This is a genomic window from Myxococcales bacterium, assembly GCA_016717005.1.
Classification (GTDB): Bacteria; Myxococcota_A; Polyangia; order Haliangiales; family Haliangiaceae; genus UBA2376.
The window spans coordinates 115343-230685 of sequence record JADJUF010000016.1 but is presented as its reverse complement, the minus strand read 5'-3'; the positions used below and the strand labels follow the sequence as shown (position 1 = coordinate 230685).

The window sequence follows — 115343 nt, the reverse complement described above, 5'->3', positions numbered from 1 at the left end:
CATGCCCGCCTCGATGCCGACCGAGGCCGCGTCGACCACCGTCGGCACGCCCGCCGCCGGCGAGTCGATCAGCGAGATCGTCCCGCGGCTGAAGTGCGAGACGATCGCGAACTCACCGACCGAGTCGATGAACACGCCGTAGGGCTCGCTCGGCAGCGGCACCGCGGCGTCGTCGCGCACGCGGATCAGCCGGTGCTCGTCGTCGCACAGCGCGAACCCGGCGCCGGCGCTGCAGCCGAGCCGGCGGGTGGTCGGATCCCAGTCCATCCAGGTCACCGACGGATCGCCGCGGACCGGCACCATCAAGCGCAGCTTGCCGCCGCCGAGGTCCTGGGTCGCGACCGACGTCGCGAAGTTGCCGATCCGGACCCCGGCGTCGTCGATCAGGAAGTCCTTCTCGGCGCACGCCAGCGTCTCGGGCTGGTCGACCGACGCCGCGCAGTCGGGCGGCACGGTCCGGTTGGTCTTCCAGGCGGTGACCGCCTGCTCGACCGCGCTCAGGTCGACGACCTGGACCGTGCCCGAGTCGTAGGTCAGGTCCGAGTTGGCGGACACCACGAACGCGACCGAGTCGTCGGGCGCGACCGTGACCGCGGTCGGGAAGAAGATCGTGTCGGGGTCGGGGCGGACCTCCGACTCAGAGGCGGTGCAGGCCGCGGCCGCGGCGACTGCCACCGCCGCCCAGCCGATCCGGAAGCGAGCGAGGTCCATGGCAGCCAGGTTGGACCGGGGCCCGGGGCCTGGGGTTGCCTGCGTGGCGCGAGTCACAGTCATGACGGGTCCTTGGCCCCACGGGGCCCGTGGGCGAGCGCGGCCCGGGCGGCGGCGACCCGGGCGATCGGGACGCGGAAGGGCGAGCACGAGACGTAGTCGAGGCCGAACCGATGGAACGCGTCGACCGACGCGGGATCGCCGCCGTGCTCGCCGCACACGCCGATCTTGAGGCCGGGCTTGGCGCGGCGGCCGCGCTCGACCGCGAGCTGCACCAGCTGGCCGACCCCGCCGACGTCGAGCGACACGAACGGATCGGCCGGCAGGAGGTCGGCGCCGAGGTAGGCCGGCAGGAAGCTGGCGACGTCGTCGCGCGAGATGCCGAGCGTGGTCTGGGTGAGGTCGTTGGTGCCGAACGAGAAGAAGTCCGCGTGGGCGGCGATCTGGTCGGCCACCAGGCACGCGCGCGGCAGCTCGATCATCGTGCCGATCGTGTAGGGGATCGTCGCGCCGGCGGCGGCCAGCTCGCGATCGACCTCGGCCGCGACCTGGGCCCGCAGCGTCGCCAGCTCGGCCGGCACCATCACCAGCGGGATCATGATCTCGGGGTGGACGGCGACGCCCGCGGCCTGGGCGGCGATGGCGGCGCGCGCGATCGCGACGGCCTGGATCTGGTAGATCTCGGGGAAGGTGATCGCCAGGCGGCAGCCGCGGTGGCCGAGCATCGGGTTGGACTCGGTCAGCGCCGAGACCTTGGCGACGATCGCGTCGGGGAGGACGCCGAGGTCGGCGGCGACGGCGGCCACCTCGGCGGCGGCGTGCGGCAAGAACTCGTGCAGCGGCGGGTCGAGCAGCCGGATCGTCACCGGCAGGCCGTCCATGGCCGTGAAGATCTCGGTGAAGTCGGCCTGCTGCATCGGCAGGATCTTGGCGAGCGCGGCCCGGCGCCCGGCCTCGTCCGACGCCAGGATCATCTCGCGCACCGCCAGGATGCGATCGGCGGCGAAGAACATGTGCTCGGTGCGGCACAGGCCGATGCCCTCGGCGCCGAACGCGCGCGCGGTGCGGGCGTCGGCCGCGGTGTCGGCGTTGGTGCGGACCTTGAGCGTGCGGGTCTGATCGACCCAGACCATCAGCTCGGCCAGCTCGTCGGTGACCGCCGCCGGGGCCAGCGGCGCCGGGCCCGCGAACACCTCGCCGGTCGAGCCGTCGAGGGTCAGCACCTCGCCGCGCCGGAACACCCGGTCGGGCGCCCCGCCCTTGCCCAGGAGCGTCACCTGCCCGCGCGCCGCCTCGACCCGCAGGCCGCTGGCGCCGGTGATGCACGGCTTGCCCATGCCGCGCGCGACCACGGCCGCGTGCGAGGTCATGCCGCCGCGGGCGGTCAGGATGCCGACCGCGGCCTGCATCCCGACGATGTCCTCGGGCGAGGTCTCGGTCCGGACCAGCAGCACGCGCTCGCCCTTGGCCGCGGCCACGTCGGCCTCGACCGCGGAGAACACGATCGCGCCGATGGCCGCGCCCGGCGACGCCGGCAGGCCCTTGGTCAGCGCGGTCGGCCGGTTCTTGGGATCGATGGTCGGGTGGAGCAGCTCGTCGAGCTTGCTCGGCTCGATCCGCAGGATCGCGGTGGCCTGATCGATCAGGCCCTCGTGGACCTGGTCGACGGCGATCTTGACCATGGCCTTGCCGGTGCGCTTGCCGGCCCGGCTCTGGAGCATCCACAGCTGGCGATCCTGGACCGTGAACTCCAGGTCCTGCATGTCCTTGTGGTGGGCCTCGAGCCGCGCGCACACGTCGAGCAGGCCGGCGTGGGCCTCGGGGAAGTCCGCGGCCATCTCGTCGATCGGGCGCGGCGTGCGCACGCCGGCGACGACGTCCTCGCCCTGGGCGTTGACCAGGAACTCGCCGTAGAGCGCGCGCCTGCCGGTGGCGGGATCGCGGGTGAACGCGACGCCGGTGGCCGAGGTCTCGCCGAGGTTGCCGAACACCATCGCCTGGACGGTGACGCCGGTGCCCATCGCGGCCGAGATGCCGTGCATCCGGCGGTAGGCGTCGGCGCGCGGGTTGTCCCACGACCGGAACACCGCCGCGATCGCGCCGGTGAGCTGGGCGTCGACGTCGTCCGGGAAGTCGGCGCCGGTCGCGGCGCGGATCGCCGCGTGGTACTGGCCGCACAGGTCCTCGAGGGCCGCCGCGTCGAGGTCGGAGTCCCTGGCGGCGCGGGTCGCGTACTTGCGATCGGTCAGGAGCCGCTCGAACACGCTCTCGACGTGCTCGTCGTCGTGGGCGCCGACCCCCAGCACGACCTCGGCGTACATCGCCAGGAACCGACGGTAGCAGTCCCACGCGAACCGGGCGTCGCCGGTGCGCGCCGCCAGCCCGACCACGGTGGTCGGGTTGAGGCCGAGGTTGAGGATCGTGTCCATCATGCCGGGCATCGACACCGGCGCGCCCGAGCGCACGCTGACCAGGAGCGGCCGCGCGGCGTCGCCGAAGACCGTGCCGGTGGCGGCGCCGATCGCGGCGACCGCGGTCCGGATCTCGTCGGCGAGCCCGTCGGGATCGCCGGCGTGGGCCAGGCGGTGGCGCGCGACCTCGGTGGTGAGCGTGAACCCCGGCGGCACCGGGATGCCGAGCCGGGCCATGTCCACCAGGCCGGCGCCCTTGCCGCCCAGGAGCGCCGCGGCGGCGGCGCGATCGGGCACGCGCTCGGGCGGCACCGCGGTCGAGGGATCACAGCCGAAGGTGTAGAGCCAGCGATTCATGACGCGCTCCCCTGTGAGGCCAACCGGAAGTCGGCGATGGCCGCGAACGGCGCGAGGATCCGCTGCAACAGCGACAGCCGGTTCTCGCGCAGCGCCGGGTCCGGGTCCATCACCATCACGCCGCCCTTGTCGAAGAACGCCGCCACGGTCGGCTGCAGCTCGACCAGGATCGCCACGGTCGTGGCGTAGTCCTGGCCGGCCGCGGCCGCGTCGAGCCGCGCGGTGGCCGCGGCGAACGCGTTCCACAGCCGCCACTCGCTGTTGTCGGGCGCGACGAACAGCCCCTGCTTGACCTCGCCGCTGATCTCGATGCCCTTGCCGTGAGCGTCGTCGAGGATGTTGGCGATCCGCTTGAACACCGCCCGCGCCGTCGCCGGCACCGCCGCCAGGACCCGGGCCCGCAGCCGCGCGTCGCAGACGTCGTCGAAGCCGACCCCGAGCGCGGCGTCGACGTCGAGGGCCGCGAGGCCGCCGTCGAGCAAGAGCGTGCGCAGGCGCCCGCGGAAGAACTCGTGGAGCTCGCCGCAGTCGGTGTCGGTGACCTCGATCTGGCCGTCGAACTGGTGGGCGGCGATCTCGATCAGCGTGTCGAGCTGGAGCGGGAAGCCCCGGCCCTTGCCGACCGCGTCGTGGCGATCGCCGCCGGGGCCGAGGTCGAGGTTGACCGCGAGGATCGCGTTGGCGGCCCGGCGCAGGCCGTAGGGATCGGCCGAGCCGGTGGGCTCGAGGCCGGTGCCGAAGCAGCCGACCAGCGTGTCGATCCGATCGGCGATGCCGACCAGCGCGCCGGCGATCGTCGTCGGCAGCGCCGCGCCGGCGCCGCGCGGCATGTAGTGCTCGGCGATCGCGGTGCCGACCGCGTCGGCGATGCCGGCGGTCGCCGGATCGGCCGCGAGCTGGCGCCGCGCGTAGTGCATGCCCATCACGCCCTGGAGCTCGGGCAGCTCGCCGACCACGCCGGTCAGCAGATCGCTCTTGCACAGCTCGGCGGCGCGGCGCGCGACCGCGGCGCCGTCGGCGTGCTCGAACCCGACCCGCTCGATCAGCGCCTCGACGATGCCGACGATGCGGCGGACCTTGGCGCCGGTCGAGCGGGCCTCGCCGAGCTTGGCCTGGAAGACCACGTCGTCGAGCTTGGCCCGGAGGGCGTCGAGGTCCTTCTTGCAGTCCTCGGCGAAGAAGAACCGGGCGTCGGACAGCCGGGCCGCGAGCACGCGCTCGTTGCCGGCCTGCACCACCGCCGCGTCCTTGGTGACCGTCGCGGCGATCGTCGCGAACCGCGGCGCCAGGCGCCCGTCCTGCTCCATCGCGAAGTAGCGCTGGTGGTTGCGCATGGTCGTGACCAGCGCCTCCTCCGGGATCTCGAGGAACGCCGGATCGAAGGTGCCCGAGATCCCGACCGGGTACTCGCACAGGCCGGTGACCTCGCCGAGCAGCTCGTCGTCGCGGCGCACGGTGCAGCCGGTCTCGACCGCGAGCCGCGCCAGCTCGGCCTCGATCATGCGCTGGCGCGCGGCGGGATCGACGATCACGAACGCTGGGCGCAGCGCCTCGACGTAGTCACCGGCGCGCGCCACCTCGATCGCGCCGGGCGCGAGGAAGCGGTGGCCCCGGGTCGCGCGCCCGGCGACGAGGCCGCCGTAGCGGACCGGCACGACCTCGGCGCCGTAGAGCGCGACGAGCCAGTGCAGCGGCCGCACGAACCCGACCTCGCGCCAGCCCCAGCGCATCGACTTGGGCCACGGGATCGCCGCGATCAGCTCGGTGAGCAGCGCGGGCAGGACCTCGAGGGCGGACCGGCCGGGCACGTGCCGGACCGCGACGACGTACGTGCCCTTCTTGCCCGGCACCTCCGCGCGCTCGAGCGTCGACGGATCGACGCCGTTCTTGGCGGCGAAGCCGAGGCCGGCCTTGGTGACGGTGCCGTCGGCGGCGAACGCCGCGCTGGTGGGCGGACCGACGACGCGCTCGTCGAGATCGGGCTGGCGATCGGCCAGGCCGTGGACCACCAGCGCGAGGCGCCGCGGCGTGCCGAGCGCGCGCACGTCGCCGCAGGTCAGGCGCGCGGCGTCGAGCCGGGCCCGGGCGAGGGCCGGCAGCTCGGCCAGCGCGCGCGCCAGCATCCGCGACGGGATCTCCTCGCAGCCCAGCTCGAACAGCAGATCGTCACTCGCCACGGGCCACCTCCACCGCGAGCGGGGACACCGCGCGCGCCGCCGCCAGCGCGGCCGCGTTGACCCCGGCCTCCTCGGCCGCCGCGAACGCCGCGGTCGCCCTGGCGCGATCGTCGCCGACGAGCAGCGGGAACCCGAGCTTGGCGCGCGACCGCACGTAGGCCTCGGCGCAGGCCCGCGCCATCGCCCGGACCCGGCCGATGAAGCGCGCGCGCTCGGTGACGCTGATGGCGCCGCGGGCGTCGAGCAGGTTGAACGCGTGCGACGACTTCATGCAGTGCTCGTAGGCCGGCAGGGTCAGCCCGCGGCCGAGCAGCCGGTGGCACTCGGCCTCGTAGCGCTCGAACAGGCCGAAGTAGAACGCGGCGTCGGTCTCCTCGAAGTGGAACTGCGAGTACTCGACCTCCCACGGGTGCCGGAGCTGGCCGTAGGTCACGTGCTTGTCCCACTTGATGTCGAAGATGCTGTCGACGTTCTGCAGGTACATCGCGATGCGCTCGACGCCGTAGGTCAGCTCGGCGGTGACCGGCATGAGATCGAGGCCGCCGGCCTGCTGGAAGTACGTGAACTGCGTGACCTCCATGCCGTCGGCCCAGACCTCCCAGCCCAGGCCCCACGCGCCCAGCGTCGGCGACTCCCAGTCGTCCTCGACGAAGCGCAGATCGTGGGCGGCGGGATCGAGGCCGATGCGGCGCAAGGACGCCAGGTACAGATCCTGGACGTCGAGCGGCGACGGCTTGAGGCCGACCTGGAACTGGTAGTACGCGCCGAGGCGGTTGGGGTTCTCGCCGTAGCGACCGTCCTTCGGTCGGCGGCAGAACTGCGCGAACGCAGCGCTCCACGGCTCGGGGCCGAGCACGCGCAGGAACGTGGCCGGGTGGAACGTGCCCGCGCCGACCTCGATGTCGACAGGCTGCTCGATCACGCAGCCGTGATCGGCCCAGAAGCGCTGGAGCTCGAAGATCAGATCTTGTAGGTACATGGGGTCCCGGCTGTGCCAGTCGGGGCGGAACCTACCGCGCGAAAAAGACCCCGGTCAAGCAGCTAACCCCTTGCGATCTCTTGACGATCGGCCGCCGTCTCGGTAGCGTGGATCGATGCAGAGGGGAGCCCTGCCACGCGCCTGGTCGCCGCGGTCTGCGCTGCGCGGCCTGGCGCTCGCGTCGACGCTCGCGGCGTCGGGATGTTCGCTCGTGCTCGACTTCGACAAGCCGGTGGACGCCGCCCCGACCGACGCGCCGGTGACGCCCGCGCAGTGCGCGGCCAACGAGCCGAACGACTCCCCCGCCACCGCCACCGCCTGGGTCGGCGTCGACATCGACGCGGCGATCTGCGGCGACGGCGACGTCGACTACTACGCGATCTCGTTGGTCGACGGCCAGCCGATCCGCGCCAGCATCACGTTCATGAACCGCGGCGGCGCCGGCGACCTCGACCTGCGGCTCCTGACCGTCGACGGCGGCATGGTCCTCGACGAGTCCAAGACCTCGGGCGACACCGAGCTGGTGCTGTGCCCGGGCGGCTCGCCGTGCCCGCCCATCACCGGCGGCACCTACCTGCTCGAGATCAAGGGCTTCACCGCCGCGGTGCAGTCGGCCTACACGCTGCACATCGAGATGACCGCCGACGTCGACGCCGGCGTCGACGCCGACGTCGACGCGATCTAGGCCTGGCCGGCCGGCAGCGTCACCTGACGCTTGGGTCACGGCCGCCGCACGACCTCGATCCGTCCGTCGGGCCCGACCTCGCGGCCGTCCGGGTGACGGGTCCGCCAGCGGTGACGCTCGAGCATCGACCGAGCACGATCGTCGGCGGCGATGGTGGCCAGCCGGTCGAGCGCGGCGTCATCGAGCGCGGTCGCCACCTCCCCGATCGACGCGAACGCCGCGTCGTTGTACCAGGGGCGCGGATCCGGCAGGCCGGCGAGGATCACCTCGACCCCGTCGGGCCGGCGCGCCAGGGCCGCGATCGCCGCGCACACCTCGCCCACGACCGGGCTGCCGAGACGCGCGATGAGGAGCCCGCGGGTCGCGGCGTCGTCCAGCACGCCCAGCGCCACCAGCGCGTAGCACCGGACGTCGCCGTCGGGATCGTCCGTGGCCGCCAGGATCTCGGCGCGGACGTCCGCGACCAGGCCGATGCCGTACGCCACCGCGATCGCCCGCTCGCGCACCCGCGGCTCGGGGTCGCCGATGCCGACCCGCAGGACGTCGGCGCCGTGGGTAGCGCTCAGCCGGCTGCGGTCCAGGCTGCCGGGCGGCACCAGGCGCTGGTGCGTGCCCAGGAGCGCGAAGAAGTGCTCGCGCACCTCCGGGTCAGGGTGCCGAACCACCAGCAGCTCGCACGGATAGCGGTACGGCTCGGGCGTCCGCAACAACGCGTTGACGATGAAGGCCATCGAACGAGGTCGACGATCCATGACGTGCGTCAGAAGTTCCGGCATCCGATCTGGTGATTGCTCGGCGAGCACGAGCGGAACCAGCACCGACAGTGTTCGGTGCCCCTCCATCCAAGCGACCGCCCATTCGACCAACCGCGCGTCATCGAACGCACGCTTCGTCGCCGCCATTGCCAGGATCGCGATTACGGACCAGGCGCCCCGCTCGTCGTTGTCGCTACCGTGCGCGCCGTCGATCGCGCGCGCCAGCACCACGTCCCTGTCAGGCGCAGCAGCTCGAAGGTCGATGTCGGGCAGGTCAAGGCCAGGGATGAGCAACCGATCTCGTTCAAGTACCAGCACGTTCATCACGCACCCACCTTTCGAAGGACGACCCGAGTTACGACGGCCACATGCTCAGGAATCCCGTAGCCTGAGTTTGGAAACGCGGTCCTCGGCACCGACAGCGGACCATCGACGATCTCCAGGCGAAACCGTCGTCCGGTCGCAGGATCAAGGTACAGCCTGCCCGTCAGCGTCTTGAGTTCAGTGGCCACCTCGCGCTCCCAGTACACGACGTCGAGCGTCCCGCCGGGCTCGAGCTTCTCGAGCGCGTGCGGGCCAAAGTTCGTCATGCTCTCAACCTGCCCCTCACCACCCTGACGTTCCAGCGCAGCCAGGGTCGCTTCCGCCCGTGACTGCCGAGGGTTCAGCGCCAGCTCGCGCGCGATCGCTGCGTCCGTCACGGCTATGTTCTCCAAGCCCTTGGAGTGCGGGATCGGGTATCGGACGTAGACGTGGCTGAGGCTGCCCGGCGGCAGCGACTCGGCGAACCGCTCGGCCAGGAATTCGCCACCCTCGGCGCGGAAGCGGGCGATGTCGTCCGCGGCCGGCGGAAACCGGTGCTCGGCCGCGATGATCTGGGCGTCGGGGTGGGCCTTGGCCAGGTCGCGGGCGCTGTCCAGGCTCGGCCCGGTGAACGCGCGCGCCGGGGCGGCCGCGCGCCGACGGTTGCGTGGAATCGCCCGAGGGCGCACAAACGACGACGCCCAGCGGAGGGCTGGGCGTCGGGCAGCGGGCGCGGCGGGCCGAGGCCCGCGGCGGTGCTAGCGGCGGAGCGAGAGGGTCTCGATCAGCTTCTTGTAGCGGAGGCCGTCCTTGCGCTTCAGGTAGTCGAGCAGGCTGCGGCGCTGGCCGACCATCTTCAGGAGGCCACGGCGCGAGTGGTGGTCCTTGTGGTTGACCTTGAGGTGCTCGGTCAGGTGCGAGATGCGCTCGGACAGCAGCGCGACCTGGACCTCGGGCGACCCGGTGTCGCTCTCGTGGGTGCGGTGCTTGGAGATCGTCTCTTGCTTGCGGACAGTCGAAACAGGCATGGGAATCCTTCGTCGCCAGCGAGCCCGCCCGGTCAATCCGGACCCGGCTCGCGGCCTTGGGGGTTGAGCGGCGCAGATTGAGGCACATCGGCCACGGCGTCAAGCCCCAGGGTGGGCTCGTAGACCAGCACCCGGCCGAGGAGGGTCCGGCCGGCCACGCGCTCGCACACCGCCAGGGTCTCGCCCCGGGCCGACACCAGCTGGAAGCGGTCGCCGTTGGCGAAGCCGTCGGCGTAGCGGGCGCAGCGCTGCTCGTGACCGTTGATCACGTCGGCGATCGCGGCGTCGTCGACCACGACCTCGGGCAGCCCCAGCGCGAGCCGGATCGGCACCAGGTGGGCGGCGATCGAGTGGCGGTCGAGCGCCTCCATCGGCACGGCCTGGGCCTCGGTGAACGCGCCGCTGGCGGTGCGGCGCAGCGCGGTCAGGACCGCGCCGGTGCCCAGGCGCTCGCCCAGGTCGCGCACCAGCGCCCGCACGTACGTGCCCTTCGAGCAGGCGATCCGCAGGGTCACGGTCGGCGGGGCGATCTCGACCACGGTCAGCTCGTCGACCCGGACCGACCGCGCTGGCGGCGTCACCTCGACGCCGGCCCGGGCCAGCTCGTGCAGACGGCGACCGTCGATCCAGATCGCCGAGTGCATGGGCGGCACCTGGTCCTGCGCCCCGCGCAGGGTCGCGAGCGCGGCCTCGAGCGCGGCCGGCTCGATGGCGTCGACCACCGCGGTCCGGGTGACCTCGCTCTCGCTGTCGAGCGTCGGCGACGTCAGGCCGAGCTCGCAGGTGGCGACGTAGCGCTTGTCCTCGGCGATCAGCCACTGCGCGATCTTGGTGGCCTGGCCCAGGCAGATCGGCAGGACCCCGGTCGCGAGCGGATCGAGCGTGCCGGTGTGGCCGGCCGAGCGCACGCCCAGGCGCTTGCGCACCCGCGTCACCACGTCCTGCGACGACACGCCGGTGGGCTTGTCGACGATCACGATCCCGTGCAGCCGATCAGGTCGCCGCCGCACCACGGTCACCCACCCGCTAGAGTCCGGCGATCCACGCCCGCACCGCCTCGGCGCCGATCGGATCGATCGTCTCGCGGCCGACCGGCGGCATCACCTGCCCCGGCGGCACGGCGCGCAGCCGGACCAGCACCGCGGAGGTGCCGGGCGCGCCGGGCGTGATCAGCGCCGTCGCGCCGACCGTGTTGAGCTGACCGACGACGTTGACGGTGGTCAGGTACGGCGCGGTGGTCGTCCAGTCGGTCAGGGCGCCGACCGACTGCCGTAGCTGCATCGGCGTGATCTGCGCGACCACGTCGGAGCCGGCGTTGTGGCAGTTGCCGCAGTTGACGTGCAGGTAGCCGAGCGCGGCGCGCTCGGTGTCACCGGCCGGCAACGGGAAGTACGCGCCGGCCGTCGGGTTGGTCGGCGGCGCGGTCAGGCGATCGTCGGCGATGAGGTCGGCGAGCTTGTAGCCGGGCACCGCGGGATCGTCGAGCAAGAGCGCCGAGAACCCGATCGCGACCGACGCGATCCGGGTGTCGACGTGGCACTTGCGGCAGTCCGAGCGGCCGGGGATGTCGTCGTGGCCGACGTCGTCGATCACGCCCGCGGGCACGGCGGCGCCGTCGGTCTCGCCGACGTCCCACTGGAACGACACCGCGTACCAGTCAGCCCAGTCGTCGGTCGGCCCGATCTTCTCGAGCAGGCGGGTCTCGACCCGGCGGCCGCCGCGGACGAACTCCTTCCACAGCTTGGTGCCGACCGGGAAGTGCCAGTAGTCCATGTCGGTCGTGTCGATCTTGGCGCCGGGCGGCAGCCAGATCCACCGGCGCTTGACCGCGTCATCGGACCACAGCTGCCAGCGCGGCATGAACTCGTGGACGTCGGCGGCCACGGTCTTGGTGCCGATGTCGCTGTACAGACCGGTCTCCGACAGCATCGTCGGCGGCACGAACCCGGCGTCGATGGCGGCGTCGATCGGCGGGCCGTCGGGCCCGGCGTCGGCGACCGGCGCGTCGGTGGGCGTGGCCTCGTCGTCACCGCCACAGGCGGCGACGAGGACCAAGGACATCAGGCAGGCGGTGAGGGTACGCACGGTCGGGCATCGTAGCACCGTCGCCGGGCGGCGCCGCGCGATCGCGCTCACGCCTCGGGCGCGGCGTCGGCGTCGGCGTCGGCGTCGGCCACCTCGGCGGCGTCATCGGCGGCGTCGTTGTCGTCGGCGGCGTCGTCGTCTTCCTCAGCGTCGGCGGCGTCGTCAGCCTCAGCGTCGGCGGCGGCCTCAGCGACCTCGTCGGTGTCGGCCTCGTCGGCGGCGACCTCGTCGACGATCGCCGGCTTCGTCAGCGGCGGCGCGCCGGGCACGTCGTCGGTCCGGCCCGCGGCGATGGCCTTGGCGGCGTCCTCGCGCACGACCGCGGTCAGCTGCAGCGCGATCTCGGCCGAGCGATCGTGGATGAACCGCAGCTCCGGCGGCTTGCCGAGGTGGAGGCGCCGCGCCAGCGGTCCGCGCAGGAACCCCGCGGCGGTGGCCAGGCCGGCCATGGCCTTCGCGGCGACCGCGTCGGTGGCGTAGATCGACACGTAGACCCGGGCCACGGAGAAGTCGGCGGTGCACTCGACCCGGGCCACGCCGACCACGCCAGCGGCGGTCACGCGCGGATCCTTGACCTCGCGCGCGATCAGCTGGGCCAGCTCGTCACGCATGGCGTGCTCGACTCGATCTTTTCTGCTCATGGCGTTCCTCCGTCATCGCGCCAGCTCGGCGGCAACCACGTCGCGTCGGCGCCTGCGTCGGCGCTGTCGGCCTCGGGCTTGGCGTAGGGCGTGGCCGCGGCGAACCAGTCGTCCCCGAAAGCCAGCACCTCGTGCCGGACCGCGGCGACCTCGCCCTGCCCGTGCGCGACCACCAGGCCGACCACGCGCCGCACCAGCTGCTCGGCGTCGTCGCGGGCGTGACCGACCACGGCGAACCCGAGGTCGGCGCGCTGCCAGGTGTCGGCCCCGTCGACCTCGCGCAGCGTCACGCCTGCCTCGTTGGCCACGCGATCGCGCAGCCGCCGCACCACCGCCCGCTTGTCCTTGAGCGAGTGGCTGTGCGGCACCCGCAGGGACAGGCGACAGACGCCGACGAACATGACCTGGACCCGACCTGGTGGGCGGCTGCCCGAGGCGGGCGGCGACTACAGCGTCGCCGCCTCCTCGATGACCTCGTAGGTCTCGATCACGTCGCCGACCTTCAGATCGTTGTAGCCGGCGACCATCACGCCGCACTCGAAGCCGTTCTGGACCTCGCTGACGTCGTCCTTGAAGCGGCGCAGCGAGCCGACCCGGCCCTCGTAGATCTGGACCGCGTCGCGGATGACACGCAGGAGCGACTTGCGGGTGATCTTGCCCTCGGACACGCGGCACCCGGCCACCATGCCGACCTTCGGCACCGTGAACGTGTCGCGCACCTCGAGCTTGCCGACCGGCGACTCGCGCTTGATCGGCGCCAGCAGCCCGGCCATCGCCGACTTCACCTCGTCGAGGGCGTCGTAGATGATGTCGTACAGGCGGATCTGCACGCCCTCCTGCTCGGCCAGCTTGCTGCTCTTGCCGGCCGGGCGGACGTGGAAGCCCAGGATGATCGCGCCGCCGGCCTTGGCCAGGTTGACGTCGCTCTCGGTGATGCCGCCGACGCCGGTGGCGATCACGTTGACGCGCACCTTCTCGGTGGTCTGCTTGACCAGGGCGGCCTTGAGCGCCTCGGCCGAGCCCTGCACGTCGGCCTTGAGGACGATCTTCAGCTCCTTCGAGCCGGCCTCGTTCATCCGCTCCATCAGGCTCTCGAGCGAGACCTTGGTGGTGGCGGACAGCTCCTTCTTGCGCCAGTTCTGCCGGCGGTGCTCGACCACCTGCTTGGCGGCCTTGTCGTCCTCGGCCACGTTGACCTGATCGCCGGCCTCGGGCACGCCGTCGAGCCCCAGGATCTCGATCGGCGTCGACGGGCCGGCCTCCTTGAGCTGCTCGCCGCGGGCGTCGAGCATCGCGCGGACCTTGCCGTAGCAGCGGCCGGCCACGAGCGTGTCGCCGACCCGGAGCGTGCCCTCCTGGATCAGGATGGTGCCCATCGGGCCGCGGTTGCGATCGAGGCGCGCCTCGATCACCACGCCGGACGCCGGCTTGTCGGGGTTGGCCTTGAGCTCGGCGACCTCGGCGATGAGCGCGATGACCTCGAGCAGCTTCTCGATGTTCTCGCCCTTGAGGGCCGAGACGTTGACGTACTGGGTGTCGCCGCCCCACTCCTCGGGGATGAGCCCGCGATCGGCGAGCTGCTGGCGGATGCGGTCGGGCTGGGCGTCGGCGAGGTCGATCTTGTTGACCGCCACGATGATCGGCACCTTGGCGTCCTTGGCGTGGGCCAGCGCCTCGAGCGTCTGGGGCATCACGCCGTCGTTGGCCGCCACCACCAGGATGACGATGTCGGTCGCCTGGGCGCCGCGGGCGCGCATCTCGGTGAACGCCTCGTGACCGGGCGTGTCGAGGAACACGATCTCGCCGTGGTTGTCACCGGCCGGGACCTTGTACGCGGCGATGTGCTGGGTGATGCCACCCGACTCGCCGGCCGCGACCTTGGAGTTGCGGATCTTGTCGAGCAGCGAGGTCTTGCCGTGGTCGACGTGGCCCATGACGGTCACGACCGGCGCGCGGTGCACCATCTTGTCGGCGTCGTCGGACGCCTCGGTGAAGATGTCCTCTTCCTTGAACGCGACGTTCTGGACCTCGTAGCCGAACTCGCTGGCGAGGATCTGCGCGGTCTCGAAGTCGATCGAGGCGTTGATGTTCACGCCCGCCATGCCCATCGCCCACAGCTTCTTGAGCACCTCGGTCGCCTTGACGCCCATGCCGCGGGCGAGGTCGGCGATCGCGATCGTCTCCTCCATGCGGATGACGCGCTTGTGGTCGGCCGGCGTGGTCCGCACCGTCGGCAGGCCCTTGCCCTTGGACGGGGAGAACGGCAGCTTCTTCTTGCCGAAGTCCTGGCGCGGCCCCTTGGGACCGCCGCGGGCCTGCTGCTCGGCGAACCGACCACGGATCTGCGTGCCGGGCGGGCCCGACGGCTTGTTCGGGGCCGGACGACCGCCGACGCCGGGGCGCTCGGTGATCTGGATGCGCGGGGCCAGCTTGATGACCGTGCCGACCGCGGGGCGGCCCGGGTCGCGCTCGCGGACCTCGACCACCGGCGGCGCCTCGGGCTCGGGCTTGTCGGGACGCTCGGCGGCCCGCTCGGCCGACCGGGCGCGGGCCCGCTCGAGCTCCATCTCGAACCGGGAGCGCGCGCCCTCGGCGACCTCGGCCACGGTCGAGGGACCGACCGGGGGCGGCGGGACCGACTCGCGCGGACGCACGATCACCGTGGGCCGGGGACCGGTCACCATCGGCGGCGCCTGCGGCGGCGGCGCCTGCGGCGGCGGCGCCTGCGGCGCGACCGCGGGCTGAGAGCCGCCGAGCGACGGACCCGCCACGAACACGCGGGTGCGAGGCTCGGGCCGGGGCGCGGGCGCGGGCGCGGGCGGCGCCGGCGGGGCCGGCTCGTCGCTGCGGTCCTCGACCTCGATGGGCGTCGCGGGCGCGGCCGCGGCCGGCACCTCGACGATCGGCTCGACGTGCGCGGGGCGCTCCGCCGGCGGCTCGTCGACGACGGGCCGCTCGACCGGGGCCGCCTCGGGGGCGCGCTCGACGTGCACGGGCGCCGGGGGCGGCGCCTCGACCCGCGGGGCCTCCTCGACCACGCGCCGCCGGATCACGGGCGGCGCCACGGGGGGCGGCGGGGCCGCGGCCGTGGTGTCCTCGTCCGGCTTGGACGAGCGCCGCCGGATCACCGTGCCGGCGGGGCTGACCTTGTGGGTCTCGGGCGGAGCAGATGCGGAGGTCCGATCCCGCTCGAGCGACTTCTTGATGCGCGCCACATCGTCGGCGTTGAGCGACGACATGTGGTTGTTCACCTCGAGCCCGAGTGATCGGATCTTCGCCAGGAGTTCCTTGTTAGGAATCCCGACCTCTTTCGCAATCTCGTAGACGCGCATCTAGGCTCCGTGGGCTCCGTGACTCGAACGATCCGAAGGATCGGCCTGGCCGGGAGCGGCCAGGGGCAACGACGTGGACGTGAGGTGAGGAGCGCGTTCTACAGCGTCCTCGCCCCCTTGGCTAGCGGCGGCGGTCGCCGAGGCGACCGCGGCGATCGCATCGAGCTCGGCCCGCGACACCCCGCGCTTGAGCGCGCGGGCCAGGCCACCCTTGCCGGCGCCCCGCAGGCAGTCCGGCCGCGCGTGCACGTACACCCCGCGGCCGGGGGTCCGGCGGCGGGGATCGGCGACCACGCGCTCGTCGGTCACCGCCAGCCGCAGGAGCTGATCCTGGGGCACGACCTGTCGGCAGCCGACGCAGGTGCGCATCGGGACCGACGGTGGGGTGGTGGACGAGGTGGCGATCATCAGTTCAGCAGACTCCGTGGAAGACTCAGCCGCGCTCAGCTCTCGCTGCCGGCGGCCAGGTACGTGATCACGCGCTGGCGCAGCTTGGCGAGGTCGCTCATGTCGATGCCGGTGACCGAGGCGATGTGCTCGATCGGGGCCTTGACCAGCTCCTCGGGCGAGCGGACGTTGGCCTGGGCCAGGATCTCGAGGACCTCCTCGTTGACCCCGGGCACCTCGAGCAGCTGCTCGGTGCCCGACAGCTGGGCCCGCCGGTCGGTCTCGCGCTTGAGGTCGTCGGGCCGGCGCCGGGACTGCGCCAGGTACTCGCCCGCGCCGCCGATGATCTTGCGGGCGCCGTCGACGCCGCCGACCCCGGGGACCTGAGCCAGCTCCTCGGCGACCGCGCGCGACAGCTCCGACACCGAGCGCCAGCCGAGCTTGAACAGGGTCTCGGCCAGGTCGTTGGAGACAGTCGAGATCGACGAGATCTGCTCCTTGGCGCGGCGCTCGAGCTCGTAGATCTTCGACTCGGAGTGGATGTCGATGCGCCAGCCGGTCAGCTGGCTGGCCAGGCGGACGTTCTGGCCCTTCTTGCCGATGGCCAGCGACAGCTTCTCGTCGGGCACCACCAGCTCCATGCGGTGGCCCTCGGCGTCGATGATGACGCGCGACACCTCGGCCGGCGCGATCGCGTTGCACACGAACCGGGCGGGGTCGTCGTCGTAGGGGACGATGTCGATCTTCTCGCCGCGCAGCTCCTGGACCACGGCCTGGACGCGCGAGCCCTTCATGCCGACGCAGGCGCCGACCGGGTCGACGTCGCGGTCGCGCGACGACACGGCGATCTTGGCGCGGGCGCCGGGCTCCCGCGCGCTCGACTCGATGCGGACGATCTTCTCGAAGATCTCCGGCACCTCTTGCTCGAACAGCTTCTCGAGGAAGCCCTTGTGCGCGCGCGACAGGATCAGCTGCGGGCCGCGGGCCATGCGATCGATGTCGAGCAGGAGCGCCTTCATCGTGTCGCCGACGCGGAACGACTCGCGCGGGGCCTGCTCGCGCATCGGCAAGAGCGCCTCGGACTTGCCGATCTCGACCACGAGGTTGCCGCGCTCGAACCGCCGCACGATGCCGGTGACGATCTCGCCCTTGCGGTCCTTGTACTCGTTGTAGACGTTGTCGCGCTCGGCCTCGCGCACGCGCTGGCTGATGACCTGCTTGGCGGTCTGCGCGGCGATGCGCCCGAACTTCTTGTGCGCGGCCTTGAGGTCGATGATGTCGCCGAACTTGGCGTCCTGCTCGGACGCGCGCTCGGCCTCCTCGGGCCGGTAGAAGATCTGGAACAAGAGCTCGTCGCCAAGCTCGGCCTCGAGGCCGTACTTGTGCGCGTCCTCGACGGTGATCTCGCGGCCCTCGATCGCGTCGTCCTCGACGACGTTGATGATCAAGAACAGGTCGACCGCGCCGGTCTCGAGGTTGTACTTCGCCTCCATCTCCCGGTTCATCCCGAACGCGCGCTTGGCGGCGGTCAGGATCGCCTGCTCCAGGGCCTGGAGCAGGACGGCCCGATCGATGTTCTTGTCACGACCGACCTGGTCGATGACCATGCTGAGGTTGGCTTCCATGTGGCGAAGGCTCCGTCGGGTCTCTGGCTCGGGGGCTAGCGGCGCGAGGCGCGACCGGCCCCAGGCTTTCCGGGCTTGCCCGGCTTGCCGGACTTGCCGGCGACAGTGGTGGGTGAGGTGGCCGGCGCGGTGGCCGACCCAGCGGGCGCGCGGACCTGGCCGCGATCGCCCTTCATGACCGCGTCCCAGTCGGGGACGATCCGCGCGACGTCGACGTCGTCGATCGGGAACCGCCACAGCTGGCCATCGACCAGGATCCGCGCGTGGGCCCGGGCCGGGTCGTCGGCGTCGTCGACGCCGTCGAGGACGCCGCGGAAGTTCTTGCGCTCGCTGGCGGGGCTGCCGTCGGGGCGCGGCGGCGCGGGCACGCCGCGCTCGAGCGTGACCTTGACCTCGGCGCCGATGAAGCGCTGGAAGTGGGCGACGGTCACCAGCGGCCGGTCGATGCCCGGCGAGCTGACCTCGAGGCTGTAGGCCTGCGGGATCGGGTCCTCGACGTCGAGCACCGCCGACAGCTCCCGCGACATGCGCTCGCAGTCGTTGAGATCGACCAGATCGGGCGCGAAGCCGTCGGGGCCGGGCACGACGTCCGCGGGCTGCTTGAGCACGTCGATGAAGACCCGCAGCACCCAGCCGCCCTGATCGGGCGAGAAGCGCACGTCGACGAGGTCGAACCCGGCGTGACGACACACCGGCTCGGCGAGTTGCCAGACGCGCTGGCGAACGGCGTTGGGGCTCTGCGACGGCGGCATGGGAGCGTGGGTTGGATCAGGGAGGACTCGGACGTGACTGCGAAAAAAAAAGGTGGGCCGCTGCCCACCTCACGGAAACGCGAAGTGGCGGCTGATTACCACTGGCCAGAGAAACCCGCAAGGGGGATGTTGGACCACGGTGGGGCCGGCGACCTCGGGGCGGCCCCGGCCTTGGCCCCGATCGCGACGCCGCGGAGCGCCCCCAGATTCTGCGGTCAGCGGCGGAACTCTGCTAGGAAAGGCCATGGGTTTCGCTCCGGTCTCGATCGCCGCGGTGCAGATGTGCAGCACCGACGATCTCGCACGCAACCTGGCGACCTGCCGCGCCCTCGCCGCCCGCGCGGCCGACGCCGGCGCCCAGATCATCGTCCTGCCCGAGTGCTTCGCGTTCCTGGGCCGGCGCGAGGCCGACAAGATGGCGATCGCCGAGACCATCGACGACGCCCACCCCGGGCCGATCGTCGAGACCCTGCAGGCGATCGCGGCCCAGCACCGGGCCGTGGTCATCGGCGGCGGGATGCCCGAGCGGGTCTCGGGCGACGATCGCCGGGCCTACAACACCGCGCTCGTGGTCGGGCCCGGCGGCGAGCTGGCGGCCCGCTACCGGAAGATCCACCTGTTCGACGTCGACATCCCGGCCCGTGACGACCAGGCGGCCACGACGCTGCGGGAGTCCGACGCGACCGCGCCCGGCGACGCCGGCCTGGTGGTGCGGACGCTCGGCCTCTCGCTCGGGATCACGATCTGCTACGACGTCCGCTTCCCCGAGCTGTACCGCAAGCTCTGGCGCGCCGGCGCCGACGTGATGCTGGTGCCGGCGGCGTTCACCGCGCGCACCGGCGCGGCCCACTGGCACCTGCTGCTGCGGACGCGCGCGATCGAGAACCAGGCGTACGTGGTGGCGGCGGCGCAGGGCGGCCAGCACAACGAGGCCCGCGCGTCCTACGGCCACGCGCTCGTCGCCGATCCGTGGGGCACGATCGTGGCCGAGCAGGCCGACGGCGAGGGCGTCGTCGTCGCGACGATCGATCCCGCGGTGATCGCCCGGACTCGCCAGAACATGCCGTGCGCGCTGCACGCGGTCACGAACGAGCAGCCGCTCGACGTCGCGATCGCCAGCGCCTGACGCGATCGGAGCCGGAGCCGGGCCGAGCCGGAGCCGGAGCCGGCGGGGCCGGTGTCGGTGTCGGTGCCGGTGTCGGTTTCGGGCCGGGCCGGAGCCGGAACCGGAGCCGGAGCCGGAACCGGAACCGGAACCGGAACCGGAACCGAACCGAACCGGAACCGGAACCGGAACCGGAACCGGAACCGGAACCGGAACCGGAACCGGAACCGGAACCGGACCGAAACCGGAACCGGAACCGGAACCGGAACCGAAACCGGAACCGGAACCGGAACCGGAACCGGAGCCGGAACCGGAACCGAAGCCGAAACCGCCGAAAACCGAAACCGAAACCGAAACTCAGCGGGCGTCGGGCGGCGCGAGCTCGGGGGCGACCGCGCCGGCGTCGAGCGCCTCGCCCCGGGCGGCGCGGATCGCCGCCTCGATCTCGGCCGGCGTCATGTCGGTGCGCAAGCGGACCCCGGTCGGGATCGCCGCGGCGCCCGCGTCGGCGGCGCCCGCGCCCGCGTCGACCGGGCTGAAGCTGGTGACGAACTTCGACACCGAGTCGGCGCACGGCTTCTGCAGGATCAGCAGCGCCGCCAGGCCGGTCGCGACCACCAGGATCCGCACCACCTCGCTCATCGAGAACGACAGGCCGCGGCCGCGTGGGAGGCGCGGGACGTCTTCGTCGGGGTGCGGGCGGCGGGCCACGAGGCTTCCTACCGCGAAGCGCGCGACGGTGCCAGGGCCAGCGCGAACAGCGCGGCGGCGGTGATCGTGACCGTCGCGCCGGCCGGCACCGACAGCCACCAGCGCAGCTCGTGCTGCGTGGCCTGAGCCAAGAGCTCGCCCCACGACGGCGTCGGCGGCGGCGGCCCCAGGCCGAGGAACGACAGCGCGGCCTCGGACAGCACCGCCGTCGCGGCGGTGATCGCGGCGGCGGTCGTCACGACCGCGCGCGCCGCGGGCAGCGCGTGGCGGAAGAGGATCGCGCTCGGCGACGCGCCGATCGCGCGGGCGGCCTCGACGTAGGGCGCCGCCAGCTCGGTCTCGAGCTGGGCCGCGACCAGGCGGGCGGTGTCGGCGCCGCGCGGCACCGCGATGAGCAGGCCCAGCGCCCAGGCGCCGTGCGCGCCGACCAGGGCCCCGGCGGCCAGCGCCACGAGCAGGGCTGGCGCGGACGCGACGGCGTCGACGACCGCGATCCCGACGGCGCGCGTCGACGCCCCGGCCCGAGCCAGCGCCAGGCCGAGCACCAGGGCCAGCGCGGTCGCGAGCGCGGTCGCCAGCGCCGCCGCGGTCGCGCTGGTGCGGGCGCCGTGGATCAGCCGCGCGGCCACGTCGCGGCCGCGGTCGTCGGTGCCGAGCCGGTGCCGGGCCGACGGTGGCGCCAGCGGCGCGAGCGCGCCGTCGGTGCGCACCGCCAGCGGATCGGCGGCGATCGGCGGCCACAGCGCCCAGTCGTCGGGCCCCAGCCGCGGCGCCAGCTCGGCCCGCGGCGTCGCCGGCCGCCACCGCCAGGCACCGCCGACCGACGCGACGATCGCGCGGTCGGACGCGATCAGATCGGCGGCCAGCGCGACCAGCGCGATCATCGCCAGCCACGTCAGCGCCAGGCGCCGGGTCACGCGCCGGCCTCGAGCCGCGGGTCGAGCCGACGCGCCAGCGCGTGCCCGAGCCCGCCGACCAGCGCGACCACCGCCGCCGCGCCGGCGGCCAGGGTCAGCAGCACCGGCGCGTCGCCGACCGCGGCCGCGGCCACGAGCGTGCGCCCGGCGCCCGGCAGCGCCAGCGCGCGCTCGACCACCGGGCTGGCCGCGAGCGCGAACGCGATCGTCGACGCGGCCAGCGGCGCCAGCCCGGGCGCGACCAGCGCCAGCGCGTGGACCGCGTGCCAGCGCCGGCGGCTGGCGCCGCGCGCGCGCACCGCGACCGCGAGCGGTCCGTGATCGGCGCGGGCCAGCGCCGCCCCGACGTGCAGCGCGATCACGGCGGCGGGCGCCACCGCGACCAGCACGACCGCCATCGTCGACGACAGCGCCGCGGTCGGCGCCACCGCCAGCGCCAGGTGGCACAGCCACACCAGCGGCACCGACAGGCCGAGCCCGCCGCCGACCGCGACCAGCGCCGCGGCCCGCCGTCGCCGCGCCAGCGCCAGCGGCGCCAGCACCCCGGCCGCGAGCGCGAGCACCGTCGCGGCGCTGGCGCGGGCCAGGGTCGCGCCGGCGTGGGCCCGGGCGATCGCGCCGGCCGGCCGTCGGTCGCGCCACGACGGCCCTGGCGCCAGGATCGCGGCCCGCACCAGCGCGCGCCCGGTGCGCGCGAGCCCCCCGCCGTCGAGGTCGAGCTCGGCCGCGACCCGGGCGACGACCTGATCGCGGCCGGCGCGCCCGCCGTCGGGCGGCAGCGCCGAGCCGGCCCGCGCCGCCACCACCGCCGGCGGATCGGCGGCCAGCTCGAGCAGCGTCCAGCCCAGGAGCCAGGTCGCCAGCCACGCGATCGCGACGCGGGCGGCGACGCGCGCTCCGGTGGCCATCACCGCGCGGCTCGCCACAGGCGCCAGCCCGGCGGCACGCCCTTGCCGTCGCCGATCACGCCGCCGAGATCGGCGCGGGCCAGGCCGGCCCGGGTGTCGACCGCGATGAACGCCATCGGCGCCAGCGCCGCGATCCGGCGGTGGATGGCGCGGCCGGTCGCGGCGCGCTCGGCGTCGGTCGTGGCCGCGCGGCGCGCGGCGAAGAGCGCGTCGAGGTCGGCGTCGGCCAGCCCCGTCCAGTTCTGCTCGGCCGGCGCGCCGCTGGCCAGGCGCGCCGCCGGATCGGCCTCGGGCCCGGCCGACAGCGACGTCAAGGCGACGTCGAAGTCGCCGCCGGCGAGGCGCCCGAGCAGGTCGGCGAACGGCACCGCCGCGACGGTCAGCGCGAACCGGCCGCGGGCGTCGGCGGCCCAGATGTCGGCGATGCGCGCGGTCGTGGTCGAGCCCGCCGGCACCAGCACGGTCAGCGCCGGCGGCGCGGCGATCGGCGCGGCGCCGCGCGCGAACGGCACCGGCGCGACCGCGGGATCGTAGCTGGGGTCGTCGGGCAGCCACGGCCCGGTCAGGGTCGCGGCGCCGCCGAGGATGGTCGCGGCGACGCCGGCGCGGTCGAGCGAGCCGGTCAGGGCCAGGCGCGCGGCCGCGGTCGTCAGCGCGGGTCGGCGGGTGTTGTAGATCGCCGCGAGGTAGGCCGGCTGGGCGTAGCGGAACCGCGTCAGCTCGGGGTGCGCGGCGGTCGCGGCGACGGCCTCGGCGATCGGCACCTGCACCACCAGGTCGAGCTCGCCGGCGGCCAGGCGCCGGATCGCGTCGGCGCGGTCAGCGACGAACACCAGCTCGAGGTTCGCCGCGGCGGCGGCGCGGCGCGCGCCGGCGACCCGACGCAGGCGCACGCGCTCGCCGCGATCCCAGCTGGCCACCGCGAACGGGCCGGTGCCGATCGGCGCGGCCGCGAGGCTGGGCGCGCGGAGCTGGTCGGCGGGTACGATCGGCACCAGCGCCAGATCGCGCGCGCGATCGGGGCGGTCCTCGGCGACCACCAGCTCGACCTGCCCCGCCGCCGGCGCGGTGACCGCGACCGCGTCGTCGAGCACGCCGGCCAGCGGCCCGGCCGGGTGGCCGCGGCCGCGCGCGGCGTCGAGGCTGGCGACCACGTCCGCCGCGGTCACCGGGCGCCCGTCGCTGAAGCGGCGCGCGGGATCGAGCGTGAACCGCCAGCGCCGACGATCGGCCGACACCTCGTGGCGCGCGGCCACGCACGGCTCGAGCGCGCCGGCCGCCGTCGCGCACCACAGGCCCTCGACCACGTTGCCGAGCACGCGCGCCGACGCGGCGTCGAGGGTCGCGAACGGATCGAGCGTGGCGGGCTCGGCCTCGAGCGCGACCCGCACGGTCGCGTCGGGCGCCGGCGGCCGGCGCGGCTCGGCGGTGCGCCACCCGGCGGCGATCGGCGCCGGCGGCGGGGCCGGCGCCGGGGGCACCTCGCGCTTGCCGCCGCCGCGCTCGAAGCACGCCGCGAGCGCCAGCACGACCGCGAAGCCCAGCCGGTCGACCCGCGTCATCGGCGCGAGCTTACCGCGCCGTCACGGGTTCGCGGGCGGCGGCGGGTCCGGCACCAGCGCCAGCGCGCTCACGTCGAACCAGCCGTCCCAGACCACGACGCCGGTGACCCGCTTGTGGACCAGGCCCTGGGGCGCGGCGGCGACGAGGCCGGCGATCGGCAGCTCGTCGGCGAGGATCGCCGCGAGGTCGCCGACCAGCGGCCCGCGCGACTCGGGCTCCCACACCGCCGCGATCGCCGCCAGCGCGGCGTCGATGCGCCTCGACGAGAAGTGGCCGACGTTGTCGGCGCCGTTGGTCCCGACCAGCCGCGTCAGATCGGTGTCGACCGGCCCGGTCCACTCGAGGAACGCGAGGTTGACGGTCGCGTCGCGCACGCGATTGCGCAGCACCGCGTCGGTGCCGAGGCGCACGTCGAGGCCGACGCCGGCGCGGCGCAGGCCGTCGAGGACCTTGTCGACCTCGGGCGTGGCGCGGCCGGCGCCGCCCTCGAGCGCCAGCACCTCGAGCCGCAGCTTCTGCCCGCCGCGCTCGCGGACGCCGTCGCCGTCGCCGTCGATCCAGCCGGCCTCGTCGAGCAGGCGCCCGGCCGCGCCGGGATCGATCCGCGGCGGCGGCGGCGCCGGGCCGTCGCCGGGCCCGCCCGGCCAGATCGGCCCCGCGATCGGGCGGGCCAGCCCGTGGGCCGCGTCGGCGGCGATCGCCTCGCGATCGATCAGCAGCCCGAGCGCACGGCGGACCCGGGCGTCGTCGGTCGGCGGCGTCATCGCGCCGAACACCGCGTAGCGGAAGCGCGGCGGCAGGAGCTCGAGCGACGTGAAGCTGGCGGCCAGGCCCGGCGCCGACGCCTGCCCGGGCCAGTGCTCGGGCACCAGCGTCGGGATGATGTCGAACTCGCCGCGCTTGGCGGCCATCAGCGCCACCGCCGCGTCGGGCTGGTAGACGTACTCGATGTCGGGGATCGCCGGCGCCGGACCGCGGTACGCGTCCCAGCGGCCGAGGTGGACGACGCCGTCGGCGTTGCTGACGACGCGGTACGGGCCCGAGCCGATCAGGCGCCCGCCGCCGCTGAGGTCGCCCTGGTACTGCTGGTACGGCACGATCGGGATCTCGGCCAGCGCGCGCAGGAACCAGCCGTCGGGTTGCCGCAGCCGCACCCGCACCGTGCGCGGGTTGACCAGCTCGACCGACTCGACGTTGGCCAGGCCGCCGCGCAGGTGATCGAGGTGGCGGCCGGGATCGCGCACGGTGTCGAGGGTGAACTGGACGTCGACCGACGACACCGCGCGGCCGTCGTGCCACCGGGCCTCGGGATCGAGCTCGATGATCAGCTGGGTGCCCTGGAGCTCGATCCGCCACGACCGAGCCAGCCCCGGCAGGTAGGCGCCGGGGCCGGTGCCGGTGCCGTCGGCCGGAGGCACGTACCGGACCAGGGGCTGGAACACCGGGCCGACCAGGATCCGGCGGCTCCACACCGACGGCGCCAGCAGCGGGTGCAGGGTCCGGGGCGCGGCGTCGACGTGGATCCGCAGGGTGTGCCCGCGCCGCTTGCGCAAGGTCTCGTCGGTGTCGTCCTTGGCCAGCGCCGCCGACCGGGGCGCGCGCTCGGCCACGGACATCGGGTCGGGGGCGTGCCGCCACGGCTTGACCCGGGGCGCGGCGCCATCGCAGGCCGCCGCCAGGGCGAGCGCCGCGACGCCGACCGCGCGCCAGCTCGCTTGAGAGGGGAAATGGCTCATGTTATGACGCCGGCCATGGCGAACTCGCGCACGCACGCGGCCAGCCCCATCGGGGCCGCCTTGATCGCAACCACCTTGTCCTTCGCGGCCAGTGGTTGCAACAACGACCAGCTCAAAGGCGCCCAGGCCGAGGTGCAGCAGGGGAAGATCAAGGTGACGGTACCGGCGGTGCCCGCGTTCGAGGTGCCCAAGGCCTACCCCGACGGCTCGCACTCGATCAAGGAGCTGCGGGTCCTCGGCAACAAGTACCTGAAGAGCGAGATCAGCGTGAAGGGCTACGTGGTGTGGGCGTACGACTGCGCCACCGCCATCCGCCAGCCCTCCGAGGACGACGCCGCGGTCAAGAAGCGGATCGAGACCGATCCGACGCTGTGCCGCCGCCCGGCGTTCTACCTCGGCGACACCCCCGACACGCCGGTCGAGCGCGCCGCGTGGGTGGTCGAGGTGCCGCGGGCGCCGACCGCGATGGAGATCAAGAACCTCCCCAAGGAGGAGATCAAGGCGTGGCGCCCGGTGCCGCCGTACAAGGTCGGCGACGAGGTGATCACGACCGGCACGTGGCTGAACTCGTCGGCCCACGGCGAGAACAACACCGACGGCCTGCTGGTCTACAAGACCATGCGCAACGTGACCCAGAACTGGGACGCGCCGCCCGAGGATCCGAACGCGCTGCCGCCCGCGACGATCGCCCCGCCGCCGCACTGAGATATTGAGAGGGTTTTTCGAAAAAACCCTCCCCCGGCATGCGCCGGGGCCCCCACCCGAAACGGCCCGGAGCCTTCAGCGCGGGCGCCGGGGCCCTCACCCGAAACGGCCCGGAGCCTTCAGCGCGGGCGCCGGGGCCCTCACCCGAAACGGCCCGGAGCCTTCAGCGCGGGCGCCGGGGCCCTCACCCGAAACGGCCCGGAGCGTTCAGCGCGGATCGGGCGCCGGGGCCCTCACCCGAAACGGCCCGGAGCGTTCAGCGCGGAGCGGGCGCTGGGCCCGGAGCGTTGTGCGCGGGCGCGGGGCTCGGCCCGGAGCGTTGTGCGCGAGCGTCGGGGCCATGCCCGAACTCGGCCCGGAGCGTTGTGCGCAAGTCCGGCGATCAGTTCGGTGAATCGAGCCAGGCCGGTGGTTCGTCGACGAGCGCGGGCGCGAGGAGGTGCTTGGCGCGGGTGGTCGCCGCGAGCACGCGAGCGGAGAGATCCGCGTCGAGCTGGGTCTGGGCGTCGGTCTTCTTGCGATCGTACTCCCAACGCTGCGACGAGGTGGCGTGGACCGGCGCCCAGCACAGCGCCTTGGCGGTGTCGCGATCGAGCAAGACGACGGTGCCCGAGAACAGGCCTGGGTTGAACGTGCCCTCGCGATCCGAGGCGACCATCGTCGCGCGTCGTCGGGTGGCCGCACGCACGACCCACAGCAAGCGGTGGGGTTGGGCGAGGCCAGCCTGGGCCGCGGCGGTGTCTGGCTGGGTCCGGGTCGCGAAGTGCAACCGCAGGGACCCCAGGTACACGTACGGCGCCGACGAGATCCCGAACGACAACCACGCCGACTCTCCGCCGGCCACCTGCCCACCCGCGAGCAGCGTCATCAACGCGTGATCGATCGTGAGCGCGGCGCGGTCATCGGGCAGCGGCGGGCACGGCTGCGACACGCTGTCCGCGGGTGGCATGGCGGCCAGCAGCGCCGTCAGCGTCGCCACCTCGCGGGCCACCGGATCGCCGTCGACCGGCGCGGCGGCGCTCGGCTCGACGGCCACACCTGCGTCGGTCGCCACCGTCGCCGCAGGCGGGTCGGGCTCCTCGAACACGCTGGTGGCCTTGAGGTCGTACGAGGTGTCGCGGACCAGGCCGCCGACGGTGATCGCGAGGGTCACGCGCACGGAGGCGACGCCGGGCGGTCGCTGGCAGTGAGCGTCGATCCACTCGCTGTTGACCTCGCTCTTCTTGTCGAACTGGCCCTCGCCACGACAGATCACGGCGCCGGTCGCCCGGTCGGCGATCGTGCCCTGGAAGGTCCCGGACGCGACCATCGAGACCCGGTGCCGGTCCTCAGGCCGGAGCGAGATCTTCATCCGGCCGCGGCCGTCGACCTGGATGCGCCCGCTGACGTAGGCGACCGGCGCCGGTGGCGACGACGATCCACACCCGAGCAACACCACGACGCACGCTGTGAGACCTCTCATCGCTCGGATGGTAGTGCATCTGGTCGAGGTCGCGCCTCGATCGCCGGCGCGTCGCTCACCGCGCGGTCAGCGGGGCGAGGAGCGCGGCGCAGGTGGCGGCGGGGACGTGGGCGGCGGCGGCGGGATCGAGGGAGATCCAGCAGCCGGTGCGATCGGCGGCGCCGACGGCGACGGTGACGGGCGGCTCGGCGTCGATCGTGACGGTGAGCGTGCGGCGGACCCGGCCGAGCGTGGCGACGGCGGCGTGGCGGTCGACCTGCAGCGCGGCGAGCAGCGCGGGCAGCGCGGCGGCGGCGGCGGTGACCGTGCCGGTCGAGGCGGTCCACTCGCCGAGCACGGCGCCGCGGGTGATCGTGACGCCGTCGGCGCCGATCGCCGCGACCCGGGTCGGATCGAGGCGGAGCGGCTGACGGCTGCGCAGGTCGACGCCGACGGTCGCGAGCGCGGCGGCGGCGGCCGCGTCGAGGACCAGCGCGACCGGCTCGTCGTCGCGGACGATCGTCGTCGCGGCGGCCGTGCGACGCACGCGCCAGCCCTGGGCGTCCCCGGTCGCGTCGACCAGCGTCCAGGCCTCGGCGCCGATGAGATCGAGCGGCGCCCGCGGCCGCACGATCGCGGGCGCGGCCAGCGCGGCCAGCAGCGCGTCGACCCGGTCGCCGTCGGCGTCGCGTTCGTCGACGAGCCAGCCGCCGCCGTCGCGGCGCAGGCGCGGGCCGCCGGCGACCGCGAGCTCGACCAGCGGGCCCGGCGGCGACCAGCGGCGTCGGCGCGATGGCGTCGGCGCTGGCGGCGAACCGCGCGGCGGCGAGCACCGCGTCGAGGGCGGCGGTCGCGACGCACCCGGTGCCGGCGGACGCGACCACGAGCTGCTGGGTCGGATCGGCGCACGGGCCCAGCCACGCCAGCTCGATCGGCGCGGCCGCGCCGAGCACGCGCGCCTCGCCCAGCGCGGGCGGGTGCGGCTGCGGCGCCGGCACGAACCGGACGAACGACAGCGCGGCCAGGTGCGCGAGCAGCGTCGCCCGGGCCGCGACCGCCAGCCGGGTCGACCGCCCGTCGCCGTCGCGGCGCACCAGCGCGGCGCCGGCCAGCACCAGATCGACGCCGGGCCCGTGGACGTCGACGCCGGTCGCGGCCACGCCCGCGGGCACCAGCCGGCGCACCCGCAGATCGTCGGGGTCCCGATCGAGCGCGTGCCCGACCCAGGCCGGCACCAGCGCGCCGCGGCCGTCGACCGTGACCCACGCCTGCCCGGTCGCCGCGACCTCATCGCCCAGCGCCAGCGCGATCGTGCGCGCGCCGACGATCGTGAGCGTGACCCGCGGCGCGGCGATCGCGTGCGCGGCCCAGCGATCGGCCCGCGCCGACGCGACCGCCGACACCAGATCGGCCACCGCGCTCACATCTGCGGCGCCGTCGTCGGGCGCGACCACCCGCGCGCCGCCGGCCGCCACCGCCACGACGACCGCGCGATCGCCGCGGCGCAGCTCGACCCGGGTCACGTCGGCCACGCGCAGCCCCGGCGCCAGCGCCGCGCGCGTCACCGCCGGGCGTTCGTCACCAGTGATCGCGACCAGCGCCGCGAGCACCGCGACCACGGCGGTCGCGACCAGCGTGCGCCACGCGTCCTGGCTCACGGCCGCCGCCGCCGCGCCAGCAGGGCCAGGAGCGCCACCGCGATCAGCGGGATGCCGACGATGACCACGCCCGCCACCGCGCGACGCTCACCGCCGGTCAGCACCAGCCGCACCTGATCGCCGGCCTTGGGCGGCACCGACACCTCGGGCACGCGCCCGACCAGCCACGCCGCCGCCCGCGCCGCCAGCAGATCGGTGCCGTGTCCGCGCACGTCGGGGTCGACGCCGATCGCCTCGGCGCCGGCCAGCACCACGACCCGCCCGCGGGCGCGCTCGGCCGTGGCCGCGAGCGCGAGCGGCGCCGCCAGCGCCACCTCGGCGCCGCGCTCGTCGAGGGCGCGGGCCCCAGCCGAGGTGGTCACCAGCGCCTGGGCCGGCGGCGACAGCACCAGCGCCCGCGCCCGCTGCCAGATCGTGACCCGGCGACCGCGGAAGCCGCGCACGATCGGGTGGTCGGCGTAGCCGTCGATCACCCGCACCGCGCCGGGCAGGTCGATCGCCCCGTCGGGATCGTCGACCCACGCCGGCGCCGCTGCGACGCCCCACCCCGCCAGCACCGCGTCGACGCCGGTGGTCGGCGCGGCCCCGTCGACCGCGCGCCCGGCGACCGCCACCAGCAGGCCGCCGCCGCGCGCGAGGTACGCGTCGAGGCCGCGCTGGTCGTCGGCCGGCAGCGCGGTGGCCGCGCCGATCACCGCGACGGCCGTGCACCGCGCCGGCACCGGCGCGACCCGCTCGATCGGCTCGACGGCGATGCCGTCGTCGGCGAGGCGCGCGGTGACCGCGCCCCACGCGCCCGCGTCGAGCTCGCCGTGGCCGACGGTCGTGCACAGCGTGCGCGGCGCGTCGTCGGCCAGCTCGGCCAGCGCCCGCGCCAGCGCCTGCTCGACCGCCACCGTCGTGAACGTCGGCGCGGCGATCGCGTCGCGCCCGACCTCGACCAGATCGAGCAGCGCGACCGCGCGGGTCCGCGGCCCGCGCGCCAGGATCACGGCGCCGCCGCGGACCAGCTCGCGCTCGTCGAGCACCGCGGCGGCGGCCGCCGCCGGGGCCGCGGTCGGATCGCGCGCGGGATCCCAGCGCACGACCTCGACCTTGCCGCCGCGGTGGGCCATCAGCGCCAGCACCCGCTCGACCTCGTCGTAGAGCGGATCGATCGTCGCGATGCCGGGGCGGATGACCGTCGCGGTCACCGGCGCGTCGAGCGCGTCGAGCGCGCGCTCGGTCGCCGCGGCCAGGTGGTTGCGCCCGGCCCGGCTGACGTCCCAGGGCGCGGCCCGGCGCGCGAGCACGATCGCCACCAGCGCCGCGCCGACGACCACGAGCGCCGCGCGGTACGCCGCGAGCGCCAGCGGCGCCCGGCGCCGCCGCCCGACCCCGACCAGCGCCGCGGCCAGCGCCAGCGCGCCGACCGTCAGCCCGCCCAGCCACGCGACCGTGGCCGGGGCGATCGCGCCGCGGGCCCAGGCGCCGGCGATCGGCCGCGGCGCCGCCCACGCCAGCGCCTCGACCAGCGCCGGGTGGTCGCGCCCGAGCCCGGGCCACAGCGTCGGCACCTCGCCGACGATCAGCCACGCCAGCAGCACCGCGAACCCCGCGACCGTCGCGACCACCGGCTGGCGCACGGTCGCGCCCGCCGCCAGCGCGACCGCCAGCGCGGCCGCGCCGATCACGAGCTGCCCGCCGTAGCCGGCGACGACCGGGCCCCAGTCGATCGCGGCGTCGCCGGGCGACCACGCCGCCAGCACGATCACGTACGCCACCGTCGGCAGCCACAGGATCACGTACAGCGCCAGCGCGCCCAGCCACGTGCCCACCAGCGCCGCGCCCTCCCCGATCGGCGCGGCCACGAGCGCCTCCCACAGCCCGGTGCGGCGATCCTCGGCCGCGCGCGCGGCCACCGCCGCGATCACCGTGAGCTGCACCGCCCACGACAAGAGCGTGCCGCCGAAGTGTCCCTCGAGCACCGCGCCCACCGGCGCCGGCCGGGCCGGGTCGGCCAGCACCGCCACCAGCGCGGCGAACGACACGCCCTCGAGCACGAGGAACCCGGCCGCCACCATCCACGCCACCGGCGAGCGCAGCGCCGCGGCCAGCTGCATGCGCGCGACGATCGCGACCCGCGCCACGGTGGTCACGCCTGCGCTCCCAGCGCGGCGACCACCGCGCGCAAGGACGCGTCGGCCGCGAGCCCGGCCGCGTCCCGCAGCTCGACCATCGTGCCGGCGCCCGCGACCCGTCCGGCCACGAGCACGACCACGCGATCGGCGGCGGCCTCGACGTCGGCCAGCTCGTGGCTGGCCCACACCACCGCCCGGGCCCCGCGGCCGGCGGTCAGCCGCGCCCGGACCGCGGCGCGCTCCTCCTCGTCGAGGCCGGCGGCGGGCTCGTCGAGCAGCAGCACCGGCGGCGCGCCCAGGCACGCCTCGGCCCAGGCCACCCGCTGCCGCTGCCCCTTCGACAACGTCGCGATCGCGTCGCGCGCGCGATCGAGCAGGCCGACCTCGCGCAGGGCCGCGTCGACGTCGACCTCGACCCCGCGCAGGCGCGCGCGCCAGCGCAGGTACTCGCGCGCGCCCAGCTCCGGCGGCAGCGGCGCGCCCTCGACCAGGCAGCCGCGCCGGGCCGCCGCGGCCTGCGGCGCGGTCGCGACGTCGACGCCGGCGATCATCACCCGGCCGGCGTCGGGATCGAGGAACCCGGCCAGGATCCGCGCCAGCGTGGTCTTGCCGGCGCCGTTGCCGCCGACCAGCCCGCACAGCTCGCCGGCGCCGACGGTGAAGCCGACGTCGGCGAGCGCCACCCGCGCCCCGAACCGGCGCGACACGCCGTCCACCGACACCATCGGCGCCGGCCCGGCGACCCGCGTCGTCATCGGATCGGCGCGAACTCGCCGGTGCGCGAGCCGCGGTGCGGCAGCCGGATCGTGAACGTGGTGCCGGCCGCGCTGGTGTCGCAGGTGATCGAGCCGCCGTGGTCGTCGACGATCTTCTTGACGATCGCGAGCCCCAGGCCGGTGCCGCCCTTGCGGCCCGACGCGAACAGCTCGAACAGGCGCCCGCGCAGCGCCGCCGGGATGCCGGGGCCGTCGTCGGCGGTCTCGATCACCAGCTGCTCGCCGTCGAGGCGGGTCCGGACCCAGAAGTGGCCGCCGTCCTCCATCGCGTCGGCGCTGTTGCGGGCCAGGTTGTGCAGCACCCGCAGGATCTTGGTCTCGTCGAAGTGCGACACGCCGTCGTAGCCGAGGTCGACCTCGATCGCGATCGGGCGACCGGCGAACGCCTGGCGCAGCTGCGCCACCGCCTCGGCGATGAACTTGTGCATGTAGACGCGCCGGATCATCAGATCGCGATCGCCGCGCGCGAACGCCAGGACCTCGCGGGTCATGCCGCTCATCGTGTCGAACTGGCGCAGGATGTTCTCGACGTAGCGCTCGCGCTGGGCCGCGTCGTCGCACCCGGCCATCAGCTGCGCGTAGCCCGAGATCACCGTCATCGGGGTCTTGAGATCGTGCAGCACGCCGGCCATCAGCCGCCCGATCGACGCCAGCCGATCCTGATCGCGGGTCTCGTCGCGGCTGCGCGCCAGGCTGATCGCCTGGCCGACCTGCCCCGCCACCAGCACGAGCAGCCGCAGATCGGCCTCGTCGAAGTCGCCGGCGCGCTTGTCGAGGATCTCGATGCCGCCGACGACGCGCTCGCCGTCGAGCACCGGCGCCGCCATCAGCGCGCGCGCCGCGACGCCGTGGGCCTCGGCGAAGTCGCGCGCGAACCGCGCGTCGCCGTCGACCTGGTTGGCGATGACCGGCTCACGCCGCGCCACCGCCCACCCGAGCAGGCCCTGGCCCAGCCCGATCTTGGCGTCGCGCAGCCGCTCGGCGGCCGGCCCCAGCACGGTGCGCAGCTCGAGCGCGTCGCCGGCCGCGGTCAGGAGCGCGATCGAGCCGGCCTCGGCGCCCAGCAGATCGACCGCGCGGCCCAGGATGCGGACCAGCGAGCCGTCGAGGTCGGTCGCCGCCGACAGCTCCTTCTCGACCTCGTACAGCACGTTGAGCTCGTGCGACCGCGCCGCCAGGAGCGCGGTCGTGCGCGCCAGCTCGGCGTTCTTGGCCACGACCGACAGGTACAGCTTGGAGTTGTCGATCACGACCGCGGTCTGGCTGGCCAGCGCCAGCAGCAGCTCCTCGTCGTCGCGCGAGAACGACGAGAACAGCGCCATCGTCGCGCTGACGTCGTCGTCGGTCCGGCGCTCGGCCAGCGCCGGCGCGCGCTTGTTGAGCACCTGGACCACGCCGACGACCGCGCCGGCGCGGTTGCGCATCGGCACGCACAGGATCGACCGCGTGCGGTAGCCCGACCGCAGATCGACCGCGGGCTGGAACCGGGTGTCGCGGTAGGCGTCGGCGATGTTGACGACCTCGCCCGAGGCCGCGACCCAGCCGGCGATGCCCTCGCCGACCTGCAGCCGGATCTCGAGCGTGTCCCGGCCCTGGACCACCTTCGACCACAGCTCGCGGCCGTCCTCGGACAGCAGGTACAAGGTCGAGCGGTCGGCGTCCATCAGCTCGGTGACCTTGTCGATCAGCAGCTGCAGCAGCTGGTCGAGGTCTGGCGTCGCCGACAGCGCCGCCCCGACCTCGGTCACGAGCTCGAGCTTCTTGCGCTCCTGGAGCAGCGCCGCCGCGAGCATGACGCGGTCGTCGCCTGGGGGCGGGGGCGCCGGCGCCGCTCGATCCGACATCGCGCCCCGGATGGTACACGAGGCCGCGGCGGCCCTCACGCGTGATCGCACCTCACTCGAGGTCGCGGCGGCGCAGATCGTCCTCGTCGAGCCCGTCGAGGTGCCCGAGCTCGTGGCGCAGGGTCCGCTCGATCTGCTCGGACAGCTCGGCCCGCGAGCGGACCGCGCGGGCCAGGTTCATCCGGTACAGCAAGATCGCGCGCTCGGGCGGGTGCTCGCCCGGCTCGGGGCTGGCGCCGAGCGGCAGGCCCCGGAACAGCCCGAGGATGGTCGGCGGGAACGGCGGATCGTTCGCGCGCAGATCGGCGGGATCGGGCACGTCGGCGACCGTGATCGGCACCAGCGCCGCCTTGGCGCGGGCCGTCGGCGGCAGCGCCGCCACCGCGCGCGCGATCTCGGCCTCCATCTCGGCGATCGTGATCTCGACCGGGGGCGGGAACTCGTCGGGCGCCAGCGCCCGGGCCCGCGCGAAGTGCGCGGCGGCGTCGGCGGTGCGGCCCAGCTGCTCGAGCGCCAGCGCCAGCATGTGGTGGGCGTAGGGCTCGTCGGGACGATCGCGCAGCACCCGCTCGAGCCGGACGGCGGCGTCGGCGAAGCGGCCCAGGTTGAACAGCGCGACGCCGTGCTCGTGGATCGCGTCGATGAGCTGCGGATCGAGGCTGACCGCGACCGCGGCCCGCTCGAGCGCGAGATCGGCGCGGCCCAGATCGTTCCAGGCCTGGGCCTCGAGCAGCGCCAGCTCGGCCCGCAGGTCGGTCTGGCCCCGTCGACGCGCGGTCGCGCGGGCGCTGCCGCGCCGGGCCAGCTCGAGCCCGAGCGCGGTGGTGTCGTGGGTCTTGTCGGAGATCACGTTGACGTAGAAGTCGGCGCAGGCGCGCAGGGTCTCGGGGTCCTCGGGATCGAGCGCGAGCGCCAGGTCGTAGGCGATCGCGGCCTCGGCGTCGCGCCCGGCCCCGGCCAGCGCCGCGCCGCGCAGGTGGTGGGCCTCGATCGCGCGCGGCGCCCGATCCGCGGCCATGTCGGCGCAGGTGAAGGCGTCGGCCCAGGCGCCCTCGGCGAGGTGGCGACCAGCCTCGTCGAGGAGCGCGTCGACCTGGCGCTCGGGGGCGGTCGTCGGCGTCGCGGCCGCGGCGCAGGCCCCGATCAGCGGCTCGACGGTGGGCCCGGCGTCGGCGCGGACCGGCGGGGTCGCGGCCTGGGGCGCCGGCGGCGGCGCCACGACCGGCGGGGTCGTCACCAGCGGCTGATCGCCACCGCGGTCACCGCCACAGGCGGCGGCGACGAGGACCAGGACGGTCGCGACACGCACGCCCGTCAGCATAGCGCGCCGGCCCGGCCGCGCCCGCCCGGCGTGCGGCGATCACGCGTCGGCCCAGGTCCGGGCCACGCCCAGGTCGACCTCGAGCGGCACCGCCAGCGCGAACGCGCCCTCCATCTCCTCCTTGACCACCGCGCCGATCTCGTCGGCGCGGTCGGGCTCGACCTCGAACACCAGCTCGTCGTGGACGGTCAGGAGCATGGTCGCGGGCAGGTTGGCCGCGGCGATCCGGCGGTGGCACGCGACCATCGCGCGCTTGAGGATGTCGGCGCCCGAGCCCTGCAGCGGCGTGTTCTGGGCCACGCGCTCGGCCGCGCGCCGCGCCACCGGGCTCTTCGACGCCAGCTCGGGGATCGGGCGCCACCGGCCCAGCACGGTCCGGGCCCCGCCGGCCTGCTTGGCGTCGGCGACCAGCTGATCCATGAACCGCCGCACGGTCGGCAACCGCGCGAAGTAGCGATCGATGTACGCGCGCGCGTCCTTCTTGGAGATGTCGAGCGCGCGGGCCAGGCCGAAATCCGACTGGCCGTAGATGAGGCCGTAGTTGACCGCCTTGGCGATCCGGCGCTCCTTGGAGGTGATCGCCGACAGCGGCAGCTCGAGCACCTCCGACGCGGTCTGGGCGTGGACGTCGATGCCCTCGCGGAACGCCTTGCACAGCACCGGGTCGCCCGACAGGTGGGCCATGATCCGCAGCTCGATCTGCGAGTAGTCGGCGGCCAGCAGCACCTTGCCGGGCGCCGCCACGAACCCGCGCCGGATCGCGCGGCCGACCTCGGTGCGGATCGGGATGTTCTGGAGGTTGGGATCCTGCGACGAGATCCGGCCGGTCGCGGCCACGACCTGGTTGAACAGCGTGTGCAGGCGGCCGGTCTTCGGGTTGACCAGCGGCGGCAGCGCGTCGAGGTAGGTGCCGCGCAGCTTGGTCAGCTCGCGGTGATCGAGGATCGGCCGCACGATCGGGTGGGCGTCGATCATGCTCTCGAGCACCTCGTGATCGACCGAGTACCCGGTCTTGGTCTTCTTCATGCGGTCGCTGGTCAGCCCCAGCCGCTCGAACAGCAGCGCCGCGAGCTGCTTGGGCGAGCCGACGTTGATGTCGCCGCCGCCGAGCTCGGCGATCTGGGCCTCGAGCGCGGTGATCTGGGTCGCGACCTCGGCCGAGAGCTGCGCGAAGTGGGCCCGGTCGATGCAGATGCCGGTGCGCTCGAGCTCGCACAGGATGCGGGCGATCGGCAGCTCGAGCTCGTCGTAGAGCGCGGTCAGGCCGCGGGCCTCGAGGTTGGCGCGCAGGCGCGGGGCCGCCGCCGCCGCCGCCGCCGCCGCCGTGCCGAGCCAGGTCGCCGCCTCGATCGGCGCCGCCGCCTCGAACGAGCCGGCCTTGCCGACGGTCTTGGCGTGGCTCGGCAGCGTCACGCCGACGGTGGCGGCGATGGCCTCGATGCCCGAGTCGACGCTGGCGTCGACCAGGAACTGCGCCAGCAGCGGATCGTCGACGATGCCGGCCAGGGGCCAGCCGTGCCCGAGCAGGGCCCGCTCGGCGTGCTTGCTGTCGTGGATGGTCTTGGCGACCGCGGGGTCGGCCAGCACCGCGGCCAGCGGCGCCAGCGCGGCGTCGCTGGGCGGCGGCCCCGCGGCCAGGGACCGGTGCGCGATCGGCACGTAGGCCGGGGCGTGCCCGGCGACGGCCACCGCGACGCCGATGACCGTCGCGCGATCGAACCGACCGGTGGTCTCGATCGCGAGCGTCAGGCGCCCGGCGGCGCGCGCGGCCGCGACCAGCGCGGCGATCGCCGGCGCGGTGTCGGCCACGACCGGGGCCGGCCCCAGCGCCGCCGGGGCCTCGACCACCAGCGCCGGCGGCGGCGCCGCGTCGGGGCTGGCCGCGGTGGTGCGCTCGACCTTCTCGACCAGGTTGGCGAACTCGAGCTCGCTGAACTGCGCGATCAGCGCCGGGCGGTCCCACGGCCGCGCCCGCAGGTCCTCGACCTCACGCGGCAGCGGCACCGCGCGATCGAGCTCGACCAGGCGCCGCGAGATCCGCAGGCGCTCGACCTGCGCGGCGTCGGCCAGCGGGAACTTGCCGCGCACCTTGGGGTTCGCGGCGATCAGCGCCTCGACGTCGGGGAACGTGTTGACCAGCTCGGCCGCGGTCTTGTCGCCGACGCCGGCCACGCCCGGGATGTTGTCGCTCGCGTCGCCGCGCAGCGCCAGGAAGTCGGCGATGCGCTCGGGCGGCACGCCGAACTTCTCGATCACCGCCGCGCGGGTGTAGGTCTGCGCGCGCATCGCGTCGATGACCGCGGTGTGCTCGCCGACCAGCTGCATCAGGTCCTTGTCGGCCGAGTAGATCGTGCACTCCCAGCCCTTGGCCGCCGCGGCCGTGGCCAGGGTCGCGACCACGTCGTCGGCCTCGACCCCGGGGATGGCCAGCACCGGCCAGCCCAGCGCCTCGACCAGCGGCGCGAACCGCGGCATCTGGATCGCGAGGTCCTCGGGCGCCGGCGGCCGGTGGGCCTTGTACTCGGGGTAGATCTCGGTGCGGAAGCTCTTGCGCCCGGCGTCGAAGACCACCGCGATGCGCTCGGGGCCGACGTCCTCGTGCAGGCGCAAGAGCATGCGCGCGAACACGTACAGCGCGCCGGTCGGCATGCCGTCCCGGGTCGACAGCCGGACCTCGCGCCGCTCGCTGCGCGACGACGCGTTCATCAACCCAAAGTGGGCCCGGAAGATGTAGCCGTGACCGTCGACGACGTGGAGGCGCTCCATGCGCCGCCGACCCTACCAGCTCGCGGCGGCGGCGCGCAGGCGCGGCAGCGCCTCGATCGTCCACGCGCCGTACCAGAACAGGTCGCGGCCCGACACGTCGACCTGGCGCGCGCCCGGGAGCAGCGCCGCCAGGGTCGCGCGATCGGCCGCGGTGAACGCGCGCGGCTCGTCGGGCAGGAGCACCAGGTCGGGGGCGCGCGCGACGACCTCGTCGGCGCTGACCCGCGGGTAGCGCTGATCGCGCCCGCCCGGATCGGCGGCGGCGGCCTTGCCCAGATCGGCGGCCAGCGGGTACAGCCGCAGCCGATCGTCGAACGCGTTGCCGATGCCGACCGCCGCCAGCACGTCGCTGCCGAAGGTGTCGGCGTTCATCGTCATCAGCGGATCCATCCAGATCGGCACGAACGCCCGCCCGCGCGCCGGCGGCGGCGGCGCGGCGCAGGCCTCGTAGCCGCGCCGGACCAGCTCGACCGCGGCCGGGGTCCGGGCCACGTCCAGCGCCCGCGCCAGCCGCGCCACGTGGGCCACGCCGTCGGCGGCCCGCCGCGGCATCGACACCAGCACCGGCACCCGCGCGGCCAGGCGCTCGAGCGCCGGTCGGGTGTTCTCCTCCTGGTTGGCGATCACCAGCTCGGGCGCCAGGGCCAGCACGGCGTCGACGTCGACGTCCTTGGTGCCGCCCACCGTCGGGATCCCCGCCGCCGCCGCCGGCTGATCGCAGTACGTGGTGCGGCCGACCACGCGCTCGCCGCAGCCCAGCGCGAACAGCGTGTACGTGTCGCTCGGCACCAGCGACACGATGCGCTGCGGGGGCGGACCAGGCACACGTCCCGGCCGAGGTCGTCGCGGATGCGCTGGGCCATCGCCGCGACCATGCCCGGGCGCCGTGGCCGGCGCAAGCGCGCCGCCTTTCGGGTAGGCTGCCGCGGCATGGCCAAGTCGCGTGCATCCAAGCCGATCACCGAGGGCGGCGACGCGCTCCCGGCGTCGATCAAGCCCGCCGAGCTGGCCGAGCGCCTGCGCGATCCCGAGTTCCGCGAGCGCATCGAGGCCGCGATCACGCAGCTGCCGCCCGACAAGGCCGCCGAGCTGGTGGTGCTGCTCGAGGCCAGCATCCGTCGGCGCAAGGTCGAGCTGCTCGGCTACCTGGGCGCGGCGCTGGTGCTGCTGATCGGCATGGTCATCGCGCTCTACGCGTTCGGCTCCGCCGACCAGGACCAGTTCGTGGGCTGGGTGTTCCTGGCGCCGCTGGCCGCCGCCGGCGTGATCCTGATCGCGGTCGCGCGCTGGTCGGCCAAGCGCGAGGTGCAGGATCGCAAGCGCGGCCGCGCGGCGGCCCCCGCCCCGCCCCCCGACCCGGCCCGCGACGACGGTTGAGCGAGGCGCCCGCGGGCGTATAGTCGCGGCCCATGCGCCGCGCCGTCCTCGCCCTCACCCTCGGATCCGGAGTCATCGCCTGTGGCGGCGGCGGCGGATCGTCCCCGCCGATCGACGCCGCGTCCGACGACGGCACCACCGGCGACGTCGACGCCGGCGGGCTCGACGGCCCCAGCGTCGACGCCGCGACCTTCGGCTGCACCCCGCGCGCCGGCACGACCGTCGCGCTGGCGCCGGTCGCGACCGGCCTCGACCAGCCGGTCGCGCTCACCGGCCCCGTCAACGACGGCCGCGTGTTCGTGGTCGAGCAGCCCGGCGCGATCCGGCTCATCAAGGACGGCGCCCTGGTCACCGCGCCCTACCTCGATCTCTCGGGCACCGCCGGCCCGGTGCGCTTCGGCGGCGAGCAGGGGCTGCTCGGCCTCGCGTTCCACCCGCAGTTCGGCAGCAACGGGAGGTTCTACGTCAACTTCACCCGCAAGCCCGACGGCGCCACGGTGATCGCCGAGTTCACCACGGCCCCGGGCGACGACACCGCGCCGGTCGCGACCCGCCGCGACGTGCTGGTCATCCCCCAGCCCTACGCCAACCACAACGGCGGCTGGCTCGAGTTCGGCAACGACGGCAAGCTCTACATCGGCATGGGTGACGGCGGCTCCGGCGGCGATCCGCAGGATCGCGCCCAGGACGACGCCGCGCTGCTCGGCAAGATCCTGCGCATCGACGTCGACACCCGCACCGGCGCCAAGGCCTACGGCATCCCCACCGACAACCCCCACGCGGGCAGCGTCGACGGCGCGACCGATCCGCGCCCCGAGATCTGGCACAAGGGCGTGCGCAACCCGTTCCGGTGGTCGTTCGATCGCGCCACCGGCGATCTCTACATCGGCGACGTCGGCCAGAACGCGTGGGAGGAGGTCGACTTCACGCCCAACCTGCCCGGCGTCAACTGGGGCTGGGATGATCGCGAGGGCGCGCACTGCTACGAGCCGACGAGCGGCTGCTTGACCGCCGGCCGCACCGATCCGGTGACCGAGCACGCCGCCGCCGCCAACTGGCACTCGGTGATCGGCGGCCAGGTCTACCGGGGCGCGTGCTTCCCCGACCTGGTCGGCACCTACTTCTACGGCGACTACTCCGCGGCCGAGCTGTGGTCGTTCCGCATCATGAACGGCGCCGCCCAGAACGATCAGCGCGTGCTCCAGAGCGTCGGCGCGATCACCCACGTCCACAGCGACGGCGTCGGCGAGCTGTACGTCGTCACGCACGATGGCCGGGTCCGCCGCGTCGTCGTGCCGTGACCGCCGCCGTCACCGGCGACGTGGTCGTGCTCGCTGACGACGGCCCCGTCCACCGGATCATCGCCCAATGACGCCGCCGCCCCCGCGCCGCCGCCGCATCGCGCTGCCCACCGGGCTCACCTACCACCTGCTCGAGTGGGGCGCCGGCGATCACACGCTGGTGCTGGTCCACGGCTTCCTCGACCTGGCCTGGGGCTGGGCCGAGGTCGCGGCGCGCCTGGCCGAGCGCTACCACGTCGTCGCCGTCGATCTGCGCGGGCACGGCGACAGCGACTGGATCGGCGCCGGCGGCTACTACCACTTCTTCGACTACGTGGCCGATCTCGACCAGGTGGTCGAGCGCGTCGGCCGCGACACCGTGTCGATCGCCGGCCACTCGATGGGCGGCACGATCGTGGCGTACTGGGCCGGGACCCGGCCGTCGCGCCCGCACCGGGTCGCGCTGCTCGAGGGGCTGGGCCCGCCCGAGGGCGGCGCCGATCTACCGGCGCGCACCCGCGGCTGGATCGACACCTGGACCACGACCGAGCGCGTGCCCAAGGTGCTGGCGTCGGTCGACGACGCCGCCGCGCGCCTGCGCCGCCACGATCCGCTGCTGACCGCCGCGCGCGCGCTCGAGCTGGCCGGCCACGGCACCCGCGCCGTCGACGGCGGCGTGTCCTGGAAGCACGACCCGCTGCACCTGACCCAGGGCCCCTACCCGTTCCGCGTCGACGCCGCCGCCAGCTACTGGCGCGCGGTGACCGCGCCGGTGCTGTACCTCGACGGCGCCGAGTCGCGGCTGCGCCTGCCCGAACCCGAGCTGGCGCGGCGCCTCGCCTGCTTCGCGGACGCGCGCCGGGTCACCGTGCCCGGCGCCGGCCACATGCTCATGCGCCACGCGCCGACGGCGGTCGCCGACGCGCTCGCGGCCCACGTCGAGCGCTGAGCCCCCGGGCTCAGCCGCCGAGCGCGACCAGCTCGACCGCCAGCCGCTCGAGCAGCACCCGCTCGCCCAGGCCGCGCCCGAGGATCTTCTGGACCGCGCCGGTGCTGGCGGGCTCGGTGATCACGCCGACGACGGTGGGATCGGGGTGGCCCTTCATCGCCCAGTCGGCGGCCGCCACCAGCTCGATCGCGCGCGCCAGCGCGGACGGCCGGTAGCGCCGGGCCTGGGACGTGAGCTTGTCGACGACGAACGGCGGCACGCCCAGCCGGGCCGGCAGCTCGCGCGGCCCCACGCCCTCGGCCCGGGCCACGTGCACCAGCTCGAGCTGGCGCAGGTGCCGCCCCAGCATCGCCAGCACGCCGATCGCGCTCTGCCGCTGCTCGGCCAGGGACGCCACCGCCACCAGCGCCGCCGCGGCGTTGCCGGCGCCGATCGCGTCGGTCAGCTCGAACACCGAGCGCTCGCGGGTGTCGGCCACCAGATCGTCGACGTCGTCGGCGGTGACCGGCTGCGCGCCGGCGTAGAGCGCGAGCTGATCGATCGTCAGCGCCAGCCGCGACAGGTCGTTGCCGATCGCGTCAGCGAGGCGCGCGACCGCGTCGGCGGCCAGGCGCACGCCCCGGCGCTCGGCCTCGGTCCGGATCCAGCCGTCGACGCGCTTGGGCGCGACCAGCTCGTGGACGTAGCCGCGCTTGCTGGCGGCGGCGTAGAACTTGAGCCGCTTGTCGAGCTTGCTCGTGACCGCGAACAGCACCGTCGACGGCGACGGCGCCGCCAGGTACGGGATCAGGCTGGCCAGCTCGTCGGCCGCCATCGGCGCCAGGTCGCGCACGTAGACCATGCGCGTCGCGCCCATCATCGGCAGGGTCTGGCACGCGGTCGCGATCCGGGCGCCGGTGGCCTTGCCCTCGATGACGTCGTAGTTCCAGGCCCGCATCGTCGCCGGCACCGCGGCGTCGCGCACCGCGGCCAGCGCCCGGTCGACCAGGATCGGGTGATCGGACGCGACCACGTAGATCGGCGCGAGCTTGCCCGCGGCTGCGTCAGCGATCAGATCGGCCACGGCGCAGGCTACACCGGCTTGCGCCGGCCCGGGGTTCCGTGGTGGCGTCGCGCCATGGCGACCCTGTACCGAGCCGATCGCGCGGTGGTCGGCGGCGTGGCCCGCGGCGCGACCGCGGTGCTCGAGGACGACGGCGTGATCCTGGCGGTCGGCGACCCCGCCGTGGTCGCGGCCGATCCCCGGGCCGCCGGCGCCCGGGTCGTGACCTGGGCGCGCACCGCGATCTTCCCCGGCACCGTCAACGCCCACAACCACAGCTTCCAGTCGCTGCTGCGCGGCATCGGCGACGACCTGCCGTTCCTGGCCTGGCGCGAGCGGGCGCTGTACCGGTACTCGCCGCGCCTCGACGCCGAGGGCATGGCCACCGCGGCGTTGTTCGCGTTCGGCGAGATGCTGCTCCACGGCGTCACGACCGTGTGCGACTTCTACTACCTCAACGCCGGCGGCAACGACCACGCCAGCGCGACGATCGAGGCCGCGCGCGCGCTCGGCATCCGCGTGGTCCTGGCCCGGTGCTTCTACGACTGGGACGGCGCCCCGGCCAGCTACCGCGAGACCATCCCCCAGGCGGTCGCCAACTTCGAGGCGCTGCACCGCCGCTACCACGATCGCGAGCGCCGCCTGGTCAGCGTCCAGCCCGCGCCCCACAGCCAGCACGGCGCGACCCCGGCGATGATCGAGGCCGGCGCCGGCTGCGCCAAGGACGCCGGCGTGCCGTGGCACATCCACCTGGCCGAGGAGCAGTACCAGGTCGAGCAGTCGCTGACCCGGTTCGGGCAGCGGCCGCTGCACGCCGTGGCCGGGCTCGACGTCGACCTCGCCGCGATGAACGTCGTGCACGCCTGCTGGTTCGACGCCGGCGAGCGCGCGGTCCTGGCGGAGCGCGGCGGCCGCCTGGCCTACTGCCCGGGCTCGAACATGTTCCTGGGCGACGGCATCACCGACGTGGTCGACCTGCACGGCCGGGGCGTCACGATCGGGCTCGGCACCGACGGCGGCTGCTCGAACAACCGGGTCAGCGTGCTCGACGAGATGCGCGCGTGCGCGCTGCTGCAGAAGGTGGCGCGCACCGACGGCCAGGTCATGACCGCCGAGGACGTCTTCGCCATGGGCACCCGCGGCGGCGCCCGCCTGCTCGATCTGCCGGTCGGCGAGCTGGCCCCGGGCTACCGCTGCGACCTGGTCGCGGTCGACCTCGACGACCCGTCGCTGTGGCCCGAGGGGCCGCTGGCCAAGAACCTGGTCTACGCGCTGTCGCCTCGCGCGATCACCCGGGTCGTGGTAGATGGTCGCCTGGTCGTCGACGATCGCCGGCTGACCCAGGTCCACCTCGCCGACATCCGCGCCCGCGTCCATGCCCTCACGTCCGACTGGCAAGCCTGACCCCGCGCGCGACGACGCGCCCGGCGGCGCGTCGACCGACGCCGACGGCCGCCTCGCGGTCGAGCTGTTCCACGCCCGCGGCCAGCACCTGCGCTGGATCGCGATCGGGCTCATCGTCGGCGCGCTGTGCATCAGCGGCCTCGGCACGCTCGGCCAGGGCATCGGCGTGGTGCTGGTGGCGTGGGGCCTGTGGAACGCCTGGCAGGCCCTCCAGACCTTCCGTCACCCCGCCGGCACGGTGGTCGTGGCCGGCGACGACGTCGAGCTGCCGCGCGGCCTGTGCCGCGGCGCGCCCGAGAAGCTGCGCAAGGCCGACGTGACCGCGGTGTACTTCCTGCGGCGGTCGGTGTCGTGGACCCAGGCGGCGCCGGTGCTGGTGGTCGAGGCCCGCGGCCACGCGTTCGTCTACCCGCGCGACTGGTTCGGCAGCGAGTCGGATCAGCGCCGCATCGTCGACGAGCTGGCCCCGACGTGATCGGTCGGGTCGCGGCGCTCGTCGCGCTCGCGGCCACGGCCGCCGCCGCCGAGCCGGTCGACCTGGGCCCGGCCACGCTCACGCTCGACGACGACTGGACCGGCCCGGCCGCGGACGCCGGCGGCGTGGTCCGGACCCGCGGCGCCGCGACGGCGGTGGTCGTCCGCTACGAGGTCCCCAACCTGCCGGCGTGGCGCGACGCGACCCGGACCGCCCACGTCGACGCGATCGTGCGCGGCTTCGCCAGCGCCCCCGGCTACGTCGAGCTGGCGCGCGCGCTCGTCCGGACCGGCCCGGCCCGGGTGCCGACCCTCGAGCTGACGTTCCGGCGGCGCGGCGCCGCCGGGGTCGAGCTGGTCGCGGCGCGCGTGCTGCTGTTCCGCACGCTGACGCTGGTCGCGATCGTGGGCGGCCCCGGCGAGCGCGCCGGCCTCGAGCGCGCCGCCCGCGCGCTCACGCCGGACTGAGCGCGCGCGAACCGTGGGCGGCCCCGGCGCGCGCGCCGGCCTCGACCGCGCCGCCCGCGCTCACGCCGGATCGCGCGCGCGCGAACCGTGGGCGGCCCCGGCGAGCGCGCCGCCCGCGCGCTCACGCCGGATCGCGCGCGCGAACCGTGGGCGGCCCCGGCGAGCGCGCCGCCCGCGCGCTCACGCCGGATCGAGCGCGCGCTCGAACTGCGCGACCAGCTCGACGTGGGCGGTCTGCGGCATCAGGTCGAACGCGGCGATCGTGCGCGCAGCGAAGCCGGCCGCGACCAGGCGCTCGCCGTCGCGCGCGAACGTGGCCGGGTCGCACGACACGTAGACGATCCGGCCGGCGCCGGTCGCGGCCAGGTGACCGATCACGTCCTTGGCGCCGGTGCGCGGCGGATCGAGCAGGACCACGTCGAAGCGCTGGCCCGCCGCCACCAGCGCCGGCACCACCGCCGCCGCCGGCCCGGCCACGAACTGCGCCGCCACCGCCGCGGCGTCCCGGGGCGCGACCGCGTCGGTGGCCGTGACCTCGGCGCCGGCCGCGATCAGATCGCGCGTGAAGTTGCCGTTGCCGGCGTAGAGCTCGAGCACCCGCTCGCCGGGCCGCGCCGCCACCGCGGCCGCCACCGCCGCGCGCAGGGCCTGGTTGCCGGCCGCGCCCGCCTGAGCGAACTCGTCGGCGCGGACCCGCAGCCCTGGCTCGAGCTCGACCGCCGCGAGCCCGGCCTTGCCGCCGGGCCAGACCACGCCGACCAGGCCGCCGTGGCCGATCAGCGCGCGCGCCTGCTCGCCGTGGCAGGGCGCGTCGATGACCGCGTGGGCGCCGCCGGTGCCCGCGACCAGGTGCAGCTCGCCGGCGCCGGCGATCACCGTCGCCGCGGCCGCGCGCACCGCCGCCAGCGCCGCCGCCAGCTCGGGCGCGAGCTGCGGACAGGCGTCGACGTCGGTCACCGTGCGGGCGCGCGGCGCGTGGAACCCGATGGCGCCGCCGGCGATCGCGAACCGGGCCCGCCGCCGCCAGCCCCAGGCGCGCTCGGGCTGCGCCAGCGGCGCCAGGGTCGCGCCGCCGGCGACCAGCCGCCGCACCGCGCCCGCGACGATCGCCTGCTTGGCGGCGGCCTGGGTCGCGGCGTCGACGTGGGCCCAGTCGCAGCCGCCGCAGGTGCGGGCCGCGAACAGCGGGCAGGCCGGCGCGATCCGCCCGACGCCCGCGCGCGTGATCGTCACCAGCTCGGCCCGGGCCCAGCGGGCGTGGCGCTCGACCACCGCCGCGGTCACGTCCTCGCCCGGCGCGGTCGCGGCGACGAACACCGTGCGCCCGTCGGCGTCCTTGCCCACGCCGTCGCCGCCGGCCGCGAGGCCGTGGATGGTCACCGCGATCGTCTGTGCGTTCACCGGCGCACGCTAGCACATGTCGTTTTATGCGACACGAAGCGTTCAAACTTACGACTCGACCGCACGGCCGTGACGCCCCATCCTGGGCGCACACCCTCTGACGTGAAAGCGAGGAACCTCTGATGAAGATCGTCATCCGCACCCGCGACCTCGACCTCACCCCCGAGCTGCTCGACCGGGTCCGCCGCCGCGCTCAGTTCGCGCTCGGCCGCCTCGGCCCGGCCATCCGCGGGCTCGACGTGACCCTGGCCGACGTCAACGGCCCCCGCGGCGGCGTCGACAAGCTGTGCCGGATGCGCGTGCGCGGCGACGACCTGCCGACCGTCGTGGTCGAGGCCACCGACCTCGAGCTGACCGCGGCCATCGACGCCGCCGCCGAGCGGGCCGGGCGCGCGGTCGTGCGGGCCCGCCAGCGCCGCCGCGGGTTCGCGGCGATCCCGCGGCTCGCGCCGCAGCCGTAGCTACTTCGCGGTCAGGTACCCGTCGGCGGTCAAGAGCTCGGCGGTCAGCACCGCGCCGCCGGCGGCGCCGCGCACGGTGTTGTGGGACAGCGCCACGAACCGCCAGTCGAACAGCGCGTCGGGGCGCAGCCGCCCGATCGACACCGCCTGGCCATCGCCGGCGTCGCGATCGAGCCGGGTCTGGGGCCGGGCGTCGTCGTCGAAGTACCGCAGGAACGGGCTGGGCGCGCTCGGCAGGCCCAGGCGCTGCGGCTTGCCCACGAACTCGCGCCAGGCCGCCAGGATCTCGTCGCGCGCGGGCGCGCGCTCGAAGCCGACGAAGACCGCGGCCATGTGGCCGTCGCTGACCGGCACCCGGATGCACTGCGCGCTGATCGTCGGCGAGCTCGCCGGCACGATCCGGCCGTCGACGACCGTGCCCCAGATCTTCAGCGGCTCCTGCTCGCTCTTCTCCTCCTCGCCCTTGATGAACGGGATGACGTTGTCGACCATCTCGGGCCACGACGCGAAGGTCTTGCCGGCGCCGGAGATCGCCTGGTAGGTGCAGACCGCGATCCGGTTGGGGCCGAACGACAGGAGCGGGTGGAGCGCCGGCACGTAGCTCTGGATCGAGCAGTTGGGCTTGACCGCGACGAAGCCGCGCCGCGTGCCGAGGCGCCGGCGCTGGGCCTCGATCACGACCGCGTGGTCGTCGTTGATCTCGGGGATCATCATCGGCACGTCCGGGGTCCACCGGTGCGCCGAGTTGTTCGACACCACCGGGGTCTCGGCCCGGGCGTAGTCGTCCTCGAGCCGGGCGGTCGCGTCCTTGGCCATGTCGACGGCGCAGAACACGAAGTCGACCCCGGCAGAGACGGCGGTCACGTCGCCGGCGTCGGCCACGGTCAGCGCGGCGGCGGCCGCGGGCACCGGCGCGCCCAGGCTCCAGCGCCCGGCCACCGCGTCGGCGTAGGACTTGCCGGCCGAGCTGGGGCTGGCGGCGACCGCGGCCACCTCGAACCACGGGTGGTTGGCGAGCAACGCGACGAAGCGCTGACCGACCATGCCGGTGGCGCCGAGGACTCCGACCTTGAGCTTGGGCTTGGACATCGCGCGCGAAATCTAGCAGAACCGCCCATCGACGCTGGCGTTGATGCACATCAAGGCGCGCGCGCGTCGCCGTCGCCACGCTGCGGGCATGATCGACCCGCGCCATGCCAACCGCCTCGCCGTCGCCCTGGCCGCCACGGCCGCCGCCGTCCTGACCGCGATGGTCGCCATCACCGCCGCGACCGGCGTCGCCCAGGAGCCGTTCGAGGTGGTCCGCGCCGACTACGCGCCGGCGATCGCCGCCGGCGCCGACGCGCTGCGCGCGATCATCGGCCTCGACGCGCTGTTCCTGATCGCCTACACCGGCTTCTTCGTGCTGCTGCCGCGGGCGCTCGGCGTCGCCGACCATCCGCTGGTGCGGCTGGGCGTGCGCGCGATGGTCGCGGTCGCGGTGCTCGACATCGTCGAGGATCACCACCTGCTGGCGCTGGCGCGCATGGCCGGCGCCGGCCTGCCGATCAGCCCGGCCGCGATCGAGCTCCAGCACGTGCTGTCGCAGGCCAAGTTCCACCTGAGCTACCTGGCGCTGGCGATGATCGCCCTCGGCCTGCCGCGCGCCGACGTCCGCGATCGCGTGTTCGCGGTGATGATCGGTCTGCCGCTGCCGCTGATGGGCGCGCTGGCCTGGGCGGCGCCGTCGCTCGAGGCCGCGATCGGCGTCGCCCGCTGGGGTGCGTTCATGACCGGGTTCGGCGCGGCGATCGTGACGCTGCGACGGGGCGCGCGCGCGGCAGCCCCAGCCGCCGACGCAGCCGCGACAGGTGCTCGGGCGTGATGCCCAGGTACGAGGCGACGTGGCGCTGCGGCACCAGCGGCTCGATCGCGGCGAGGCGCGCGCGGAACCGCTGGTAGCGATCGTGGGCGTCGAGCGCGAGCAGCTCGTACTCGCGCTCGGCCTTGAGCAGGTACAGCCGCTCGGTCACCGCCGCCACCAGCCCCCGCCACGCCGGCCGGGCCGCGGCCGCGCGCGCGATCACCGCCCACGGCACGGTCAGCACCCGCGTCGGCGCGCACGCGATCACCTCGCACCGGGCCGCGCCGCCGCGCAGCAGGTCCGACAGCGAGCCGGCGAAGTCGCCGGCGATCCCGAACGCGCGCACGCGCTCGCGGCCGTCGGCCACCAGGAACGTCTCGCGCACCAGGCCGGCGCGGATGAGGCCGACCGCCACCGCCGGCGCGCCGCTGCGCAGGTAGGCCTCGCCGGCCGCCAGGGTCTTGACCCGCAGGTGCGGCGTGACCGCGGCCAGGTCGGCCTCGGCCAGCGGCGCCTGACGCGTCAACGTCGCCCGCCACCAGGCCAGGTCGGCTGTGCGCAGATCACCCACGGCGGCACGATACCCGATCGCTGCGACCATCCCGGGGGCCGCCGCGACAGACGATCATGCGCGCTGTCCTGATCTCTGCCCTGGTCCTCGCCGTCACCGGCGCGTGCGCCGACGACGCCGCGATCGACTCTGATGAGGCCGCGCGCCGCGCGTACCTCGGCCTCGACGGCTCGGTCGCCAAGTCCCTCGGGCTGGGCTTCGACGGCTTCAACGCCGCGTCGTCCGCGAACATCCCGCCGCAGACCGGCGCCGGCGACGTCGCCGGCACGATCACGATCACCGGCCAGGTCGATCAGGGCTCGTCGGCCAACAAGGAGATGCGGCTCCACGTCGGCATGGTTGGCTACGACGACGGCCCGTTCCCGGTCGGCCCCGACGACGAGACCATCTCGATCGCCTACGACACCGACACCGCCGAGGCGACCCAGCCGTACCTGCACCTGGCGCTGCGCAACATCCCGGCCGGCACGTTCACCGGCGAGCTGACCGGCACCTACCACCTGACCGGCGCGATCGCCGGCGACGTCACGCTCGATCTGACGATGCAGGGCCTCCTCCAGGACGGCGGCGGCGGCGTCACCGAGCGCATGCCCGGCAGCACGACGGTCACCGGCACCGCGACCTCGGGCGACGGCATCTACGACGTCACGCTCACGCTGTGATCCGCGACGGCGGGCCCGCCCACGCCCACGAACTCAAGCTGCCGTGAGTTGAGTGACTCGACAAACCCTCTCAAGTCGCGGTTGCGCCTCACCGATCGACTCCTGGTACGCGGCGATCAACTCGAGCAGGATGGCGACGCGCGCCTGCGGCGTGAGCCCAGCGTAGTACGCATCGTCAGCGGCCTCGGCCGCCTCGAAGCCGCGAAAGACCTGCCCGCGGCGCTCCTTGCGGGCACAGGATCGCATCGACGTCACGCGGGCACCGGCTCGGTCGCGGCGCGCCAGGCCGCGGGGATGGCCAGGGCGCCGCCGGGCGCCGCGAGGATCGTGACGCCGCCGACGATGGCCGCGTTGGTGTCCCGATCGCCGAGCGGCGCCGCCGCCTGCCAGACCGCGTCCTCGTAGCTCCGGAGGTGTCGGGCCGCGACCCACGCGCACCACGGCACGGTGTCCTGGGCGCTGACCTGGCGCCCGGTGCCGAGCTCGGCCGCGACCTGGTCGGGATCCGCGGCCAGCCCCAGCGCCCGCGCCCGGACCAAGCCGGCGTGCGTCAGGCCCGGCGGCGTCCGCGCGATCACCCCGGCCAGGAGCGCGTCGCCGTCGAGCGCCGCGCCCTGCCCGATCCGCCACGCCAGCGCCGCGGCGACCGCGACCGCGACCGCGCCGGCGACGCCCTCGGGGTGCGCGTGGGTCGGCGCCGCCGAGCGGGCGGCCTCGACCACCACGCGGTCGAGATCGTCGGCGAAGTACGCGCCCAGCGGCGCAACCCGCATCGCCGCGCCGTTGCCGAACGAGCCCTGGCCACCGAACATCGCGGTCGCCTCGACGCGCCAGTCGGCGCCGTGCGCCGCCCGGGTGAGCAGCGTGTACGCGCCCTGGCCGTAGCCGCGGTCAGGCTCGGCGGCGAACCGGCGGACCAGCGCCGCCATCAGCGCGTCAGGGTCGATCGTCGCGTCGCGCTCGAGCGTCTCGACCACCGCCAGGGCCATCGCGGTGTCGTCGGTCCAGCGCCACGGCCGGCGCGCCACCAGCGCGCGCGCCGCGACGCGCCGGGTCGCCTCCTCCGGCGGCCCGAACAGGGTCTCGCCGAAGGCATCGCCGTGGGCCAGGCCGAGCAGGGACACGCGCATCCGGGTGTGAGGAGTCACAGTGTACATAATACACAATAAGTCGCGTCGCGCAACCCGGTGGTACGATCGGGCCGTGCTCCACCCCGTGGCCGGCCCCACGCTGCTCGCCGCGCTGCTCGCCGCGCTGCTCGCGGGCTGCGCGGGCGAGGCCGCGCCAGCGCAGCCCGACGCGCGGCTCGACCGCGGGCCCGACGCGGCGCCGACCTGGGCGACCTACCAGATCGACGTCGGCCGCCACGACGCCACGATCCTCGGCGGCACGGACGGCAACCCGGTGCGCACCCTGACCCAGGTCGACGGCCGCGACTACCTGTTCGCGTTCGACGCCTCGGCCATGTACGTGCTGACCGATCCGGTCGAGCCCAACGATCAGCTCGACTGGAACAAGCTGCCGGGGCTGTCCGACTGCGACACGATCGATCTCTCGGCCGAGGGCGCGATGTTCGGCTGGCGCTGGCGGCTCGATCTCGATCCGCCGGTGCTCGAGGTCACCGCCTACGCCAACAACGCCGGCGTCCACCTGACCGCGCCCGCGCCGCTGGCGACGCTCACCGCCGCCGACCTCGCCGCCGCCGCGCCGCTGCGCTACCGCCTCTGGTCCGACGGCGCGCGCTACCGCTTCACGGTCGCCGGCGCCCAGGGCGCGCGCACGATCGACGCCGCCGTCACCCTGCCCCGCGCCTGCCCCGCCCAGCCGCCCGCGCAGTTCCGCTGGGCCTCGGGCCTGTACTTCGGCGGCACCTCGACCGCGCCCTCGATCATCACCGGCCAGATCCTCGAGCGCCCGTTCGCCGGCGGCTGAGCACCGGCGCGCGCCGTTCGATCAGTTATCGATCCACGTGGCGCGCGGCGCGGTGAAGTTCAGGTAGAACCACCAGCCGCGGACGGTCCCGTTCATGTCGCGATCGTCGCGGGACGAGCAGTTGCCCATGCCGCCGGGCAGGAGCGACGACAGCGGCTGCCCGCCCACCAGCGGCAGCGTCGACGGCAGGATCGTGGCGTTCGCGTCGGCCTCGCTGATGAAGCCCATGAGCAGCCCGTTGACGGTGGTGGTCGCGGGGTTGCCCGAGTAGGTCGCGGCGATCCGCGAGTCGCGGAGCGTGATCGGGATCCCGGCCAGGGTGATCGTCACAGTGACCGGCCCCGCCGAGTAGCACGGGCCCGTCGGCGTCGTGATCGCCGGCGTGTACGGCGTCCCCTGGGTGCCCGCGAGCGGCGCCAGACAGGTGCCGGTCGCCATGTTGGTCGCGGTCGTCGAGATCGCCATCGCGGTGGCCGGCGTCCGGCTGCACATCGTGGTCCCGATCGGCGCGGTGCAGCTGGGGAAGTGGATCTCGAGCGGCGTCATCGCGCCGGCGGCCTGGTTGAGCGGGCGGAACACGGTCGCGATCGACAGATCGAGGTTGGTGTCGGCGTCGGTGCCGTCGGTCTGGATCGCCGTCTGGATCTGACCGTTGACCGAGAAGCCCGCGAGCGCGGTGTCGGTGACGTCGCGGCACCCGATGAAGCTCACGAACGTGTGCGGGTTGCGCAGGTCGAGGTCGCTCATTCGGAACGCGGTCGGCGTGACGGTCGTGAGCATGCACATGTTGTTGCAGGCGTCGGTGTTGTTCATGTTGCCGTCGTCGCACTGCTCGCCGGTCTCGACGGCGCCGTTGCCGCAGCGGATCGGGCAGTCGGCGTCGGTGTTGTTGTTGCCGCCGGCCAGGCAGCAGCCGTCGCCGCTGGTCATCGTGGTGATCGGCGGGAACGAGCAGGCGGCGGTGCAGGTGCCGGCGTTGGCCAGGACGTCGCGGGTGCAGGCCATGCCGTCGCTGCAGGTCGTCGGGCACGAGCCGGGCCGACCGCGATGGCGGTGTCGCAGGTCTCGCCGGGGTCGACCACACCGTTGCCGCAGCCGGCCACGCAGTCGCTGTCGGTGGCCGAGGTCGCGCCCGGCGGGCAGCAGCCGTCGCCGTTCATCGGCGCGGTGATCGGCGTGTTGGCGCACGCCGCCGTGCAGCTGCCACCGGCGGTCAGCGTGTCGGTCGTGCACGCGACCAGGTCGTTGCAGGCCGCCAGGTTCGGGCACGCGCCGCTGCCGCTGGCGATGCCGGTGTCGCAGGTCTCGGGCGGCTCGACCACGCTGTTGCCGCAGGCGGGCGCGCAGTCGTCGTCGGTGAGCGCGTTGGCCCCGGTCGGGCAGCAGCCGTCGCCGTTCGCCGGCACGGTGATCGGCGCGTTCATGCACTGGGCCTGGCAGCCCGAGCCCGACTGGACGTCGGCGGTGCAGGCCATGCTGTCGTCGCAGGTGGTCGGGCACGCGCCGGCGCCGGCGGCGATGCCGGTGTCGCACAGCTCGCCGAACCCGTCGTCGACCACGCCGTTGCCGCAGGTGAAGTGGCAGGAGTCGGTGCAGACCGCGTCGGCGACCTGATCGCCGTCGTCGCAGTCCTCCCCGACCTCGACCGTACCGTTGCCGCACACCGCCGGCGTGGCGTCGATCGCGACCGCGGCGTCGTCGGCCGGCGGCTTGAGGTTGTCGCCGCAGGCGGAGACTGCGAACACGAAGATGACTGCGGCGAGGCCGCGCGGACGAAGCGAATAGGCCATGGGCGTCTCCCCCGAGACGGATGATTGGCCGTCGAGCCTACGCCCCCGCCCGACCCGCGACAACCGCCTCGCTGGTAGGCTGGCCCGATGGCACCGCGGGATCGCTCACCCCGAAACTGGCCGCTGGTCGCCGCGGCTGTGGTGGCGATCACGCTCGCGGGCCTGGCCCTGGGCCACGGGCGCGCCTACCACCTGCCCGGCCTCGACGGGCTCGAGCAGCGCACGATCGACTGGCGGTTCCGCACCCGCGGGCCGCGCGCGCTGCGCGACGCCCGGATCGTCGTGGTCGGCCTCGACGACGACACCCGGCGCGCCGCCCCCGACGTGTTCCAGACCCGACGCGGCTGGGCCCGGCTGATCCGGGCGCTGGCCGCGACCGAGCCCGACGCGATCGCGCTCGATCTGTTCTTCTCCTCGCGCGAGATCCTCCTGCCCGACGCGCTGACCCGCCAGGTCGAGGACGCCTACGCCACCGCGCGCGCCGACGCCGCGCCGAGCCCGGCGTTGGCCGCCGCCCGCGACGCGCTGGGCGAGGTCGTGACCGCGCTCCACGGCGACGACGCGCTGGTCGCGGCGATCGCCGACGCCAAGGTCGTGGTCCTGGGCGCGCTGTTCCGGCTGATCACCAGCGCCGGCGAGCGCCCGGCCGCGCCCCCGGCCGAGCCGGCCGGCCTGGCCGGCGCCCAGGTCAGCGAGTCGGTCGGCGGCGCCGCGACCGTGCCCAGCGCGTACGCGGTCGCGTTCACGATGCCCGGCATGGCGGCCGGCGCGATCGCCGCCGGCGCCGTCAACCACTACCGCGACGACGACGGCGTCGCCCGCCGGGTGCCGCTGGTGATCGAGTACGGCGGCCGCTACTACCAGGCGCTGGGGCTGACCCTGGCCGCGCTGGCGACGCAGCAGCCGACCCGGTTCTTCGCCGCGCGCCGCACGGTCACGCTCGGCGAGCGCACGCTGCCGGTCACCGCTCGCCTGAACTTCCTGGGCCGGCCGTTCCCGCGGGTATCGGCGGCCGCGGTCCTCGACGGTCGGGTCGGCGCCGCCGAGCTCCACGGCAAGATCGTGATCGTCGGCTTCACCCACGCCGCGTACGACAAGGTGCCGACGCCGTTCGATCCCACCGCCGACGGCGTCGAGCTGCACGCGACGCTCCTGCACAACCTGCTCTACGACGAGCTCCTGCGCGACGCCGGCACCGCGGCCGAGGTCGCCGCGCTGCTGGTGTTCGCGGCCCTGGCGATCGCGCTGCAGCTGCGGCGGGTGCGCCGGCGCCTGTGGCTGCCGCTGATCATCGCGATCGGCGCGCTGGCGGCGTGGAGCGCGATCGGCCAGGCCCTGTTCGCGCGCGGCGTCGTGGTCGAGCTGGTGGCGCCAGCCGCGACCTTCGCGCTGACGATGCTGGCGGCGACCGTCGCGACCCTGGCCACCGAGGGCCGCGAGAAGGCCCACCTGCGCAGCGCGTTCGCGCAGTACGTCTCGAAGTCGCTGGTCGAGCGGATCGTCGCCAACCCGCGCGCGACCCGGCTCGGCGGCGAGCGCCGCGAGATGTCGGTGCTGTTCTCGGACATCCGCGGGTTCTCGCGCATCGCCGAGGCCCTGCCGCCCGAGCAGCTCGCCGACTTCTTGAACGAGTACCTGACGCCGATGACGACGATCGTGCTCGAGCGCGACGGCACGCTCGACAAGTACATCGGCGACGCGGTCATGGCGATGTGGAACGCGCCGCTGCCGGTCGGCGACCACGCCGGGCGCGCGTGCGACGCCGCGCTGGCGATGCAGGCGGCGCTCGGGCCGCTCAACCAGGGCTGGGCCAGCCGCGGCCGCCCGAACGTGCAGATCGGCATCGGCATCAACACCGGCCCGATGTCGGTCGGCAACATGGGCAGCGAGGCCCGCTTCGACTACACGGTGCTCGGGGACGCGGTCAACCTCGCGGCCCGGCTCGAGCCCCTGACCAAGGAGTACGCGGTCGATATCCTCGTCGGCGAGGCCACGGCCACCGCCGCCCGCGACTTCGTGTTCCGCGAGCTCGGGCGCGTGCGCATGAAGGGCAAGGACCAGCCGGCGCGGATCTTCCAGCTGTGCGGCCGGACCGGCGGCCCCGGGGTCCCGACCGCCGCGGCGCTCGCGGCCTGGACCGACGCCATGGCCGCGTTCGGCGCCCGCGACTTCGCCGACGCCGCCGCGCGCTTCGCCGCCCTGGCCGCGGCCGCGCCTGACGACGGCGCCGCCCGGGTGCTCGCGGCCCGCGCGGCCGAGCTGGCGGCGGCGCCGCCGCCCGATGACTGGGACGGCGTCTACGATCAGCGCAGCAAGTAGGCGTTTCTCGCCGCGGCGCGCGTGACGCCGGCCGGCCGTCCGTGGAACCCTACGCGCACATGTCCGCTGCCCGCCCGGTGGTCGTCCTCGACTTCGACGGCACCATGACCGACGCCGAAGCCGAAGGCGCGCCGTTCTTCGACGGCTACGTCGCTGATCTCGCCACGCTGACCGGCGGCGAGCCGGCGGTGGTGCGCGCGCGGGCCGAGGCGATCCGCGCCGAGATGTTCGCCGATCCGACCGCGTACGCCGCCGAGTTCGGCGATCCGCTGCGGGCGGTGGCGCCGGCGGTGGTCGACCCGTACCTGCGCATGACCCCGATCGCGCGCCGGATCTACGACGAGGCTGGCGTGCTGCGGGACCTCGGCGACCGCGATCGCGTCGGCTCGCTGCTCTACAGCCACCACTACCTGCACACCGTCACCCGTCCGGTGTTCCGCCCCGGCGCCGCGGCGCTCCTGCGCGCGCTCGGGCGGCGGCCCGATCTCGACGTCTGGGTCGTCACCAACTCCGGCACCCACCACGTGCGCGGCAAGATCGAGCAGCTCGAGCGCGACGGCGGCGGCGTGGCCTGGCTGGCCGAGCGCGTGCGCGGCAACGCCGGCAAGTTCGTGATCGCCGAGGACTGGACCGCCGGCCCGAGCGATCTGACCGTGGCCGGGCTGGCGCGGCCGATCCTGCGCAAGCGCCGCCGCTACTTCGACATCCTGGCCGGCCTGTGCGGCGGCGACTTCGGTCGGCTCACGGTCGTCGGCGACATCTTCGAGCTCGACCTGAGCCTGCCCGACGCGCTCGGCGCCCGGGTCGCGCTGGTGCGCGGGCCGTACACGCCGGCCTACGAGCTGGCGTACCTCGCGACCCTGGGGCCCCGCGCCGCCGTCGTCGACGATCTGCCCGCGGTGATGGATTTCATCGACTTACCTCCGGGCCCCGCGGCTTGATGCGCCGGGCCGCGGCTGGCACGCTGCGGGCCGATGAGCTCCTCCGCTGACAAGGTGATCCTGTCGTGCGCGCTGACCGGCGCGGTCACGACCAAGAAGCACTGCCCGGCCATCCCGTACACGCCGGTCGAGATCGCCGAGGAGGCCCGCCGCGCGTACGAGGCCGGCGCGACGATCGTCCACATCCACGCCCGCACCGACGCCGGCGCGCCGACGTGGGCGCCCGACACGTTCGCGGCGATCATGGCCGAGACCAAGGCCCGGTGCCCGGTGCTGATCAACTGGTCGACCGGCGGCGCCGGGCCGATGACCGAGCGGGTCGCGCACCTCGCGCAGCGCCCCCAGGTCGCGGCGCTCAACATGGGCTCGATGAACTACGCCAAGTGGAGCGAGGCCAAGCGCGAGTTCGCGTTCAAGTTCGTGTTCGCCAACCCGTTCGAGGACATCATCGCGTTCGCGCGCACGATGAAGGAGCACGGGGTCAAGCCCGAGATGGAGTGCTTCGACACCGGCCACGCCTACTCGCACACGGTGCTGGCGAGCCTCGGGCTGATCGAGCGCCCGTACCACTTCTCGTTCATCATGGGCGTGCTCGGCGGCATCCCGGCCAGCGCCCGCCACCTGGCGTTCCAGGCCCAGAACATCCCGGCCGACGCCCGCTGGAAGGTCATCAGCATCAGCCGCGAGCAGTGGCCGATGGCGATGGCGGCGCTGTCGCTGGGCGGCGACCTCCGGGTCGGCCTCGAGGACAACTTCTATCTACCCGACGGCACGATGGCCTCGTCCAACGGCGACCTGGTCGGCGCCGCGGCCGAGCTGGTCAAGCTCTCGGGCCGGTCGGTGGCCTCGCTCGAGGACACCAAGGCGCTCTTGTGGCCCGACGGCGGCATGAACGCGTGACCTGGTGACCGCGTGACGCGTGACCGGGCGACCGCGTGACCAGGCGACCGCGACGCGCCGCGCCGCGGACGCGGCGCCGGCGCGCCCCGCGCCGCGCCGGGCGCGCGCCCGGCGCGCCCACCCGACGACCGCGCCACACGACCGCGTGACCCGTGACCACGTGACCGCGCGTAACTCGTGACGGGTGCGGTAGGCTGGGGCCGATGATCGCCCCTTCCTACGCCCGCGAGATCGAGGTCGCCAGCCAGCTCGCCCGCGAGGCCGGCGCGCTGGCGGTCGCGATCCGCGATCGCGGCCCGGCCGCGCTCGGGGTCGAGCACAAGGCCGGCGACGAGCCGGTGACCGTGGCCGATCGCGCGGCGTCCGACCTGATCGTCGCCGGGCTGCGGGCCGCGTTCCCCGACGACTGCGTCGTCAGCGAGGAGTCGGCCGACGATCTCGCGCGCCTGACCGCGCCGCGGGTCTGGTACGTCGATCCGATCGACGGCACCAAGGACTTCATCCGCGGCAGCGATGGCTTCGCGGTGATGATCGGCCTGTGCCTCGCCGCCCGGCCGGTGATCGGCGTCGTGTTCCAGCCGACCAGCGCGCGGCTGTTCGCGGCCAGCCCCGAGCGCGGCGCGTGGATGGAGCTGCCCGACGGCGCGGTCCACGCGCTGGCGGTGTCGACGATCGACGAGGTCGGCGCGATCCGCCTGGTCGCGTCGAAGTCCCACCGCAGCGAGGTGATCGACGAGGTCAAGAGCGCGCTCGGGATCGCCAACGAGCTCAACATCGGCTCGGTCGGCCTCAAGCTCGCGCTGATCGCGCTGGGCGAGCGCGACCTGTACGTGAACCCGTTCCCCAAGTGCAAGGCGTGGGACACCTGCGCGCCCGAGGCAATCCTGGTGGCGGCCGGCGGCGTGCTCACCGACACCGCCGGCGATCCGGTCCGCTACGATCAGCTCGATCTGTCGCGCCCGCACGGCCTGGTGGCCTCCAACGGCCACGTCCACGCCGCGTCGCTGGCGCGCCTGGCCCGGCTGTTCCCGCGGACATAGGCTCGAGTCCGGGGCACCGCGGCCGGCGTGCGTGGCCGGCTGCGACCAAGAAATAACTTCGAATCCCGGGAACCTCGCGGCCGGTCGCGGGTGGAACCTCCTGTGATGACCGCCGAGGCCCCGGCCCCGAGTCGCGCCCGCCCCGGCGAGCTCGACGACGTGACCCTACGCCGCGCCCAGGCCGGCGACGAGGCCGGGTTCCGGGCGCTGGTCGATCGCTACCAGCGGCCGATCTGGGAGCTGTGCTGGCGGATGGTCGCGCCGGTCGGGCTCGGCCACCGCGCCGACGACCTGACCCAGGACACCTTCGTGCGGGTGTACCGGGCCCTGCCCGAGTTCGATCCCCGCGGCCCGGCCCGCCTGTCGACGTGGATCTTCACGATCGCCACGCGGGTCGCGCTCAACGAGCTGCGCCGCGTCCGGCCCGAGCCCGCCGGGGCTGACGACCTCGCGGTCCTCGCGACCGGCGCGTCGCCGCGGCTGGCCCACGAGCACAAGCAGGCCGGCGAGCGCATCGCCCACGCGGTCGCCGCGCTGCCCAGCGGCGCCCGGGCCGTGCTGCTGCTGCGCGACGTGTTCGAGCTCGACTACGACGCGATCGCCAGCGCGCTCGCGATCGATCTCGGCACCGTCAAGTCGCGGCTGTCGCGGGCCCGCGCCGCGGTCAAGGCCGTGCTCGCCGCCGAGGGAGTGACGCCATGACCGACGACGACGACCGCCTCGATCTCGACGCGTGGACCGCGCCGCCGCCGCCCGCGGGCCTGACCGACCGCGTGCTCGACGCGGTCCACGGCCGCGGCCGGGCCACCGCCCTCGACGCGCCGGGCCGACCGCGCGCACGCCGCGTCCAGGCGCTGGCGATCGGCGGCGCGCTCGCGGTCGCCGCCAGCGTGGCCCTGGCGCTGTGGGCCCGCGCCCCGCACCGACCGGCCAGCGGGCGCGGCCAGGTCGTCGCGGTCGCGCCGCGGACCGTCGCGCTCGGCGATGGCCTCGAGGCCTGGGTCGAGGCCGGCGCCGAGGTGACCTGGACCACCGCCGACGGCGTCACCCGCGTGAGCCACGCGGCGGGCGTCGTCACCTATCGCCACCGAGGCGCCCTCGGCCTGGCGGTCACGACCCCCATCGGCGTGCTCACCAGCGCGCGCGCCACCTTCCGCGTGGAGGCTCCCATGAAGCGTGAACTGATCGTCGGTGGCGCCGCCGCCGCCATCGCCGTCGTCGTCGTCGTGTCGGTGTACGACGGCAAGGTGTCGGCCCGCCAGGACGCGCAGCCCACGACCGAGATCCCCGCGGGCGCCCAGGTGACGCTGACGGCGCCGAGCCCGACCGCGCCGCCGGTCGTCGCGGTCGCCAAGGCCGAGGTCGACCGCGCCCGCCGCGCCGAGATCGCCCAGGCGATCGCGCGCGTTCGCCAGGGCGCCGCGGCCACCAGCGGCGCGGCTGCGCCAGCGATGACCGGCACGGCTGCCGCCCCCGCGCCGAGCGCCCCGCTGCCGGCCGAGCTGACCAAGGACGAGATCCGCACCGCGGTGCGCGAGGTCGCGCCGATGCTAGCCGAGTGCTTCGACGCCGAGCTCGCGCGCGACCCGGCGCTGGGCGCGCACACGGTCACCGCGCGCTTCACGATCGACAGCGCGGCCGAGGTCGGCACCGTGGTCACGGTCGGCGACCTCGACATCCCGGGGCCGCTCGGGAAGTCCCAGGAGTTCCGCGACTGCATGGGCGCCACGCTGGAGTCGGCGGTGCTGCCGCCGCTGGGCGACGGCGGCCGGATCGAGGTGAACTACCCGTTCGTGTTCACGCCCAGCGACGACGATCCCGCGGCCGCGCCGCCGGCGACGACCGCGCCGGCGAAGCCCGCGCCCGCCACCAAGCCGGGGCCGACCGCGTCGGCGTCGAAGCCCGGGCCGAGCACGCCCGCGCCCGAGCCGACCGATCCGGGCGCGATCGCGGCCGCCGCGATCGAGGCGGCGGTCAACGGTCTGTACGCCCGCGCGCTCTTCCTATCGGAGCGTGGCCTCGCGGCCGGCGCGACCACGGGGACGCGCACCAGGCTGATCAGCGTCGCCGCGCTGTCGGCGTGCAACCTCAAGAACACCGTGAAGGCCCGGCAGTACTACGTGCAGGCGACGCCCAGGGCCCGCGATGGGATCCGCCAGACCTGCCTGCGCGTCGCTCACTTCGACCCGGGCGTGGTCGACTGACCGCGACCACGGCGTCGAGCGCGACGCGGCCTCAGCTCGCCGAGCCGGCGATCGTCATGCTCGAGACCCGCACCGTCGGCGCCACCGTCGAGCTGCGCGTGTCGAGGTCGTCGCCGACGCAGTCGATCCGCTGCAGCAGCTGATCGAAGTTGCACGACACGGTGATCTCCGAGACCGGGAACGTCAGCTCGCCGCCCTCGATCCAGAACCCGGCCGCGCCCGCGCGCTCAGAAGCTCGACACCACGAGCTGGCTGGTGACGCCCCAGCCGGCCAACCGGCCGCGCTCGCCGCCGACCGCGACCTGGCCCGAGGCGAAGGCCGACGCCTCGACGCGCAGCGCGAGATCGATCGACGGCGTGCGCCGCAGCACCAGCGTCGCGCCGGCCAGGGCCCGGGCCTGGCTGGCGGCGGCGGTCATCGCCGGCGCGTCGGCGTCGGGCGTCACGGTGATCGCCCCGCGCGCCGCACCGACCCCGGCGTGGACCGCGAGCCGACGCCGCAGGCCCCAGGCGGCGCGCAGGCTCGGCGCGACGCCGCGGTACGCGACCGTGTCGTCGCCGTAGGGCAGCGTCTGGAACACGTAGCCCAGGCTCGCGGTGAGCGCCCAGCGATCGCTCACCGGGACCCAGCCGACGTCGAGGTGCGGCTCGCCGGCGAGGCCGAGCACCGCGCCCCGGGCGCCGAGGGCGCCGTGGACGACGCCGATCCGCGCGCCGAAGGTGACCTTGAGCCCGGGACCGTCGCGGCGGATCACGCCGTCGCGCAGCGACACGCGGCACCAGCCGACGCAGCCGGGCTCGACGACCGCGCCCGGGCCGCGGACCCGGATGACGCCCGCGCCGCCGGGGCCCGGCGCGCCGATGCCACCGGCGCAGCCCGCGAGCGCGACGACGGCCGCGACGACCGCGCGCCGCATCAGCTCCCCACCAGCACGAGCTCGAGCATGAGCGCGCGGGCCGTCAGCTGCCGCGCGGCCCCGAGCAGCGTGAGCTCGTCGACTCGCGCGCCCTGCAGCTCGGCGGTGACGATCAGATCGTTGCCGTGGACGCGGGTCCAGGCCCAGTCGACGCCCGCGGTCCCGCGCCACCCGCCGGCGGCGGCGCGATCCTCCGCGCCCGCGTCGGTGATCCGGGCCTGGCCGTAGAGGCGGCCGGCGGCCGCGCGCACGGCGAGCGACGGGGTCAGCCCGAGCGCGCCGCTCAGCTCGACGCCGGCCGCGAGGTAGCGGGCCCGCGCCATCGCGGCGTCGTCGCCGCTGCCGTAGCCGACCGCGAAGAGGTTGCCGCCGAGCACGACCCGGTCGTCGAGCACCGCCTGGGTGACGCCGGCGTGCCCCTCGAACGCGTACACCGTCGACGACCACGGGCCGTCGTTGACGCGGGTCTGGCTCGCGCCCTGCTTCACGCCGAGGTAGACGCCGCCGGCGAACGCGTACATCGGCGCGGTCCCGCCGCCCAGCTCGGGCAGCGTGAGGCGCTTGGCCGCCTGGTGGGCGACGCGGCGGTCTTGCTCGTCGAAGCTCAGGTCGGGGCGCGCGCCGCCCGCGGTGGCCCACGCGTCGCGTCGGGGCTGGTACGGCCCGACGCCGGCGCCGCACGCGGTGAGGCCCAGGAGCGCGAGCCCCGCGCGGCTCACCGACACACCGTGGGGTTCGGTGACTTGCCGACCTTGGCCAGGATGCCGGCGCGGCTCGCCAGCTCGAGCTTGACCAGCTGATCGACGTCGGGCGCGACCAGGATCAGCTCGAAGATGCACTGGCCCTGCTCGGCGGCGGTGATCGTGCCGATCGCCGAGCCGTTGCTGGTCTGCTCGCCCAGCGCCGGCAGGTCGAACGACGCGAGCACGCCCTTGAAGTACTCGGGCTTGCGGTGGACGTTGAGGTTGCGCAGCTCCGCGGCGATCAGCGACTTCGCGGTCTCGCCGGGGCGCTTGCGCCGCATCGTCAGCAAGAAGTCGCCGTTGATCGGGTCGACGCCGCCGCCCTTGGTGCTGTCGACGATCAGCTGATCGGCGGTCGCGGACACCGCGACCGTCGCCGGGTCGACCAGGAGCGTCACCTCCCAGGCGTCGTTGACCATGGTGCCGGTGCCGAAGACCTTGCCGTCGACCTCGGCCTTGGCCGGGGCGGACTTCTTGCCCCCGGTGCCAGGTATCGGGAACAGCGAGAAGCACCCGGTCAGCGACAGGGCGGCGGCGAACAGGGCGAGCGAGCGTAGGTTGCGCATGCCTCCACTCACGAGGCGCGCGGGGGAACCGTCAGGCCGAAACTTCGCGCCTGACGTTCGCCCGGGCCGCCCCGTGATGGTCGGAGAGGAGGACCTGCATGGACAAGACGACCCGAATCACTGGTGCCGCGCTCGCCGCGGTGATCCTGGCGCCGGCCACAGCGCGCGCCGGCCAGCCGCTGGTGTGCAAGGAGGCCGCGGTCGCCGCGGCGCCGACCCAGGCCCAGCTCGACGCCTGCGTCGCGCCGGCGCCGGTCAGCATCGAGATCGCCCTCGGCTACGCGCTCGGCGGCAGCGTCAGCGCGTTCGCGCGCGCCGACCGGCAGCTCGGGCCGCTGTGGCTCACCGGGCGCGCGCTACGATCTCGGCGGGGTCGCGCAGCTCGACGCGCTGGGCGGCCTGGTGCTGTGGCACCGCCACGGCGTCGCCTGGGACACCTGGTCGACCGCGCCGTCGGGCGGCACCCGCACCGTCATCTCCAACAAGACCGTGATGCGCAAGGCGCTGATCCTGGCCGGCGGCATGAAGGCCGCGCTGGTGCCGGCGCCGAGCGATCCGATGTCGACAGAGCCGAGCGGCCTGACGCCGGTCGCGGCGGCGGGCCTCGCGTACCACTCGGTCGGTGGCTTCCGCGACCACGCCGTGCGCGAGCTCTACGCGCTCTACAACCTGTCGAGCGGCGATCTCGGCGGAGTGCTGTCGTGGCACGAGGCGATCCCGCCGCTCGGCCCGTTCACGATCGGCATGGAGCTGGGGGTGATCCCGACCGAGGCGTCCAACCCCGACTTCTACCTGGCGCTCGAGGTCGGCTACGCGCTCGACCTGTAGGCTGAGGATCGGCGATGGCGCACCCGACGCTCGACGATCTGCTGGCCGGCGACCCACGCAGCATCGCGCACGTCACGACCTGCCCGACCTGTCGGCGCCTGTCGACGCTGGCCGGGCTCGAGGTGCCGCCGACGGCGGACGCCCCGCCGCTGCCCGACGTCGACCGGACGATCTACGACGAGTGGGCGCCGCTGGCCGACGCCCGCGGCGGCATGGGCAGCATCTTCGCGGCGCGCGACCGCCGGCTCGACCGGGTCGTGGCGATCAAGCAGATCCGCGGCGGCTCCCAGGGCGCGCGCGCGGCGCTGCGGGCGCGCTTCGAGCGCGAGGCCCGCTTGACCGCGCGGCTCCAGCACCCGGCGATCGTCGGCGTCCACGAGGCCGGGCGGTTCGATGACGGCGAGCCGTTCTACGCGATGCCGCTGCTGGCGGGCGCGCCGCTCGGCCGCGAGATCGCGCGCCGCGCCACGCTGGCCGCTCGCCTCGAGCTCGTACCGCACGTGGTGACGGTCGCGGAGGCGGTCGCGTTCGCCCACGCCCGCGGCATCGTCCACCGCGACATCAAGCCCGACAACATCCTGATCGGCGACTTCGGCGAGACGGTGCTGATCGACTGGGGCCTGGCCAAGGAGGTCGGCGGCCCCGACGACGACGCGCCGCCGCTCGACGACGCGCCGGCCGACGACGGCCTGACCCGGCTGGGGGCCGGCACCGCCCAGTACATGCCGCCCGAGCAGGGCCGGGGCGCCACGCCCGACGCCCGCGTCGACGTCTACGCCGTGGGCGCGACCCTGTACCACGTGCTGGCCGGCGCGCCGCCCTACGGCGATCGCACGAGCACCGCCGCGCGGCAGCTGCTCGCCGACGGGCCGCCGCCGCCGCTCGGCGAGCTGGCGCCCGAGGTCCCGGCCGAGCTGTCCGACATCGTGGACCGAGCGATGGCGCGCGATCGCGAGGTGCGCTACGCGACCGCGCAGGAGCTGGCCGACGAGCTGCGGCGGTTCCTCACCGGTCAGCTGTTGCGGTCGCGCCGCTATGGCCCCGGCGAGCTGCTCCGCCACTTCGCGCGCCGCTACCGCACCGCGCTGCAGATCGTGGCGGTCGCGCTGGTGGTGCTGGTGATCGGCGGGGCGCTGTCGCTGGCCCGGATCGCGCGCGAGCGTGACCGCGCCCGCGCGGCGCAGCGGCGCGCCGAGATCGAGCTGCGGCGCGCCCGCGGCGTGCTCGCGCACCAGCTGGCCGCGGCCCCCGCGACCCGGTACGACGCGCTGCTCACCGCGATCGGCGCGCTCGGGCCCGACGTCGCCGCCGGGCGGGCGCCGACCGCCGAGGCGTTCCAGGGGACGCTCGACGTGCTCAGCGCGGGACCGATGCTGCGGCCGTTGCCGCACGTGGGCCTGGTGAAGGGCACCGCGGTGGCCGGCGACGCGCTGCTCGGGCTCGACGAGGCGCGCCAGCTGCTGATCTGGGACGCGCGATCAGGCGAGCTCCGCGCGGCGGTGCCGCTGAGCCTGGCCGAGCCCGAGACGCTGGCGGTGGCGCCCGACGGCCGCACGGTCGCGGTCTACGGCTTCACGCCGGGCGTCGAGGTCGTCGACCTCGCGACCCGGACGGTGCGCACGATCGCGACCCGCGGCAACCCGGTCGCGTGCTGGCTGGTCACCGGTGATCGACTGGTGGTCGTCGCTGAGGACCTGACCGTGCGCGACCTGGCGACGCTCGACGTGCTCGAGCGTCAGCCGCTGCCCGCGCCGGCGGCCGCGGCGGCCCACGATCCGCGCGGTCAGGTCGCGATCGCCACGGTCGACGGCGGGCTGGTCCGCTGGGCGCCCGGCGGGCCGTTGGTCCAGGTCGCGGCCGTCGGCGCGGCCGCCGTGGTGATGGGTTTCGGCGTCGATGGCACGCTCTTCCACAACGGCGCCGATCACGTGGTGCGCGCGTGGGGACCGGACGCGGCCCCCGGGACGCCCGGCCGGGTGGTGCTCCCCGCCCGGCCGATGCTGTTCGGGCTGACGCCGATCGACACCCGCCACGGCCTGCTCGCGATCGGGCTGTTCGATGAAGACCGGCAGCGCGCCACCGTCGTGCTCGACCCGAGCAGCGGCGAGATCCGCTGTGAGCTGCCCAGCCTGGCGGAGGGCTGGCTCGACGACGGCTGGCTGCTGACCGAGCGGTGGGGGCCCCTCGACGTGGTCGACGTCTCGACCTGTCGGCCGGTGCTGACGCTCGAGCTCCACCACGACGAGGTCGGCGCGCGCCCGACCGTCGACCCGGCCAACGCCCGGCTCGTGACCGCGAGTCGCGACGGCAGCGCCTTCGTCGTCGACCTGCGCAGCGGCCGTGCCGCCGGGATGCTGCTCGGCCACTCGGGCGAGCTGGTCGCGCTGGCCCCCTCGCCGACCGGCGCGTACCTGCTGAGCGCCGGCCACGATGGCCACGCGGTGATCTGGCGCGCCGCCGACGGTGTGCGGCTGCGCACCGAGACGTCGGCGCGCGAGCTGCTGGCGGCGACGTGGCTCGACGACGACACCGCGGTGATCGCCGACGCCGGGGGCGAAGTGCGCGCGTTCTCGGCCGCCACCGGCGCGACGCGCGGGGCCTGGGCGATGGGCGGGCCGGTGAGCGCGCTGGCGGTATCGGCGCGTGGGGCCCTGGCGATCGGGACGCTCGACGGCGGGCTGACGATCGTGGCGCCGGGCGGCGGCGCCGCGCGGTCGCTGCCGGCGACCGGGGCCGTCACCGCGCTGGCCTGGACCCACGACGGTCGACGCCTGGCGTCGGGCCACGCCGGCGGGGTGACGGTGCTGTGGGACATCGATCGCGGCGCGGCGACCGCGCGGCGCGAGGCCGAGCCCGGCGACGAGCAGCACGACGGCCACGCGGCGCTCGCGTTCGCCGCAGACGACGCGGCGCTGCTCGCCGGGCGACCCGACGGCACCAGCCTGGTGCTCGACGGCCGCGATCTCGCGTCGCCGGCCGCGCCGCTGCCGGGGCGGGTGTGGCCGCTCGCGGCCGCCGACGGCGCGCTGATCACCACCGCGGTCGACGGCGTCATCGCGGTGCGCGGCGCCGGCGGCGCGCGCGTCGCGCTGGCCGGCCGCCGGGTCGCGGCGCTCGCGGTCGCGCGCTCGCCGTCGGGCGATCGCCTGGCCGTCACCGGCGCCGACGGCGTGGCCGAGGTGTGGACGATCCGCGGCGCCGCGGTGCTGGCGCACGTCGGGGCGAGCGATCTCGGCGCCGCGACGGCGGTGGCGTTCGTCGACGAGGATCGCGTCGTGGTCGGCTACGCCGGCGGCGCGCTGCGGGCGTATCCCGTGACGCCGGCCGCGGCGCTGACGCAGGCGTGCGGGCTGGCGGCGGTGTTCGGTGGCGGCGCGGCCGTGGCCGCTCAGTGCGGCGGCAGCTCGGCGACGGCGATCGCCCCGACGTAGAGCGACGACCGATAACCGCCCGCGCCCTTGAGGCCGACGCCGACCTTGGTCGTCGCGCGGCCGGCGACCAGCGGCTGGCGGAGCACCACGGCGCCGTCGACGAACACCCGGACCTCCTGGAGATCCTGCTCGACGCCGATCGCGTGCTCGGCGTGCGTCGCCAGCGTCGGCACCGCGGTCCACCCGCGCGCGACCAACGCCGCCTCGTCATAGGCGTAGAGCGCGAGCTGGCCTGACTGCACGAGCACGATGCCGCCGGCGATGATCACGTGCAGCGAGCGTCCGCCCTCGGGGCCGATCCGGCGCCAGCGCACGTCGAGCCGGTACGGCAGCCGGACGGCGGTGGTCGACATCACCTCGCCGTTGGTGAACCGCCCGGGCACCGGCTCGGTGGTGACCCAGAAGCTCCCGGGCGTGCGCCCCGGCTCCATCGCGCCGCGGGTGACGACCCAGGTCAGGGCCAGCGCGACGAGGAGCTTCATGTGAACAGCGGCGCGCGGCCGCGGAACCGCTCGCGCAGGCGGGCCTGGCCGGCGCGCACCAGCGCCCGGGCGGCGTCGGCGCTGGCCAGCGTGAGCGCGGTCGCGATCTCCTCGAAGCCGTGGTCGTCGAACCACAGCTCGAGCGCGGCCGGCATCGGGGCCGGGAACGTCGCCATGTGCGCGCGCACCTCCGCCACCAGGCGCCCGACCGTCAGGCGGTCGGTCAGCGGCGGACGCGCGCCGGCGTCGACGACGCCGTCGAGCCGCGCGGCGTCGCTGCCGAGATCGCGCTTGCTCGGGCCGTCGTCGCGCGCCCAGCCGAAGCGCCGCCGCACGTGATCGCGCGCGACGTAGTCGAGCAAGCGAAGGAGCCAGGCCTTGACCGGCGCGGGCTCGTCCGCGGCGGGCTCGTCGGTGAGGTCGTCGTCGAGCCGGCCCAGGCGCGCGAGCTCCGCCATGATCGCGTCGGGGTCGCTGTCGGCCGCGGCCTCGCGGGCGGCGAACGCGCGCAGGTTGGCGTGGTCGTGCGCCACCAGCCGCTCGAACACCGCGACCATCACGGCGCGGGCGTCGTCATCGCCGGCCAGCCGGCACCGCCGCAGCAGCCGGCTCGAGCGGGCCCAGGCCTCGAGGTGCGGCGCCAGCAGCACCATCAGGCCGCGCCACGCCCCGGCGCGGGCGTCACCGCCGGCGACCACGCCGTCGATCAGCGCCGCGGCGCGATCGTCGACCTCCCGGGTCCAGCGGCTCATCGCGCCGAATATATCTCAGCCACCGAGCACGCTGGGACGCGGCCGCCGCGGGCTGGCCGGGCGGGCCGCGCCCCCGGCGACCTCGCCCGGCGGGCGTCAGGTCGCCGAGCCGGCGATCGTCATGCTCGAGACCCGCACCGTCGGCGCCACCGTCGAGCTGCGCGTGTCGAGGTCGTCGCCGACGCAGTCGATCCGCTGCAGCAGCTGATCGAAGTTGCACGACACGGTGATCTCCGAGACCGGGAACGTCAGCTCGCCGCCCTCGATCCAGAACCCGGCCGCGCCGCGCGAGAAGTCGCCGGTCACGGGGTTGAAGCCGAAGCCCATCATCGACGTCACGTACAGGCCGCGCCCGGTCGAGCGGATGAGCTCGGCCCGGGGCGTGGCGCCGCGCTCGAGGATCAGGTTCGACGTGGTCGGCCCGGGGTTGCCGCCGATGCCGCGCCCCGACGAGCCGGTCGACCCGCGCCCCAGCTTGCGCGCGGCGTAGGTGTCGCACAGCACGGTCTCGAGCACGCCCGCGCGCACCAGCGTGTTGTCGCGGGTCGGCAGGCCGTCGCCGTCGAACGGGCGCGAGCCCGGGCCCCGCGGGATGTGCGGGCGGTCGACGATCGTCACCAGCGGCGACGCGATGATCGTGCCCTCGCGGCCGAGCAGGTAGGTCGACTTGCGCCAGAACGACGAGCCGTTGGCCACCGAGAACACCGTGCCCACCAGCGAGCGCGCGACCTCGGGGTCGAACACCACCGGGCACTCCTGGGTCGGGATCTTCTTGGACCCCAGCTGCGCGGCGGTCCGGCGGGCGGCCTCGCGCCCGACCGCCTCGGGGTCGTCGAGCCGCGCCAGGAACCGGTCGGCGGTCCACCAGTAGCCGTTGCGCTTCTTGGGCGTCGCCTCGCTGTCGTCGTCGCAGATCGGCTCGACGTAGAACGACGCGTAGCTGCCGCGGTAGGCCCCGGCGAAGCCGCCCGAGGTCGCGAACGCGGTCGCGCCGATCACCCGCGACCAGGTCGCGCCGTCGGAGTTGGTCACGCGCGCGTCGGCGGCGCGGGCGGCGCGCTCGCCGACGATGCACTGCTGCATGGCCCACGCGGCGTCGACCTCGCCGACCCGCTCGTCGTAGAGATCGAGATCGGGCACGTCGGTGGCGAGGTCGGCCGGATCCGGCGCCAGCGCGAACTCGTCGGGCTCCGACAGCGCGGCCAGGGCCACGCTCTCGGCCACGAACGACTCGAGCGGCCGGTCGCGCAGGTCCGAGGTGTACGTGACCGCGCGGCGGCCGTCCTTGAACACCCGCAGGCCCAGCGCCCGGCTGCCGGCCTCTTGCACCAGCTCGGGCTCGCCGAGGCGGATCTTGACGGTCAGCTCGGAGCCGTCGCGGACCAGCACCTCGGCGGCGTCGGCGCCGGCGCGCCGGCACAGCTCGACGCACTTCTGCGCCTGTTCGCGCAGCTCGCGCACGGTGGCTTCGGAGATGGTGGCGCTCATGGTGCTTTGCTCACGATGCTTGAGTCCCGCCGACGGTGATGCCGCTGATGCGGACCGACGGCGTGCCGACCCCGACCGGCACCGACTGGCCGTCCTTGCCGCAGGTCCAGATGCCGTCGGAGAGCTCGTAGTCCGTGCCGAGCATGTCGACCTTGCGCATGGCCTCGGGGCCGTTGCCGATCAGGTTGACGCCCTTGAGCGGCGCGGTCAGCTTGCCGTCCTCGATGAGGTAGCTCTCGGTCAGGCTGAACACGAAGTCGCCGTTGGAGATGTTGACCTGGCCGCCGCTGAAGCGCTTGGCGTAGATGCCGCGCTTGACCGAGGCGATGATCTCCTCGGGCGCGTGCGGGCCGGGCATCAAGAGCGTGTTGGTCATGCGCGGCAGCGGCATCGACCGGAACGACTCGCGCCGGCCGTTGCCGCCGGGGGCGACGCCGAAGTGGCGCGCGCTCAGGCGGTCGTGCATGTAGCCGACCAGCGTGCCGTTCTCGATCAGCACGTGGCGGCCGCTGGTGAAGCCCTCGTCGTCGACGTTGATCGACCCGCGCGACGAGCCGATCGTGCCGTCGTCGACGACGGTGCACAGCGGCGACGCCACCTGCTTGCCGAGCTGGCCGGTGTAGTTCGAGGTCTCCTTGCGGTTGAAGTCGGCCTCGAGGCCGTGGCCGACCGCCTCGTGCAGGAGGATGCCGGAGTCGCCGGGCGCCAGCACCACCGGCATCTCGCCGGCCGGCGCCTCGCGCGCGTCGAGCATCGCGATCGCGACGCGCGCGGCCTCGCGGCCGTGGCTGACCGCGTCCTTGCCCGGCTGCGCGAAGTAGTCGAGGCCGAACCGGCCGCCGCCGCCGGAGCTGCCGCTCTGGCGCTTGGCGCCGTCCTCGGCGACCGCCGACACGCCGAACCGCATCAGCGGCTGGATGTCCCGGGCCATGCGCCCGTCGGAGCTGACCACCAGCACCTCCTTGATCTGTTCGACCAGGGACGCCTCGACCTTGATGATGCGCGGATCGGCGGCGCGGGCGGCGCGATCGGCCGCGTAGAGCAGCGCCAGCTTGTCGGCCGGCGGCTCGGTCAGCGACAGCCGTCCCACCGGGTAGTAGTCCGGCAGCGTGATCGCGTGGGCCGCCACCGCCTCGACGTGGCCGCCGCCGACGGCGATCTGGCCGGCGATGCGCGCGGCGTGGGCCATGCGCTCCCACTGCAGGTCCTCGGTGTAGGCGTAGCCGGTGGCGTCGCCCTTGGTGACGCGCACCCCGAGGCCGAGCGTGACGCCGCGGCCGACGCTCTTGACCTTCTCTTCCTGCAGCGCGTAGTCCGCGGTGACGCGGTACTCGAAGTACAGATCGGCGGCGTCGCCGCCCGACTCGAGCGCGGTCGCCAGGAGGCGCTGCGCGAGCACGGCGTCGATCGCGGCCTCGCCGCCGGGCGCGAACGGCGCGGTCAGCTCGGGGGGCGCGTGGGTGGGCATGGCCGACACTATAGCGGCGACCGGCGATCGCGCAGGTGGCGGCGCTGGCGCAATCGCCTGCCCGATCAGGCAGCCCGTTGGCCCCAGTGGGGCCCGGGCTACTTGTTGTCGCGGCCGGTGACCCCGGCCAGCGCCCTCGGCGGCGGCGGCGGCGGCGGCGATCTCGGCCTCGCTGCCGCCCAGCCACAGGCGGCCGAACGCGCCGAACGCGATCATCTCGAGCAGGTGGATCGGCGCGGCCTTCTCGGCCTCGTTGGCGGCCAGCGCCGCGTAGGCGGCCGGGTGGACCTCGAGGATGTAGAGGGTCTGGCCGGCCACGATCATGTCGCCGTGGCGCATCCGGTTGATGAGCTGGCTCTGGTGGCCGTCGATGCCGGTGATGATCTGCGACGACACGATCCGCGGCTTGAGCCGGTCCTCGCGCCGGACGCCCATCTGCGAGGTGATCGCGTCGACCGCGGCCTCGACCTGGCCCTTGTCCTCGTCGTGCAGCTCGAGCATGCCGTAGGCGCGCTCGACGATCTGCATGCCGGGGCGGCAGGTCGTGGCCTTGAGCGCGGCGTCGGTGAGCTGGTTGATCGCGATGCCGGGCGCGATCTCGATGAACAGCGCGGCCTCGTACTCCTTGGGCATGAAGCCCGCGCACACCGTCTGCAGGAAGCCCGTGAGCTGGGGCTGGAGAGAGTCGAGGATGGTCAGCGCGCGCAGCTCCATGGAGGAACGCACGCTATCACGGAGTCGCGATCAGCGGCGACTCGGACCCTTGCCACGCGGCCCCGGACGACCACCGCTGGCCGGGCGACCGCCGCTGGCAGGACGACCGCCGCTGGCCGGACGACCGCCGCTGGCGGGACGACCGCCGCTGGCAGGACGACCACCGCTGGCCGGGCGACCGCTGCTGGCCGGGCGACCGCTGCTGGCCGGGCGACCGCCGCTGGCCGGGCGACCGCCGCTGGCCGGGCGACCACCGCTGGCCGGGCGACCGCCGCTCGCAGGACGACCGCCGAAGCCACCACCGCTCGCGGGACGACCGCCGCTGGCGGGACGACCGCCGCTCGCGGGACGACCGCCGCTCGCCGGACGACCGCCGCTGGCCGGACGACCGCCGAAGCCACCACCGCTGGCGCCCGGACGACTGGCGCCGCGCGCGGGACCGGAGCTCGCCCCCGGTCGGCCCCCGCGGGCGGGCCGATCGTCGCTGCTCGGCCGGCCGCCGAAGCTGCCGCGCCGATCGTCAGGCCGCGCCGGACCGCGGCGGGCGTCGGCACGCGGCGGGCCGCGCCGATCGTCGGGCCGCGCCGGACCGCGGCGGGCGTCGGCACGCGCCGGACCGCGCCGCGCGTCATCACGCGCCGGACCGCGCCGCGCGTCATCACGCGCCGGACCGCGCCGCGCGTCATCACGCGGCGGACCGCGCCGCGCGTCATCACGCGCCGGACCGCGCCGCGCGTCATCACGCGCCGGACCGCGCCGCGCGTCATCACGCGCCGGACCGCGCCGCGCGTCATCACGCGCCGGACCGCGCCGCGCGTCGGGCCGCGCCGGACCGCGGCGGGCGTCGGCACGCGGCGGGCCGCGCCGATCGTCAGGCCGCGCCGGACCGCGCGCGTCGCCCCGGCGCGCGTCGAGCTGCTGCTCAAACACGTGCTCGTCGTCGTCGTCACCGACGCCACGCGGGACCACACCGCCGGCGGCCTCGATCTTGGCGGCGAGCAGCTGGGCGCGCTGGTTGCGGGACCGATCGGTCTCTTCGCGGGTCGCGGACCACCGCCCACGCGCGCCGACCTTGCGGTCCATGCCGACCAGCTCACGCAGCTCGTTGAGCTCGCCCTGGGACAGCTCGCGCGCGTCGCCGACCCGCAGGCCGTGGAACGACAGGTTCGCGAACGCGACCCGCTGGAGCTTGGTGACCGTGGCGCCGAGCGCCTCGAGCATGCGGTGGATCTGGCGCGACTTACCCTCGTACAGGGTGAACGCCAGCCAGGAGTGGCGACTGTCGCTCGGCAGCTCCTCGACCTCGGCCGGCGCGGTCACGGTGCCGTCGTCGAGGGTGACCCCGGTGCGCAGGCGCTCGAGCTCGGCCGCGCCGATGTCGCCATTGACCTTGACGTGGTAGGTCTTGGCCACGTGCGACCCCGGCGCCAGCAGCTTGGCCGCCAGCTCGCCGTCGTTGGTCAAGAGCAGCACGCCCTCGCTGTAGAAGTCGAGCCGCCCCACCGGCGCCACCGATACCGGCAGGTTCGGCAGGTAGTCCATCACCGTCTCGCGGCCGCGATCATCGGTCACCGCGGTGATGCAGCCCTTGGGCTTGTTGAAGACGATGTAGAACAGCTCTTGCGGCGCGACCGGCGCGCCGTCGACCTGGACGTTGGCGGTCAGCGGATCGACCTTGGTGCCGAGCTCGGTGACGACCTGGCCGTCGACCGTGACCCGGCCCGCCTTGATCAGCGCTTCGGCCTTGCGACGCGCGGCGATGCCGCCCTGCGCGATGAATCGTTGCAGGCGCACGAGTGTAGGAGCAGACATCAGTAGCCCTCGTCGGTATCGACGATCACATCGTCGGGGTCGGGACTGCCGAGCACACCATCGTGCGTCGCGTCGATCGATGCATCGGCCCGCGGCAACCCCGCTGGCTCTTCGAGCGCGGCCGGCGCGGGCTCCTCGAGAATGTGCCCAACCGGCGCATCCTCGGCCTCGGCCCCCGGCTCGGCGTCTGTGCCGCCGTCGCCGTCGGAGCCGGCGTCGGGCTCGGAGCCGGCGTCGGGCTCGGAGCCGGTGTCGGGCTCGGAGCCGGTGTCGGGCTCGGAACCGGTGTCGGGCTCGGAACCGGTGTCGGTGTCGGGCTCGGAGCCGGTGTCGGGCTCGGAGCCGGTGTCGGGCTCGGAACCGGTGTCGGGCTCGGAGCCGGTGTCGGGCTCGGAGCCGGCGTCGGGCTCGGGGCCGGCGTCGGTGTCGGTGTCGGTGTCGGTGTCGGAGCCGGTGTCGGGCTCGGAGCCGGTGTCGGGCTCGGCGTCGGGCTCGGTCTGGGCGTCGGGCTCGGAGCCGGTGTCGGAGCCGGTGTCGGGCGCGGAACCGGTGTCGGGCTCGGAACCGGCGTCGGGCTCGGAGCCGGCGTCGGTGTCGGGGCCGGTGTCGGTGTCGGGCTCGGAGCCGGCGTCGGTGTCGGAGCCGGTGTCGGGCTCGGAGCCGGTGTCGGGCTCGGTCTCGGAGCCAGCGTCGCGCTCGGCGAAGACCGGCTCGGCGTCCACGACCGGCTCTGCATCGGGCTCGGCGTCCACGCCCGACTCCGCGTCGGCCTCGGGGCCCACGACCGGCTCCGCGTCGGCCTCGGCGTCCGCGACCCCCTCGCCGTCCGCGACCGGCTCGGCGTCGCCCTCGGCGACGACCCCGGCGCCAGCGTCCAGCTCGACGTCCTCATGGGCGCCGGCGTCGCCGTCGGCGACCAGGTCGGCGTCAGCGTCGGGCTCGCCCGCGCCCTCGCCGTCCACGACCGCCGCGTCCTCACCCACGTTCGCCTCGCGGTCCCCGTTCGCCTCGCCCTCGCCCTCGCCCCCCGGCTCCATCGCTGCGACCAGGTCCGCGTCGCTCGCGCCGGCGACCGACGGCGCCGCCGGCACCTCCATCCCCATCCGCGCGACCACGCCGCGGCTCTCCTCGGACAGCTCGCTGTACTCGCGCAGCGTCGGCAGCTCGCGCAGATCGTTGAGGCTGAAGAAGTCCAGGAACTCGGTGGTCGTCCCGTAGAGCAGCGGCCGACCGACCTCCTCCCGCTTGCCCAGGATGCGGATCAGGCTGCGGTCGAGCAGCAGCTTCAAGGTCGCGCCCGAGTCGACGCCGCGGATCTGATCGATCTCGGGACGCGTGATCGGCTGGCGGTACGCGACGATCGCCAGGGTCTCGAGCTGCGCCCGCGACAGCCGCACGGGCCGGCCCGCGATCAGCTGCTGCACCCACGGCGAGTACGACGAGTGCGTGCGCAGCGAGTAGCCGCCAGAGATCGACGACACGACGATGCCGGTGTCGGCGTGGGCGGCGATCAGCGCGTCGAGCGCGGCCTGGATCCGGGCGGTGTCGGACACGCGCGTGAGCTGGCGCAGGCGCGCGAGCGTCAGCGGCTTGTCAGCGGCGAACAGGAGCGCCTCGATCAGCGACCGGAACCGCGCCTCGTCGAGCTGCGCCGCCTGGACCGCGATGGGCGAGACCGCCTCGTCGTCGTCGAGCTCGTCGTCCAGCGGCTCGGCGTCCGGATCGACGTCGCCGGTGGGAGCGAGGTCAGCGGCGGCGTCCAGCAGGTCCGACTCCGACTCCGTGGCCGACTCCGACTCCGTGGCCGACTCCGACTCCGTGGCCGACTCCGACTCCGTGGCCGACTCCGACTCCGACTCCGTGGCCGAGTCCGACTCCGACTCCGACTCTGGATCCGGGACCGATTCCGGATCCGCGACCGACTCCGGATCCGCGACCGACGCGGGCTCAGGCGTGGCGTCGGGCTCCGCGTCCGGCGCTGAGACCGGGTCAGGCGCTTCGGCCTCGGCGGGCGCGGTTGCGCTGACCGCACCGTCGCTGTCCTCGCCCGCGGTGATCTCCACGCCGGCGTCGGCAGCCACCGACTCGAGCGCGTCACGCTCGGCGGTCACTCGGGTCTTGCGCTTCTTGGTCCGGGCCACGTTCGCCGCGCTTTTAGCGCACTTGCGGGCGGGAGCGAAACCCCCTTCGTGCGGTAACGCGGTGCGCCCTGGCCCTAGCGGTACTCGTCGGAGCCGGCCACGGTCCGGGCCACGGCCTCGCGCAGGTCCTCGGCGACCCGGGCGATGTGGATCTCGACGTCGCCCTCGTCCTGGCGGATCGCGATCAGCCGCAGCTTGGCCATCTCGAGCACCGCGAGCAGCGTCACGACGGCCTCGTGCTTGATCTCGGCGTAGGTCATCTCGACGTCGGGCTGCGCGAACCGGAACATCGAGGTGAACGTGAACGTGCCCTCGCGCTCGAGCCGGTCGGTCAGCTCGCTGATGCGCTGGCTGACGCTCAGGCGATCGATCAGGACGTTGTGGCTGACCTTGATCTTGGCCGACCGCATCAGCCGGTCGAGGGCCTCGATCAGCTTGTGGACCGGGAACGGCGCCAGCGGCGCGATGGCCTCGGCGTCGATGCCCTCGGCGATGGCGTCCTCGAGCGCCATGCCCCGGCCCCAGACGTTGCGCCCGACCACGGGCCGGTCGCCGAGGTGGTTGGCCGCGGCCTTGTACTTCTGGTACTCGAGCAGCCGCTTGATCAGCTCGGCCCGGGTGTCGATCTCCTCGAGCGGCGCGTCCTCGTCGAGCTCCTCGACCGGCTCGGGCTCGGGGTTGGGCAAGAGCTCGCGCGACTTGAGGTGGCACAGGGTCGCCGCCATCACCAGGTACTCGCCGGCGACGTCGATGTCGAGCCGCTGCATCGCGTCGAGGTACTCGAGGTACTTCTGGGTGACGAACGCGATCGGGATGTCGAGGATCTCGAGCTCGTGCTTCTTGACCAGGTGCAGGAGCAGGTCGAGCGGGCCCTCGAACACGTCGAGCGCGACCTGGTAGTTGCCGCCGGCGAAGCTCATCCCATCCCCGGCAGCGGCGGCAGGCCGCCGATCTTCAGCAGCACGTCGTAGAGGTGCTCGGTCATGAACAGGGCCGGCGTCCGCACGATCACGCCGATGGCCGGGATCAACATGAACGCCAGCAGCACGAACGGCGCGTAGACCGCGTACTGGTCGTAGGTGCGCAGCCAGCTGTAGGGGATCAGGCCGCGCAGCACGGTGCCGCCGTCGAGCGGCGCCGCCGGGATCAGGTTGAAGAAGAACAGGATGAAGTTCAGGAACACCGCCATGACGAGGCCGCTCGAGATCCGATCGCCGAGCGTGACCACGCCGCCCTTGAGCAGCGCGACGTGGACGGTGCAGATGAACGCGGCCAGGATCACGTTCATCGCCGGCCCGGCGAACGCGACCAGCAGGTTGCCCTTGCGGTCGAACGACCGGTGCTGGACCGGCTTGCCCCAGGCGAAGCCGATGCCGCCGGTCGAGACCAGGAACACCAGCGGCAAGAGCAGCGTGCCGATCGGATCGGCGTGGGCCATCGGGTTGAGCGTCAGGCGCCCCTGCCGGCGCGGCGTGCTGTCGCCGAGCCGGGTGGCCATCCACGCGTGCCCGAACTCGTGCAGCGCGATCGCCGCGATGAACATGATCATGCCCTGCACCACGATCTGGATGCGTTCGGGCGTCATCTCGGTGTTCACCGCGGGACTATGGACGGCCGCGGCGACGGTCGCAAGCTCGCCGGCTACCGAGCCCGCGGGTGCGCGGCGCGGTACTGCTCGACCAGCCGGGCCCGGCTGACGTGGGTGTAGATCTGGGTCGTCGCGATGTCGGCGTGGCCGAGCATGGCCTGGACCGCGCGCAGGTCGGCGCCGCGCTCGAGCAGGTGGGTCGCGAACGAGTGCCGCAGCTTGTGCGGCGAGACGGCGCCGCCGACCGCCCGCACCCCGGCCGCGCGGACGTAGCCGCCCAGGAGCTTCCAGAAGCCCTGCCGGGTCATCGGCCGGCCGCGCTCGGTCAGGAACATCGCCGGCTGGCGGGGGTCGCGCAGCCAGGTCGGCCGCACGGTCGCGACGTAGGCCTCGATCGCGGCCCGGGCCGCGCCGCCCATCGGCACCAGGCGGGTCTTGCCGCCCTTGCCGGTGACGCGCACGAACCCGCTCTTCAGGTTGACGTCGGCCAGCGGCACGCCCACCAGCTCGGACACCCGCAGGCCGGTCGCGTAGATCAGCTCGAGCATCGCCGCGTCGCGCAGCCCGCGCGGGGTCGACCGCGGCGCCGCCGCGATGATCCGCGCCACCGCGTCCTCGCCGATCACCACCGGCGAGCGCGGCGCGGTCCTGGGCGCGTCGATCAGCTCGCTGGGGTCGGCGTCGAGCCACTTCTCGCCGACCAGGTAGCGCCCGAGCCCGCGGATCGCGACCAGCGCCCGGGCCCGGGTCCGGGCCGACTGCCCGGCCGCCGTCAGCGCCGCCAGGTGATCGGCCAGATCGACCGCGGTGATGTCGTCGACGATCGCCCGGCCGCGCGCGCCCAGGAACCCGGCCAGGCGCGCCAGATCGCGGCCGTAGCCGTCGAGCGTGTTGGGCGCGAGCCCGCGCTCGACCTTGCAGTGGTCGAGGAACAGGTCGACCGCGCGGTCGATCGCCAGCGTGCGCGCCATCGCGCCGATCGAACCGCGCCCGCATCCGGCGGGCAAGTTTCGGCCTCGGGCGGCCCGCGCGCGGTACGATGGGTCCGATGAGGATCGCGCTGCTCCTGGGTGTGTCGCTGCTCGCGTGTACGTCCCCCCGGCCGACGGCCCCGACGCCGGCCCCGACCCCGGGCGCGGGCGGCCCGGCCCAGGTGCGGCCGCTGGCGTTCGGCGGCGACGCCAAGCGCGGCGACTCGGCGCTGATCCTCGGCACCGACGAGCGCGGCGGCTCGACCGTCGTGCCGCTGGCCGCCGGCGAGCGCAAGGTCTCGGTCGACTCGCTCTACGTCGACACCGGCGCGACGCCCCCGGTCGGGGGCCTCGGCGCGGTCGAGCTGACCGCCGCCACCTCGACCGCGGGCCAGGTCCGGGTCGGCATCTTCGAGGACGTCTCGGGCGGCCTGGGCCCGAGCTGGCGCGCCGGCGTGTGGACCGCGTCGCTCGTCGCCGCCGACCTGCTCGGCAAGGACCTCACCGACCTCACGTTCACCGCGGCGGCGTCGGGCCGGGTCGACGGCGCCTCGGCCTCGGGCCTGATGACCGCGGGCTACCTGGCCGGGCTGCTCGGGTACGCGGTCTCGCCCGAGGCGACGATGACCGGCATCATCAACCCCGACGGCACGATCGGCCCGGTCGGCGGCATCCCGCAGAAGTTCGAGGCCGCGATCGCCAAGGGCAAGAAGCGCCTCGGCTACCCGATCGGCATGCGCAAGGCGGTCGACCTGGCCACCGGCGAGGAGGTCGATCTGGTCGAGCTGGCCGCCGCGCACGGCGCCGAGGCGGTCGAGATCGCCGACGTCTACGCGGCGCTGACCTTGCTCACCGGCAAGGAGCTGGCGCGGCCGGTGCCGGTCACGGTCGCGCAGATGGCGCCGCCGGAGCCGGTGGTCGCGGCGATGGAGCGCCAGTACCAGTTCTGGAGCGGCATGCTCGCCGATGGCTGGCCCCAGGTGCTCGAGCTGTCGACCTCGCAGGCCGTGCCGACGCTGGTCGCGTCCTTCGCGCAGGGCGCGATCGACGACCTGACGACCGCCGAGCGCCTGCGCGCCGACGGCCGCGGCGCCGCGGCGGTACGGATGATCACGCGCGCGTGGTTCCAGGGCGCGACCGCGGGCTCGACGGCCGACGTGCTGGCGCTCGCGGCCAAGGGCGACCTGGCGGGCGCCACCGCCAAGCTCGACGAGTTCGAGCAGTTCGCGGCGGCGACCGACCAGGCCCTGCTCACGATCGGCACGATCAAGCCCGACACGATGGGCGGCCACCTGCAGCTGATGTCGGCGTTCCGCCTGGCGATCACCGGCTGGGGCTTTCGGTCGATGGCGTCGAGCACGCTCCTGCCCAAGGCCCGGGCGGCGCTGGCGGCGCTGGCCGGCAAGCCGCCCGCCGTGCTGGCGTCGCGCGACACCGCCCGGGAGCTGACCCAGACCGTGTTCCCCGCGATCGGCTCGATCGCGCGGGCGATCGTCGGGCTGGCCCGGGCCGGCACGACGATGGAGGTCGAGGCCGCGATCACGCTCGACTACCGCTGCTCGCTGCCCAACGTGCGGCGCCTGGCCAAGTCGTTCAAGTCCGCGGCCGCGTCGAACCTCGCCTACCTCGACGCGCTGTTCGTCGCCGATCTCGCCGGCGCGCTGAACCTGCCGATGGACCAGGCCCGCGAGGCGTTCGCGCTGCGCGAGCCCGGCTACCTGGTCGCGATGATGGGCGCCAACGTGACCACCATGGACGGCCTGCCCGCGCAGCTCAAGGCCGCCTGGGGCGAGGACTCGATCGCCTGGGGCCTGTTCGCGCTGGCCGCCAGCGAGCTGTCGTTCAGCGACACCTCGACGCTGATCACCGAGTACTACTCGCTCCAGCTCCAGTACGGCCCCGACGGCGAGTTCACCGGCGTCGCGCACCAGCAGGCCTTCGACCACATGCTCGAGTTCGCCGAGCGCCGCACCCGCGAGCAGGCCCGCGCCGCGCTGGTGGCCACCGGCGGCATCCCGGTCCAGACGCAGATCTACTACCAGATCGCCGAGACCCAGCGCGCCGGCGATCCGCGCGAGCGCCTCGACGCCCTCGGCTCGTACTGGACCGCGATGCAGTTCGCCCAGACCGCCGTGATGCTCGCGCGGAATTGACGGCCGCGGCGGCGCGCCCGACGGTCACCGGCCAAGGGTGAGATCGAACGACGCCCGCGCGACGAGATCTGGGCAAGCGCAGGCGCTAGGCTAGCGCCATGGGGGGGCCCGAGGACGGAGCCGTCATGCGGATGCTCACGCGCCACCAGTGGGTGCGCGAGCACGGCACGCCGCGCGTGACGACCTTGGTCGGTGACCCCGCGATCGCGCAGACCTGGTGGCACGACTGGTTGCGAGCGAGCCAAGGCGAGGCGTCGCTCGCGACGACGTTCGCGCCGCCGCGCGATGCGACCGACACCTGGCTCTCGACCGCGGCGATCGACGCGATCAAGATCAGCACGCAGCGGCCACGGCAACCGGTCGCGGTGATCGCCACGGCGCCCATGCTCGCGCGGTGGCTCGCGTCCCGGACGGATCGCGTGGCCGTGATCATCGCGGAGGGCGTGGTCGAACTCCCACTCGACGGCAGGTCCGAGGCGGCGACCACCCACAGCCCGCCTCCGTCGGCCGCGGCCCCCAGAGCGCGCAGCCGACCGGAGGCCAAGCTGTTCACGGCGCTGGAGGCGACGCCCGCGACGACCGGCAGGTTCCAGCTCAACCAGACGCTGTCCTTCCACTTCGGACCGCGCCCGGTCGAGGTCGACCTGCTCGCCCGCGCGGACGACCTCGCGATCGAGGTCGATGGGTACCACCACTTCACCGACGTCGATCACTACCGCCTCGACCGCGAGAAGGACCTCCTCTTGCAAGCGCACGGCTACATCGTCCTGCGGGTCCTCGCCGACGACGTCGACGCCGACGCACGCCAAGCCGTCCAGATGGTGATCCGCCTGCTCGGAATCCGCGACGGGGCGCGCCGGCGCCGGAAGGGCTAACAGATGGCAACCCACGAACCTCCGACGGTCGTCCCCGCGCGGCTCGACGATCTGGTCCTCGGTCGACTCGCGACCGCCCCGCGCCCGATGCCCCACGCCGCGGTCGTCCAGGCGCTGCGCGCGTTCGCCCCGACGGCGATCGACGGTGCCCGCTGGTCGACCGCGATCTTCGAGGCGACCGCACGCCTGACCTCGGCCGGCCTGATCGACGAGCACCGCCGCGCCGTCGCTGGCGCTGAGCCCCTGGCGGCACGGTTCCCGGCCGCCGGCAGCGTGACCTGGCCCCGGCTGCAAGGCCAGCTGGTGCCGGGGCTCGCCCTCGACATCCCCACCGACGACCGCGCCACCCATGCGCGCCTGAAAGGTCGCGACCAGTGGGTCGCCGCGACCATCGGCCGCGCGCTCGGCTTGTGGTCCGATGGTCCGCTGCCGCGCCTGGCCTCCGTGTGCGACGCGCTGGTGTGGCGTGCGCTCGGGCTCCCGCCGCCGGTCCGCCGCACGCCGCCGGCGATCCGTGCGCACTTCCTCAGCCAGCTCCTCGGCGCTGGCACGGGCGCGCCCGAGCGGCGAGCCGCGTTGCTCGCAGCGCGCGAGACCGGCGCCGTCCGGTCAGACATCCGCGCGTTGCGCGAGGCGCTGGTGCGCCGCTGGCTGTGCGCTCAGCGATGGGGCGTGCCGGCGCCCGTCGACTTCGGCGCTGCGGTTCAGGCGGCGGCCGATCGCGCGACGACCGGCCAGTTCGGCCCCCGCAAGGTGTTCATCAGCGCGGTGTGGCGTGACCCCGTGTTCGCGCACATCCCCTGGCCGACTTCAAGCGCGACCTGCTCGCGGCCCACCAGGCCGGCACGGTGCGGCTGGTCCGCGCCGACCTGATGGGCGCCCTCGACCCCAACCTCGTCCGCGAGTCCGAACTCCCGCACCTGGAGACTCGCTACCACTTCGTCGAGCGATCGGAGCCGTCGTGACCACCACCTGGGCGCCGCTGGACACCGTCGAGATCGTGACCTGGTTGAACGCCATCATCGGCCAGCTCCATCAAGGCGCCACCGGGCCGGTGCGCGACGAGCTGGTCGCGGAGCTCCGCCGCGACACCGGCGCCAGCGCCCCGTTCCGGATCCTCGCGGCGCTCGCGCTCCTCGACGATTGTCTGCGCATCGCGCACCTCGCCGCGGCCGCCGACGGCGTGATCGAGGACCACGAGGTGGCCCGGACGCTGCCGCTCGCACGCGTCGCCGCGCCGCGCTTCTTCGCGTTGCTCCCTCAGTACGAGGCATTCGGCGAGCCAGAGCTGAGCGCGGCCGAGCTGATCTCGTTCATGCGCATCCATCGGGAGGGGCGCGGGCCGTTCGGCGACCCGGGGCCGAGCACCTGGCGCGGCGTGCGCCTGTGCAAGCGCATCGCTGCGCAGTCCCACAACGAGGCGCCAGCGCGTGATCTCGAGCGCATGCTGGTCAGGATCATGGACGCGGTCTTCGCCGACCGCGACAGCGCGAGCGAACGGCGCGCGCGCGACAAGCTCCGCGGGCTGTTCGAGAGCGCCGGCGTCGCGGGCGTCGATCCGCGCGTCACCGCGTTCTGCCGCGCGGACGCGCCCGAGGTCTTCGCGTCGGTGGCCCACGGAGCCCAGGTCTTCGAGCGCGACCCCTTCGACGTCGACACGATCCATGGCGACGCGCGGACCGCCTTCGCCAGCCAGCTCGAGCACGCGATCACCCCGGTCCGACATGGCCAGGGGCACGGCCGGACGCTCCTGGTCCTGGGCGGCGCCGGGAGCGGCAAGACCCACCTCCTGCGGGCGTTCCGGACCAGCGTCCATGAGCGTGGCCTCGGGTACGTCGGCTACCTGCAGATGTCCTCGGACGTCGGCGACTACGCGCGGTACGTGCTCACCAAGCTGATCGACTCGCTCGAGCGCCCCTACAACGCCCCGGACCGACCCGAGCCCGCGCTCGTGTACCTCTCCGATGGGCTGATCGAGCACGACGGCGCGGTCGCGCCTGCGCTGCTGGAGCGGCTCCGCACCAGCGAGGTCGGCGATGACGAGTTCCCGACCTTCATCGGCCAGGTCGTCGACCAGCTCGTCCGGGTCGACGCGCTCAGGACCGTCGACAGTGACCTTATCCATGCCCTGGTCCTGTTGCAGCGCCGCGATCCCGCGCTGCAGCGTCGGATCATCAAGTACCTGCGGTGCGAGCCGCTGACCACGTATGAGCAAGGCCTGCTCGGTGGCCTGGCGCCGAGGCTCCAGCCCGAAGATCCCGTGCGGATGGTGACCCAGCTCGGCCACCTCGCGTTCCAACTCCACGCCGCAGCGCTCGTGCTCCTCGTCGATCAGATCGAAGACGAGATCCCGGACGCGCAGAGCCACGAGCGCATCCAGCGGGCGTTCGACGCCCTTCGACAGATCGCCGACGCGCTCCCCTCGGCGCTGGTCGTCGTGGCGTGTCTCGACGACGTCTACGATCAGATCCGGCCACGGCTGAGCTCACCCGTCGTCGACCGGCTCGAGCGCGACCCGGGCGTGGTCCGGCTGACCGCGCAACGGAGCCGGAGCGAGATCGAGGTCATGCTGGCCCGGCGGCTCGAGTTCCTCTACGACGCCGTCGACGTCGGCTGGCGCGACGACGAGGCGCTCTTCCCGTTCCAGCCCGAGCAGCTCGACGAGTTGAGCAACCAGAAGGCCCGCGACTGCCTCGCGTACTTCCGGAAGTACCAGGAGCGCTGCATCGCCTCGGCGACCCTCGTCCCGACGGCGACCGCCGAGGCTGGGGTCCCGCCGGCCACGCTCAGCGCGGGCGTCGAGCGATCCGACGACACCGACGCGCTGGAGCGCGCCTGGAACGACGTCCAGGTCGAGTCGACGTCCGTGCCCGACGATGACGTCGGGTTGCTGCACCTGCTCGAAGGCGGGGTCGCCGCCTGCGCGGAAGAACTCGGCCTGGCCATGAACCCGCGCCTCGACACCAGCAAGCGCGCGCGCCTCACCATCGCCAGCCCCGGTCGGCCGACGCGGATCGTCGAGATCTGCAACCGGCAAGCCCAGGGCGGTCACCTGGGCCGTCAGCTCGTCGCGTTGCACGACTCGATCACGGACGGCGAGATCGCCATCGCGCTGCGCACGTCGGAGTTCTCTCACGGACCCAAGACCCAGACCGCCAAGCAGCTCGGCGCCCTGATCAAGGCCGGCGGCCTGGCCCTGGCGGTCGAAGACGGCGACCTGCGCGCGACCCTCGCGTTCACGACGTTCGCGGCCCGTTCCTCGAGTCGCCCAGGCTTCCAGGCCTGGCGACGCCGCGCACGTCCGCTAGCGCGCCTGGCCCTCTTCCGCCGGCTCCTCGACCTCGATCAGCTGCCGCCATCGGCGCCGCCAGCGATGGCGGCACCGGGCACCCCGGCGACAGCGCCGACGATCTCGAAGGCCCCGCCGCCGCCGCTCCCGTCGCTCCCGCCGCTCCCCCGTCCGGCGCCACCGGCCATGGTACCGGCCGCCAACCTGCTCCACCTGGGCGTCACGCCGACGATGCGCGGGGAGGCGGTGACGCTCGAGGCGGAGTCCCTCAAGGTGCATGCGGCGTTCCTCGGCACCACCGGCAGCGGCAAGACCACGATCGCGCTCAACATCGTCGAACAACTCCTCGAGCGCGGCATCTCGGTCATGCTCGTCGACCGCAAGGGCGACCTCGCGCGATACGCCAGCGGCACTTGGTGGGCGGAGGTCCCGACCGACCCCGCCGCCGCGCAACGCAAGCAGGCGCTGCGCGCGAAGGTGCAGGTCGACCTGTACACGCCCGGTGAGTCGACCGGGCGGCCCATCCGCATCCCGATCGTCCCCGCCGGCATGCCCGAGATGACGCCGCAGGAGCGAGATCAGGTCTCGACCACCGCCGCAGGCGGCCTGGCGGCGATGATCGGGTACGGGCGCGCCGACGCCCACAAGAAGCGGACCGCGATCCTCAAGAAGGCGATCGAACTCCACGCGGACACCTCGGGCGCGACCCTGGACGACCTGCGCGACACGATCTCGCGACCCGATCCCGAGCTCCTCGCCGCGGTCGGGAACCTGACCCGCCACTTCAGCGCCGTCGCCGAGGATCTGGACACGCTGGCGATCCAGCGCGGCCAGCTGCTCTCGGGCGGCGGAGAGGTGCTCGATGTCCAGGCGATGATGGCGCCGCTGGCTGGCAAGACCCGCCTCACGATCATCAGCGCGGTGGCCTTGACCGACGTCGCCGTGCTGCAGTTCTTCGTGTCGAGGCTGCTGGTCGAGCTGGCCCGCATGGTCCGGCGGAACCCGGCCCCGACGCTGCGCACGGTCGCGTTGTTCGACGAGGCCGACATCTACATCCCGGCGGTGTCATCACCGCCGACCAAGGAGCCCATGTTCGAGCTGCTGCGCCGCGCTCGCTCGGGTGGCCTCGGCGTCTTCCTGGCGACGCAGAACCCCGGCGACCTCGACTACAAGGCGCGCGACAATATCGCCACGTGGCTCATCGGTCGCGTCGCGCAGGCGCGCGCGATCGACAAGATGCGCAACCTCATCGGCGCCTACCCCAACGTCGCCGTACGCCTGGCACAGCAGACGACCGGGAGCTTCTTCCTGATCAACCCCGCGCTGTCGGCCACCGCCCGGGAGCTCCGCGCGGACCAGGCCATCATGAAGACCCAGCAACTCGAGGAGCACGAGATCGCCGCGCTCGCGCGCGCCACCGCGTCGCCCTGACTCCGCGTCGCCCCGACACCACGCTACCCGACTCACCGGCTCGGCACCAAGGTCGTGCCGTGCCCCGACTTCATCGTCGAGCCCGCAGCTCGCCCGCGCCCCGCCCTCCCCTGGATCACGGCGCCGGCCCAGGGACGTCGTCGATGTCGATCAGGCCGCCGCCCCGGCGCCAGCCGACCGAGAGCAACCAGGTGTGCGGGTCGGCGGTCGGTCGTCCGCCCTTGGCGAGCGCGCGGAGCCACGGGGCGTCCGTGCAGATCGCGGCCTTCCAGCCGTCGAACCACAGCGCGCTGGAGTAGGGATCGACCCACCCGCGCGCGAGGACCTGCCCACGCTCGGCGGCGTGGTGCCGGCCGTTGAGCAGGACGTAGCGGACGGCGTTGCGGACCTCGCGCGGCGTGCGCAGCGGCCGCGCGTGATAGCGCTGGGCGAACAACCGGCCGCGCCGACCGAGCAGCGCGTTGAGGCGCCGGGCCAAGCGGATGCTGAGCCCCTGCATGCCGCGCGCGAGCGCCGCGGCGCCGGCGGCCTCGACCACCAAGTGGAGGTGATCGCCGAGGACGTTGTAGTGGACCACGCGGAAGTCGCCGCGGTGGCCGCCCGCGGCAATCGCCGCGCGCACGACGCGCATGACCGCGGCCCGCCGGAACGACGGCAGGCCGCCGACGACCTTGAGCGTGACGTGCACCGGCACCGACGCCGGGAAGCGCGGGCGCGGCAGGTGCGCGCAGCTGCCCTTGCGCTTCTTGCGACCGGCGCCGGGCCGCCAGCCGCCGTGCCCGGTGGGGCGACGAGCCCGATCCAGCGTGAGCTGGATCGGCGTTCGGAGGGGTCGCGGTGCGCTCATTTTTGATTATGGCATATAACACACCACGGAGATGCGTCAAGCCCGTACGTCGATCGCAAGCGCACGGCGCACGCCTTGGCGGGACCGCGGGGTGAGGGAGCTGGCGCCCGGAGCGCTGGTGGAGTTGCCGCGGCGTGGACAGTCACCCCGCCGCCATCGTGGATGGCGACCAGACCGCACAGGACGGCGGTGTGCCTGACCCACACCGCTTGGACACCGGCGAGGCGCGCGCGCCGGAGCACCGCGGTCGAGTTGGCGCCGGTGCCCACAACCCCACAGCGCCCACCGGCCCCGGATCCCGTTTTATCTACGAGAGCGAGAACGACGGCACGGACCCGAGCCCGGCGACCTGGACGGACGCTAGGCCGGCTCACCTGGATCGGATCTGGTCGAGCGCCCTCAGGGTCTCCGGACGATCAAGATCGAACTCACGGAACCGGCGGGCGCTGTGGGGTTGTGGGCACCGGCGCCAACTCAACAGCGCTCGGTCATCCTGCAAGCGTCGCCGGTGTCCAAGCCGCTGTGGGTCAGGCACACCGCCTGCCCGCGCGACCAGGTCGCCCTCGATGACTGCGGTGTGGCTGTCCACACCGGCGTCAACTCCATCAGCGCTCTGGGAGCCCGCGGCCTCGTCGCGCCCGCGGTGTCCGTCGAGCGCCCGCGGTGTCCGTCGCGCCCGCCGCCTCGTCGCGCCCGCGGTGTCCGTCGAGCGCCCGCGGTGTCCGTCGCGCGCCCGCGCCGTCGCGCGCCCGCGGTGTCCGTCGCGCGCCCGCGGTGTCCGTCGCGCCCGCGGTGTCCGTCGCGCCCGCGGTGTCCGTCGCGCCCGCGGCGTCCGTCGAGCCCGCGGCGTCCGTCGAGCCCGCGGCCTCGTCGCGCCGCGGCCTCGTCGCGCCCGCGGCGTCCGGTCGCGCGCCGCGACGTCCTTCGAGGGTCCGCGGCGCCCTTCGAGCGCTCCCCGGCCGCTGGCCCTTCGCCAGCGGCACCCGCCTCGCCCCGCCTCAGTCGCGGCGGCCCTGCAGGCGCAGGAGCTCGGCCATGTCCTTGTGACCGGCGGGGCCGTCGATCAGCCAGACGGCGCCGTCGCCGCGATCGGTCTCCTCGAGGACGACCTCGAGCGCGCGCCGGGCGCCGATCACGCCGGTGGCGCGGCCGGGGGCCTCGAGCGCGAAGTCCTTGACGCCGGCGGCGGTGGCGACCTGGCGCATCCAGCGCAGGTCGTCGCGCAAGGCGGTCTCGCGGTAGCCGCTCGACGGGCCCAGCCCGAACACGAACAGGCGGCGGAACGGCAGGCGCCGACCGGGCGGCAGCATCACGGTCTCGCCGCGGGTGCCGACCAGGCGGCCGGCCTTGCACAGCCGGGTCAGCCGGCCGCACAGCCGCCAGTCGCACAGGCCGGCGGCGCCGCGCAGCGGCCGCTCGTCGGAGAACACCGGCACCAGCAGCGCCTCCCGCGGGGTCTCGTCCCAGCGCGCGAGGTCGAGCGGGAGCAGCGACAGCTTCACGACGCCCCGGGCTCCGGAGCCGGCTCGACGTCGCGGCGGCCGAGCGTGCCGGCGATGCGGTCGAGCACGCCGTTGATGAACGCCGGCGACTCGGCGGTGCCGAACCGCTTCGCCAGCTCGACCGCCTCGTTGATCACGACCCGGGCCGGCGTGGCCGGCGCGTGCAGGAACTCGCCCACCGCCAGCCGCAAGATGTTGCGATCGACCCGGGCCATGCGCTCGAGCCGCCAGTTGCGGGACCCGGCGACGATCACGTCGTCGATGCCCGCGCGGTTGGCGTCGTCGACCACCAGCGCCACCAGCGTCGTCGCCAGCGCCCGGACCGCGCCGTCGGCCTCGAGCTCGAACCGATCGGCCCAGCTCGATACCGCGTCGCGCGCGATCGCGGCCTCGACGCCGTCGTCGATCGCGAACAGCACCTGCAGCGCCAGCGCGCGCGCGGCCCGGCGGGTGACGAGCGACTCGCTCACGCGCGGGTGCCGATCGCGCGGTAGAGCTGGGCCATCTCGATCGCCGCCATGGCCGCGTCGAAGCCCTTGTTGCCGGCCTTGGTGCCGGCCCGCTCGAGCGCCTGCTCGATCGTGTCGGTGGTCAGCACGCCGAACACCACCGGCACGTCGGCCTCGGCCGCGGCCCCGGCCACGCCCTTGGCGGCCTCGCCGGCGACGTAGTCGAAGTGCGGGGTCGCGCCGCGGATCACCGCGCCCAGCGCGATCACCGCGTCGACGCCGCCGCGCGCCAGGACCCGCCGCACCACCTGCGGCAGCTCGAACGCGCCCGGGCACTTGACGACCGTGATGGCGTCGGCGCTGCCGCCGGTGCGGGTGATGGCGTCGACCGCGCCGGCCACGAGCGGCTCGACGATGAGGCCGTTGAAGCGGCTGGCGACGATGGCGAAGCGCAGGCCGGCGGCAGAGAGCGCGCCTTCGAGGACGGTCGGCATGGCGCGCAATCTACCTCACGTCGGCCTTCGTGCGCACCGGCCGGGTCGCCAGCGGCACCCGCTCGACCACCTCGATCCCGAAGCCCTCGATCCCCACGATCTTGCGGTCGCTGTTGGACAGGAGCCGGACCTTGGACAGGCCGAGGTCGGCCAGCACCTGGGCGCCCAGGCCGAAATCGCGCAGGGCCTCGCTCGACGCGTCGGGGCGGAGCGCGCCCGACCGTGGCGCCGCGTCGGTCAGCTTGGCGAAGGACTTCTCGACGCTGGTCCGGGCGCGGCTGTGGACGTACAGGAACACGCCGACGCCGGCGTCGTCGATCTGCCGCAGCGCGGCCTCGACGTCGGGCTTGAGCGCGAGCGGGTCGACGACCGGGTCGAGCACCGCGACCCGGACCAGCACCGGCCCGGCGGCGCGCTCGGGCTCGCCCCGGACCAGCGCCAGGTACTCGGTGTCCTCGACCTCGGTGTCGTAGACGAAGGCCCGCCACGGCTCGCCGGTCCCGAGGAACCCGGGCCGGAGGCCGTGCTCGCGCCGGCGCCGGACGATCTGCTCGCGCTCGAGCCGGTAGGCGATCAGATCGGCGACCGAGCACAGCACCAGCCCGTGCTTGGCGGCGAAGACCTCGAGCTCCGGCATCCGCGCCATCTCGCCGTCGTCCCGCATGATCTCGCAGATGACCCCGGCGGCCTTGCACCCGGCCAGCCGGGCCAGATCGACCGAGCCCTCGGTCTGGCCGGTGCGCACCAGCACGCCGCCGCGCCGCGCCCGCAGCGGGAACACGTGGCCCGGCGACACCAGGTCGTGGGGCCGGGCGTCGTCGGCGATGGCCGCGCGCACGGTGGTCGCGCGATCCTTGGCCGAGATGCCGGTCGAGACGCCGTGGCGGGCCTCGATCGACACCGTGAACGCGGTGCCCAGGCTGGCCTGGTTGTCGCGCACCATCGGCGCCAGCTCGAGCTTGTCGATCAGCGGGCCGTCCATCGCCAGGCAGATCAGCCCGCGGGCGTGGGTCGCCATGAAGTTGATCGCCTCGGGCGTGACCTTGTCGGCCGCCAGGACCAGGTCGCCCTCGTTCTCGCGATCCTCGTCGTCGACCATGATCACCATCTGGCCGGCGCGGATGGCGGCCAGCGCGGCTTCGACGCGAGCGGACGGGGTGGCGAGGCGCATCACGACTTCTCCTGGTACGGGGCGACCAACCTCTCGACGTACTTGCCGATGAGGTCGACCTCGAGGTTCACGCGCGCGCCCGGGCGCCTGTCGCCCAGGTGCGTCGCGGTGACGGTGTGCGGGATGATCGCGACGGCGAAGGTCGACGCGTCGACGGCGTTGACCGTCAGGCTGACCCCGTCGATGGCGATCGAGCCCTTGACGATCACGTAGCGCACGAGCGCCGCCGGCGGCCGGTAGGTCAGGACCACGTTGGCGCCGCGATCGACCCGGGCCACGAGCTCACCGACGCCGTCGACGTGGCCGGCGACCATGTGGCCGCCCAGGCGATCGCCGAGCGCCAGCGCCCGCTCGAGGTGCACGCGGTCGCCGACCCGGCGCTCGCCCAGCGTGGTCTTGGCCAGGGTCTCGGCCCCCGCCAGGACCTCGTAGGTGTCGCCGTGGACCGCGGTCACCGTCAGGCACACGCCGTCGTGGGCGACCGACTCCCCCAGGCCCAGCTCGGCCACCGGGATCGCGCCCGGGCGCACCGTCAGCACGAGCGCGTCCGAGCGCCGGTCGGCACGGGCGATGGTGCCGAGATCTTCGACCAGGCCGGTGAACACGGCGCCTCGTGTAGCACGGGCGCCCCCGGCCGTGCAGCTACATGCCGACCCGCTCGGCGGCCGGGGTCCGGGCCCGCACCACCCGGTGGACCAGCGACAGCCCGAAGTACCCGAACGCGACGATCAGCCCGAGCACCAAGCCCGGCTCGAGCACGCCGGCCAGGCAGCTCGCGGTCCAGACCAGCACGTAGGCGTCGCGCCGCCCCAGCGATCGCACCACCGCCAGCGGGGTCAGCTTGTGCTCGAACCGGTCGGTCAGCTCGGACTCGGCGCGGTCGAAGAACCAGCGGAACGCGAGCACGTCGCCGGGCTTGCCCATCCGCGCCACCGCCCGGAAGATCATCAGCGCGCACGACGCCCGGGCGACCCCGGCCACGACCGCGACCGGCCACCACCAGCCGCCGAGCGCCCAGCCCAGCGCCAGCGTCATGCCGATGTCGATCACGTCGTCCGACGCGTTGTCGAGCATGCGGCCGAAGTTCGAGTACAGGTAGCGGATCCGGGCCAGCTCGCCGTCGCACGAGTCGAACACCGCCTGCAGGAAGATCGCGACGCCGCCCGCGGCGATCGGCCCGCGGCCGCCGATCACCACCAGCGCGCACGCCAGCGCGCCCCAGACCGTGTTGGCGACGGTGACCTGGTTCGGGGTCGCGCCCAGCCGCGCCAGCAGCGGCGTCAGGCGCAGCGACACCGGCCGGATCACGTAGGTGTCGCCGAGGCCGTCGTAGGGGCGCCGGCAGCTCTGCAAGAGCGCGCGCTCGGCCCGGCGGCGACTGCGGCCGTCGACGACCTCGACCCCGGCGACCACGTCACCCGGCACGATCGCCGCGGTGCGGTCGGGGGCGTCGACGTACTCGACCTCGATCGCCAGCGGCGGCAGCGGCGGCCGCGCGTCGGCGCGGAGGCGCACCCGGGCCCGGGTCGCGCCGGCCAGCGCCGCCACCCGCACCACCCGCTCGAGGATCGACATGCCGCCGACGCGCATCGCCGCGATCTGGTCGCGCCCGGCGTAGTCGACGAACACGGTGGTCACGGCCGGCGTGATGCCACAGTCGCGCGATCCCAGCAAGCGGGCTCGCCACGCCCACCGCCGTGCCGTATCGTCCCGCGCCGTGAAGGCCATCATCCTCGCCGCCGGCATGGGCTCGCGCCTGGCGCCGCTCACCAACGATCGTCCCAAGGTGCTGGTGCCGGTCGCCGGCCGGCCGATCCTGTTCCGCCAGCTCGACCACCTCGCCGCCGCCGGCATCGGCCCGAGCGACGTGGTCATCGTCGGCGGCTACCGGGTCGACACGCTCCGGGCCGAGCTGGCCGCCAACGGCTTCGGCGCGTGCACGGTGATCATGAACGACATGTACGAGCCCTGGAACAACTTCTGGTCCCTGGCGGTGGCCGAGCCGGCGGTGCGCGACCACGACGTGCTGCAGTTCGACGGCGACGTGATCCTCGACCCGCAGCTGCTGCCGCGGATGCTGGCCGCGACCGGCGACGCGCTGCTCGCGGTCGACTGCCGCGACGAGCTCGACGACGAGACCATGAAGGCCCAGGTCGACGACGCCGGCGCGGTCACCGGCCTGTCGAAGCAGCTCGATCCCGCGACCTCGGCGGGCGAGTACATCGGCATCTCGCGGCTGTCGGCGGCGGTGGCGGCGCAGGTGTTCCGCGAGCTCCACGTGATGCGCGACGCCGGCAAGACCGGCGAGTACTACGAGTACGCCTACTTTCAGCTGATCGCGCGCGGCGCCGTGCGGTTCGGGATCGTCGACGTCCACGACTGCTCGGTCACCGAGATCGACAACGTCGAGGATCTGGCCCGGGCCGACGCGATGCTCGCCGCCGCGGGGGCGTGAGCGCGGCCGCGGCCGGCTACGCCGATGGCGGTGGCGCGGCTGGCGGTGGCGCGGCCGGCGCCTCGAGCGGCGCCGGATCGGGCGGCAGGTCGACCGGCGGCGGCTCGCCGCGCATCGCCGCGCGCGCGCGCCGCGGCGACAGGCCCTGGGTGTAGGCCAGGAGCACGCCGGCGACGCCGACGATCACCACCGTGACGCCGACCATCCGCACCGCCAGCGGCGCGCCCGCGAGCGCCCACTTGGTGCCCTCCCCGGCCACCGTCGCCGCGACGATGCACAAGGGCACGCCGATCACCTGGCGCACGAACGTGCCGACCTTCAGGTCGATCGTGTAGGTGACCAGCAGGAGCAGCACGATGAACGCGATCGGATAGCCGACGGCCCAGGCCAGGGCCACCGACTCGAACCCCATGGTCGGCCCGAGGTACTTCGCCGACAGCACGAAGAACAGCGGCAGCACCACCGAGGCGACGATCATGTAGATCAGCGTCCGGCTCGGGTGCCCGACGCCGTCGAGCAGCGGCGGCAGCACGTACGACAGCGACCGCAGGATCGCGACCGGCAGCAGGATCCGGACCGCGTCGACCGGCGCCAGGCCGTACTTGGGGAAGAACAGCGTCACGACCTCCTCGGCCGCGACGAACACCACCGCCGAGTACAGCATCACGGTCACCAGGTTCATGCGCGTGAACGACACGAACTGGGCGATCAGCTTGGGGCGGTCGTGGCGCAGCTTCGCGAAGGCCGGGAAGGCGATGTCGACGACGACGTTCGAGATCATCCGCACCGGCTCGAGCACGACCTCGTACGCCAGGCGGTAGATGCCGACCGCGGTCTTGCTGAAATAGACCCCGACGATGAGGTAGTCCGCGTTGGAGTACATCGAGAACAAGATCTGCGACGCCGACGCCTTCATGCCGAACGCGGCGTGGTCCCAGGTCGCGCGCAGCTTGAGCACGAACCTGGGCCGCCACGGGTGACAGATCTGCGCGCCGATGCCGGTGACCAGCACCCGGCCCATCGGCCCGAGCACGAACGCCCAGATGCCGAACCCGGCCGCCGCGAACCCGATCTTGCCGGCGAACTCGGTCAGGTTGGCGATCACCCGGATGACCGACAGCTCCTTGAACCGCAGCTCGCGCTTCATCAGCGCGACCGGGATGAAGTAGACGTTCTGCCACAAGAGCTTGGTGCCGTAGGCGATCATCATCGATCCGATGACCGCGTCGTCGAACAAGCCGGTCGCGATCGGCGGCGCCAGCAGCCACAGCAGCACGAACAGCGTCGCGGCGGTCGTCAGGTTGATCCAGAAGACCGACGAGATGATGTCGTCGTCCTTGCGGTCGCGCTGGATCACCGCCGCCGACAGGCCCAGGTCGGTCACCTGATCGAGGATCGGGAACACCGCGATCGCGAGCGTCGCGACGCCGTACTCGTCGGGCGTGATCCAGTATCGCAGCAGGATCAGGATCGCCAGGAAGTCGAGGACGCCGACCAGCGAGCTGGCCATGCCGATCCACGCCAGGCCGCGGTTGACGTCGGTCTTGATCTCGGTCGCCCCGGGCATCGTGCGCATGCAGCGTACACGGATGGGTCGAGCCACGCGCCGCCGCACCTGCCTGATCGCCTGGGATTGTGGTATGCGCGGCCCATGCGCGACCGGACGAGCGTGCGCGCCGCGCGCGCGACCGAGGGCGGCTGATGGATCGCGACCGCCTCCAGCGCCTGCGCAACTTCCAGTCGAGCGAGTGGTACGCGAGCCTGGTGATCCGCCCGCTCACGATCGCGCTCACGTACCCGATCGCCGACGCCCGCTGGATCACGCCCAACCGCGCCACCACCGCCGGCAACCTCGCCAAGCTCGCGGCGGCGGCGCTGATCCTGACGCCGCGCCACTGGGTGCTGGCCGCGATCCTGCTGCAGGTCGGCGTGATCTTCGATCACATGGACGGGATGCTGGCGCGCTACCGCCGCACGTTCACCAAGCTCGGCTCGTTCTACGACAAGGTCAGCGACATGATCACCTGGGCCGCGATCATGGGCGCGGCCGGGTGGCAGGCGGCGCGGGCCGAGGGCGAGCCCCTGTACCTGGCGCTGGCGCTGGCGTCGGTCACCGGCCTCAACGTGTGCGGCTACATGAAGTGGCTGGCCCAGGCCGAGGCCGAGCGCGTGCGCTGGCTCGAGGCGCGGGTCGATCCGGCCGCGGCGGTGGCCGCGCGCACGCGCCCGATCGTGGTCGCGCCGCCGCCGGTGCGCAGCCGCGGCGAGTGGCTGCGCTGGGGCCTGACCATGGTCAGCCGCGTGTGGCGGTTCGAGGAGGTCGACCTGTGGTTCTGGCTGGGGCTGGCGCTGGTGATCGATCAGCTGCCGCTCGCGGTGTGGGTGCTGGCGGGGACCCAGGTGCTGCAGATGCTGATCATGCTGGTCGTGCGGACCCTCGAGATCGTGCGGGTCGATCGGAAGATCCGCGAGCTCGAGGGGTAGGCGCGGGGGGATCGGGGATCGGGATCGGGATCGGGATCGGGATCGGGATCGGGATCGGGATCGGGATCGGGATTCGGGCCGCCGACTCTGACCCCGGCTCCGGCTCCGGCTCCGGCTCCGGCTCCGGCTCCGGCTCCGGCTCCGGCTCCGGCTCCGGCTCCGACTCCGGCTCCGACTCCGGCTCCGGCTCCGGCTCCGACTCCGGCTCCGGCTCCGGCTCCGGCTCCGACTCCGGCTCCGGATCCGGCTTCCGACTCCGGCTCCGGCTCCGGCTCCGACTCCGGCTCCGGCTCCGGCCCGGCTCCGACTCCGGCTCCGGCTCCGGCCTCCGGCTCGGGCTCCGGCTCCGGCTCCGGCCCGACTCCGACTCCGGCTCCGACTCCGGCTCCGACTCCGGCTCCGGCTCCGGCTCCGGCTCCGGCTCCGACTCCGGCTCCGACTCCGGCTCCGGCTCTGGCTCCGGCTCCGGCTCCGGCTCCGGGTCCGGCTCTGGCTCCGGCTCCGGCATGGCACGCCGGCACCTGGCTGCCCCATCGGCGTCACCGGGGTGTCAGACACCCGTCAAGAAGTGGTGAAAAGCCAACAGGCGGGACCCTAACGCTGCCAACCTGCGACGGTCCTTGGATTGCATGGGCCGAGGCAAATGGCTTCGTCCCGCGCCCACGTCGCCGTGGTCCCCGACTCGACCGACAACGACGTGGTCGATCTGGCCGCCATCCGTGAGGCCCACGCGGCTCGGGACGCCGCCCCGCGGCTGCCCCGCTACGCCCCGACGACCTCGCTCGACAAGATCCTGCGCAGCCAGCAGCCGCCGGCCGCGGTGCACAAGCTCGACTGGAACGAGGGCACGATCGCGCCGCCGCCCAGCGTCGGCGCCGCGATGGTCGCCCACATCACCGCCGCCGACGGCGCGTTCTTGAAGTGGTACCCGCAGCTCTCGGGCGGCGAGGCCCTGCAGCAGGAGCTGGCCAGCTACTGCGGCGTCGGCACCGACAACCTGCTCATCACCAACGGCTCGGACGACGCGCTGATCCTGCTGTGCCACGGCCTGCTCGGCGCCGGCAAGACCGCGCTGGCGCCGACGCCGACCTACGAGCACTTCTGCGTCAACGTCGTCGGCACCGGCGCCGACCTGATCCGCTTCGACCTCGACGATCCGTTCGTCGCCGACCCCGAGGTCCTGGCCGCCGGCATCGCCTACCACCAGCCCACGCTGGTCTACCTGGTGTCGCCGAACAACCCGACCGGCATCCAGTGGTCGGCCGACGAGGTCGGCGCGCTGGCGGTGCGCTTCCCCGACATCACGTTCGTCGTCGACGAGGCCTACCACGAGTTCGGCTCGATCGACCCGCGCACCGGTCGCCCGATGACGTGCGCGCCGCTGGCGATGGCGATGCGCAACGTGGTCGTGACCCGGACGTTCTCGAAGGCGTTCTGCCTCGCGTCGGTCCGGTGCGGCTACGTCATCGCGCACCCGGCCACGCTCGACGAGCTGCGTCCGTTCTACAACCCCAAGAGCGTCAACCAGCTCGCCCAGGTCGCGGCCACCGCGGCCCTGCGCGAGTTCGACGCCTACTACCGGCCGTACGTCGAGGCCACCCACGCGGCGCGCGACGCGTTCGTGCGCGACCTCGAGGGGCTCGGCATCGACGTCCGCACCGGCGGCGCCGGCAACTTCGTGTGCGTGCGCGTGCCCGACGGCCGCACCGGCGAGCTGTGCAAGCGGCTCGAGGCCGAGCACATCTACGTGCGCGACATCGGCGCGCGCTTCCACGGCTACGTCCGCATCACGATCGGCCTCGAGATGGACCGCGTCGTCGACGCGGTGCACCGGGCGCTGCTCGCGATCGCGCCGTGGTCGCCGCCGCCCGGCGGGGCCTGGTCGAGCGGCCGCGCGGCGCCCGGCGCGAGCCGCTGGCGCGCGCGCTGACGCGCGTGAAGTTCGTGCGGCGGCCGCACGCGTGACGCGCGCGCCCGTGCGACGATGGGCGCGCTGATGTCGGTCGGAACGCGCGCCGCGAGCGGAGCCCTGTGGAGCGTCGCGTCCAGCGTCGGCGCGCGCATCGTCGGGCTGATCGGCACGCTCTACATGACCCGGCTCCTGGCCCCCGACGTGGTCGGCGAGGTCTCGGCCGCGATGGTCCTGGCCCAGTCCGCGAACTGGATGTCGAACTGGGGCTTCAACCACTACATGATCGTGCGCGGCCCCGACAGCCCCGCCTCGACCTACCACGCGGCCGTCACCAACTGGGCGTTCGCGGTCGTGGGCCTGTCGATCGCGCTCGCGCTGGGGCCGCTGTTCGAGCCGGTGTTCAACGCCCCCGAGCTGTCGAGCTACCTGCCCGGCCTGGTGCTGTCGGTGTTCATCCGTCGGTGCGCGGCGGTGCCCGACAAGATCCTCGCGCGCGAGATGCGGTTCCGCGAGCTGGCGATCGCCAACGGCGCCGGCGAGCTGCTGTTCACCATGACCGCGCTGACCCTGGCCGGCGCCACCGACCTGGGCGGCTACGCGATCGTCATCGGCAACATCGTCCAGTCGACGGTGACCGCCGCGCTGATCGTCCGGACCACCGGCTGGAGCTGGCTCGAGCGGTCGCCGTGGCAGTGGTCCCGGTTCAAGGAGATCATGACCTTCGGGATCCCGGTCGGCGCCGGCCAGGTCTTCAACTTCGCGTCGCGCTACTGGGACAACCTCGCGTTCGCGCACTTCTTCGGCACCGGCGTCGCCGGCACCTACAACATGGCCTACAACCTGGCCGACATCCCCGCGGTGCAGGTCGGCGAGCAGATGAGCGGCGTGCTGCTCCCGGCGATGTCGTCGCTCACCCCCGAGCAGCGCAAGGCCGCGGTCGTGCGCTCGACCGGGCTGATGGCGCTGGCGGTGTTCCCGCTGGCGGTCGGGCTCGGCGCGGTGTCCGACTCGCTGATCGCGCTGCTCCTGTCCGACGAGTGGCAGGGCGTGGCGCCGCTCTTGACCGTGCTGTCGGTGCTGTCGGTGGTGCGGCCGATGGCCTGGGGCGTCGGCGCGTACCTGGCGAGCTTCGGCCGCAACCGCACGATGATGATCCTCGAGGCGATCAAGGTCGTGCTGCTGTTCGGCTGCATCTTCGCCTTCGCGCCGCTGGGCCCGGTCTGGACCGCCGGCTCGGTCGGCATCGCGTTCGGCGCGCAGTCGCTCATCACGATCGGCGTGGTCATCAAGCTCGACGGCATCCCGGCCGGGCCGATGGTCGCCGCGTTCGTGCGCCCGCTCCTGGCGTGCGCGGCGATGGCGGCGGCGGTGCTGGGCGCGCGCGCCGGGCTGATCGCCGTCGGGGTCACGCGGCCGCTGTTCCTGACCCCGATCGAGATCGTCGTCGGCGCGCTGACCTACCCGCCGGCGGCGTTCGTGTTCGCGCGGCCGATCTCGCGCGACTTCCTGGCCCAGCTCAAGCGCGCGCTCAAGCGCGGCCGCTGACCCGGCGCCCGCCCGACGCGAGCCGTCGCGTGGACCTGGGCGCGACCGCGGCATCGCCGCGCGCGGCGCCCGGCCTCAGCCCGCCGGCGGCGCGGTCCGGATCCAGACGTCGCGCTGCGGGCACGGGATGGCGACGCCGGCGTCGCGGAACGCCGCGTCGATCGCGAACCGCAGGCCCGACGCGATCACGATGTCCTCGCGCGCCTCGGGGATCCACACCACCAGCGCCAGGTCGAGGCTCGAGTCGCCGAACCGATCGAGCCGGACCAGCGGCGCCGGCTCCCGCATGACCTGGGGCTCGGCCGCGGCCACGGCCAGGAGCGCGGCCCGAGCCCGGTCGAGATCGCTGCCGTAGGCGACCCCGACCTCGATCGTCAGGCGCTGGGTCGTGGTCGGCACCGAGTGGTTGACGACCATGCTCGAGACCAGCTCGCCGTTGGGGACGATCATCATGATCCCGTCGCGCGACAGGATCCGCGTGGCGCGCATGCCGATGTCCTCGACGGTGCCGAGCTTGCCCGCGACGAGCACGAAGTCACCCTTGCGGACCGGGCGCTCGATCAGGAGGATCAGCCCCGAGATGAAGTTCTCGGCCACCTTCTGCAGGCCGAAGCCGATGCCGACCAGGAGCACCGCCGACGCGGCCAGCACCGCGCTCATGTTGACGCCGATCGTCGACACCGCCACGAGCGTCCCGACGATCGTCACCAGGTAGCGCAGGATCTTCGCGACCGCGAACTGGACGCCCTGGTCGGCGCCGCGCGCGGCCAACAACCGGCCCGCGCCCCGCGCCACGAACCCGCCGACGATCCGCGCCGCCACCACGATCGCCAGGGCCGTCAGGAGCGACAGCGCCGTGACCGGGGTCCCCGACAGCACCAGGAAGGGCCGTTGGATGTACTCGAGGATGTCGTCCAGCACGACCTTCACTCTACGTGCCCGCCGCGGCGGCCGCGACGACGCCCGGCCGCGATCGTCACGCGCCGCCGGCGTGATCGCCGCGCGGCCGCAACGCGACCGCTCGAGATCGTCGACCGCGCCACCGCGCCGCCCCGCCCCAACTTCACGCTTGCGCCGGTCGCGCACCGTCTGGCATGGTCCCGCCGCAGTCGAGTTCGCGCGGGCCGCACCTTCGCTCCGCCGCCGGCCGCGATGACTCCTGCGCACGTGAGGGACGTGTCATGGCGAAGCTGAACCAGATCCTGGCCATCGAGAAGGGCCTGAAGACCCGCGTGTACGCGGAGTTCACCGAACTGCACAACGCCACCCAGAAGCCCGGGCTGATGAACGGGTTCCACAAGGCCTACCAGCCGCGCGACGAGGACGGCGAGACCTACCCGCCCGAGGCGCAGAAGGTCCAGCACAACGCCGCCGACGTGCTCGAGCGGGTCGCGACGATCCTGACCGAGCTGTTCGACATCACCGCGACCAAGGACTGGGCCAACTGCCAGGCCAAGGCCGACGTCATCATCGACGGGCGCGTGCTCCTGCGCGACGTGCCCGCGACCTACCTCCTGTTCCTCGAGAAGCAGCTCTCGGACCTGTCGACCTTCATCGCCAAGATGGCCGAGCTCGATCCCGGCAGCGACTGGTCGGTCGATCCGTCGACCGGCCTGTTCCGCACCGAGCCGTCGGCGACCCAGCGCACCAAGAAGCTGCAGCGGCCGATCGTGCTCTACGACGCCACCGAGCACCACCCGGCCCAGACCCAGCTCATCACCGAGGACGTGATCGCGGGCCAGTGGATCACCGTCAAGCACTCGGGCGCCATCCCGGCGCCGCGCAAGAAGCAGCTGCTCGCGCGCATCGAGCGCCTGTCCCACGCGGTCAAGTACGCCCGCGAGCAGGCTAACTCGATCGAGTCACCAGACCAGAAACTCGCCAAGGAGGTGTTCGCCTTCCTGTTCGCGCCGTGACCCCTCACGGCGACCACAGCTCCTGAGTAGGGAGACAGCCTCAAGCTCAGCCTCAAGCTCATCGACCGACCAGTCGGACGTGGAGGTTCGAATCCTCCCGGGGTCACTGCCAGCTCGGCTCGCCGCGCTGGATCTGCGCTCCCGACCCCGTGGCGAAACTGGTAGACGCACGGCCGCTCAGCGCGGTCGGTCTGTCGGGTCGGCAGCAAGCTGAACTTCTCTCCCAGCCTCAAGAGGCCGAGCTCGCCATCTCTCCCGACGATCGCAACCTGCCCAAGATGCCGGTTCAAATCCGGTCGCCCGCTCGGGCCCGCGCTGCCTGGCAGCCGCGGGCGCTACGTGACGCCTCCGCGGGCGTGGACAAACGGAATGTCGTGGGCACGAAGATCTGACGCGATCGCGACTGCCGTTGGCGAGCGAAACCGGCACCTGCGCGGCTCCCCGCGCAGACCGAACCCGGGGTCCGGATAAAGGCCCCGGGTTCACTATTTTCGGCGCCGCCGGGCGGCGGCCGCGGCCGGGCCCGGGCGCAGGGTCAGCACCACGTCGTCGTCGGCGGTGACCCGGACCGCGGCGACCGCGAACCGTCGGGCCTCGGCGAGCGTGGCCACCTCGGCGCCGCCGAGCCAGGCCGGGCCGCCCCGGCGCCCGCCCAGGGCGATCGGCGCCACGTGCAGCTGCAGCTCGTCGACCAGCCCGGCGGCGAGGCAGCTGGCGTAGACCTCGCCGCCGCCCTCGACCAGCACCGAGGTGACGCCGGCGGCCGCCAGCGCCGCCGCGAGCGCGGGCAGCGCGACCCGGCCCGCGCGATCGCGCGCGAGGGTCCAGACCTCGGCCCCGGCCGCGCGCAGGCGCCGCTGCCGGATCGCCGGGGCGCCGACGCCGCCGACGACGATCGTCCGGCCCGGCGCCGGCAGCATGGCGGCGGTCGGCGGCAGGCGCAGCTCGCTGTCGAGCACGATCCGGATCGGATCGGTCCCGACCGCGTCGCGCACGGTCAGGCGCGGATCGTCGGCGCGGGCGGTGCCGACGCCGATGAGCACCGCGTCGTGGCTGGCCCGCAGCGCGGGGACGTCGGCCCGGGCCGCGGGCCCGGCGATCCAGCGGGACTCGGCGGCGGCGGTGGCGGTGCGACCGTCGAGGGTCATCGCGGCCTTGAGCGTGAACCACGGCCGCCCGTGCTGGCCCCAGGTAAGGAACCCGCGGTTGTGCGCGCGGCAGGCCTCGGCCAGGACCCCGGTGGTGACCGCGATGCCGGCCCGCGCGATCCGCCGGGCGCCGCCGCCGTGGCCGCGGATCGGATCGAGCGTACCGATCACCACCCGCGCGACCTCGGCGGCGATCACCGCCGGCGCGCACGGCGGCGTCCGCCCCTGATGGCGGCACGGCTCGAGGTTGACGTACAGGGTCGCGCCGCGGGCGCGGCCGTCGACCTTGGCCAGCGCGTCGGCCTCGGCGTGGGGCGTGCCCGGGCCGCGGTGCCAGCCCTCGGCCAGGACCCGGCCCCGCGGCGAGACGATCACGCACCCGACCTGCGGGTTAGGCGAGGTCCGCCCGCCGCGGCCGGCCAGCTCGAGGCACCGCGCGATCCAGTGCGCGTCGGCGGCGGTGCCGCGCGCCGGGCTCACCTGGGCGGGTCCTCGCCCTGCATGGCCTCGAGCTCGCGCGCGAACTCGTCGAGGTCACGGAAGTCGCGGTAGATCGACGCGAACCGCACGTACGCGATCTGATCGAGGGCCTTGAGCCGCGGCAGCACGCGCTCGCCGATCGCCCGCGACGGGATCTCGTCGAGCCCCAGCTCGCTGACCTCGCGCTCGATGTCGAGCGCGATGCGCCGCACCTGCTCGGCCGGGACCGTGCGCTTGATGACCGCGAACGCGATCCCGCGCTCGATCTTGTGCCGATCGAACGGCTCGCGCCGGCCGTCGAGCTTGATCACCACCGGCATCGACTCCTCGATGCGCTCGTAGGTCGTGAACCGTCGCCCGCACTTGAGGCACTCGCGGCGGCGCCGGATCTCGCGCGCGTCCTTGGACTGGCGCGAGTCGTTGACCTTGTCCTCGTCGGCGCCGCAGAACGGGCAACGCATCAGCGGGACGAGTCGTCGAGGTTGGTCAGCTTGGCGACGCGCCGGCTGTGGCGGCCGCCCTCGAACCCGGTGTCGCGGAACGCCCGCACGCACGCCTCGGCCACGCCGGCGCCGATGACGCGCGCGCCGAGCGCGATCACGTTGGCGTCGTTGTGGGCCCGGGCGGCGGTCGCGGTGAACGCCTCGGTGCACAGCGCGCAGCGCACGCCCGGCACCTTGTTCGCGGCGATGCTGATGCCGACGCCGGTGCCGCAGATGATCAGGCCGTAGGTCGGGGTCCGGGCCGACGCCACCGCGCGCCCGACCGCCGCGCCGTAGTCGGGGTAGTCGACCGACTGCTCGCTGTCGGTGCCGAGATCCGCGACCTCGTCGCCGAGCTGGCGCAGCAGGTCGGCCAGGTGGCGCTTGAGCGCGTAGCCCGCGTGATCGGAGCCGACGAACCAGCGCATCAGATCGCCGCCAGGACCAGGCAGGCGTTGGTCCCGCCGAACCCGAACGAGTTGGACAGCACGGCCTCGACCCGCTGCGCGCGCGCCACGTTCGGCACGTAGTCGAGGTCGCAGTCGGGATCCGGCGTCGTGTAGTTGATCGTCGGCGGCAGCACGCCGCGGGTCAGCGCCAGCGCCGAGATGCCGCACTCGACCGAGCCGGCCGCGCCGAGCATGTGGCCGGTCATCGACTTGGTCGACGACACCGCCAGGGCCCGGGCGTGATCGCCGAACACCGCCTTGATGGCCGCGGTCTCGTTCTTGTCGTTGGCGTCGGTCGAGGTGCCGTGGGCGTTGACGTAGCCGATCGCGGTCGGCGCCAGGCCGGCGTCGGCGAGCGCCGCGCGCATGCAGCGCTGCGCGCCGATGCCCTCGGGCGCCGGCGCGGTGACGTGGTGGGCGTCGGAGCCGGCGGCGTAGCCCTTGAGCTCGGCGTAGATGCGGGCGCCGCGGGCCCGGGCGTGCTCGTACTCCTCGAGGATGACCACGCCGGCGCCCTCGCCGATCACGAAGCCGTCGCGGTCGTTGTCGAACGGGCGCGACGCCGTGGTCGGGTCGGCGTTGCGGGTCGACATCGCGCGCATCGCGTTGAAGCCGCCGACCCCGAGCATGCTGATCGTGGCCTCGCAGCCGCCGGCGATCATGACGTCGGCGTAGCCGTGGCGGATCGTCCGCATGGCCTCGCCGATCGAGTGCGCGCCCGACGAGCACGCCGAGACGTGGGAGAAGTTGGGGCCCTGGGCGCCGGTCCGGATCGTGACCATGCCCGGCACCATGTTGATGATGATGTCGGTGACGAAGTACGGCGAGAACCCGTAGCGCGGGCCCTTGGCGCGGCCGCTGTCGTGGGTGGCCTCGATGGTCTTGACGCCGCCGAGGCCGGCGCCGATGAAGCAGCCCCAGCGCTCCTCCTCGCCGGCCGGCACCTTGCGGTCGGCGTAGCCGGCGTCGTCCATGGCCATCATCGCGGCCGCGACGCCGAACTGCAGGAACCGGTCGAGGTGCTTGAGCTCGCGCTTGTCGAACCAGGTCGGCGCCGCCGCGGCCCAGTCCTTGACCTCACACGAGAAGGTCGAGGCGTAGCCGGCGCAGTCGAAGCCGGTGGTCGGCCCCGCGCCGCTGGTGCCGGCCACCAGGGCCGCCCACGTCGGCTCCAGGCCGATGCCGACCGGAGTGATGAGACCGATGCCAGTGATGACCACGCGGCGCATGAGGAGTCTCCAGGAAGTGGCTCGCCCCCGGGCGCCGAGGCGTGTGGTGCCAGACACCAGCCGCCAGGCGCGGGCTCGCGCGTTATCGTGGGTGTGCCAGCGGCGCGGTCACGCGCGCACGCGCACCGCCCGCCGCGATCCTGGCGAGCGACCTCGCCAGGACCTCACCAGGACCAGGCCCCGCTCAGGCCTTCGCGTGCGAGGCGATGTAGTTGATCGCGTCGCCGACGGTCTTGATGCTCTCGGTGTCCTCCTCGGGGATCTCGATGCCGAACTCCTGCTCGAGCGCGAGCACCAGCTCGACCACGGCGAGGGAGTCGGCCTTGAGGTCGTCGATGAACGAGGCCTCCGGCTTGAGCTTGTCTTCCGACACCTCGAGCTGCTGGCAGATGATTTCCTTGACCTTCTTCTCGTTATCGCTCACAGGGGATCCTTTCGACGGGTTCTCTTAGTACGAAAGCGCAGCCGACGGCAACCGGGGCCGTCCGCGGTACTACACCAGCAGGCCACCGTTGACACGCAGGACCTGCCCGGTGATGTAGCCCGCCTCTGGTCCGGCCAGGAACGCCACCGCGTGGGCGACGTCGTCGGCGACGCCGATCCGCGCCAGCGGGATCTGCTCGAGCAGCTTGGCGCGCGCGGCCTCGGGCAGGTGCTCGGCGGTCATGTCGGTCTCGATGAAGCCCGGCGACACCGCGTTGACGGTGACGCCGCGGCCGGCCAGCTCCTTGGCCAGCGAGGTCGTCAGCCCGATCAGGCCGGCCTTGGACGCGGCGTACGCGGCCTGGCCGGCGTTGCCGTTCTCGCCCACCACCGAGGTGATGTTGACGATCCGGCCGGCGTCCTTGGCGCGCAGGAGCAGCGACGCCGCGGCCCGGGCGCAGTGGAACGCGCCGGCCAGGTTGACCTGCATCGTCCGCTGCCACTGGTCGTCCTTGTAGCGGAGCAAGAGGCCGTTGATCGCGACGCCGGCGTTGTTGACGAGGACGTCGAGGCCGCCGTGGTCCTTGCCGATCTGCTTGACGGCGTCGGTCACCGCGGCGGCGTCGGCGACGTCGAACCCGGCGACCGCGGCGGTGCCGCCGGCGGCGATCACCAGGGCCGCGGTCTCGTCGGCGGCGTCCTTGCGGGCGGCGTAGTTGACGATCACCTTGGCGCCGCGCCGGCCCAGGGCCACGCAGATCGCGCGGCCGATGCCGCGCGAGCCGCCGGTGACCAGCGCGACCTTGCCCTCGAGTGCCCGATCGATGATCGCCATCGCTACGCTCCTGCCGCGGTGAAGGCGTCGACCTCGTGAGGCTCGCCGATGGTGGTCGTGTCGATGCCCGGGGCGATGCGCTTGACCAGGCCCCGCAGCACGCTGCCCGAGCCGAGCTCGAACGCGCGGGTGACGCCGTCGGCGGCCATGGCCGCGATCGACTCCTCCCAGCGCACCGCGCCGGTGACCTGCTCGATCAGCTGGCGCCGGATCGTCGCGGGATCCTGGGTCGGCGCCGCCGACACGTTGGCGTAGACCGGCACCGACGGCGCCTTGATCTCGACGTCGGCCAGCGCCGCCGCGAGGCGCTCGGCCGCCGGCTGCATCAGCGCGCAGTGGAACGGGGCGCTGACCGAGAGCTTGACCGCGCGCTTGGCGCCCTTGGCCTTGGCCATCTCGATCGCGCGATCGATCGCGGCGGCGTGGCCCGAGATCACGATCTGCCCGGCGCCGTTGAGGTTGGCCGGCGCGCAGGTCTCGCCGGGGGCCGAGGCCTCGAGGCACAGGCCGCGGGCCACGGGCAGCTCGAGGCCCATCAGCGCCGCCATCGCGCCGACGCCGACTGGCACCGCGTCCTGCATGAACTGGCCGCGCAGGTGGACCAGGCGCACCGCGTCGGCGAAGCCGATCGCGCCGGCCGCGGCCAGCGCGGTCCACTCGCCGAGCGAGTGGCCGGCGACGGCGTCGAACGTGAGGCCCTTCTCGGCCACCAGCACCCGCAGCACCGCCATCGACGTGGTCAAGATCGCGGGCTGGCCGTTCTGGGTCAGCGTCAGGTCGTCCTCGGGGCCGTCGAAGCACAGGGCCGAGATCGCGAAGCCCAGCGCGGCGTCGGCCTCGGCGTAGGTGCGGCGCGCCAGGTCGAAGCGATGGGCCAGATCGCGGCCCATCCCGACCCGCTGCGAGCCTTGGCCCGGGAACAGGAGGGCGGTCTTCATGGCGGGCTTTCTTGCACACGCCCGGCCCCGAAGAAAGCCACCGAGCCCGCGAAAAGCGCCGCGCGGTGCCACCGGATCTACGCGCCAACACTGACGCTGTGCGCCATGGCGCCCGCGTCGCGCGCGATCACGCGAGGTCGCGGGGCTCGACGGTGTGCTCGACCACCGCCGCGATCCGCGTCGAGAGATCGGCCCGCGCGAACCGCGCCGCCATCAGCACGGCGTTCTTCATCGCGGTGGTGTCGCTGCGGCCGTGGGCGATCACGACCACGCCGTCGACCCCGGCCAGGAGCGCGCCGCCGGTCTCGGCGAAGTCGATGCGGCGGCCGAGATCGCGCAGCGCCGGCGCCACCAGGGCCCCACCCAGCTTGGCGCGCGGGGTCTCGGTGAGCCGCTGGCGGACCAGGCCGAACAGCGCGGTCGCGACGCCCTCGCAGGCCTTGAGCACGACGTTGCCGGTGAAGCCGTCGGTGGCGACCACGTCGACCGCGCCGTCCCACAGGCCCGAGCCCTCGACGTAGCCGACGAACTGGAAGTCGCCGCGGGCCGCCGCGGCCGCCAGCAGCGGCGCCGCCGCCCGGGTCAGCTCGGTGCCCTTGCCGGGCTCGGTGCCGTTGGCCAAGAGGCCGACCCGGGGGCGGGCGCGGCCGTGGACGACGCGGTCGTAGGCGGCGCCGAGGACGCCGAACTGGGCCAGCATGCTCGGGCGCGGCTCGACGTTGGCGCCGACGTCGCACAGGGTCAGGGGTCCCGCGGTGGTCGGGAACACGGTCACCAGCGCTGGCCGCTCGACGCCGCGGCTGCGCCCGAGGACGAACAGCGCGTGCGCGAGCACCGCGCCGCTGTTGCCGGCCGAGACCAGCGCCGCCGCGCCGCCGCGGTGGACCCGATCGATCGCCAGCCGCAGCGAGCTGGCGCGCTTGCTGCGGAACGCGGCGGCGGCGTGCTCGTCGCCGCCGACCACCTCCGGCGCGTGGATCACGCGCACCGCCCGCTCGCCGCTCGCGCCGATCCGCGCGAGCTCGGCCTCGAGCCGGGGGCGATCCCCGTACAGCTCGACCTCGACCGGGGCCTCGCGCACCGCCGCGACCGCGCCGGCCACGTCGGGGCCGGGCGCGCGATCGGAGCCCATCGCATCGATCGCGATCACCACAGGGCCGGTCACCCGGCGTACGTACCGCATTCGCCGGCCGCGCTCACGCGGCCGGCGCGCCGATCACTCGCCGGCGTCGGTCGACGTGCCGGCGATGACCTGCTGGCCGTCGTAGAAACCGCACGCCATGCACACCCGGTGGGGGATGCGCGGCGCCTCGCAGTTGGGGCAGGCGTTGACGGCAGGCCGGTTCTCCCCGGACTTCTTCATCCAGGCAGAACGCTGATGACCAGTACGGGCGGGACCGCGGCGACGCTTCTGAAGGGCCATGACTTACTCTCGGGCTCGTGGGCTTGGGACGTGGGGGACTACGACGGGAGCTTCACCCCCGCCAGCGCGGCGAACCGCGGATCGGCAGGGCGGATACAGGAACAGGGCGCCAGGTTCTTGTCGGTGCCGCACTGCGGGCACAGGCCCTGGCAGTCCTCGCGGCACAGCGGCGCGTACGGCACCGCGAGCACGAACTGCTCGCGCACCAGCGGGGTCAGGTCGACGATGTCGCCCTCGTACGGGTAGACGTCGAGCTCGTCGGAGGCCAGCTCGACGCCGTCCTCGTCGTCGTCGTCGTCGATCGCCGCGCCGTCGGCCGGCGCCAGGTCGGCGGCGGGGACGTAGGTGACCTGGACGCGCTCGTCGAAGGTGACCGCGACCGGGGTGACGCAGCGGCTGCAGGCGATCGCGATCGTGCCGCGGACCGAGCCCCGGACGAACACCGTGTTGTCGTCGAACGTGAGCTCGACCTCGACCTCACCGCCGTCGACGACCGAGCCGTGATCGTCGCCGAGCGCCTCGCGCAGCGGCATGCCCGCGACCGCCGCGGCCACGAACGCCTGCGCCACGTCGAGCCGACGGGTGAGCGGCAGCTCGCGGATGGCGACGTGGTACGGGTTGGCGATGGCAGGGGCGCGCACAGGGTCCTCGGGAGGCGCGTGAGTATATGGACCGGTCGCCCGGAGTCAAGGCGCATCACCCATGGAGTTCCGCAGCGTTACGAGGTTCGCACGGACGGGCCCGGGCGATCGTGCGATCGCCGCCCGCCGCTGGCACCATGCGACCGATGCCTCGCCCTCGCCTGCCGCTCGTCGTCGCTGCCCTGTCCGTGCTCGTGCTGGCCTGCGGCGACGACGGCACGGCGCCGCCGCCCGCACCGATCACCTACCCCGCCATGGGCCCGCTGACCGGCGCGACCGGCGCCGGGACATTCCGCTTCGGCGCCGCGAGCGCCGCCACGCAGATCGAGGACGTCAACCCCAACACCGACTGGTACCTGTGGACCCGGCCCGTGGCCGAGGGCGGCATGGGCAAGGGCCGCGAGTTCGTCGGTGACGCCGTCGGCGGCTACACCCGCGCGCTCGCCGACGTCGCGCTGGTCGCCGACACCCACCTCGACAGCTACCGGTTCAGCATCGAGTGGGCCCGGGTCGAGCCGACCCGCGACGTCTGGGACGAGGCCGCGTTCGCGCACTACGACGCGGTCCTCGACGCGCTGGTCGCGCGCGGCATCCGGCCGATGCTCACGGTCCATCACTTCTCGAACCCGGTGTGGGTCGCCGATCCGCGCGATCCCAGCTGCGCGAACAACCCGGTGCCGGGCCAGCCGACCGACACCAACCTGTGCGGCCTCGGCGGCGCCGGCGGCCCCGAGGTCATCGCCGAGATGGCCGAGCTCGCCGGCGAGCTGGCGCGTCGCTACGGCGACCGCGTCGACGAGTGGGGCACGCTCAACGAGCCCGTCAACTACCTGCTGGCCGCGTACGGCATCGGCACGTTCCCGCCGGGCCGCTTCACGATCACGTCGCTGTTCGCCGACTTCGTCCCGATCGTCCGCGACTACCTCGCCGCCCACGCCGCGATGTACGACGCGATCAAGGCCGCGGACACCACCGACGCCGACGGCGACGGCGTCGCCGCGGCGGTCGGCCTGACCCTGTCGGTGGCCGACTGGCGGGCCGCCGGCAACAACCAGCTGTCGACCGATCCCCGCGACGAGGCCGCCCGCGCCAAGGTCGAGTACCTCTACCACTACCTCGCGATCGACGCGCTCCGCTCCGGCAGCTTCGACACCGACTTCGACGGCACCGGCGACGAGGCCCACCCCGACTGGCGCGGCAAGCTCGACTGGCTGGGCGTGCAGTACTACTTCCGCACCGGCGTCACCGGCCAGTCGCAGGCGATCCGCGAGCTCGGCCTGTCGCCGTGCTTCGGCATGTTCGACTTCGGCAGCTGCCTGCCGCCCGGCGACGTCAGCTGGTGCGTGCCGACGATGGGCTACGAGTTCTACGCGCCCGGCATCCACGACGTGCTGGTCGCGATGGCCGCGCGCTACCCCGACCTGCCGCTGGTGGTCTCGGAGTCGGGCATCGCCACCGACGTCGGCGCGCGCCGCGCCGAGAACATCGTGCGCGTGCTCGAGCAGATCGAGCGGGCCCGGGCCGAGGGCGTCGACGTGCGCGGCTTCTACTACTGGAGCCTCTACGACAACTTCGAGTGGGCCGAGGGCTTCCGGCCGCACTTCGGCCTGTACGCGGTCGACCGCGCCACGTTCGCGCGCACGCCGACCGAGGGCGCGACCGTGCTGGGCGCGATCGCCGGCGCGCGCGCGCTGACCACCGCGCAGCGCCAGCAGTACGGCGGCGACGGCCCGATGACCGCCGAGCCTGGCGTGGCCGGCGCGGTCGACACCTGCGGCGCGCTGTACCCGCCCTGAGCGACGAGCCCGTGGCGGAGCTGGGGTCGGAGCCCGGAGCCGGAGCCGGAGCCGGAACCGGAGCCGGAGCCCGGAGCCGGAACCGGAGCCGGAGCCGGAGCCGGAGCCGGAGCCGGAACCGGAACCGGAGCCGGAGCCGGAGCCGGAGCCGGAACCGGAACCGGAGCCGGAGCCGGAGCCGGAGCCGGAGCCGGAACCGGAGCCGGAGCCGGAACCGGAGCCGGAGCCGGAGCCGGAGCCGGAGCCGGAACCGGAGCCGGAGCCGGAGCCGGAGCCGGAGCCGGAACCGGAGCCGGAGCCGGAACCGGAACCGGAGCCGGAGCCGGAGCCGGAGCCGGAGCCGGAGCCGGAACCGGAGCCGGAGCCGGAACCGGAGCCGGAGCCGGACCGGAGCCGGAGCCGGAGCCGGCACCGGTGCCGGAGCCGGCCCGGTGTTTCCCTTCGCCGGTTCCGCGCTAGCCTGAGCGCTGATGCCTGCCACGGATCGAGATCCTGCGGTGCCGCGCCTGCGGCCGCGCCCCTGGCTGCCGATCGCCGGCGCCGTGGTCGGCGGCCTGGCCGGGTTTGCCTTCTACTACTTCTACGGCTGCGACAGCGGTTGACCCAACCGTGAGAACCCGCTGCTCATGACCGGCCTCGGCGTGAGCATCGGCCTCCTGGCGACCGTGAGTCGCTGACCACCCGATCCCCAGCCCTCCCCGCGCCGGCGCCGCCGCCGTCGCGGCGTCACTCCTTGGAGACGCCGACAGCGCGCCGCGGCTGCGGCGTCCCTGCCCGACGCCGGCGCGGCCGGCACCGCGTCACTCCTTCGAGATGCCCGACAGCGTGCGGCCGCCGCGGCGTCCCTGCCCGACGCCCCCGGGGTGTCACTTCTTCGAGATGCCCGACAGCGCGCCGCCGCCGATCGCGAGCAGCGCCGCGAGGTCGTGGTCGTTGAACCGGATCATGCCGCCGACGAAGACGTCGCGGCCGAAGTGGTACTCCTCGAACTGCGCCGGCACGTCGCTGGCGCCGGTGCGCACCGTCAGGGTGTCGGCCGGGTTGAGCACGTCGTCCATGCCGCCGAGGATGTAGACGCCCCGCAACAGCTCGAACGCCGCGGCCAGCTTGACCCGCGGGAACTGATCGAACGACGCGTCGAACACGTCGACCGACATGTGCAGGCCGCGGCCCCACCAGCGGACGTCGGCGTCGACGCCGACGCCGCCGCTCGACTCCTTGATGCCGTAGCGCAGGGTCATCCAGTCGAAGCGCTTGGCGAACTGGAACGTGAACCGGAAGCCGTCGTCGATCGTGGTCGTCCGGACCCACTGGTCGGAACCGGCCGCGGGATCGAACACCAGCTGGGTGTCGGGGTAGCCGCCGCGCGGGCCGCGCTCGATCTCGATCAGGTAGTACTTGTCCGGGCGCGTGTGCAGCTCGACCGCGATGTAGTGCCGGGCCATGCCGGCGAAGACGTTGTACTCGCTGCGTAGGCCGACGTAGGTCTGCATCTTGAAGAGCGTGCCGAGGAAGCCCTTGGCGTCCTCGGTGATCTCCTCGACGTTGTCGGCGATCGTGGGGTCGTTGACCAGGCGCCCGAGCGTGCCGCGGTCCTCGTCGATCTTGGCGGTGATGCTGGCGGTGCTGGCGAGCACCTGATCGACCAGGTCGAGCTTCTCGCGCACCTTGTCGCCGGTCAGCGCGACCTCGTCCTTGGCCGAGGCCACCAGCGCCCGGGCCTCGGCCGAGGCCTCCTCGAGGTTGGCCAGGATCGCCTTGACCCGCTCATCGGCGCCGCCCGACATCGACCGGATGTCGGCGGCGATCTGGTCGATGCGCCCGACCGCGCGGTCGGCGCGGTCGAGGATGTCCTTGACGGTCTGCGCCTCGCGCTGGACCAGGTCGTCGACCCGGTTGGCCACCGACGCGATCGGGCCGTTGACCAGGCGGCGCATGTCCTCGGACAGATCCTTGACCGACAGCAGCACCGCGTCGACGTTGGGCAGGCTCTGATCGAGGCGGCGCAGGAGCGCGTCGGGCGAGGTCGACTCGACGACCTTGACGATCTGGTCGCCGTTGCCGAGCCGGGTCGCCGGCGCCAGCTCGCCGGTCTCGGCCGCGCCCTCGGCGCTGCCGGGATCGATCTCGAGGTAGTGGTCGCCGAGCAGCGACGCGGCCTTCTTGAACACGACCGCGCTCGACCACACCGGCACGTCCGCGCGGATCTTGAAGCGGACCTTGGCGTAGCGGCCGTCGATCTGCAGGCTCGTGATCTCGCCGACCGGCAGGCCGGCGACGACGACCTTCGAGCCGACCGGCATGCCCGAGGCGTCGCGGAACCGCGCCCACAGCGTGATGTTGTCCGAGCCGGCGGGATCGGCGCCCAGGCTCTTCCAGACGGTGTACGAGCCGGCCAGGAGCGCGAGCACCAGCAGCCCGACCTTGACGCCGGCGGCGACCGGCCTCACGACGCCACCTCCGGCGCCGCGTGCGCGGCCGCCACGCCCGAGGTGCGGATGAACTCGTACAGGTAGGGGATCGTCGACGCGCGGATCTCGTCGACGGTGCCGGCCACCAGGATCTTGCGCTCGTGGAGCATGGCGATGCGATCCGCGATGCGGAACACCGACGCCATGTCGTGCGAGATGACCACGGAGGTCACCTTATACCGCTCCATGACCGACAGGATCATGTCGTCGACGTTGCGCGTGGCCAGCGGATCGAGGCCGGTGGTCGGCTCGTCGAACATCAGGATCTCGGGCTCGAGCACCAGCGCCCGGGCCAGCCCCACCCGCTTGCGCTGGCCGCCCGACAGCGAGCCCGGGTAGGCGCCCTGGAAGCCGTCGAGGCCGAGCGCGGTCAGGCGGTCGCGGACGATCTCCTTGATCTCGGCCCGGCCGAGCTTGGTGTGCTCGCGCAGCGGGAACGCGCAGTTCTCCTCGACCGTGAGCGAGTCGAACAGCGCCGCGAACTGGAACACCAGGCCGAACTTGCGCCGGAAGTTCGACAGCGCCTTGCCGGTCAACGCGAACACGTCGGTGCCGTCGACCCAGACCGAGCCGCGATCGGGGCGCAGCAGGCACATGAAGTGCTTGATCAGCACGCTCTTGCCGGCGCCCGACGCCCCGATGATGACGTTGATCTTGCCGCGCTCGATGTCGAGATCGAGCCGCTCGAGCACGGTCTTGGGGCCGAACGACTTGGTCAGCCCGCGCACGCGCATGTGCCAGCGCGGATCGGCCTCGGCCATCGACGCGGCGGCGGGCGCGGTCATCGACCACCGCCGTCGCTCGACATCACCCGCAGCAGGATGTCGGTCAGGAAGTAGTCGCTGATCAGCACCGCCACCGACGAGTAGACCACGGCGCGGGTGGTGCCGAGGCCGACGCCGCGCCCGCCGCCGGCGGCGTTGAAGCCCTGGTAGCAGCCGATCAGGATCACGATCAGGCCGAACACGATCGACTTGATCATGCCCTGGAGCACGTCGGACGAGCTGAGCAGATCGCGGGTGTGGAGCACGAACTGGCCGTGGTCGACGTGGTTGACGACGACCGTCATGAAGTAGCAGCCGGCCATGCCGATGATGAAGAACAGGAGCGACAGGATCGGCGCCATCAGCATGCCGGCCACCAGCCGCGGCAGGATCAGGAACTGCAGCGGCGACACCGCCATCGACTCGAGCGCGTCGATCTGCTCGGTGATGCGCATCGTGCCGAGCTCGGTGGCGATGCCGGCGCCGGCCCGGCCCGACAGCATCAGCGCCGACAGCACCGGCGCCAGCTCGACCGCCAGCGCCAGGCCGGTGGTGCCGCCGGCGAACGACTCGAGCTGGAACTGCCGGAACGCGAACACCGCCTGCAGGCCCATGACCATGCCGGTGAACAGCCCGACCAGGAGCACGATCGGCAGGCTGCCGACGCCGATGTACTCGCACGCCTCGAGGTAGGTGCCCGGCCGGAACGGCCGCCGCGGCAGCCACGCCAGGGCGCGCCCCATCAGGATGACGTGGTCGCCGAAGCGGTCGAGCAGCCGCACGACCGGCCGGAACGCGTCGGCGACGCCGGTGACGACGTCCGCGACGAACGAGTGGCGCGGCGGCGGCGCCGGGTCGGTCACGTGGTCAGCCTCGGCACGCGCTTCGAGATCCCGCACGTGACCTCGTACTCCGACAGCCCGGCCCAGGCCGCGAGCTCGGCGGTGCGGACGTGGTCGGCGCCGAACCGTCCGGATCCCGGA

General features: G+C 74.1%; 103 protein-coding genes and 1 pseudogene (2 of these 104 running past the window's edge). 31 read left to right on the top strand and 73 right to left on the bottom strand.

Annotation, left to right across the window (positions count from 1 at the left end):
• The 4 genes in view from IPL61_16875 to IPL61_16860 are tightly spaced (at most 59 nt apart) and all read right to left on the bottom strand, a layout consistent with a single transcriptional unit that may run on beyond the window.
• Positions 1–711, bottom strand: partial view of a hypothetical protein gene (locus IPL61_16875; protein MBK9032919.1) — the 5' portion only. 609 nt of this gene lie to the left of the window's left edge; only the first 711 of its 1320 coding nucleotides appear in the window; it begins with the start codon at positions 709–711; its stop codon lies off the left edge, out of view.
• A 59-nt stretch (positions 712–770) separates the two neighbouring features.
• Positions 771–3479, bottom strand: a complete 2709-nt coding sequence (locus tag IPL61_16870; GenBank protein ID MBK9032918.1) for a pyruvate, phosphate dikinase — start codon at positions 3477–3479, stop codon at positions 771–773.
• Positions 3476–5656: a glycine--tRNA ligase subunit beta gene (locus IPL61_16865; GenBank protein MBK9032917.1), complete on the bottom strand. Its 2181-nt coding sequence runs from the start codon at positions 5654–5656 to the stop codon at positions 3476–3478. The genes IPL61_16870 and IPL61_16865 overlap by 4 nt, the downstream gene beginning before the upstream one ends.
• On the bottom strand, positions 5646–6635 hold the full coding sequence (locus IPL61_16860) for a glycine--tRNA ligase subunit alpha (protein MBK9032916.1): 990 nt from the start codon (positions 6633–6635) through the stop codon (positions 5646–5648). Before IPL61_16860 ends, IPL61_16865 begins: the two co-directional genes overlap by 11 nt.
• 115 nt (positions 6636–6750) lie before the next feature.
• Between IPL61_16860 and IPL61_16855 the strand changes: the two genes are divergently transcribed.
• Positions 6751–7320, top strand: coding sequence for a hypothetical protein (locus IPL61_16855; protein MBK9032915.1), 570 nt, complete (start codon positions 6751–6753; stop codon positions 7318–7320).
• A 35-nt stretch (positions 7321–7355) separates the two neighbouring features.
• Here IPL61_16855 and IPL61_16850 read toward each other — a convergent pair whose 3' ends face one another.
• The 11 genes from IPL61_16850 to IPL61_16800 form a co-directional block, all read right to left on the bottom strand.
• Entirely contained in the window at positions 7356–8402 is a 1047-nt protein-coding gene (locus tag IPL61_16850) for a hypothetical protein (GenBank protein MBK9032914.1), read from the bottom strand.
• Positions 8399–9067: a hypothetical protein gene (locus IPL61_16845; GenBank protein MBK9032913.1), complete on the bottom strand. Its 669-nt coding sequence runs from the start codon at positions 9065–9067 to the stop codon at positions 8399–8401. The genes IPL61_16850 and IPL61_16845 overlap by 4 nt, the downstream gene beginning before the upstream one ends.
• A 69-nt stretch (positions 9068–9136) precedes the next feature.
• Positions 9137–9406, bottom strand: coding sequence for a 30S ribosomal protein S15 (rpsO, locus tag IPL61_16840; protein MBK9032912.1), 270 nt, complete (start codon positions 9404–9406; stop codon positions 9137–9139).
• Positions 9407–9438: 32 nt separating this feature from the next.
• A complete protein-coding gene (gene truB / locus IPL61_16835) occupies positions 9439–10425 on the bottom strand; it encodes a tRNA pseudouridine(55) synthase TruB (GenBank protein ID MBK9032911.1) in 987 nt (328 codons plus the stop codon).
• A 7-nt stretch (positions 10426–10432) separates the two neighbouring features.
• Entirely contained in the window at positions 10433–11491 is a 1059-nt protein-coding gene (locus tag IPL61_16830) for a hypothetical protein (GenBank protein MBK9032910.1), read from the bottom strand.
• A 47-nt stretch (positions 11492–11538) separates the two neighbouring features.
• A complete protein-coding gene (gene rbfA / locus IPL61_16825) occupies positions 11539–12102 on the bottom strand; it encodes a 30S ribosome-binding factor RbfA (GenBank protein ID MBK9032909.1) in 564 nt (187 codons plus the stop codon).
• A 26-nt stretch (positions 12103–12128) separates the two neighbouring features.
• Entirely contained in the window at positions 12129–12533 is a 405-nt protein-coding gene (locus IPL61_16820; GenBank protein ID MBK9032908.1) for a DUF503 domain-containing protein, read from the bottom strand.
• Positions 12534–12578: 45 nt separating this feature from the next.
• The gene (gene infB, locus IPL61_16815; GenBank protein MBK9032907.1) at positions 12579–15464 is read right to left on the bottom strand and encodes a translation initiation factor IF-2; all 2886 of its coding nucleotides are present in this window, start codon (positions 15462–15464) and stop codon (positions 12579–12581) included.
• Positions 15465–15833: a YlxR family protein gene (locus tag IPL61_16810; protein ID MBK9032906.1), complete on the bottom strand. Its 369-nt coding sequence runs from the start codon at positions 15831–15833 to the stop codon at positions 15465–15467.
• A 74-nt stretch (positions 15834–15907) separates the two neighbouring features.
• Positions 15908–17476 (bottom strand): transcription termination factor NusA, encoded by a 1569-nt coding sequence (gene nusA / locus IPL61_16805; protein MBK9032905.1) that lies wholly within the window; start codon positions 17474–17476, stop codon positions 15908–15910.
• A 35-nt stretch (positions 17477–17511) separates the two neighbouring features.
• Positions 17512–18228: a ribosome maturation factor RimP gene (locus IPL61_16800; GenBank protein ID MBK9032904.1), complete on the bottom strand. Its 717-nt coding sequence runs from the start codon at positions 18226–18228 to the stop codon at positions 17512–17514.
• A gap of 244 nt (positions 18229–18472) precedes the next feature.
• On the opposite strand from IPL61_16800, the gene IPL61_16795 reads away from it, so the two are divergent.
• Positions 18473–19354 (top strand): carbon-nitrogen hydrolase family protein, encoded by an 882-nt coding sequence (locus tag IPL61_16795; GenBank protein MBK9032903.1) that lies wholly within the window; start codon positions 18473–18475, stop codon positions 19352–19354.
• Positions 19355–19690: 336 nt separating this feature from the next.
• Here IPL61_16795 and IPL61_16790 read toward each other — a convergent pair whose 3' ends face one another.
• The 5 genes from IPL61_16790 to IPL61_16770 are packed head-to-tail and all read right to left on the bottom strand — an operon-like array spanning position 19691 to position 25168.
• Positions 19691–20044 carry a hypothetical protein gene (locus IPL61_16790; protein MBK9032902.1) on the bottom strand — a complete coding sequence of 118 codons (354 nt, stop codon included), beginning with the start codon at positions 20042–20044 and terminating at the stop codon, positions 19691–19693.
• Between the two features lie 8 nt (positions 20045–20052).
• Positions 20053–20961 carry an ABC transporter permease subunit gene (locus IPL61_16785; GenBank protein MBK9032901.1) on the bottom strand — a complete coding sequence of 303 codons (909 nt, stop codon included), beginning with the start codon at positions 20959–20961 and terminating at the stop codon, positions 20053–20055.
• The gene (locus IPL61_16780) at positions 20958–21869 is read right to left on the bottom strand and encodes an ABC transporter permease subunit (GenBank protein ID MBK9032900.1); all 912 of its coding nucleotides are present in this window, start codon (positions 21867–21869) and stop codon (positions 20958–20960) included. Before IPL61_16780 ends, IPL61_16785 begins: the two co-directional genes overlap by 4 nt.
• Positions 21869–23431: an ABC transporter substrate-binding protein gene (locus IPL61_16775; GenBank protein MBK9032899.1), complete on the bottom strand. Its 1563-nt coding sequence runs from the start codon at positions 23429–23431 to the stop codon at positions 21869–21871. Before IPL61_16775 ends, IPL61_16780 begins: the two co-directional genes overlap by 1 nt.
• Before the next feature lie 21 nt (positions 23432–23452).
• A complete protein-coding gene (locus tag IPL61_16770) occupies positions 23453–25168 on the bottom strand; it encodes a hypothetical protein (GenBank protein ID MBK9032898.1) in 1716 nt (571 codons plus the stop codon).
• Positions 25169–25183: 15 nt separating this feature from the next.
• Here IPL61_16770 and IPL61_16765 point away from each other — a divergent pair, with 15 nt between their 5' ends.
• Positions 25184–25873 carry a hypothetical protein gene (locus IPL61_16765; protein MBK9032897.1) on the top strand — a complete coding sequence of 230 codons (690 nt, stop codon included), beginning with the start codon at positions 25184–25186 and terminating at the stop codon, positions 25871–25873.
• Positions 25874–26255: 382 nt separating this feature from the next.
• Here IPL61_16765 and IPL61_16760 read toward each other — a convergent pair whose 3' ends face one another.
• The 8 genes from IPL61_16760 to IPL61_16725 form a co-directional block, all read right to left on the bottom strand.
• The gene (locus IPL61_16760; protein MBK9032896.1) at positions 26256–27335 is read right to left on the bottom strand and encodes a hypothetical protein; all 1080 of its coding nucleotides are present in this window, start codon (positions 27333–27335) and stop codon (positions 26256–26258) included.
• A 55-nt stretch (positions 27336–27390) separates the two neighbouring features.
• The gene (locus tag IPL61_16755) at positions 27391–27945 is read right to left on the bottom strand and encodes a hypothetical protein (GenBank protein MBK9032895.1); all 555 of its coding nucleotides are present in this window, start codon (positions 27943–27945) and stop codon (positions 27391–27393) included.
• 1023 nt (positions 27946–28968) lie between these two features.
• On the bottom strand, positions 28969–31110 hold the full coding sequence (locus IPL61_16750) for a Gldg family protein (protein ID MBK9032894.1): 2142 nt from the start codon (positions 31108–31110) through the stop codon (positions 28969–28971).
• Positions 31107–31847 carry an ABC transporter ATP-binding protein gene (locus tag IPL61_16745; GenBank protein ID MBK9032893.1) on the bottom strand — a complete coding sequence of 247 codons (741 nt, stop codon included), beginning with the start codon at positions 31845–31847 and terminating at the stop codon, positions 31107–31109. Before IPL61_16745 ends, IPL61_16750 begins: the two co-directional genes overlap by 4 nt.
• Positions 31844–33712, bottom strand: a complete 1869-nt coding sequence (locus IPL61_16740) for a GAF domain-containing sensor histidine kinase (GenBank protein MBK9032892.1) — start codon at positions 33710–33712, stop codon at positions 31844–31846. The genes IPL61_16745 and IPL61_16740 overlap by 4 nt, the downstream gene beginning before the upstream one ends.
• A 52-nt stretch (positions 33713–33764) precedes the next feature.
• Positions 33765–35021: a metallopeptidase family protein gene (locus IPL61_16735; GenBank protein MBK9032891.1), complete on the bottom strand. Its 1257-nt coding sequence runs from the start codon at positions 35019–35021 to the stop codon at positions 33765–33767.
• 51 nt (positions 35022–35072) lie between these two features.
• On the bottom strand, positions 35073–37799 hold the full coding sequence (polA, locus tag IPL61_16730; GenBank protein ID MBK9032890.1) for a DNA polymerase I: 2727 nt from the start codon (positions 37797–37799) through the stop codon (positions 35073–35075).
• 12 nt (positions 37800–37811) lie between these two features.
• Positions 37812–38624 (bottom strand): ABC transporter substrate-binding protein, encoded by an 813-nt coding sequence (locus tag IPL61_16725; protein MBK9032889.1) that lies wholly within the window; start codon positions 38622–38624, stop codon positions 37812–37814.
• Positions 38625–38729: 105 nt separating this feature from the next.
• On the opposite strand from IPL61_16725, the gene IPL61_16720 reads away from it, so the two are divergent.
• The 3 genes from IPL61_16720 to IPL61_16710 all read left to right on the top strand — a co-directional run bounded on the left by IPL61_16720 (position 38730) and on the right by IPL61_16710 (position 41405).
• On the top strand, positions 38730–39176 hold the full coding sequence (locus IPL61_16720; GenBank protein MBK9032888.1) for a hypothetical protein: 447 nt from the start codon (positions 38730–38732) through the stop codon (positions 39174–39176).
• A gap of 32 nt (positions 39177–39208) precedes the next feature.
• Positions 39209–40477 (top strand): PQQ-dependent sugar dehydrogenase, encoded by a 1269-nt coding sequence (locus IPL61_16715; protein ID MBK9032887.1) that lies wholly within the window; start codon positions 39209–39211, stop codon positions 40475–40477.
• Between the two features lie 67 nt (positions 40478–40544).
• Positions 40545–41405: an alpha/beta hydrolase gene (locus IPL61_16710; protein ID MBK9032886.1), complete on the top strand. Its 861-nt coding sequence runs from the start codon at positions 40545–40547 to the stop codon at positions 41403–41405.
• A 10-nt stretch (positions 41406–41415) separates the two neighbouring features.
• Here the strand turns inward: IPL61_16710 and holA are convergent, their stop codons facing one another.
• Positions 41416–42468: a DNA polymerase III subunit delta gene (gene holA, locus IPL61_16705; GenBank protein MBK9032885.1), complete on the bottom strand. Its 1053-nt coding sequence runs from the start codon at positions 42466–42468 to the stop codon at positions 41416–41418.
• A gap of 54 nt (positions 42469–42522) precedes the next feature.
• On the opposite strand from holA, the gene IPL61_16700 reads away from it, so the two are divergent.
• The 3 genes from IPL61_16700 to IPL61_16690 are packed head-to-tail and all read left to right on the top strand — an operon-like array spanning position 42523 to position 44793.
• Positions 42523–43851, top strand: coding sequence for an amidohydrolase family protein (locus IPL61_16700; protein ID MBK9032884.1), 1329 nt, complete (start codon positions 42523–42525; stop codon positions 43849–43851).
• Positions 43823–44326 carry a hypothetical protein gene (locus IPL61_16695; protein ID MBK9032883.1) on the top strand — a complete coding sequence of 168 codons (504 nt, stop codon included), beginning with the start codon at positions 43823–43825 and terminating at the stop codon, positions 44324–44326. The genes IPL61_16700 and IPL61_16695 overlap by 29 nt, the downstream gene beginning before the upstream one ends.
• Positions 44323–44793: a hypothetical protein gene (locus tag IPL61_16690; GenBank protein ID MBK9032882.1), complete on the top strand. Its 471-nt coding sequence runs from the start codon at positions 44323–44325 to the stop codon at positions 44791–44793. The genes IPL61_16695 and IPL61_16690 overlap by 4 nt, the downstream gene beginning before the upstream one ends.
• Before the next feature lie 180 nt (positions 44794–44973).
• On the opposite strand, the gene IPL61_16685 is transcribed toward IPL61_16690, so the two are convergent.
• Complete coding sequence (locus IPL61_16685; protein ID MBK9032881.1) at positions 44974–46194, bottom strand: class I SAM-dependent RNA methyltransferase; 1221 nt, start codon at positions 46192–46194, stop codon at positions 44974–44976.
• A 122-nt stretch (positions 46195–46316) separates the two neighbouring features.
• Here IPL61_16685 and IPL61_16680 point away from each other — a divergent pair, with 122 nt between their 5' ends.
• Positions 46317–46655, top strand: coding sequence for an HPF/RaiA family ribosome-associated protein (locus IPL61_16680; protein MBK9032880.1), 339 nt, complete (start codon positions 46317–46319; stop codon positions 46653–46655).
• On the opposite strand, the gene asd is transcribed toward IPL61_16680, so the two are convergent.
• The gene (gene asd / locus IPL61_16675; protein ID MBK9032879.1) at positions 46656–47744 is read right to left on the bottom strand and encodes an aspartate-semialdehyde dehydrogenase; all 1089 of its coding nucleotides are present in this window, start codon (positions 47742–47744) and stop codon (positions 46656–46658) included.
• Between the two features lie 88 nt (positions 47745–47832).
• Between asd and IPL61_16670 the strand changes: the two genes are divergently transcribed.
• Positions 47833–48519, top strand: coding sequence for a hypothetical protein (locus IPL61_16670; GenBank protein ID MBK9032878.1), 687 nt, complete (start codon positions 47833–47835; stop codon positions 48517–48519).
• On the opposite strand, the gene IPL61_16665 is transcribed toward IPL61_16670, so the two are convergent.
• Entirely contained in the window at positions 48422–49069 is a 648-nt protein-coding gene (locus IPL61_16665; GenBank protein MBK9032877.1) for a Crp/Fnr family transcriptional regulator, read from the bottom strand. The genes IPL61_16670 and IPL61_16665 overlap by 98 nt on opposite strands.
• A gap of 56 nt (positions 49070–49125) precedes the next feature.
• Here IPL61_16665 and IPL61_16660 point away from each other — a divergent pair, with 56 nt between their 5' ends.
• Positions 49126–49731 carry a hypothetical protein gene (locus IPL61_16660; protein MBK9032876.1) on the top strand — a complete coding sequence of 202 codons (606 nt, stop codon included), beginning with the start codon at positions 49126–49128 and terminating at the stop codon, positions 49729–49731.
• Positions 49732–49764: 33 nt separating this feature from the next.
• On the opposite strand, the gene IPL61_16655 is transcribed toward IPL61_16660, so the two are convergent.
• Complete coding sequence (locus tag IPL61_16655) at positions 49765–49986, bottom strand: hypothetical protein (GenBank protein MBK9032875.1); 222 nt, start codon at positions 49984–49986, stop codon at positions 49765–49767.
• On the bottom strand, positions 49983–50888 hold the full coding sequence (locus IPL61_16650) for an ADP-ribosylglycohydrolase family protein (GenBank protein MBK9032874.1): 906 nt from the start codon (positions 50886–50888) through the stop codon (positions 49983–49985). Before IPL61_16650 ends, IPL61_16655 begins: the two co-directional genes overlap by 4 nt.
• A gap of 46 nt (positions 50889–50934) precedes the next feature.
• On the opposite strand from IPL61_16650, the gene IPL61_16645 reads away from it, so the two are divergent.
• Positions 50935–51663, top strand: a complete 729-nt coding sequence (locus IPL61_16645) for a hypothetical protein (protein MBK9032873.1) — start codon at positions 50935–50937, stop codon at positions 51661–51663.
• Between the two features lie 21 nt (positions 51664–51684).
• Here the strand turns inward: IPL61_16645 and IPL61_16640 are convergent, their stop codons facing one another.
• Together IPL61_16640 and IPL61_16635 are read right to left on the bottom strand one after the other, a co-directional pair.
• A complete protein-coding gene (locus IPL61_16640; GenBank protein ID MBK9032872.1) occupies positions 51685–52668 on the bottom strand; it encodes a hypothetical protein in 984 nt (327 codons plus the stop codon).
• Positions 52590–53408 carry a hypothetical protein gene (locus IPL61_16635; protein MBK9032871.1) on the bottom strand — a complete coding sequence of 273 codons (819 nt, stop codon included), beginning with the start codon at positions 53406–53408 and terminating at the stop codon, positions 52590–52592. Before IPL61_16635 ends, IPL61_16640 begins: the two co-directional genes overlap by 79 nt.
• A gap of 132 nt (positions 53409–53540) precedes the next feature.
• Between IPL61_16635 and IPL61_16630 the strand changes: the two genes are divergently transcribed.
• The 6 genes from IPL61_16630 (at position 53541) to IPL61_16605 (ending at position 60857) form a co-directional block, all read left to right on the top strand.
• The gene (locus IPL61_16630) at positions 53541–55772 is read left to right on the top strand and encodes an adenylate/guanylate cyclase domain-containing protein (protein ID MBK9032870.1); all 2232 of its coding nucleotides are present in this window, start codon (positions 53541–53543) and stop codon (positions 55770–55772) included.
• 59 nt (positions 55773–55831) lie between these two features.
• Positions 55832–56713, top strand: coding sequence for a hypothetical protein (locus tag IPL61_16625; protein MBK9032869.1), 882 nt, complete (start codon positions 55832–55834; stop codon positions 56711–56713).
• A gap of 33 nt (positions 56714–56746) precedes the next feature.
• Positions 56747–57613, top strand: coding sequence for a 3-keto-5-aminohexanoate cleavage protein (locus IPL61_16620; protein MBK9032868.1), 867 nt, complete (start codon positions 56747–56749; stop codon positions 57611–57613).
• 203 nt (positions 57614–57816) lie between these two features.
• Entirely contained in the window at positions 57817–58653 is an 837-nt protein-coding gene (locus tag IPL61_16615) for a 3'(2'),5'-bisphosphate nucleotidase CysQ (protein ID MBK9032867.1), read from the top strand.
• A 105-nt stretch (positions 58654–58758) separates the two neighbouring features.
• Positions 58759–59355, top strand: coding sequence for a sigma-70 family RNA polymerase sigma factor (locus IPL61_16610; protein MBK9032866.1), 597 nt, complete (start codon positions 58759–58761; stop codon positions 59353–59355).
• On the top strand, positions 59352–60857 hold the full coding sequence (locus tag IPL61_16605; protein MBK9032865.1) for a hypothetical protein: 1506 nt from the start codon (positions 59352–59354) through the stop codon (positions 60855–60857). The genes IPL61_16610 and IPL61_16605 overlap by 4 nt, the downstream gene beginning before the upstream one ends.
• A gap of 31 nt (positions 60858–60888) precedes the next feature.
• On the opposite strand, the pseudogene IPL61_16600 reads toward IPL61_16605, so the two are convergent.
• The 5 genes and pseudogenes from IPL61_16600 to IPL61_16580 form a co-directional block, all read right to left on the bottom strand.
• Positions 60889–61077, bottom strand: a pseudogene (locus tag IPL61_16600) (TldD/PmbA family protein).
• Between the two features lie 7 nt (positions 61078–61084).
• Positions 61085–61774, bottom strand: a complete 690-nt coding sequence (locus IPL61_16595; protein MBK9032864.1) for a hypothetical protein — start codon at positions 61772–61774, stop codon at positions 61085–61087.
• Positions 61774–62493, bottom strand: coding sequence for a hypothetical protein (locus tag IPL61_16590; protein MBK9032863.1), 720 nt, complete (start codon positions 62491–62493; stop codon positions 61774–61776). Before IPL61_16590 ends, IPL61_16595 begins: the two co-directional genes overlap by 1 nt.
• Positions 62490–63083, bottom strand: a complete 594-nt coding sequence (locus IPL61_16585; protein ID MBK9032862.1) for a hypothetical protein — start codon at positions 63081–63083, stop codon at positions 62490–62492. Before IPL61_16585 ends, IPL61_16590 begins: the two co-directional genes overlap by 4 nt.
• 31 nt (positions 63084–63114) lie before the next feature.
• A complete protein-coding gene (locus IPL61_16580; protein ID MBK9032861.1) occupies positions 63115–63345 on the bottom strand; it encodes a hypothetical protein in 231 nt (76 codons plus the stop codon).
• A 140-nt stretch (positions 63346–63485) separates the two neighbouring features.
• Between IPL61_16580 and IPL61_16575 the strand changes: the two genes are divergently transcribed.
• The gene (locus IPL61_16575; GenBank protein ID MBK9032860.1) at positions 63486–63911 is read left to right on the top strand and encodes a hypothetical protein; all 426 of its coding nucleotides are present in this window, start codon (positions 63486–63488) and stop codon (positions 63909–63911) included.
• Between the two features lie 14 nt (positions 63912–63925).
• A complete protein-coding gene (locus tag IPL61_16570; GenBank protein ID MBK9032859.1) occupies positions 63926–67342 on the top strand; it encodes a protein kinase in 3417 nt (1138 codons plus the stop codon).
• Here IPL61_16570 and IPL61_16565 read toward each other — a convergent pair.
• The 9 genes from IPL61_16565 to IPL61_16525 form a co-directional block, all read right to left on the bottom strand.
• Positions 67300–67824: a hypothetical protein gene (locus tag IPL61_16565; protein ID MBK9032858.1), complete on the bottom strand. Its 525-nt coding sequence runs from the start codon at positions 67822–67824 to the stop codon at positions 67300–67302. The two genes, IPL61_16570 and IPL61_16565, sit on opposite strands and share 43 nt — an antisense overlap.
• On the bottom strand, positions 67821–68576 hold the full coding sequence (locus tag IPL61_16560) for a hypothetical protein (protein MBK9032857.1): 756 nt from the start codon (positions 68574–68576) through the stop codon (positions 67821–67823). Before IPL61_16560 ends, IPL61_16565 begins: the two co-directional genes overlap by 4 nt.
• A gap of 96 nt (positions 68577–68672) precedes the next feature.
• Entirely contained in the window at positions 68673–70064 is a 1392-nt protein-coding gene (locus tag IPL61_16555; protein ID MBK9032856.1) for a TldD/PmbA family protein, read from the bottom strand.
• A gap of 10 nt (positions 70065–70074) precedes the next feature.
• Positions 70075–71532: a metalloprotease TldD gene (gene tldD / locus IPL61_16550; GenBank protein ID MBK9032855.1), complete on the bottom strand. Its 1458-nt coding sequence runs from the start codon at positions 71530–71532 to the stop codon at positions 70075–70077.
• Positions 71533–72276: 744 nt separating this feature from the next.
• Positions 72277–74040 carry a pseudouridine synthase gene (locus IPL61_16545; GenBank protein ID MBK9032854.1) on the bottom strand — a complete coding sequence of 588 codons (1764 nt, stop codon included), beginning with the start codon at positions 74038–74040 and terminating at the stop codon, positions 72277–72279.
• Positions 74041–74057: 17 nt separating this feature from the next.
• Positions 74058–76199 (bottom strand): SMC-Scp complex subunit ScpB, encoded by a 2142-nt coding sequence (gene scpB, locus IPL61_16540; GenBank protein ID MBK9032853.1) that lies wholly within the window; start codon positions 76197–76199, stop codon positions 74058–74060.
• Positions 76200–76273: 74 nt separating this feature from the next.
• Positions 76274–77119 carry a segregation/condensation protein A gene (locus IPL61_16535; GenBank protein MBK9032852.1) on the bottom strand — a complete coding sequence of 282 codons (846 nt, stop codon included), beginning with the start codon at positions 77117–77119 and terminating at the stop codon, positions 76274–76276.
• Positions 77116–77796: a site-2 protease family protein gene (locus tag IPL61_16530; GenBank protein MBK9032851.1), complete on the bottom strand. Its 681-nt coding sequence runs from the start codon at positions 77794–77796 to the stop codon at positions 77116–77118. Before IPL61_16530 ends, IPL61_16535 begins: the two co-directional genes overlap by 4 nt.
• 44 nt (positions 77797–77840) lie before the next feature.
• Entirely contained in the window at positions 77841–78758 is a 918-nt protein-coding gene (locus IPL61_16525; GenBank protein ID MBK9032850.1) for a site-specific tyrosine recombinase XerD, read from the bottom strand.
• Between the two features lie 77 nt (positions 78759–78835).
• Here IPL61_16525 and IPL61_16520 point away from each other — a divergent pair, with 77 nt between their 5' ends.
• From IPL61_16520 to IPL61_16505, 4 genes are all read left to right on the top strand, one after another.
• Positions 78836–80911, top strand: a complete 2076-nt coding sequence (locus IPL61_16520) for a hypothetical protein (protein ID MBK9032849.1) — start codon at positions 78836–78838, stop codon at positions 80909–80911.
• A 98-nt stretch (positions 80912–81009) separates the two neighbouring features.
• Positions 81010–81786, top strand: coding sequence for a DUF559 domain-containing protein (locus IPL61_16515; protein MBK9032848.1), 777 nt, complete (start codon positions 81010–81012; stop codon positions 81784–81786).
• 3 nt (positions 81787–81789) lie between these two features.
• Positions 81790–82659, top strand: a complete 870-nt coding sequence (locus tag IPL61_16510) for a hypothetical protein (protein ID MBK9032847.1) — start codon at positions 81790–81792, stop codon at positions 82657–82659.
• An 88-nt stretch (positions 82660–82747) separates the two neighbouring features.
• The gene (locus IPL61_16505) at positions 82748–86506 is read left to right on the top strand and encodes a DUF853 family protein (GenBank protein ID MBK9032846.1); all 3759 of its coding nucleotides are present in this window, start codon (positions 82748–82750) and stop codon (positions 86504–86506) included.
• A 115-nt stretch (positions 86507–86621) separates the two neighbouring features.
• Here the strand turns inward: IPL61_16505 and IPL61_16500 are convergent, their stop codons facing one another.
• The 7 genes from IPL61_16500 to IPL61_16470 form a co-directional block, all read right to left on the bottom strand.
• Complete coding sequence (locus IPL61_16500; protein ID MBK9032845.1) at positions 86622–87353, bottom strand: transposase; 732 nt, start codon at positions 87351–87353, stop codon at positions 86622–86624.
• A gap of 998 nt (positions 87354–88351) precedes the next feature.
• Positions 88352–88855: a hypothetical protein gene (locus IPL61_16495; protein ID MBK9032844.1), complete on the bottom strand. Its 504-nt coding sequence runs from the start codon at positions 88853–88855 to the stop codon at positions 88352–88354.
• The gene (nusB, locus tag IPL61_16490) at positions 88852–89325 is read right to left on the bottom strand and encodes a transcription antitermination factor NusB (protein ID MBK9032843.1); all 474 of its coding nucleotides are present in this window, start codon (positions 89323–89325) and stop codon (positions 88852–88854) included. The genes IPL61_16495 and nusB overlap by 4 nt, the downstream gene beginning before the upstream one ends.
• Positions 89322–89798: a 6,7-dimethyl-8-ribityllumazine synthase gene (locus IPL61_16485; protein MBK9032842.1), complete on the bottom strand. Its 477-nt coding sequence runs from the start codon at positions 89796–89798 to the stop codon at positions 89322–89324. The genes nusB and IPL61_16485 overlap by 4 nt, the downstream gene beginning before the upstream one ends.
• Positions 89799–89808: 10 nt before the next feature.
• A complete protein-coding gene (gene ribB, locus IPL61_16480; protein ID MBK9032841.1) occupies positions 89809–90969 on the bottom strand; it encodes a 3,4-dihydroxy-2-butanone-4-phosphate synthase in 1161 nt (386 codons plus the stop codon).
• Positions 90969–91574, bottom strand: coding sequence for a riboflavin synthase (locus IPL61_16475; protein ID MBK9032840.1), 606 nt, complete (start codon positions 91572–91574; stop codon positions 90969–90971). The genes ribB and IPL61_16475 overlap by 1 nt, the downstream gene beginning before the upstream one ends.
• Before the next feature lie 37 nt (positions 91575–91611).
• Positions 91612–92607 carry a CDP-alcohol phosphatidyltransferase family protein gene (locus tag IPL61_16470; protein ID MBK9032839.1) on the bottom strand — a complete coding sequence of 332 codons (996 nt, stop codon included), beginning with the start codon at positions 92605–92607 and terminating at the stop codon, positions 91612–91614.
• Between the two features lie 79 nt (positions 92608–92686).
• Here IPL61_16470 and IPL61_16465 point away from each other — a divergent pair, with 79 nt between their 5' ends.
• Positions 92687–93424 carry a phosphocholine cytidylyltransferase family protein gene (locus IPL61_16465; protein ID MBK9032838.1) on the top strand — a complete coding sequence of 246 codons (738 nt, stop codon included), beginning with the start codon at positions 92687–92689 and terminating at the stop codon, positions 93422–93424.
• Between the two features lie 16 nt (positions 93425–93440).
• On the opposite strand, the gene IPL61_16460 is transcribed toward IPL61_16465, so the two are convergent.
• Positions 93441–94991, bottom strand: coding sequence for an oligosaccharide flippase family protein (locus IPL61_16460; GenBank protein MBK9032837.1), 1551 nt, complete (start codon positions 94989–94991; stop codon positions 93441–93443).
• Between the two features lie 134 nt (positions 94992–95125).
• On the opposite strand from IPL61_16460, the gene IPL61_16455 reads away from it, so the two are divergent.
• The 3 genes from IPL61_16455 to IPL61_16445 all read left to right on the top strand — a co-directional run bounded on the left by IPL61_16455 (position 95126) and on the right by IPL61_16445 (position 99365).
• Positions 95126–95908: a CDP-alcohol phosphatidyltransferase family protein gene (locus tag IPL61_16455; protein ID MBK9032836.1), complete on the top strand. Its 783-nt coding sequence runs from the start codon at positions 95126–95128 to the stop codon at positions 95906–95908.
• A 643-nt stretch (positions 95909–96551) separates the two neighbouring features.
• Positions 96552–97838: a histidinol-phosphate aminotransferase family protein gene (locus IPL61_16450; protein MBK9032835.1), complete on the top strand. Its 1287-nt coding sequence runs from the start codon at positions 96552–96554 to the stop codon at positions 97836–97838.
• Between the two features lie 66 nt (positions 97839–97904).
• On the top strand, positions 97905–99365 hold the full coding sequence (locus IPL61_16445; GenBank protein ID MBK9032834.1) for an oligosaccharide flippase family protein: 1461 nt from the start codon (positions 97905–97907) through the stop codon (positions 99363–99365).
• Positions 99366–99440: 75 nt separating this feature from the next.
• Here the strand turns inward: IPL61_16445 and IPL61_16440 are convergent, their stop codons facing one another.
• Entirely contained in the window at positions 99441–100286 is an 846-nt protein-coding gene (locus IPL61_16440) for a mechanosensitive ion channel (GenBank protein ID MBK9032833.1), read from the bottom strand.
• A 260-nt stretch (positions 100287–100546) separates the two neighbouring features.
• On the opposite strand from IPL61_16440, the gene IPL61_16435 reads away from it, so the two are divergent.
• Positions 100547–101281 (top strand): hypothetical protein, encoded by a 735-nt coding sequence (locus tag IPL61_16435; GenBank protein MBK9032832.1) that lies wholly within the window; start codon positions 100547–100549, stop codon positions 101279–101281.
• A gap of 485 nt (positions 101282–101766) precedes the next feature.
• Here the strand turns inward: IPL61_16435 and ribD are convergent, their stop codons facing one another.
• From ribD to IPL61_16385, 10 genes are all read right to left on the bottom strand, one after another.
• On the bottom strand, positions 101767–102909 hold the full coding sequence (ribD, locus tag IPL61_16430; GenBank protein ID MBK9032831.1) for a bifunctional diaminohydroxyphosphoribosylaminopyrimidine deaminase/5-amino-6-(5-phosphoribosylamino)uracil reductase RibD: 1143 nt from the start codon (positions 102907–102909) through the stop codon (positions 101767–101769).
• Positions 102906–103370, bottom strand: a complete 465-nt coding sequence (gene nrdR / locus IPL61_16425; GenBank protein ID MBK9032830.1) for a transcriptional repressor NrdR — start codon at positions 103368–103370, stop codon at positions 102906–102908. The genes ribD and nrdR overlap by 4 nt, the downstream gene beginning before the upstream one ends.
• Positions 103370–103819, bottom strand: coding sequence for a ribose 5-phosphate isomerase B (gene rpiB, locus IPL61_16420; GenBank protein ID MBK9032829.1), 450 nt, complete (start codon positions 103817–103819; stop codon positions 103370–103372). The genes nrdR and rpiB overlap by 1 nt, the downstream gene beginning before the upstream one ends.
• Complete coding sequence (gene fabF, locus IPL61_16415; protein ID MBK9032828.1) at positions 103819–105069, bottom strand: beta-ketoacyl-ACP synthase II; 1251 nt, start codon at positions 105067–105069, stop codon at positions 103819–103821. Before fabF ends, rpiB begins: the two co-directional genes overlap by 1 nt.
• Before the next feature lie 184 nt (positions 105070–105253).
• Entirely contained in the window at positions 105254–105493 is a 240-nt protein-coding gene (locus IPL61_16410) for an acyl carrier protein (GenBank protein ID MBK9032827.1), read from the bottom strand.
• A 69-nt stretch (positions 105494–105562) separates the two neighbouring features.
• Positions 105563–106327 (bottom strand): 3-oxoacyl-ACP reductase FabG, encoded by a 765-nt coding sequence (locus IPL61_16405; GenBank protein ID MBK9032826.1) that lies wholly within the window; start codon positions 106325–106327, stop codon positions 105563–105565.
• Positions 106328–106329: 2 nt separating this feature from the next.
• On the bottom strand, positions 106330–107265 hold the full coding sequence (gene fabD / locus IPL61_16400; GenBank protein ID MBK9032825.1) for an ACP S-malonyltransferase: 936 nt from the start codon (positions 107263–107265) through the stop codon (positions 106330–106332).
• A gap of 127 nt (positions 107266–107392) precedes the next feature.
• Positions 107393–108430: a phosphate acyltransferase PlsX gene (gene plsX, locus IPL61_16395; GenBank protein MBK9032824.1), complete on the bottom strand. Its 1038-nt coding sequence runs from the start codon at positions 108428–108430 to the stop codon at positions 107393–107395.
• Between the two features lie 51 nt (positions 108431–108481).
• Positions 108482–108688 (bottom strand): 50S ribosomal protein L32, encoded by a 207-nt coding sequence (gene rpmF / locus IPL61_16390; protein ID MBK9032823.1) that lies wholly within the window; start codon positions 108686–108688, stop codon positions 108482–108484.
• Positions 108689–108726: 38 nt separating this feature from the next.
• Positions 108727–109329: a DUF177 domain-containing protein gene (locus IPL61_16385; GenBank protein MBK9032822.1), complete on the bottom strand. Its 603-nt coding sequence runs from the start codon at positions 109327–109329 to the stop codon at positions 108727–108729.
• A gap of 146 nt (positions 109330–109475) precedes the next feature.
• Here IPL61_16385 and IPL61_16380 point away from each other — a divergent pair, with 146 nt between their 5' ends.
• On the top strand, positions 109476–111125 hold the full coding sequence (locus IPL61_16380; protein ID MBK9032821.1) for a glycoside hydrolase family 1 protein: 1650 nt from the start codon (positions 109476–109478) through the stop codon (positions 111123–111125).
• An 866-nt stretch (positions 111126–111991) separates the two neighbouring features.
• On the opposite strand, the gene IPL61_16375 is transcribed toward IPL61_16380, so the two are convergent.
• The 4 genes in view from IPL61_16375 to alr are tightly spaced (at most 20 nt apart) and all read right to left on the bottom strand, a layout consistent with a single transcriptional unit that may run on beyond the window.
• Positions 111992–113575 (bottom strand): MCE family protein, encoded by a 1584-nt coding sequence (locus tag IPL61_16375; protein MBK9032820.1) that lies wholly within the window; start codon positions 113573–113575, stop codon positions 111992–111994.
• Positions 113572–114357, bottom strand: coding sequence for an ABC transporter ATP-binding protein (locus tag IPL61_16370; protein ID MBK9032819.1), 786 nt, complete (start codon positions 114355–114357; stop codon positions 113572–113574). Before IPL61_16370 ends, IPL61_16375 begins: the two co-directional genes overlap by 4 nt.
• A gap of 20 nt (positions 114358–114377) precedes the next feature.
• Complete coding sequence (locus tag IPL61_16365) at positions 114378–115223, bottom strand: ABC transporter permease (protein ID MBK9032818.1); 846 nt, start codon at positions 115221–115223, stop codon at positions 114378–114380.
• A protein-coding gene (gene alr / locus IPL61_16360; GenBank protein MBK9032817.1) for an alanine racemase crosses the window boundary here: on the bottom strand, positions 115220–115343 show its 3' portion. Its footprint extends 1067 nt past the window's final position; only the last 124 of its 1191 coding nucleotides appear in the window; its start codon lies off the right edge, out of view; its stop codon occupies positions 115220–115222. Before alr ends, IPL61_16365 begins: the two co-directional genes overlap by 4 nt.

Bases quoted from the DNA above. Each gene is read 5' to 3' on its own strand.
- IPL61_16485 (MBK9032842.1), bottom strand. From the start codon at position 89,798: ATGCCGACCGTCCTCGAAGGCGCGCTCTCTGCCGCCGGCCTGCGCTTC.
- fabD (MBK9032825.1), bottom strand. From the start codon at position 107,265: ATGAAGACCGCCCTCCTGTTCCCGGGCCAAGGCTCGCAGCGGGTCGGG.
- rpmF (MBK9032823.1), bottom strand. From the start codon at position 108,688: ATGGCCCTTCAGAAGCGTCGCCGCGGTCCCGCCCGTACTGGTCATCAG.
- nusA (MBK9032905.1), bottom strand. From the start codon at position 17,476: ATGGAAGCCAACCTCAGCATGGTCATCGACCAGGTCGGTCGTGACAAG.
- infB (MBK9032907.1), bottom strand. From the start codon at position 15,464: ATGCGCGTCTACGAGATTGCGAAAGAGGTCGGGATTCCTAACAAGGAA.
- IPL61_16450 (MBK9032835.1), top strand. From the start codon at position 96,552: ATGGCTTCGTCCCGCGCCCACGTCGCCGTGGTCCCCGACTCGACCGAC.
- IPL61_16700 (MBK9032884.1), top strand. From the start codon at position 42,523: ATGGCGACCCTGTACCGAGCCGATCGCGCGGTGGTCGGCGGCGTGGCC.
- nrdR (MBK9032830.1), bottom strand. From the start codon at position 103,370: ATGCGTTGCCCGTTCTGCGGCGCCGACGAGGACAAGGTCAACGACTCG.
- IPL61_16560 (MBK9032857.1), bottom strand. From the start codon at position 68,576: ATGAGCCGCTGGACCCGGGAGGTCGACGATCGCGCCGCGGCGCTGATC.
- IPL61_16500 (MBK9032845.1), bottom strand. From the start codon at position 87,353: ATGAGCGCACCGCGACCCCTCCGAACGCCGATCCAGCTCACGCTGGAT.
- IPL61_16640 (MBK9032872.1), bottom strand. From the start codon at position 52,668: ATGGCCTGCACCCGCGACGTCCTGGCCAACGCCGGCACCTGCACCGCC.
- ribB (MBK9032841.1), bottom strand. From the start codon at position 90,969: ATGCGCCTCGCCACCCCGTCCGCTCGCGTCGAAGCCGCGCTGGCCGCC.
- fabF (MBK9032828.1), bottom strand. From the start codon at position 105,069: ATGCGCCGCGTGGTCATCACTGGCATCGGTCTCATCACTCCGGTCGGC.
- IPL61_16650 (MBK9032874.1), bottom strand. From the start codon at position 50,888: ATGTACACTGTGACTCCTCACACCCGGATGCGCGTGTCCCTGCTCGGC.
- rbfA (MBK9032909.1), bottom strand. From the start codon at position 12,102: ATGCGTGACGAGCTGGCCCAGCTGATCGCGCGCGAGGTCAAGGATCCG.
- IPL61_16820 (MBK9032908.1), bottom strand. From the start codon at position 12,533: ATGTTCGTCGGCGTCTGTCGCCTGTCCCTGCGGGTGCCGCACAGCCAC.
- IPL61_16445 (MBK9032834.1), top strand. From the start codon at position 97,905: ATGTCGGTCGGAACGCGCGCCGCGAGCGGAGCCCTGTGGAGCGTCGCG.
- IPL61_16620 (MBK9032868.1), top strand. From the start codon at position 56,747: ATGAGCTCCTCCGCTGACAAGGTGATCCTGTCGTGCGCGCTGACCGGC.
- IPL61_16615 (MBK9032867.1), top strand. From the start codon at position 57,817: ATGATCGCCCCTTCCTACGCCCGCGAGATCGAGGTCGCCAGCCAGCTC.
- IPL61_16595 (MBK9032864.1), bottom strand. From the start codon at position 61,774: ATGCGGCGCGCGGTCGTCGCGGCCGTCGTCGCGCTCGCGGGCTGCGCC.
- polA (MBK9032890.1), bottom strand. From the start codon at position 37,799: ATGGAGCGCCTCCACGTCGTCGACGGTCACGGCTACATCTTCCGGGCC.
- IPL61_16460 (MBK9032837.1), bottom strand. From the start codon at position 94,991: ATGCCCGGGGCGACCGAGATCAAGACCGACGTCAACCGCGGCCTGGCG.
- IPL61_16795 (MBK9032903.1), top strand. From the start codon at position 18,473: ATGGGTTTCGCTCCGGTCTCGATCGCCGCGGTGCAGATGTGCAGCACC.
- IPL61_16780 (MBK9032900.1), bottom strand. From the start codon at position 21,869: ATGGCCACCGGAGCGCGCGTCGCCGCCCGCGTCGCGATCGCGTGGCTG.
- IPL61_16525 (MBK9032850.1), bottom strand. From the start codon at position 78,758: ATGGCGCGCACGCTGGCGATCGACCGCGCGGTCGACCTGTTCCTCGAC.
- IPL61_16855 (MBK9032915.1), top strand. From the start codon at position 6,751: ATGCAGAGGGGAGCCCTGCCACGCGCCTGGTCGCCGCGGTCTGCGCTG.
- IPL61_16610 (MBK9032866.1), top strand. From the start codon at position 58,759: ATGACCGCCGAGGCCCCGGCCCCGAGTCGCGCCCGCCCCGGCGAGCTC.
- IPL61_16585 (MBK9032862.1), bottom strand. From the start codon at position 63,083: ATGCGCAACCTACGCTCGCTCGCCCTGTTCGCCGCCGCCCTGTCGCTG.
- IPL61_16435 (MBK9032832.1), top strand. From the start codon at position 100,547: ATGGCGAAGCTGAACCAGATCCTGGCCATCGAGAAGGGCCTGAAGACC.
- asd (MBK9032879.1), bottom strand. From the start codon at position 47,744: ATGTCCAAGCCCAAGCTCAAGGTCGGAGTCCTCGGCGCCACCGGCATG.
- IPL61_16605 (MBK9032865.1), top strand. From the start codon at position 59,352: ATGACCGACGACGACGACCGCCTCGATCTCGACGCGTGGACCGCGCCG.
- IPL61_16770 (MBK9032898.1), bottom strand. From the start codon at position 25,168: ATGAGCCATTTCCCCTCTCAAGCGAGCTGGCGCGCGGTCGGCGTCGCG.
- IPL61_16580 (MBK9032861.1), bottom strand. From the start codon at position 63,345: ATGCTGACCGGCGCCGGCGCGACGCAGGCGTCGAGCTGGGCCTGGGTC.
- IPL61_16380 (MBK9032821.1), top strand. From the start codon at position 109,476: ATGCCTCGCCCTCGCCTGCCGCTCGTCGTCGCTGCCCTGTCCGTGCTC.
- IPL61_16630 (MBK9032870.1), top strand. From the start codon at position 53,541: ATGGCACCGCGGGATCGCTCACCCCGAAACTGGCCGCTGGTCGCCGCG.
- IPL61_16740 (MBK9032892.1), bottom strand. From the start codon at position 33,712: ATGTCGGATCGAGCGGCGCCGGCGCCCCCGCCCCCAGGCGACGACCGC.
- IPL61_16800 (MBK9032904.1), bottom strand. From the start codon at position 18,228: ATGCCGCCGTCGCAGAGCCCCAACGCCGTTCGCCAGCGCGTCTGGCAA.
- IPL61_16570 (MBK9032859.1), top strand. From the start codon at position 63,926: ATGGCGCACCCGACGCTCGACGATCTGCTGGCCGGCGACCCACGCAGC.
- IPL61_16565 (MBK9032858.1), bottom strand. From the start codon at position 67,824: ATGAAGCTCCTCGTCGCGCTGGCCCTGACCTGGGTCGTCACCCGCGGC.
- IPL61_16515 (MBK9032848.1), top strand. From the start codon at position 81,010: ATGGGGGGGCCCGAGGACGGAGCCGTCATGCGGATGCTCACGCGCCAC.
- IPL61_16860 (MBK9032916.1), bottom strand. From the start codon at position 6,635: ATGTACCTACAAGATCTGATCTTCGAGCTCCAGCGCTTCTGGGCCGAT.
- IPL61_16695 (MBK9032883.1), top strand. From the start codon at position 43,823: ATGCCCTCACGTCCGACTGGCAAGCCTGACCCCGCGCGCGACGACGCG.
- IPL61_16765 (MBK9032897.1), top strand. From the start codon at position 25,184: ATGGCGAACTCGCGCACGCACGCGGCCAGCCCCATCGGGGCCGCCTTG.
- IPL61_16455 (MBK9032836.1), top strand. From the start codon at position 95,126: ATGGATCGCGACCGCCTCCAGCGCCTGCGCAACTTCCAGTCGAGCGAG.
- IPL61_16405 (MBK9032826.1), bottom strand. From the start codon at position 106,327: ATGGCGATCATCGATCGGGCACTCGAGGGCAAGGTCGCGCTGGTCACC.
- rpiB (MBK9032829.1), bottom strand. From the start codon at position 103,819: ATGCGCTGGTTCGTCGGCTCCGATCACGCGGGCTACGCGCTCAAGCGC.
- IPL61_16520 (MBK9032849.1), top strand. From the start codon at position 78,836: ATGAGGATCGCGCTGCTCCTGGGTGTGTCGCTGCTCGCGTGTACGTCC.
- IPL61_16810 (MBK9032906.1), bottom strand. From the start codon at position 15,833: ATGCGCACCTGCGTCGGCTGCCGACAGGTCGTGCCCCAGGATCAGCTC.
- rpsO (MBK9032912.1), bottom strand. From the start codon at position 9,406: ATGCCTGTTTCGACTGTCCGCAAGCAAGAGACGATCTCCAAGCACCGC.
- IPL61_16870 (MBK9032918.1), bottom strand. From the start codon at position 3,479: ATGAATCGCTGGCTCTACACCTTCGGCTGTGATCCCTCGACCGCGGTG.
- IPL61_16510 (MBK9032847.1), top strand. From the start codon at position 81,790: ATGGCAACCCACGAACCTCCGACGGTCGTCCCCGCGCGGCTCGACGAT.
- IPL61_16670 (MBK9032878.1), top strand. From the start codon at position 47,833: ATGATCGACCCGCGCCATGCCAACCGCCTCGCCGTCGCCCTGGCCGCC.
- tldD (MBK9032855.1), bottom strand. From the start codon at position 71,532: ATGCCCACCCACGCGCCCCCCGAGCTGACCGCGCCGTTCGCGCCCGGC.
- IPL61_16555 (MBK9032856.1), bottom strand. From the start codon at position 70,064: ATGAGCGCCACCATCTCCGAAGCCACCGTGCGCGAGCTGCGCGAACAG.
- IPL61_16715 (MBK9032887.1), top strand. From the start codon at position 39,209: ATGCGCCGCGCCGTCCTCGCCCTCACCCTCGGATCCGGAGTCATCGCC.
- IPL61_16775 (MBK9032899.1), bottom strand. From the start codon at position 23,431: ATGACGCGGGTCGACCGGCTGGGCTTCGCGGTCGTGCTGGCGCTCGCG.
- IPL61_16625 (MBK9032869.1), top strand. From the start codon at position 55,832: ATGTCCGCTGCCCGCCCGGTGGTCGTCCTCGACTTCGACGGCACCATG.
- IPL61_16760 (MBK9032896.1), bottom strand. From the start codon at position 27,335: ATGAGAGGTCTCACAGCGTGCGTCGTGGTGTTGCTCGGGTGTGGATCG.
- IPL61_16370 (MBK9032819.1), bottom strand. From the start codon at position 114,357: ATGGCCGAGGCCGATCCGCGCTGGCACATGCGCGTGCGCGGGCTGACC.
- IPL61_16710 (MBK9032886.1), top strand. From the start codon at position 40,545: ATGACGCCGCCGCCCCCGCGCCGCCGCCGCATCGCGCTGCCCACCGGG.
- IPL61_16720 (MBK9032888.1), top strand. From the start codon at position 38,730: ATGGCCAAGTCGCGTGCATCCAAGCCGATCACCGAGGGCGGCGACGCG.
- IPL61_16745 (MBK9032893.1), bottom strand. From the start codon at position 31,847: ATGACGACGCGGGTCGCCGGGCCGGCGCCGATGGTGTCGGTGGACGGC.
- IPL61_16660 (MBK9032876.1), top strand. From the start codon at position 49,126: ATGCGCGCTGTCCTGATCTCTGCCCTGGTCCTCGCCGTCACCGGCGCG.
- IPL61_16535 (MBK9032852.1), bottom strand. From the start codon at position 77,119: ATGAGCTTCGCCGGCGGCAACTACCAGGTCGCGCTCGACGTGTTCGAG.
- IPL61_16680 (MBK9032880.1), top strand. From the start codon at position 46,317: ATGAAGATCGTCATCCGCACCCGCGACCTCGACCTCACCCCCGAGCTG.